The organism is Streptomyces stoeckheimensis (assembly GCF_045822005.1).
GTDB classification, from domain to species: domain Bacteria; phylum Actinomycetota; class Actinomycetes; order Streptomycetales; family Streptomycetaceae; genus Streptomyces; species Streptomyces stoeckheimensis.
On sequence record NZ_CP169550.1, the window covers coordinates 3,523,653 to 3,635,403 of the forward strand.

Annotated in this window: 106 protein-coding genes, 1 pseudogene and 1 riboswitch (2 of these 108 only partly in view); of the genes and pseudogenes, 46 read left to right on the top strand and 61 right to left on the bottom strand. The window is 71.8% G+C overall.

Features of this window, described 5'->3' with window-relative positions:
- The 3 genes from ACE1OC_RS15665 to ilvA all read right to left on the bottom strand — a co-directional run.
- Positions 1-798 carry the 5' portion of an ABC transporter permease gene (locus tag ACE1OC_RS15665; RefSeq protein WP_407837553.1) on the bottom strand. It extends 54 nt beyond the left edge of the window, so the window shows 798 of its 852 coding nt (coding positions 1-798); it begins with the start codon at positions 796-798; its stop codon lies beyond the left edge, outside the window.
- Positions 795-1,823 carry an ATP-binding cassette domain-containing protein gene (locus ACE1OC_RS15670; RefSeq protein WP_407837554.1) on the bottom strand — a complete coding sequence of 343 codons (1,029 nt, stop codon included), beginning with the start codon at positions 1,821-1,823 and terminating at the stop codon, positions 795-797. The genes ACE1OC_RS15665 and ACE1OC_RS15670 overlap by 4 nt, the downstream gene beginning before the upstream one ends.
- A 139-nt stretch (positions 1,824-1,962) precedes the next feature.
- A complete protein-coding gene (ilvA, locus tag ACE1OC_RS15675; RefSeq protein WP_407837555.1) occupies positions 1,963-3,195 on the bottom strand; it encodes a threonine ammonia-lyase in 1,233 nt (410 codons plus the stop codon).
- Positions 3,196-3,448: 253 nt separating this feature from the next.
- Between ilvA and ACE1OC_RS15680 the strand changes: the two genes are divergently transcribed.
- The 3 genes from ACE1OC_RS15680 to ACE1OC_RS15690 all read left to right on the top strand — a co-directional run bounded on the left by ACE1OC_RS15680 (position 3,449) and on the right by ACE1OC_RS15690 (position 4,859).
- Positions 3,449-3,982 (top strand): MarR family winged helix-turn-helix transcriptional regulator, encoded by a 534-nt coding sequence (locus tag ACE1OC_RS15680; RefSeq protein ID WP_407841572.1) that lies wholly within the window; start codon positions 3,449-3,451, stop codon positions 3,980-3,982.
- Positions 3,983-4,095: 113 nt separating this feature from the next.
- Positions 4,096-4,620, top strand: coding sequence for an RNA polymerase (locus ACE1OC_RS15685; protein ID WP_407837556.1), 525 nt, complete (start codon positions 4,096-4,098; stop codon positions 4,618-4,620).
- Positions 4,617-4,859: a hypothetical protein gene (locus ACE1OC_RS15690; RefSeq protein WP_407837557.1), complete on the top strand. Its 243-nt coding sequence runs from the start codon at positions 4,617-4,619 to the stop codon at positions 4,857-4,859. Before ACE1OC_RS15685 ends, ACE1OC_RS15690 begins: the two co-directional genes overlap by 4 nt.
- A 33-nt stretch (positions 4,860-4,892) precedes the next feature.
- On the opposite strand, the gene ACE1OC_RS15695 is transcribed toward ACE1OC_RS15690, so the two are convergent.
- Both ACE1OC_RS15695 and ACE1OC_RS15700 read right to left on the bottom strand, forming a co-directional pair.
- Positions 4,893-5,351 carry a hypothetical protein gene (locus ACE1OC_RS15695; protein ID WP_407837558.1) on the bottom strand — a complete coding sequence of 153 codons (459 nt, stop codon included), beginning with the start codon at positions 5,349-5,351 and terminating at the stop codon, positions 4,893-4,895.
- Positions 5,352-5,528: 177 nt separating this feature from the next.
- Positions 5,529-6,686, bottom strand: a complete 1,158-nt coding sequence (locus ACE1OC_RS15700) for a cystathionine gamma-synthase (protein ID WP_327254636.1) — start codon at positions 6,684-6,686, stop codon at positions 5,529-5,531.
- Positions 6,687-6,823: 137 nt separating this feature from the next.
- Between ACE1OC_RS15700 and ACE1OC_RS15705 the strand changes: the two genes are divergently transcribed.
- Both ACE1OC_RS15705 and msrA read left to right on the top strand, forming a co-directional pair.
- Complete coding sequence (locus ACE1OC_RS15705; protein ID WP_407837559.1) at positions 6,824-7,930, top strand: hypothetical protein; 1,107 nt, start codon at positions 6,824-6,826, stop codon at positions 7,928-7,930.
- A 77-nt stretch (positions 7,931-8,007) separates the two neighbouring features.
- A complete protein-coding gene (gene msrA / locus ACE1OC_RS15710; RefSeq protein ID WP_407837560.1) occupies positions 8,008-8,673 on the top strand; it encodes a peptide-methionine (S)-S-oxide reductase MsrA in 666 nt (221 codons plus the stop codon).
- A 74-nt stretch (positions 8,674-8,747) separates the two neighbouring features.
- Here the strand turns inward: msrA and ACE1OC_RS15715 are convergent, their stop codons facing one another.
- The 3 genes from ACE1OC_RS15715 to ACE1OC_RS15725 all read right to left on the bottom strand — a co-directional run bounded on the left by ACE1OC_RS15715 (position 8,748) and on the right by ACE1OC_RS15725 (position 15,134).
- Positions 8,748-11,492 (bottom strand): PKD domain-containing protein, encoded by a 2,745-nt coding sequence (locus tag ACE1OC_RS15715; RefSeq protein ID WP_407837561.1) that lies wholly within the window; start codon positions 11,490-11,492, stop codon positions 8,748-8,750.
- Between the two features lie 193 nt (positions 11,493-11,685).
- Entirely contained in the window at positions 11,686-13,890 is a 2,205-nt protein-coding gene (locus ACE1OC_RS15720; protein ID WP_407837562.1) for a sulfatase-like hydrolase/transferase, read from the bottom strand.
- Positions 13,891-14,087: 197 nt separating this feature from the next.
- The gene (locus ACE1OC_RS15725; RefSeq protein ID WP_407837563.1) at positions 14,088-15,134 is read right to left on the bottom strand and encodes an NAD(P)-dependent alcohol dehydrogenase; all 1,047 of its coding nucleotides are present in this window, start codon (positions 15,132-15,134) and stop codon (positions 14,088-14,090) included.
- Between the two features lie 204 nt (positions 15,135-15,338).
- Here ACE1OC_RS15725 and ACE1OC_RS15730 point away from each other — a divergent pair, with 204 nt between their 5' ends.
- Positions 15,339-16,265 (top strand): helix-turn-helix transcriptional regulator, encoded by a 927-nt coding sequence (locus tag ACE1OC_RS15730; protein ID WP_407837564.1) that lies wholly within the window; start codon positions 15,339-15,341, stop codon positions 16,263-16,265.
- A gap of 26 nt (positions 16,266-16,291) precedes the next feature.
- On the opposite strand, the gene ACE1OC_RS15735 is transcribed toward ACE1OC_RS15730, so the two are convergent.
- From ACE1OC_RS15735 to ACE1OC_RS15755, 5 genes are all read right to left on the bottom strand, one after another.
- Positions 16,292-17,272 (bottom strand): GNAT family N-acetyltransferase, encoded by a 981-nt coding sequence (locus ACE1OC_RS15735; protein WP_407837565.1) that lies wholly within the window; start codon positions 17,270-17,272, stop codon positions 16,292-16,294.
- Positions 17,273-17,306: 34 nt separating this feature from the next.
- Positions 17,307-17,984: an ABC transporter ATP-binding protein gene (locus ACE1OC_RS15740; protein WP_407837566.1), complete on the bottom strand. Its 678-nt coding sequence runs from the start codon at positions 17,982-17,984 to the stop codon at positions 17,307-17,309.
- A 124-nt stretch (positions 17,985-18,108) separates the two neighbouring features.
- Positions 18,109-19,587 carry an ABC transporter permease gene (locus tag ACE1OC_RS15745; RefSeq protein WP_407837567.1) on the bottom strand — a complete coding sequence of 493 codons (1,479 nt, stop codon included), beginning with the start codon at positions 19,585-19,587 and terminating at the stop codon, positions 18,109-18,111.
- A 201-nt stretch (positions 19,588-19,788) separates the two neighbouring features.
- Entirely contained in the window at positions 19,789-21,072 is a 1,284-nt protein-coding gene (locus tag ACE1OC_RS15750) for a L,D-transpeptidase (RefSeq protein WP_407837568.1), read from the bottom strand.
- Positions 21,073-21,188: 116 nt separating this feature from the next.
- Positions 21,189-21,491, bottom strand: a complete 303-nt coding sequence (locus ACE1OC_RS15755; RefSeq protein ID WP_356515798.1) for a hypothetical protein — start codon at positions 21,489-21,491, stop codon at positions 21,189-21,191.
- Positions 21,492-21,637: 146 nt separating this feature from the next.
- Here ACE1OC_RS15755 and ACE1OC_RS15760 point away from each other — a divergent pair, with 146 nt between their 5' ends.
- Entirely contained in the window at positions 21,638-21,928 is a 291-nt protein-coding gene (locus ACE1OC_RS15760; RefSeq protein WP_407837569.1) for an LPXTG cell wall anchor domain-containing protein, read from the top strand.
- Between the two features lie 68 nt (positions 21,929-21,996).
- On the opposite strand, the gene hutH is transcribed toward ACE1OC_RS15760, so the two are convergent.
- The 5 genes from hutH to ACE1OC_RS15785 all read right to left on the bottom strand — a co-directional run bounded on the left by hutH (position 21,997) and on the right by ACE1OC_RS15785 (position 28,585).
- Entirely contained in the window at positions 21,997-23,538 is a 1,542-nt protein-coding gene (gene hutH / locus ACE1OC_RS15765; RefSeq protein WP_250751633.1) for a histidine ammonia-lyase, read from the bottom strand.
- A gap of 571 nt (positions 23,539-24,109) precedes the next feature.
- Entirely contained in the window at positions 24,110-25,228 is a 1,119-nt protein-coding gene (locus tag ACE1OC_RS15770) for a sensor domain-containing diguanylate cyclase (protein ID WP_250746278.1), read from the bottom strand.
- Positions 25,229-25,350: 122 nt separating this feature from the next.
- Positions 25,351-26,151 (bottom strand): enoyl-CoA hydratase/isomerase family protein, encoded by an 801-nt coding sequence (locus ACE1OC_RS15775; protein ID WP_407837570.1) that lies wholly within the window; start codon positions 26,149-26,151, stop codon positions 25,351-25,353.
- A 223-nt stretch (positions 26,152-26,374) separates the two neighbouring features.
- Positions 26,375-27,571: an adenylate/guanylate cyclase domain-containing protein gene (locus ACE1OC_RS15780; RefSeq protein WP_407837571.1), complete on the bottom strand. Its 1,197-nt coding sequence runs from the start codon at positions 27,569-27,571 to the stop codon at positions 26,375-26,377.
- A 135-nt stretch (positions 27,572-27,706) separates the two neighbouring features.
- A complete protein-coding gene (locus ACE1OC_RS15785; RefSeq protein WP_351378963.1) occupies positions 27,707-28,585 on the bottom strand; it encodes a biotin--[acetyl-CoA-carboxylase] ligase in 879 nt (292 codons plus the stop codon).
- A gap of 131 nt (positions 28,586-28,716) precedes the next feature.
- On the opposite strand from ACE1OC_RS15785, the gene ACE1OC_RS15790 reads away from it, so the two are divergent.
- The 4 genes from ACE1OC_RS15790 to ACE1OC_RS15805 all read left to right on the top strand — a co-directional run bounded on the left by ACE1OC_RS15790 (position 28,717) and on the right by ACE1OC_RS15805 (position 31,465).
- A complete protein-coding gene (locus ACE1OC_RS15790; protein WP_407837572.1) occupies positions 28,717-30,312 on the top strand; it encodes an acyl-CoA carboxylase subunit beta in 1,596 nt (531 codons plus the stop codon).
- 19 nt (positions 30,313-30,331) lie between these two features.
- Positions 30,332-30,541, top strand: a complete 210-nt coding sequence (locus ACE1OC_RS15795; RefSeq protein ID WP_250746263.1) for an acyl-CoA carboxylase epsilon subunit — start codon at positions 30,332-30,334, stop codon at positions 30,539-30,541.
- A gap of 128 nt (positions 30,542-30,669) precedes the next feature.
- Positions 30,670-30,804 (top strand): morphogenic membrane protein MmpB, encoded by a 135-nt coding sequence (gene mmpB / locus ACE1OC_RS15800; protein ID WP_279346700.1) that lies wholly within the window; start codon positions 30,670-30,672, stop codon positions 30,802-30,804.
- A gap of 52 nt (positions 30,805-30,856) precedes the next feature.
- Positions 30,857-31,465 (top strand): Maf family protein, encoded by a 609-nt coding sequence (locus ACE1OC_RS15805; RefSeq protein WP_407837573.1) that lies wholly within the window; start codon positions 30,857-30,859, stop codon positions 31,463-31,465.
- Here the strand turns inward: ACE1OC_RS15805 and ACE1OC_RS15810 are convergent.
- Positions 31,446-32,102 carry a hypothetical protein gene (locus ACE1OC_RS15810; RefSeq protein ID WP_407837574.1) on the bottom strand — a complete coding sequence of 219 codons (657 nt, stop codon included), beginning with the start codon at positions 32,100-32,102 and terminating at the stop codon, positions 31,446-31,448. The two genes, ACE1OC_RS15805 and ACE1OC_RS15810, sit on opposite strands and share 20 nt — an antisense overlap.
- 396 nt (positions 32,103-32,498) lie before the next feature.
- Here ACE1OC_RS15810 and ACE1OC_RS15815 point away from each other — a divergent pair, with 396 nt between their 5' ends.
- Positions 32,499-34,253, top strand: a complete 1,755-nt coding sequence (locus tag ACE1OC_RS15815; protein ID WP_407837575.1) for an acetyl/propionyl/methylcrotonyl-CoA carboxylase subunit alpha — start codon at positions 32,499-32,501, stop codon at positions 34,251-34,253.
- Between the two features lie 179 nt (positions 34,254-34,432).
- Here ACE1OC_RS15815 and ACE1OC_RS15820 read toward each other — a convergent pair whose 3' ends face one another.
- Together ACE1OC_RS15820 and ACE1OC_RS15825 are read right to left on the bottom strand one after the other, a co-directional pair.
- Positions 34,433-35,386: a DeoR/GlpR family DNA-binding transcription regulator gene (locus ACE1OC_RS15820; RefSeq protein WP_407837576.1), complete on the bottom strand. Its 954-nt coding sequence runs from the start codon at positions 35,384-35,386 to the stop codon at positions 34,433-34,435.
- A 175-nt stretch (positions 35,387-35,561) separates the two neighbouring features.
- Positions 35,562-37,001 carry an NAD(P)H-quinone dehydrogenase gene (locus ACE1OC_RS15825; RefSeq protein ID WP_266955723.1) on the bottom strand — a complete coding sequence of 480 codons (1,440 nt, stop codon included), beginning with the start codon at positions 36,999-37,001 and terminating at the stop codon, positions 35,562-35,564.
- Positions 37,002-37,199: 198 nt separating this feature from the next.
- Between ACE1OC_RS15825 and ACE1OC_RS15830 the strand changes: the two genes are divergently transcribed.
- From ACE1OC_RS15830 to ACE1OC_RS15840, 3 genes are all read left to right on the top strand, one after another.
- On the top strand, positions 37,200-37,637 hold the full coding sequence (locus tag ACE1OC_RS15830) for a gamma-glutamylcyclotransferase (protein WP_112449900.1): 438 nt from the start codon (positions 37,200-37,202) through the stop codon (positions 37,635-37,637).
- Between the two features lie 207 nt (positions 37,638-37,844).
- Positions 37,845-38,651, top strand: a complete 807-nt coding sequence (locus ACE1OC_RS15835; RefSeq protein ID WP_383954215.1) for a purine-nucleoside phosphorylase — start codon at positions 37,845-37,847, stop codon at positions 38,649-38,651.
- A gap of 39 nt (positions 38,652-38,690) precedes the next feature.
- The gene (locus ACE1OC_RS15840) at positions 38,691-40,340 is read left to right on the top strand and encodes a phospho-sugar mutase (RefSeq protein WP_407837577.1); all 1,650 of its coding nucleotides are present in this window, start codon (positions 38,691-38,693) and stop codon (positions 40,338-40,340) included.
- A gap of 63 nt (positions 40,341-40,403) precedes the next feature.
- Here ACE1OC_RS15840 and ACE1OC_RS15845 read toward each other — a convergent pair whose 3' ends face one another.
- From ACE1OC_RS15845 to afsQ1, 3 genes are read right to left on the bottom strand one after another with little or no spacing between them, the layout of a single operon-like run.
- A complete protein-coding gene (locus ACE1OC_RS15845) occupies positions 40,404-41,081 on the bottom strand; it encodes a hypothetical protein (protein ID WP_407837578.1) in 678 nt (225 codons plus the stop codon).
- On the bottom strand, positions 41,065-42,648 hold the full coding sequence (locus ACE1OC_RS15850; protein ID WP_407841573.1) for a sensor histidine kinase: 1,584 nt from the start codon (positions 42,646-42,648) through the stop codon (positions 41,065-41,067). The genes ACE1OC_RS15845 and ACE1OC_RS15850 overlap by 17 nt, the downstream gene beginning before the upstream one ends.
- Positions 42,546-43,223: a two-component system response regulator AfsQ1 gene (afsQ1, locus tag ACE1OC_RS15855; RefSeq protein ID WP_250746240.1), complete on the bottom strand. Its 678-nt coding sequence runs from the start codon at positions 43,221-43,223 to the stop codon at positions 42,546-42,548. Before afsQ1 ends, ACE1OC_RS15850 begins: the two co-directional genes overlap by 103 nt.
- A 210-nt stretch (positions 43,224-43,433) precedes the next feature.
- Between afsQ1 and ACE1OC_RS15860 the strand changes: the two genes are divergently transcribed.
- A complete protein-coding gene (locus ACE1OC_RS15860; RefSeq protein WP_250746230.1) occupies positions 43,434-44,153 on the top strand; it encodes a SigE family RNA polymerase sigma factor in 720 nt (239 codons plus the stop codon).
- A 280-nt stretch (positions 44,154-44,433) separates the two neighbouring features.
- On the opposite strand, the gene ACE1OC_RS15865 is transcribed toward ACE1OC_RS15860, so the two are convergent.
- Both ACE1OC_RS15865 and ACE1OC_RS15870 read right to left on the bottom strand, forming a co-directional pair.
- Positions 44,434-45,048 carry a uridine kinase family protein gene (locus tag ACE1OC_RS15865; RefSeq protein ID WP_407837579.1) on the bottom strand — a complete coding sequence of 205 codons (615 nt, stop codon included), beginning with the start codon at positions 45,046-45,048 and terminating at the stop codon, positions 44,434-44,436.
- 74 nt (positions 45,049-45,122) lie between these two features.
- The gene (locus ACE1OC_RS15870; RefSeq protein WP_407837580.1) at positions 45,123-45,794 is read right to left on the bottom strand and encodes a zinc ribbon domain-containing protein; all 672 of its coding nucleotides are present in this window, start codon (positions 45,792-45,794) and stop codon (positions 45,123-45,125) included.
- Positions 45,795-45,956: 162 nt separating this feature from the next.
- Here ACE1OC_RS15870 and ACE1OC_RS15875 point away from each other — a divergent pair, with 162 nt between their 5' ends.
- Positions 45,957-46,313, top strand: coding sequence for a hypothetical protein (locus ACE1OC_RS15875; RefSeq protein ID WP_407837581.1), 357 nt, complete (start codon positions 45,957-45,959; stop codon positions 46,311-46,313).
- Between the two features lie 106 nt (positions 46,314-46,419).
- On the opposite strand, the gene ACE1OC_RS15880 is transcribed toward ACE1OC_RS15875, so the two are convergent.
- Genes ACE1OC_RS15880 through deoC form a run of 3 tightly spaced genes read right to left on the bottom strand, consistent with a single transcriptional unit; the run spans position 46,420 to position 49,716 of the window.
- Entirely contained in the window at positions 46,420-47,319 is a 900-nt protein-coding gene (locus ACE1OC_RS15880) for an aldehyde dehydrogenase family protein (RefSeq protein ID WP_407837582.1), read from the bottom strand.
- A complete protein-coding gene (locus tag ACE1OC_RS15885) occupies positions 47,312-48,748 on the bottom strand; it encodes an aldehyde dehydrogenase family protein (protein ID WP_250746198.1) in 1,437 nt (478 codons plus the stop codon). Before ACE1OC_RS15885 ends, ACE1OC_RS15880 begins: the two co-directional genes overlap by 8 nt.
- A gap of 5 nt (positions 48,749-48,753) precedes the next feature.
- A complete protein-coding gene (deoC, locus tag ACE1OC_RS15890; RefSeq protein WP_250746380.1) occupies positions 48,754-49,716 on the bottom strand; it encodes a deoxyribose-phosphate aldolase in 963 nt (320 codons plus the stop codon).
- Between the two features lie 266 nt (positions 49,717-49,982).
- On the opposite strand from deoC, the gene ACE1OC_RS15895 reads away from it, so the two are divergent.
- The 6 genes from ACE1OC_RS15895 to ACE1OC_RS15920 all read left to right on the top strand — a co-directional run bounded on the left by ACE1OC_RS15895 (position 49,983) and on the right by ACE1OC_RS15920 (position 53,959).
- Positions 49,983-50,639, top strand: a complete 657-nt coding sequence (locus ACE1OC_RS15895) for a hypothetical protein (protein WP_407837583.1) — start codon at positions 49,983-49,985, stop codon at positions 50,637-50,639.
- Positions 50,640-50,927: 288 nt separating this feature from the next.
- A complete protein-coding gene (locus ACE1OC_RS15900; RefSeq protein WP_407837584.1) occupies positions 50,928-51,701 on the top strand; it encodes a hypothetical protein in 774 nt (257 codons plus the stop codon).
- Positions 51,702-51,788: 87 nt separating this feature from the next.
- Positions 51,789-52,433, top strand: coding sequence for a class F sortase (locus tag ACE1OC_RS15905; protein WP_407837585.1), 645 nt, complete (start codon positions 51,789-51,791; stop codon positions 52,431-52,433).
- A gap of 25 nt (positions 52,434-52,458) precedes the next feature.
- Positions 52,459-53,076: a PH domain-containing protein gene (locus tag ACE1OC_RS15910; protein ID WP_407837586.1), complete on the top strand. Its 618-nt coding sequence runs from the start codon at positions 52,459-52,461 to the stop codon at positions 53,074-53,076.
- Between the two features lie 104 nt (positions 53,077-53,180).
- Positions 53,181-53,696 carry a VanZ family protein gene (locus tag ACE1OC_RS15915; RefSeq protein WP_407841574.1) on the top strand — a complete coding sequence of 172 codons (516 nt, stop codon included), beginning with the start codon at positions 53,181-53,183 and terminating at the stop codon, positions 53,694-53,696.
- A gap of 50 nt (positions 53,697-53,746) precedes the next feature.
- The gene (locus tag ACE1OC_RS15920) at positions 53,747-53,959 is read left to right on the top strand and encodes a PspC domain-containing protein (RefSeq protein ID WP_274549196.1); all 213 of its coding nucleotides are present in this window, start codon (positions 53,747-53,749) and stop codon (positions 53,957-53,959) included.
- 17 nt (positions 53,960-53,976) lie between these two features.
- On the opposite strand, the gene ACE1OC_RS15925 is transcribed toward ACE1OC_RS15920, so the two are convergent.
- From ACE1OC_RS15925 to ACE1OC_RS15935, 3 genes are all read right to left on the bottom strand, one after another.
- Positions 53,977-54,795, bottom strand: a complete 819-nt coding sequence (locus ACE1OC_RS15925; RefSeq protein WP_407837587.1) for a sensor domain-containing protein — start codon at positions 54,793-54,795, stop codon at positions 53,977-53,979.
- Between the two features lie 166 nt (positions 54,796-54,961).
- Positions 54,962-55,231 (bottom strand): hypothetical protein, encoded by a 270-nt coding sequence (locus ACE1OC_RS15930; protein WP_250746174.1) that lies wholly within the window; start codon positions 55,229-55,231, stop codon positions 54,962-54,964.
- Between the two features lie 139 nt (positions 55,232-55,370).
- Positions 55,371-56,519: an adenosine deaminase gene (locus tag ACE1OC_RS15935; protein ID WP_250746172.1), complete on the bottom strand. Its 1,149-nt coding sequence runs from the start codon at positions 56,517-56,519 to the stop codon at positions 55,371-55,373.
- A gap of 114 nt (positions 56,520-56,633) precedes the next feature.
- On the opposite strand from ACE1OC_RS15935, the gene ACE1OC_RS15940 reads away from it, so the two are divergent.
- The gene (locus tag ACE1OC_RS15940) at positions 56,634-57,353 is read left to right on the top strand and encodes an alpha/beta hydrolase (RefSeq protein WP_407837588.1); all 720 of its coding nucleotides are present in this window, start codon (positions 56,634-56,636) and stop codon (positions 57,351-57,353) included.
- Positions 57,354-57,720: 367 nt separating this feature from the next.
- Complete coding sequence (locus tag ACE1OC_RS15945; RefSeq protein WP_407837589.1) at positions 57,721-58,815, top strand: helix-turn-helix transcriptional regulator; 1,095 nt, start codon at positions 57,721-57,723, stop codon at positions 58,813-58,815.
- Here ACE1OC_RS15945 and ACE1OC_RS15950 read toward each other — a convergent pair.
- Positions 58,751-59,692, bottom strand: a complete 942-nt coding sequence (locus ACE1OC_RS15950; RefSeq protein WP_382971967.1) for a LysR family transcriptional regulator — start codon at positions 59,690-59,692, stop codon at positions 58,751-58,753. The genes ACE1OC_RS15945 and ACE1OC_RS15950 overlap by 65 nt on opposite strands.
- A gap of 99 nt (positions 59,693-59,791) precedes the next feature.
- Here ACE1OC_RS15950 and ACE1OC_RS15955 point away from each other — a divergent pair, with 99 nt between their 5' ends.
- From ACE1OC_RS15955 to ACE1OC_RS15970, 4 genes are all read left to right on the top strand, one after another.
- Entirely contained in the window at positions 59,792-61,072 is a 1,281-nt protein-coding gene (locus ACE1OC_RS15955) for an MFS transporter (protein ID WP_274549190.1), read from the top strand.
- Positions 61,073-61,122: 50 nt separating this feature from the next.
- A complete protein-coding gene (locus tag ACE1OC_RS15960) occupies positions 61,123-62,574 on the top strand; it encodes a DUF402 domain-containing protein (RefSeq protein ID WP_407837590.1) in 1,452 nt (483 codons plus the stop codon).
- A 1-nt stretch (position 62,575) separates the two neighbouring features.
- Positions 62,576-63,553 carry an RNA-binding protein gene (locus ACE1OC_RS15965; protein WP_407837591.1) on the top strand — a complete coding sequence of 326 codons (978 nt, stop codon included), beginning with the start codon at positions 62,576-62,578 and terminating at the stop codon, positions 63,551-63,553.
- A 93-nt stretch (positions 63,554-63,646) separates the two neighbouring features.
- Entirely contained in the window at positions 63,647-64,648 is a 1,002-nt protein-coding gene (locus tag ACE1OC_RS15970; protein WP_407837592.1) for a sigma-70 family RNA polymerase sigma factor, read from the top strand.
- Here ACE1OC_RS15970 and ACE1OC_RS15975 read toward each other — a convergent pair.
- The 13 genes and pseudogenes from ACE1OC_RS15975 to ACE1OC_RS16035 form a co-directional block, all read right to left on the bottom strand.
- Positions 64,544-64,879 (bottom strand): STAS domain-containing protein, encoded by a 336-nt coding sequence (locus ACE1OC_RS15975; RefSeq protein WP_407837593.1) that lies wholly within the window; start codon positions 64,877-64,879, stop codon positions 64,544-64,546. The genes ACE1OC_RS15970 and ACE1OC_RS15975 overlap by 105 nt on opposite strands.
- A 51-nt stretch (positions 64,880-64,930) precedes the next feature.
- Positions 64,931-65,521 (bottom strand): Uma2 family endonuclease, encoded by a 591-nt coding sequence (locus ACE1OC_RS15980; protein ID WP_407837594.1) that lies wholly within the window; start codon positions 65,519-65,521, stop codon positions 64,931-64,933.
- Between the two features lie 95 nt (positions 65,522-65,616).
- Entirely contained in the window at positions 65,617-66,894 is a 1,278-nt protein-coding gene (locus ACE1OC_RS15985) for a thymidine phosphorylase (RefSeq protein WP_407837595.1), read from the bottom strand.
- Positions 66,895-67,005: 111 nt separating this feature from the next.
- Complete coding sequence (locus ACE1OC_RS15990; protein WP_243333749.1) at positions 67,006-67,398, bottom strand: cytidine deaminase; 393 nt, start codon at positions 67,396-67,398, stop codon at positions 67,006-67,008.
- Positions 67,395-68,660, bottom strand: a complete 1,266-nt coding sequence (locus ACE1OC_RS15995) for an ABC transporter permease (protein WP_274549183.1) — start codon at positions 68,658-68,660, stop codon at positions 67,395-67,397. Before ACE1OC_RS15995 ends, ACE1OC_RS15990 begins: the two co-directional genes overlap by 4 nt.
- Complete coding sequence (locus ACE1OC_RS16000) at positions 68,657-69,772, bottom strand: ABC transporter permease (protein ID WP_407837596.1); 1,116 nt, start codon at positions 69,770-69,772, stop codon at positions 68,657-68,659. Before ACE1OC_RS16000 ends, ACE1OC_RS15995 begins: the two co-directional genes overlap by 4 nt.
- Positions 69,769-71,412 (bottom strand): ABC transporter ATP-binding protein, encoded by a 1,644-nt coding sequence (locus ACE1OC_RS16005; protein WP_407841575.1) that lies wholly within the window; start codon positions 71,410-71,412, stop codon positions 69,769-69,771. Before ACE1OC_RS16005 ends, ACE1OC_RS16000 begins: the two co-directional genes overlap by 4 nt.
- A 262-nt stretch (positions 71,413-71,674) precedes the next feature.
- Positions 71,675-72,733, bottom strand: coding sequence for a BMP family lipoprotein (locus ACE1OC_RS16010; protein WP_407837597.1), 1,059 nt, complete (start codon positions 72,731-72,733; stop codon positions 71,675-71,677).
- A 218-nt stretch (positions 72,734-72,951) separates the two neighbouring features.
- Positions 72,952-74,220 (bottom strand): amidohydrolase, encoded by a 1,269-nt coding sequence (locus ACE1OC_RS16015; RefSeq protein ID WP_407841576.1) that lies wholly within the window; start codon positions 74,218-74,220, stop codon positions 72,952-72,954.
- Between the two features lie 149 nt (positions 74,221-74,369).
- Positions 74,370-75,542, bottom strand: coding sequence for a hypothetical protein (locus ACE1OC_RS16020; RefSeq protein ID WP_407837598.1), 1,173 nt, complete (start codon positions 75,540-75,542; stop codon positions 74,370-74,372).
- 134 nt (positions 75,543-75,676) lie between these two features.
- Positions 75,677-76,585, bottom strand: a complete 909-nt coding sequence (locus ACE1OC_RS16025) for an N-acetylneuraminate synthase family protein (protein ID WP_407841577.1) — start codon at positions 76,583-76,585, stop codon at positions 75,677-75,679.
- Positions 76,586-77,017: 432 nt separating this feature from the next.
- Positions 77,018-77,491 (bottom strand): annotated as a pseudogene (locus ACE1OC_RS16030) (cytidylyltransferase domain-containing protein); the annotation flags it as partial.
- Between the two features lie 101 nt (positions 77,492-77,592).
- On the bottom strand, positions 77,593-79,146 hold the full coding sequence (locus tag ACE1OC_RS16035; protein ID WP_407837599.1) for a DUF6716 putative glycosyltransferase: 1,554 nt from the start codon (positions 79,144-79,146) through the stop codon (positions 77,593-77,595).
- Positions 79,147-79,322: 176 nt separating this feature from the next.
- Between ACE1OC_RS16035 and ACE1OC_RS16040 the strand changes: the two genes are divergently transcribed.
- Both ACE1OC_RS16040 and ACE1OC_RS16045 read left to right on the top strand, forming a co-directional pair.
- The gene (locus ACE1OC_RS16040; protein ID WP_407837600.1) at positions 79,323-80,291 is read left to right on the top strand and encodes a glycosyltransferase family 2 protein; all 969 of its coding nucleotides are present in this window, start codon (positions 79,323-79,325) and stop codon (positions 80,289-80,291) included.
- Entirely contained in the window at positions 80,288-81,658 is a 1,371-nt protein-coding gene (locus tag ACE1OC_RS16045; RefSeq protein WP_407837601.1) for a polysialyltransferase family glycosyltransferase, read from the top strand. Before ACE1OC_RS16040 ends, ACE1OC_RS16045 begins: the two co-directional genes overlap by 4 nt.
- A 47-nt stretch (positions 81,659-81,705) precedes the next feature.
- Here ACE1OC_RS16045 and ACE1OC_RS16050 read toward each other — a convergent pair whose 3' ends face one another.
- The 3 genes from ACE1OC_RS16050 to ACE1OC_RS16060 form a co-directional block, all read right to left on the bottom strand.
- Complete coding sequence (locus tag ACE1OC_RS16050) at positions 81,706-83,133, bottom strand: hypothetical protein (RefSeq protein WP_407837602.1); 1,428 nt, start codon at positions 83,131-83,133, stop codon at positions 81,706-81,708.
- A gap of 84 nt (positions 83,134-83,217) precedes the next feature.
- Positions 83,218-83,892 carry a leucine efflux protein LeuE gene (gene leuE, locus ACE1OC_RS16055; protein WP_407837603.1) on the bottom strand — a complete coding sequence of 225 codons (675 nt, stop codon included), beginning with the start codon at positions 83,890-83,892 and terminating at the stop codon, positions 83,218-83,220.
- 79 nt (positions 83,893-83,971) lie between these two features.
- Positions 83,972-85,555 carry an acyl-CoA mutase large subunit family protein gene (locus tag ACE1OC_RS16060; protein WP_407837604.1) on the bottom strand — a complete coding sequence of 528 codons (1,584 nt, stop codon included), beginning with the start codon at positions 85,553-85,555 and terminating at the stop codon, positions 83,972-83,974.
- A gap of 167 nt (positions 85,556-85,722) precedes the next feature.
- Between ACE1OC_RS16060 and ACE1OC_RS16065 the strand changes: the two genes are divergently transcribed.
- Entirely contained in the window at positions 85,723-86,610 is an 888-nt protein-coding gene (locus ACE1OC_RS16065) for a L,D-transpeptidase family protein (protein ID WP_407837605.1), read from the top strand.
- A gap of 245 nt (positions 86,611-86,855) precedes the next feature.
- Here ACE1OC_RS16065 and ACE1OC_RS16070 read toward each other — a convergent pair whose 3' ends face one another.
- The gene (locus ACE1OC_RS16070; protein ID WP_407837606.1) at positions 86,856-87,902 is read right to left on the bottom strand and encodes a hypothetical protein; all 1,047 of its coding nucleotides are present in this window, start codon (positions 87,900-87,902) and stop codon (positions 86,856-86,858) included.
- Positions 87,902-88,687 (bottom strand): RNA polymerase sigma factor, encoded by a 786-nt coding sequence (locus ACE1OC_RS16075; RefSeq protein ID WP_407841578.1) that lies wholly within the window; start codon positions 88,685-88,687, stop codon positions 87,902-87,904. Before ACE1OC_RS16075 ends, ACE1OC_RS16070 begins: the two co-directional genes overlap by 1 nt.
- Before the next feature lie 386 nt (positions 88,688-89,073).
- Between ACE1OC_RS16075 and ACE1OC_RS16080 the strand changes: the two genes are divergently transcribed.
- The 10 genes from ACE1OC_RS16080 (at position 89,074) to ACE1OC_RS16125 (ending at position 96,498) form a co-directional block, all read left to right on the top strand.
- Complete coding sequence (locus ACE1OC_RS16080) at positions 89,074-89,769, top strand: 2-oxo-4-hydroxy-4-carboxy-5-ureidoimidazoline decarboxylase (protein WP_407837607.1); 696 nt, start codon at positions 89,074-89,076, stop codon at positions 89,767-89,769.
- Between the two features lie 152 nt (positions 89,770-89,921).
- On the top strand, positions 89,922-90,302 hold the full coding sequence (sdhC, locus tag ACE1OC_RS16085; RefSeq protein ID WP_266880720.1) for a succinate dehydrogenase, cytochrome b556 subunit: 381 nt from the start codon (positions 89,922-89,924) through the stop codon (positions 90,300-90,302).
- Positions 90,303-90,307: 5 nt separating this feature from the next.
- A complete protein-coding gene (locus ACE1OC_RS16090; RefSeq protein WP_250744034.1) occupies positions 90,308-90,790 on the top strand; it encodes a succinate dehydrogenase hydrophobic membrane anchor subunit in 483 nt (160 codons plus the stop codon).
- A gap of 23 nt (positions 90,791-90,813) precedes the next feature.
- Positions 90,814-92,568: a succinate dehydrogenase flavoprotein subunit gene (gene sdhA, locus ACE1OC_RS16095; RefSeq protein ID WP_266955776.1), complete on the top strand. Its 1,755-nt coding sequence runs from the start codon at positions 90,814-90,816 to the stop codon at positions 92,566-92,568.
- Complete coding sequence (locus tag ACE1OC_RS16100; protein ID WP_407837608.1) at positions 92,568-93,335, top strand: succinate dehydrogenase iron-sulfur subunit; 768 nt, start codon at positions 92,568-92,570, stop codon at positions 93,333-93,335. Before sdhA ends, ACE1OC_RS16100 begins: the two co-directional genes overlap by 1 nt.
- Before the next feature lie 110 nt (positions 93,336-93,445).
- Positions 93,446-93,973 (top strand): hypothetical protein, encoded by a 528-nt coding sequence (locus tag ACE1OC_RS16105; protein ID WP_407837609.1) that lies wholly within the window; start codon positions 93,446-93,448, stop codon positions 93,971-93,973.
- A 57-nt stretch (positions 93,974-94,030) separates the two neighbouring features.
- Positions 94,031-94,804 carry an alpha/beta fold hydrolase gene (locus ACE1OC_RS16110; RefSeq protein ID WP_407837610.1) on the top strand — a complete coding sequence of 258 codons (774 nt, stop codon included), beginning with the start codon at positions 94,031-94,033 and terminating at the stop codon, positions 94,802-94,804.
- 95 nt (positions 94,805-94,899) lie between these two features.
- Entirely contained in the window at positions 94,900-95,304 is a 405-nt protein-coding gene (locus tag ACE1OC_RS16115) for a hypothetical protein (RefSeq protein ID WP_250744042.1), read from the top strand.
- Positions 95,280-95,729 (top strand): thiol-disulfide oxidoreductase DCC family protein, encoded by a 450-nt coding sequence (locus tag ACE1OC_RS16120; RefSeq protein WP_407837611.1) that lies wholly within the window; start codon positions 95,280-95,282, stop codon positions 95,727-95,729. Before ACE1OC_RS16115 ends, ACE1OC_RS16120 begins: the two co-directional genes overlap by 25 nt.
- A 10-nt stretch (positions 95,730-95,739) precedes the next feature.
- Positions 95,740-96,498, top strand: coding sequence for a TetR family transcriptional regulator (locus tag ACE1OC_RS16125; protein WP_375956788.1), 759 nt, complete (start codon positions 95,740-95,742; stop codon positions 96,496-96,498).
- Between the two features lie 57 nt (positions 96,499-96,555).
- On the opposite strand, the gene ACE1OC_RS16130 is transcribed toward ACE1OC_RS16125, so the two are convergent.
- From ACE1OC_RS16130 to ACE1OC_RS16140, 3 genes are all read right to left on the bottom strand, one after another.
- On the bottom strand, positions 96,556-98,112 hold the full coding sequence (locus ACE1OC_RS16130) for an ABC transporter substrate-binding protein (protein WP_407841579.1): 1,557 nt from the start codon (positions 98,110-98,112) through the stop codon (positions 96,556-96,558).
- Positions 98,113-98,245: 133 nt separating this feature from the next.
- A complete protein-coding gene (locus tag ACE1OC_RS16135) occupies positions 98,246-99,679 on the bottom strand; it encodes a metallophosphoesterase (RefSeq protein WP_407837612.1) in 1,434 nt (477 codons plus the stop codon).
- Positions 99,676-99,936, bottom strand: coding sequence for an SCO4848 family membrane protein (locus ACE1OC_RS16140; RefSeq protein ID WP_250744046.1), 261 nt, complete (start codon positions 99,934-99,936; stop codon positions 99,676-99,678). Before ACE1OC_RS16140 ends, ACE1OC_RS16135 begins: the two co-directional genes overlap by 4 nt.
- Before the next feature lie 121 nt (positions 99,937-100,057).
- On the opposite strand from ACE1OC_RS16140, the gene ACE1OC_RS16145 reads away from it, so the two are divergent.
- Positions 100,058-101,308 (top strand): D-alanyl-D-alanine carboxypeptidase family protein, encoded by a 1,251-nt coding sequence (locus tag ACE1OC_RS16145; RefSeq protein ID WP_407837613.1) that lies wholly within the window; start codon positions 100,058-100,060, stop codon positions 101,306-101,308.
- On the opposite strand, the gene ACE1OC_RS16150 is transcribed toward ACE1OC_RS16145, so the two are convergent.
- The 4 genes from ACE1OC_RS16150 to glyA form a co-directional block, all read right to left on the bottom strand.
- Positions 101,256-102,260 (bottom strand): YihY/virulence factor BrkB family protein, encoded by a 1,005-nt coding sequence (locus tag ACE1OC_RS16150; RefSeq protein ID WP_407837614.1) that lies wholly within the window; start codon positions 102,258-102,260, stop codon positions 101,256-101,258. The genes ACE1OC_RS16145 and ACE1OC_RS16150 overlap by 53 nt on opposite strands.
- A 145-nt stretch (positions 102,261-102,405) precedes the next feature.
- Positions 102,406-103,029 carry a 2'-5' RNA ligase family protein gene (locus ACE1OC_RS16155; RefSeq protein ID WP_407837615.1) on the bottom strand — a complete coding sequence of 208 codons (624 nt, stop codon included), beginning with the start codon at positions 103,027-103,029 and terminating at the stop codon, positions 102,406-102,408.
- Positions 103,030-103,157: 128 nt separating this feature from the next.
- Positions 103,158-104,171: a tryptophan--tRNA ligase gene (trpS, locus tag ACE1OC_RS16160; protein WP_250744052.1), complete on the bottom strand. Its 1,014-nt coding sequence runs from the start codon at positions 104,169-104,171 to the stop codon at positions 103,158-103,160.
- 414 nt (positions 104,172-104,585) lie between these two features.
- Positions 104,586-105,866, bottom strand: coding sequence for a serine hydroxymethyltransferase (gene glyA, locus ACE1OC_RS16165; protein ID WP_407837616.1), 1,281 nt, complete (start codon positions 105,864-105,866; stop codon positions 104,586-104,588).
- A gap of 35 nt (positions 105,867-105,901) precedes the next feature.
- Positions 105,902-105,992: riboswitch (ZMP/ZTP riboswitch) on the bottom strand.
- A gap of 109 nt (positions 105,993-106,101) precedes the next feature.
- On the opposite strand from glyA, the gene rocD reads away from it, so the two are divergent.
- Positions 106,102-107,307, top strand: coding sequence for an ornithine--oxo-acid transaminase (rocD, locus tag ACE1OC_RS16170; RefSeq protein ID WP_407837617.1), 1,206 nt, complete (start codon positions 106,102-106,104; stop codon positions 107,305-107,307).
- Positions 107,308-107,322: 15 nt separating this feature from the next.
- Here the strand turns inward: rocD and ACE1OC_RS16175 are convergent, their stop codons facing one another.
- Both ACE1OC_RS16175 and ACE1OC_RS16180 read right to left on the bottom strand, forming a co-directional pair.
- A complete protein-coding gene (locus ACE1OC_RS16175; protein WP_407837618.1) occupies positions 107,323-108,513 on the bottom strand; it encodes a glutathionylspermidine synthase family protein in 1,191 nt (396 codons plus the stop codon).
- Positions 108,514-108,519: 6 nt separating this feature from the next.
- Positions 108,520-108,837, bottom strand: coding sequence for a hypothetical protein (locus tag ACE1OC_RS16180; protein ID WP_407837619.1), 318 nt, complete (start codon positions 108,835-108,837; stop codon positions 108,520-108,522).
- A 116-nt stretch (positions 108,838-108,953) separates the two neighbouring features.
- Here ACE1OC_RS16180 and ACE1OC_RS16185 point away from each other — a divergent pair, with 116 nt between their 5' ends.
- Positions 108,954-109,793 carry a hypothetical protein gene (locus tag ACE1OC_RS16185; RefSeq protein WP_407841580.1) on the top strand — a complete coding sequence of 280 codons (840 nt, stop codon included), beginning with the start codon at positions 108,954-108,956 and terminating at the stop codon, positions 109,791-109,793.
- A gap of 236 nt (positions 109,794-110,029) precedes the next feature.
- Here the strand turns inward: ACE1OC_RS16185 and ACE1OC_RS16190 are convergent, their stop codons facing one another.
- The gene (locus ACE1OC_RS16190) at positions 110,030-111,442 is read right to left on the bottom strand and encodes a PLP-dependent aminotransferase family protein (RefSeq protein ID WP_407837620.1); all 1,413 of its coding nucleotides are present in this window, start codon (positions 111,440-111,442) and stop codon (positions 110,030-110,032) included.
- 46 nt (positions 111,443-111,488) lie between these two features.
- On the opposite strand from ACE1OC_RS16190, the gene ACE1OC_RS16195 reads away from it, so the two are divergent.
- A protein-coding gene (locus ACE1OC_RS16195; protein ID WP_407837621.1) for a carboxymuconolactone decarboxylase family protein crosses the window boundary here: on the top strand, positions 111,489-111,751 show its 5' portion. Its footprint extends 226 nt past the window's final position; only the first 263 of its 489 coding nucleotides appear in the window; the start codon lies at positions 111,489-111,491; the stop codon falls past the right edge of the window.

The following is a 111,751-nucleotide window of genomic DNA, read 5'->3' on the forward strand; positions in this document are numbered from 1 at the left end:
GATCACGACGGACCAGAGCAGCGAGGCCCACACCGGGTGCTGCATCGGCCAGGCGTCCGACGGCGACACACCCGGGTTGCCGAAGAGTTCTCGGCAGGCCTGGACGGTCGCGCTGAACGGGTTCCACTCCGCGATGGGCTGGAGCCAGCTCGCCATGTTCTCGGTGGGCACGAACGCGTTGGAGATGAACGTGACCGGGAACAGCCAGATCAGCCCGCCCGAGGTGGCCGCCTCCGGGGTCCGCACCGACAGGCCGATCAGGGCGCCGATCCAGGAGAAGGCGTAGCCCAGGAGCAGGAGCAGGAGGAAGCCCGCCAGGGCCTTCGGCACGCCCTCGTGGATGCGCCAGCCCACGAGGAGCGCCACGATCGCCAGGACGACCATGGTCAGGGCGGTCTGCACGAGGTCGGCCAGGGTGCGGCCGGTGAGGACCGCGCCGCGGGCCATCGGCAGCGACCGGAAGCGGTCGATCAGGCCCTTGTGCATGTCGTCGGCGATGCCCGCGCCGGCGCCGGCGGTGGCGAAGGTGACGGTCTGCGCGAAGATGCCGGCCATCAGGAAGTTCCGGTAGTCGGCGGCGCTGGTCGAGCCGCCGATCATCATCGAGCCGCCGAAGACGTAGCTGAACAGCACGACGAACATGATCGGCTGGATCAGCCCGAAGATGACCATCTCCGGGATGCGGGACATGCGGATCAGATTGCGCTTGGCCATGACCAGGGAGTCGTTGATCCCCTGGACGATGCCGCCGCGCGGGCGGGGCGCCACCAGCTCCGGGGTCGTGGAGGTGAGGGTCACTTCGCCACCTCCTTACGGTCCTTGCGGCTGCCCGCCGACTTCGCGGACTTCGCGTCGGGGGCCTCGCCGTTCTCCTCGGCGGTCCGTTCCGCCGCGTGGCCGGTCAGGGAGATGAACACGTCGTCCAGGGTGGGACGGCGCAGGCCGATGTCGTCGATCTCGATGCCGCGACCGTCGAGTTCGCGGATGACCTCGGCGAGCAGCTTGGCGCCGCCGGAGACCGGCACGGTCAGCTTGCGGGTGTGCTCCTCGACGGTGGTCTCGCCCTTGCCGAAGCCGGCGAGCACCTCGCGGGCGGTGGCTATGTGCTCGCGCTCGTGCACGACGACCTCGACGCGCTCGCCGCCCGTCCGGGCCTTGAGCTGGTCGGAGGTGCCGCGTGCGATGACCCTGCCGTGGTCGACCACGCAGATGTCGTGCGCGAGGTGGTCGGCCTCTTCCAGGTACTGCGTGGTGAGCAGCAGGGTGGTGCCGCCGGCGACGAGCTCCTGGATGATCGCCCACAGCGCCTGGCGGTTGCGCGGGTCGAGACCGGTGGTGGGCTCGTCCATGAACATCACGGGCGGGCTGACGACGAGGGCCGCGGCGAGGTCGAGGCGCCTGCGCATGCCGCCGGAGTACGTCTTGGCGGTGCGGTCGGCGGCGTCGCCGAGGTTGAAGCGCTCCAGCAGTTCGGTGGCCCGGGCCTTCGCCGCCTTGGCGCCCATCTGGTAGAGCTGGCCGACCATTTGGAGGTTTTCCCGGCCGGTGAGGTATTCGTCGACGGCGGCGAACTGGCCGGAGAGGCCGATCGAGCGCCGGACTTCGTTGGGGTGCTTGAGGACGTCGATCCCGGCCACCACCGCCTTGCCGCTGTCGGGCTGGAGGAGGGTGGTCAGGACGCGGACGGTCGTGGTCTTGCCGGCGCCGTTGGGGCCGAGCAGACCGAGGACCGTGCCTTCGGGTACATCGAGGTCAACGCCGTCCAGAGCCCGTACGTCGCCGAAGGTCTTGACCAGACCTTCGGCGTAGATGGCGCCTGGCATATGGATACTCCCCGTGCGAATCGAACCGGTTGAATCGTGACATTCCTACGCGAATCCTATGGGCGCCGAGCCGACCTCGCTCGGCCGAACGGGCGACACCGTATCGCGTCATATCGCGTCTCGCCACCGGGACGGGGAGCTAGCCCATGACCTTGTACCCCGCGCCGTGCAGCGCCCGCGCGACTTCCGCGCAGTGCTTCGGCCCCTTCGTCTCCAGGTGCAGCTCCACCTCCACCTCCGTGAGCCCCAGGCGCGGATCCGTCCGCACGTGACTCACGTCCAACACGTTCGCATCCACCACCGACAGCTCCCCCAGCAGACCGGCCAGCGCCCCCGGCCGGTCGGTCACCCGCAGCCGCAGCGACAGGTAGCGGCCGGCCGCCGCCATGCCGTGGCGCAGGATCCGCTGCAGGAGCAGCGGGTCGATGTTGCCGCCGGACAGCACGGCCACCACCGGGCCGTCGCCGTACAGTTCGGGCTCGCTCAGCAGTGCGGCCACCGGGCTGCACCCGGCCGGCTCGACCACCAGCTTCGCCCGCTCGAGGCAGAGCAACAGCGCGCTGGAGAGCGCGTCTTCGGACACCGTACGGACGTCGTCGAGCAGCTCGCCAATGATTTTGAAGGGGACGTCGCCGGGCCGGCCCACCTTGATGCCGTCCGCCATCGTGTTCGGGTTGTCGATGGACACCGGGTGCCCGACCTTCAGCGAGGGCGGGTACGCGGCCGCGCCCGCGGCCTGGACTCCGATCACCCGGACGTCGGGGCGCAGCGCCTTCACCGCGACCGCCACCCCGGCGGCGAGCCCGCCGCCGCCGATGCCGACCAGGATCGTGCGCACCTCGGGGCACTGCTCCAGGATCTCCAGACCGACGGTGCCCTGGCCCGCGATGATGTCGCGGTGGTCGAAGGGGTGGATGAACACCGCGCCCGTCCGGTCCGCGTACTCCTGGGCCGCGGCCAGCGTCTCGTCCACGACCTGCCCGTGCATCCGCACCTCGGCGCCGTACTCCTGGGTCGCGGCCACCTTCGGCAGGGGCGCCCCGACCGGCATGAACACGGTCGAGCGGACCCCGAGGAGGGAGGAGGCCAGCGCCACGCCCTGGGCGTGGTTGCCCGCGCTGGCGGCGACGACCCCGGCCGCCCGCTGCTCGGGGCGCAGGCCCGCGATGCGCACGTACGCCCCGCGCAGCTTGAAGGAGCCGGTGCGCTGGAGGTTCTCGCACTTGAAGTGGACCGGCGAGCCGGTGAGCGAGGAGAGGTACCGGCTGCCCTCCATCGCGGTCACCCGGGAGACGCCGGAGAGCATCTTCTGGGCCCCCCGGATGTCGTCGAGGATGACCTGCGGAACGGGCTGCGGCACGCGGTAGTTCATGCGGCCAGTCTCGCAGCCGGTCCGTCGCGCGCTGCGCTGCGCTGGGCGGGACGGGTGAGCGGGGGCCCGGGGCCGCCGGGCGGAGCCCGGACGGGACCCGCACCGGAGCGGTGAAATCTCGCCATGCGGGACGGCTCGTAGTCGCCGTTCCGCCGCTGCCGTATCAGTTCTTGTACGAGGAGTACGAGCCGTCGCACGGCCGCGTACTCTGTCCCCCATCCTTGTCGGCCCCATGCGAAGAGAGCCCACGGCCATGCCCTCCACCCCGGCCAGTTCCGACCTGCCCGCGCCGGCCGGCGCGCCCGCCGAAGCCGGTCTCCTCGACGCGCTCCAGCACCAGGTGGCGGTCTTCGCCCGGCGCGCCGAGCAGACCCGCCTGGGCGGGGTCGGCCAGGCCCGCAACTCCATGGACCGGGCCGCGTACCTGCTGCTGAACCGGCTCGACTTCGAAGGCCCGATGGGCGTGAAGGCGCTCGCCGGCGGCATGGGCATCGACTCCTCCACCGTCACCCGCCAGGTCGCCCCGCTCGTCGACAGCGGCCTGGTCAAGCGGACCTCGCACCCCGAGGACGGCCGGGCCGTGGTGCTCGCGCTGTCCCCGCGCGGGCTGGCGCGACTGGAAGAGGTCCGCTCCTCGCGGCGCGAGCTGATGGCCCGGGTGACGGACGGCTGGGACCAGGAGGAGCGCGAGGCGTTCACCGGTCTGCTGACCCGTTTCAACGTCTCGCTGTCCGAGCTGATGTCGGCCGGCTCCGAGCCCGGATCCGAGGCGGGGCCCGCCTCCTGAGGCCGGGCTGAGGCCCGGCCGAGCCCCTGCTGCGGCACGGCTGCGGCACGGCTGAATCACGACTGGCGCCCGACCCCTTCCGAGGCGGTCCCTCCGGCCGCACTATGTGGACTGTGGACCACGGGCCGGGCCCCTACGCGGAGTTCGAAGCCTTCGTCGCGGGCGCGGCGGGGCGGCTCCTGCGCGTCGCGATCCTGCTGACGGCGGAGCCCCCGACGACCGCGGCCGACGCCCCGGCCCCGGCCCCTTCCGATGCCACCGCCGCGGCCGCGGCCGAAGCCCCCGCCGCGCGTGGGCTGCTCGGCGGCGCGCTGGCCCGTACGTACGCGGACTGGCGCAGGCTGCGCGGGGACGACCCGTACGACCACACCCGCCAGGAGCTGTGCGCGGCCTTCGCCCGTACCGGCCGCCGCCACCACGGAGGCAGCGGGGTACTGGGGCGGCTGGGCCCGCTGGAGCGGCTCGTCGTGGTGCTGCGGCTCTACGAAGGGGTCGCGGAGGAGGTCACGGCCGCGCAGCTGGGGCTGACGCCCGACCGGGTACGGACCCTGTGCGACCGGGCCGTCGCCGAGCTGGGCTCCCGCCCCGGCGCCGCCCCCGGTCCGCGGCCGGACGCCCGCCGCAAGGAGGCGGCATGAGTCCCCCCGATCCCCGGGAAGCCCAGGTCAAGCGGCTGCTGGAGGGCCCGTACCCGGCGGTTCCGCCCGATCTCGCGGCGGGCGCGGCAGCACGCGGCGACCGGCTGCTACGCCGCCGCAGGACCCTGCAGCGGATCGGCTGGAGCCTGGTGTGGGCGGCGGTGGTGGCCTTCGTGGTGTGGGCCTCGCTGACCGGCGCCTGGTCGACCCCGTCGAGCGAGGTCTCCCCGCCCTGGTAGGACGGGTAGCCGGCCCGGGGGAGGTGAGTGCGACTACTCCGCGACGAGCGCGACCTGCAGTGCGGCCGGGGTCTTGGTGACCATGACGTTGACGTTCGCCTTCACGGCCTGGACGCCGACCGGAGAGCCGTCCACCTCGTATCCGGCGGATTTGAGGGCAGTGGTGTAGGCGGCGAGCGCGGAGGCCGTGTCCGGGGTGGTGTAGGTGAGGACGTAGGTGCCGGTGGTGCCGGTGACCGAGGTCAACTCACCCTGGGGCAGGGGGAGGTCGGCGGGGAGGTCCGCCGGCTTCTGCTTTCCGTCGACCACGATGCTCGGCGTGGCGCTGGGGGTGGGCTTCGCGCTGTCGCCCGCCGCGGGGGTGCTCACCGCGGCGGACGGCGAACTCTCCTTGGCATCCGTGGTGTCGGAAGTCGTCTGCGAGCAGGCGGTGAGGCCGAGTCCGGCGATGATCACGGCGGCGAGCAGCTGTGCGGCGTGCTTCGTGGGCATGGTTCAGCCAATCTCATGAGGGGTTTACAAACGACACGAGATTGACATATGAAAACCGGCTTCGAGGAGTGAATTCCGGCCGTTCGGCGTCGAGTTCACGGTCAACACGCGCCACGAGGCCGCAGCCCGGGGGCTGCGGCCTCGTCACTTCGGGAACGGCTCTGGTTCGGCCGGCGTCTAGCCCAGCGCCTGCGCGAGGTCGGCCAGCAGGTCGTCGGCGTTCTCGATGCCCACCGACAGGCGGACCAGGTCGCCCGGGACCTCCAGGGCCGAGCCGGCCACCGAGGCGTGGGTCATGCGGCCCGGGTGCTCGATGAGGGACTCGACGCCGCCGAGGGACTCGCCCAGGGTGAAGATCTTGGTCCGGTCGCAGATCGCGACGGCCTCCTCCTCACCGCCGGTGACGCGGAAGGAGATCATGCCGCCGAAGTTGCGCATCTGCTTGGCGGCGATCTCGTGGCCCGGGTGCTCGGGCAGGCCCGGGTAGAGGACCGTGTGGACCTTGGGGTGGCGGACCAGCATCTCGGCGATCTTGCCCGCGTTCTCCGCGTGCCGGTCCATGCGGACGGCCAGCGTCTTGATGCCGCGCAGCACCAGCCACGAGTCGAAGGGGCCGGCCACCGCGCCCATGGCGTTCTGGTGGTAGGCCAGCTCCTCGCCCAGCGCCGCGTCCGCGGCGACGAGCGCGCCGCCGACGACGTCGGAGTGGCCGCCCATGTACTTGGTCAGCGAGTGCACGACCACGTCCGCGCCGAGCGCGAGGGGCTGCTGCAGGTAGGGGGACGCGAAGGTGTTGTCCACGACCAGCTTCGCGCCGGCCGTCCGCGCGATGTCGGCGACGACGGCGATGTCCGTGATGCCGAGCAGCGGGTTGGAGGGGGTCTCGACCCAGATGACCTTGGTCTTCGGGGTGATCGCCGCGCGCACCGACGCCGGGTCGGAGGTGTCGGCGACCGACCACTCGACGCCCCAGCGGGAGACGACCTTGGCGAAGAGGCGGAAGGTGCCGCCGTACGCGTCGTTCGGGATGACCACGTGGTCGCCCGGGGAGAGCAGCGTACGCAGCAGGCAGTCCTCGGCGGCGAGCCCGGACGCGAAGGCGAGGCCGCGCCGGCCGCCCTCCAGCGCCGCGAGGTTCTCCTCCAGCGCGGTACGGGTCGGGTTGCCGCTGCGGCTGTACTCGTAGCCGCCGCGCAGTCCGCCGACGCCGTCCTGCTTGTACGTGGACACCTGGTAGATCGGGGGTACGACCGCGCCGGTCAGCGGGTCCGCCGTATTGCCCGCGTGGATGGCGCGGGTCTCGAAGCTCTGGTGCTCGTGGCTGTCGTCGCTCATGGCCCGATGCTATGCCCCGTACGGGGCCTGCGCGGCCCCACCCCTGGGGCTCCGGGCACGTGCCGGGCGGCTCCCCTCCCACGGTCGGCTTTGCCTCCTATTGGCTTTCGCCCGGGTCGGTCTGGTTCGCTGGGGTCATGGAGATTCTGTGGTTCCTGCTCGCGATGGGTCTGCTCTTGGCCGCCCTCTCACCGATCCTGCGGCGCAGGCGCGGCGGACTGCGCCTGGTCGCGCCCGGGAGCCCGGACGCCGCCGACCCGGCGGACTACGGATTCGCCCTCCAGGAGGAGCTCGACATCCGGATCCCCGGCCCCGACCAGGACCTGATGGACGCCCTCGACCACGTACGGCGGACCGGGCAGTGGCAGGCCGCCTCCCAGCTCCTGGCCGGTACCTCCCGGGAGGGCGAGGTGCGCTGGCAGCGCGTCCAGGCCTTCGCCGGCTCGGCCGCGCTGGAGCTCTCCCAGGAGCCCGGGGCCGGGGCGGGGTGGCTGAAGGCCTGGCGGCTGGAGGCCCCGAAGGACGCGGGCGGTGCGCAGGTGCACGCCGAGCTGCTGGCGCAGCAGATGTGGCGGCGCCCGGAGGGCATGAGCGAGGCTGACGTCCGGATCATCGCGGAGGAGGCCCGGGAGTCCTGCAACAAGGCCGCGCTGCTGGCCCCCGGCGACCCGATCCCGTACATCGTCGAGCTGTCCGTGGCCCGCATGCTGCACTACTCCGAGCCCGAGTACGACGCCCTGTGGGCGAAGATCATCGACCGGGCGCCCCAGCACATGGGCGCGCACCTGGCGGCACTGAACTACTGGTGCGAGAAGTGGCACGGCTCCCGCGAGAAGGCCGACGCCTTCACCCACCACGCGGCGGCCCGCGCCCCGCAGGGCTCGCTCCTGGCGGCGCTCCCGCTCTTCGCCCTCTACGAGCACGTCCCCGACGTCGTTCTGATCCGCAGCTTCCACCAGAGCGCGACGGTGACCCGGGCGGTGGAAGGGGCCCTGTACGCGGTCCACACCGCCCGCCCCGACGACCCGATGCTGGCGCACGTACGCCACCTGCTCATCCTCTTCCTGGTCGGCGGCGAACGCTGGGCGGAGGCGATGGACCAGATCCGCCACGTCGACGGCTACGTCGGCGCCCTCCCCTGGTCCGCCGACCCGGACCCGGCGGCCTCGTACGCGATCTACCGCGCCCTGGCGGTGGCCGGCTACGAGGCAAACGGCGGCTCCCCGGCGACACTGCCGCACTGACGGCGGACGGCGCTGGCGGCGGCGGGAATCCCGACCCCCCCGTCCGCCGTTATCGGTAGACCACTAGGAGGGAATCCATGTTCTCGTACCGCCGCACGCCCGAGCTCCCCACCCGCGAGGAAGCCCTGACCGGCCGCGCGGAGCCGCTCTTCGGGCTGCCCGCCGTGCACACCGTGCTCGGCAACCCCCTCGCGGGCCCGTACCCCGCCCACCTCGAGGTCGCGGACTTCGGCCTCGGCTGTTTCTGGGGCGCCGAGCGCAAGTTCTGGCAGACCCCGGGCGTGTGGAGCACCCTGGCCGGCTACCAGGGCGGCTTCACCGAGAACCCGACCTACGAAGAGGTCTGCTCCGGCGGCACCGGCCACACCGAGGTGGTCCGGGTCGTCTTCGACCCCTCCCTGGTCTCCTACGAAGCCCTGCTGAAGCTGTTCTGGGAGTCCCACGACCCCACCCAGGGCTTCCGCCAGGGCAACGACGTCGGTACCCAGTACCGCTCGGCGGTCTACACCCACTCCCCCGCCGCCCAGGCCACCGCCGAAGCCTCCCGCGAGGCCTACCAGCGCGTCCTGACGGCCTCCGGCTACGGCACGATCACCACGGCCGTCCTCCCGGCGTCGGAGCACCCCTTCTGGCCTGCGGAGGCGTACCACCAGCAGTACCTGGACAAGAACCCCGGCGGCTACTGCGGCATCGGCGGTACGGGCGTCTCCTGCCCGATCGGCGTGGCCCGCGCCGAGGGCTGAGCCGAGTCTGCGTACGAAGGAGCCCCGGCCCCCGCGCTTCGCGGGGGCCGGGGCTCCTTCCTGTTCCGGCGGCGTCAGCCGGTCGTGAAGTAGCCGAGGAGGTCGGTGACCACGTGGTTGGGGCCGCCGTGGCTGTTGAAGATGTTCACCTTGCCGTTCGCGACGGGGGTCGTCACGTGGTTCGGGACCGTGATGCCCTGGAGGGTGTTGAGGCTGCTGGCTCCGGGGAGCTTGCCGCCGTACCCGTACGCGGTCAGGAAGCCCGGGGTGGTGGTGTCGGTGGCGGTGACGTTCAGGACCGCGCCGACGGCGTTCGCGGGGAGGCCCGAGACCGTGGTCGTCGCGCCCGGGGCGAGCTTGCCGGTGGTGCGGGTGTCGGCCAGGCGCTTGGGTACGACCGGGGTGAACAGCGCCTTGCCGTCCTTGCCGTAGTAGCCCACCGCATCCAGGATCAGGTGGGTGGACCCCGTGTTGGTGAAGAGCGTGATGGTGCCGTTCGGGCCGACCGGGACGATGGCCTGGTTGGACTTGTCCTTGCCCGGCTCCACGTTCAGGTTCGAGGTGGCGGGGCGCTTCGCCGGGTCGGGATAGGCGATGACGTGCCCCTGCTCCTTCGCGCCCGTGCTCGTCAGGTTCAGCGCGACGGCGGTGGCGTCGGCCGGGATGCCGTTGACGCCCGCGACCTTCACCGTGCGGGTCTTGCCGCCGCCGAGTGCGCCGCCGGTCGTACGAGTGTCCAGGATTCGGGTCGGGGAGAGCGGGGAGAAGCGCTGCCCGATGTTGGGCTGGTAGTAGCCCACGAAGTCTACGATCAGGGAAGCCCTGCCCGAGTTCAGCTGGGCCTGGATCTTGCCGTCGGCACCGACCGGGACGGTGACCGTGTTGGCCGACGTGCCGCCTGCAGCGACGTTGAGGTTCGAGGTCGCCGGACGGGGCTGCCCCGAAGGCCAGATTCCGAGGTGAGTGTCCTCGGTGGCGCCGGTGACCGTGACGTTCAGGACCGCCGAAGCCATACCGGCCGAGAGCTCGTGCCCGGGGATGGCGGTTGAGTTGGGCAGCCGCACCGGGATCGGATTCCCGCCCTGGACTGAGGTGTTGGTCGTGCGGGTGTCCAGCAGCCGGAAGGGCTCGGTGGCAACGTAACCGGACGCTGCATAACGGGCCTTCACGGTCTTGGCGACTGTGGACTTCGCGCCCTTGGAGTCCTGGAGGGTCAGCGTCACCCGGTAATCGCCGGGCGACTTGTAGGTGTGCTCTGTTCTGGACAGGTCGTCGCTGTGAACGGTCTCGCCATCGCCGAAGTCCACGTCCATGCTCGTCACCGGCCACGGCGCCACGGTGGCCGCCGTGTCGACCGAGATACTCAGCGGGCCGGGGCCGCTTATGGGATTGGTCCCCATCGGCAGGTCCGGCTCGGCCGTGAACGCGGCGGTCAGCGGGCCGGCCGGGGCCACCTTGGTGTGTCCGTAGCCGAAGACCTCTTTCCCGACAGCGTTGATCGCCGTCACCTTCACCTCGCAGGCACACGGTGTGCTGTACACGTGCTCCGCGGTGGTCGCCTTGGTGGCCACCAGGGGCGTCCCGTCACCGAAGTCGTAGCGGTAGGTGAGTGCGGCAGCCCAGGAACTCGCCGCCTTGGCCGTCGCCTTCACCTTGGTGCCGACGGGCGCCCACGCCGGTGCGACGCCCAGCTCGACACCACTCAGGTCGTCCTGGGTCTCGTACGCCCCCCGGTCGATGTAGCCGCCGTTCTTGCCGGAGTTGGGGACTCGCGGATCGTCGGCGGTGGGCTTCCCGTAGTAGTCGTCGGGGATCACGCCCGGCGCCGTCGGGTCCCCCGAGTCGATGGTGGGAGAGCCGTCCTTCGGGCCGACCGCCTCGAAGTCCGGGGCCAGGATGTCGTGGGCGCCCTGGCCCGTGGCGGCCGTGAACGCCGCCGGGGTCGGGTAGGCCGTGCCGGCCCACATGTAGGGAGCCATCTTGACCACGGGGCCGGTGATCACGTTGTAGTCGGCCCGGACACCCGCCGCCGCGTTCGCCGCCACCAGGATGCCGGTGCGCGGCACGGACGACGTGCAGCGGTCGTTGTGCCAGTTGACGAACACGTTGTTGGACACGGAGGAGCCTGCCGAGGCGCCGCTGACCGCGAGGGCCGCAACGCAGTCGGTGACGAACGTGTTGTTGGTGACGGCAGTACCGGGCGCGTCTGCCACGATGACGTCCGCCTTGTTGATCACGCCGTCGATGTAGTTCCGGCCGAGTACCGTGCCCCGGGCGCCGCCGTCGATCCAGACACCGCTCAGGTCGCTGCGGGTGACGCGCACGTCCGTGCTTCCCTCGCCTACAACGAGGCCCTTGCCCTCCGAGCCGGCCCCGATGTAGAGCCGGTCGAGCTCGATGTTGCCGGAGCCCGCGACCTTGGTGCCTCCGGCGACACTGAGCTTGCGGATCACCACGTGAGAGGCCCCGTCGATGGTCAGGCCCTTGCCTAGGTATGCCCGGAAGCTGCGGCTCTCTTCCCTGACGGCGAAGGTGATCGGCTTGCCCGGTTCTCCCGAGCGGTCGATGGTGAGCGGGTCGGGGTAGCTCGTGTCCGGCTCGATCCACACGGTCCGGCCCGGCTTGACCACCTTCGCGGCCGCCGATATCGAGCAGAACGGGACGGGCTTCGTCCCGGTGCCGCCGTCGGAGCAGTGGGAGCCGTCCGCACTGTTCACGTAAAGGTCGGCCGGGTCCGCGGCGGCCGCCGCGGTGGCCGGCAGGCCGAGGAGGGTGACGAGGCCCGCGGTGAGCAGGGCCGTCCTACGGGTAGGGCGCACGGGGCAGGGTTCCTTCGGCGACGAAGCGAGGGGGAAGGAGCACCACTGGACACGGAGCCGCACGCGGCTGCCCGGCCGTTCCCCCCTGCAACGACCGGGCACACACTGATCCGCAAGTCTCCGAGCATCATCCACGGCCGTGGACCCACTGTCACCTCTGATGTTTCGCCGCGAACCAGGCGAAACGGCTGCCTCAGACCACCGTCACCCGTGCCACCGCCCACGAGGTGTGGTCGAAGGCGGAGTTCGCGTTCGCGTCCTCCACGACCAGGTGGAGGAGGCGCACGCCCCGTACGTCCACGTCGAGCGCCGTCGGTCCCGAGGCGCCGGTCAGGACTCCCGTCGTGGCGAGGACCCGGCCGTCGCCGCGCACGGTGGCGCGGGTGGCTCCGGACGCCGACTGCTTCTTCGAGAAGTCGTCGATGCCGACCAGGGCCGTGAAGCGGTTCCCGCGGCCGCCGAGGTGGTAGACGATCTCGGAGGGGGCGTGCACGCCGAGGCCCTTCGCGTACGTGACCCCGCCGAAGGCGATCGGGGTGCCGTCGCCCGCCGCCTGCTTGCCGTTGGAGCGGTCGATCTCGACCGGGCCCCAGCCGTTGGCCGCCGAGACCCAGGGGAGGTCGCTGAGGTAGCTGTCCTGGGTGGGCGGGGCCGGCAGGGGTGTGTAGCGGGTGGGCGCCGTGAAGCCGAGGGAGGACGAGGTGGTGGCCTGCGGAACGAGGAGCACGGGTGCGGGCACCGTCGGGGGCGGGGTCAGCCGCCACGTCGTGGTCAGGGACTCGCCCGGGCCGAGGGAGAGCGCGGTCGTCGGCGTCGTCGCGGTGGCCGTCCAGCCCGACGGGAGCGGGAGGGTGACGCGGACGTCCGGCCAGGGGCGGGTCGTACCGTTCGCGACGGTCGTGGTGAGCGTCGAGGCGACGGCGTCGGCGACCGCGGTCAGGCCCCACGGGCGGCGCACGTACGTGTCCGCCCAGGAGGAACGCAGGAGGGCCGTCAGCGACGAGACCACCGACGGGTTCTTCGCCGCCACGTCGTTCTTCTCGCCGAGGTCCACCGCCAGGTCGTAGAGCTCGAACTCCCACTTGGAGTCCGCCACCGTGCGGTCCCGCGCCGGGGCGAACCGTACGGCCTTCCACCGGTCCTTGCGGATGGCCTCCGCCACCTGCTTCGCCCGGCCGCCGTCCTGCGTGTTGGCGCGGCTGGTGACGCCCTGCTCGTCCCGGTACCAGTACAGGTGGTTGTGGAGGGGGGCCAGGGCGGGGGCGCCGTTCAGGACCGGGGCAGCCGAGAGTCCGTCGATGTCGGAGGGGGCCGGGGCGCCGCCCGCCAGGTCGGCGAGGGTGGGCAGGAGGTCGTAGAGCGGGGTGGGGCGGGCGCTGGTGGTGCCGGGGGCGATCCGGCCCGGGGACCAGGCGACGAGGGGGACGCGCACGCCGCCCTCGTACAGGTTGCGCTTGTAGCCGCGCAGCGGGCCGTTGGCGTCGAAGAGGTCCGGGTTCACCCCGCCCTCCTCGTGCGGGCCGTTGTCGGAGGCCACCAGGACGACCGTGCGCTCCGCGACGCCCCGCGCCTTCAGCCGGTCGACGACGGCGCCGACCTGTGCGTCGAGGAGGCTGATCTGCGCCGCGTGCGACTTGTTCGCCTGCGTCCAGGACTGGGATGCGTAGGCGCTCGCGTCGGGGATCTCGCTCGGGGCGTGCGGGAGGTTCGGCGTGAGGAAGAGCAGGAAGGGGGCGGGGCCGGCGGCGTGGGCGTCGATGAAGCCGAGGGCGCGCGCGGCGATCGCGTCGGGGGCGAAGGTGCCCGTCGGGACGGTCTCCTTGGCGTTGCCGTTCCAGAGGTACGCCGGGTAGTACTGGTGGGCGTGGCTGTGGTCGATGTACCCGTAGAACTCCTCGAAGCCCCGCGCGGACGGGTGGCTCGGCTGGTCCCCGGCCTCCGGCCCGAAGCCCCACTTGCCGAAGAGGCCCGTACGGTAGCCGCGTGCCCGGAGCACCTCCGCGAAGGTGGTGTCGCCCGCGCCGAGGCTGCCCTGGCCGCCGCTGGAGGGGTTGGCCCGGACGGCGGCGTGGCCGGTGTGCAGGCCGGTCAGCAGTGCGGCACGGGAGGGCGCGCAGACGGCGGCCGCCGAGTAGGCGTCCGTGAACCGGAGCCCCTCCGCGGCCAGTTGGTCGATGCGCGGGGTGGTGATCAGCTTCTGGCCGTACGCGCCCAGGTCGCCGTAGCCCAGATCGTCGGCCAGGATCACCACGAGGTTCGGCGGCCCCTCCGCCCCGGCGGCCGCACCGGCGGCCGTCCCGGCGGCGGCCGCCTGCGCGGGCTGGAGGGCCTGCGGGAGGGCCGCGAGGCCGACGGCGGCGGCCGCGGAACCCGTGAGGAAGTGGCGGCGGCTGGACATCTCGAACTCCCCTGTGGCTGAAGGCTGATGGGAAGATCGTCCGCGCGGAGGGCCGCCGAGACCATGCACGGGGCATGAAAAACGTGTGACGGCGGCCCCCGGGGGCCGTGCACTCAGGGGCCGTGCACTCGGGGGCCGCCGTCAGGCGCCGGTCAGATGGCCGGGGTTCAGATGGCCGGGGTTCAGATGGTCGAGGTTCAGATGGTCGAGGTGTCGATGACGAAGCGGTAGCGGACGTCGCCCGACTGGACCCGCACGTACGCCTCGTTGACCTCCTCGGCGCGGATCACCTCGATGTCCGCACCCAGTCCGTGCTCCGCGCAGAAGTCGAGCATCTCCTGCGTCTCGGCGATCCCGCCGATCATCGAGCCGGCCAGGGTCTTGCGGCCGCCGATGACGGAGAACAGGTTCAGCGAGACCGGCTCCTCCGGGGCGCCGACGTTCACCAGGGCGCCGTCCACCTTGAGCAGGCCCAGGTAGGCGTCGAAGGGGAGCGGCGCGGAGACGGTGGACACGATCAGGTCGAAGCGGCCGGCCAGCTCCTTGAAGGTGGCCTCGTCGCTGGTGGCGTAGAAGTGGTCGGCGCCCAGCTTGAGCCCGTCCTCCTGCTTGCGCAGGGTCTGCGAGAGGACGGTGACCTCGGCACCGAGCGCGTGGGCGAGCTTGACACCCATGTGGCCGAGGCCGCCGAGGCCGACGATCGCGACCTGCTTGCCGGGGCCGGCCTGCCAGTGCTTGAGCGGGGAGTAGAGCGTGATGCCGGCGCACAGCAGCGGGGCGGCGACGTCGAGGGGGAGGGCGTCGGGGATGCGGACGGTGTAGTTCTCGTCGACGACGACGTGCGTGGAGTAACCGCCGTACGTGGGCTCGCCGTTCCGGTCGAGGGAGTTGTACGTGCCGGTCATGCCCTTGGCACAGAACTGCTCCTGCCCGGCGAGGCACTGCTCGCACTCGCGGCAGGAGTCGACGAAGCAGCCGACGCCCACCCGGTCGCCGACGGCGAACTTGGTGACCTCGGGGCCGACCTCGGTGATCACACCGGCGATCTCGTGGCCCGGGACCATGGGGTAGATGCCCTCGCCCCAGCCGTCGGTGACCTGGTGGATGTCGGAGTGGCAGATGCCGGCGAACTTGATGTCGATGAGGACGTCGTGCGCGCCGACCGGACGGCGCGGGACGGTGGTGCGCTCCAGCGGGGCCTTGGGCGCGGGAGCGGCGTAGGCGGCGACCTGGGTGACGGACACGGTGGGGCTCCTCGGAAGACTGTGGTGCGGGGACCTGCGGTGCTGCGGCGCGGTCCCGCAGTGCGGGGCCGCTGTGTGTTCACAGCCTGCACTCCCCCGCCCCGGACACCCATCCCCCTGTCCTGCCTAGGTCTGGCGAACCTACCCTTGGCGGGGTCAGGCTCACGCCCCCGGCCTGCACCCCCGCGCGGTGATACTGGGGTAATGGATCAGCTTGATCAGCGAGCCGAGCTCGGCGAGTTCCTGCGCTCCCGGCGCGCCCGGCTGCGCCCCGAGGACGTGGGCCTGCCCGACTACGGGCGCCACCGCCGGGTCCCCGGCCTGCGCCGCGAGGAGCTGGCGCAACTGGCCGGGGTGTCGGTCGCGTACTACACGCGGCTGGAGCAGGGCCACGGCCAGAACGTGTCGGCGGAGATCCTCGACGCCATCGCGCGGGCCCTGCGCCTGGACGGCACGGAGCGTGCGCACCTGAGCCACCTGGCCGGCCCCAAGCCCCGCAAGCGCCGCCAGGCCCCGCGCCCCCAGCAGGTCCGGCCGGAGCTGCGGACGCTGCTGGACGCGATGGAGGGCGTACCGGCGTACCTGGTCGGGCGGCGCCAGGACGTCATCGGCTGGAACCGGCTGGCGGCGGCCGTCTTCGGCGACTTCGGGGCGCTCCCGGCGCAGGAGCGCAACCTGGTGCGGCTGGTCTTCCTGGACCCGGCGACGGCGGAGCTGTACGCGGACTGGGAATGCCGGGCGTGCGAGGTGGTGAGCAATCTGCGCGTGTACGCCGGGCAGTTCCCGGACGACGAACGACTGTCCGCGCTGGTCGGCGAACTGTCCGTCAAGAACGAGGAGTTCCGTCGGCTGTGGGCCGCCCACACGGTGGCCGACAACAAGATCCACGGCGTCAAGCGACTGCGCCACCCGCTGGTCGGCGAGCTCCGGCTCTCCTTCGAGACCCTGGCCTTCCCGGACGACCCGGCGCAGTTCCTGGTCACCTACCACGCGGCCCCGGGCTCCGCCTCCGCCGACGCCCTCAGCCTCCTCGCCTCCTGGTCCGCGCCGTCCGCCGCGCCGGAGCGGGACCGGGACCGGGAGCACGCCCAGGGTCCGGGTCCGGGTCCCGTCGAGGAATCCGCCCCGTAAGCCCGTAGACCGGCCGCGCCCCCCGGCTACAGCGTCAGCTGGAAGTACCCGACCGCGCGCTCGCGCCGGTAGCCGAGGGCCGCGTTGACCGCGAGCATCGGGGCGTTGTCGTCCGCCACCGAGGTGGCGATGGTGCGCAGGTCCGGGTGGCGGACCGCCGCCTCCGCGAGCATGCGGAGCTTGACCGCGCGGCCGAGGCCGTGGCCCCGGTGGGCGGGGACGACCACGGTGTCGAACTGGAGCGCGCGCGGGCCCGCCGGGTCGAGGAGGACCAGTTCCGTGTAGGCCGCCACCTCGCCGTCCGGGGTGACGGCGGCGACCGTGGTCAGGGCGCCTCCCCGGTCCAGGATCTTGCGGTGGGCCGCGTGCAGGCGCTCCGCCGTCCAGGTCTGGATCTGCTGGTCCAGCTCTCCCATCGGCGCGTCCTCCATCGCCCCGTGGGCGACGGCCACGGCCTGCGCCCACGCGTCGGGCACCAGCCCGGGCCAGCAGTGCAGCTCGTAGCCGGGCGCGGGGGACCCGGCCCCTTCCTTCGCGGCCTGCGCCCCCTGCGCCCACCGCGCCGCCCGTACGTCCTGCACGTACCAGGCCATCGACAGGACGTTCTCGAAGCCCACGGCCTCGGCGAACGCCTGACCGGGACCTCCCAGGTCCACCTCCGTCGCCACCGAGGTACGGCCGTCCGCGAGCAGCTCCTCGCGGGCCCGCGCCCACAGGGCCGTTCCCACACCGTGCCGCCGCGCGTCGGGCCGTACGGTCAGCTCGTCCAGGAACGCGGTGTGGTCGTTGACTCCGTCGGTGAAGAGGACCAGGGAGGCGACCGCGTCCTCCGTCGCCCAGTACACCGAGCGCCCCCGCACCGACGGCACCCGCAGCACTCCGGCCACCTCCGTCCGGGAGGGCGGCGGAGTCCCCGGCAGGTCTGCCGTCCTGGCGGCTGCCAGGACGGCCCACCAATGGTCCACTTCGGTGTCGGTCGGGGGCACGGAGAGCGGGGTGATCATCATGCTCCGGACCCTAAACCGGAGCCCGGCGGAGCGCTCAGACGTTCTCGGTGACGGTCACCTTCCCCCGCCGGATCGTCGCCACCCGCGGGGCCCGCTTCGCGAGCGCGCTGTCGTGGGTGACCATGACGAAGGTCAGGCCGTGTTCCTTCCACAGCCCTTCGAGCAGTTCCATGACCTCGTCGCGCATGGACTCGTCGAGGTTGCCGGTCGGCTCGTCGGCCAGCAGCACCTTCGGCCGCTTCACGAGCGCCCGGGCGATGGCCACGCGCTGCTGCTGGCCGCCCGACATCTCCCCGGGCAGGTGCCCCATCCGCTCTCCGAGGCCTACGGACTCCAGCGCCTCGGCGGCCCGGTCGCGCCGCTCGCGGGCCTTGAGCCCGAGCGGGACGAGGGCCGTCTCCACGTTCTCCTGCGCGGTGAGCGTGGGGATCAGGTTGAAGGACTGGAACACGAAGCCGATGTTCTCCGCGCGGACCCGGGTGAGGCGGGATTCGGAGACGGTGGCGAGGTCGAGTCCGTCGAGGACGATCTGCCCCGCCGTCGGGCGGTCCAGGGCGCCGAGCATCTGGAGCAGGGTGGACTTGCCGCCGCCGGTGGGGCCCTGGATGACGAGCCGGCCGCCGTCCTCGATGGTCAGGTCCACGCCGGCGAGCGCGTCGATGGTTTCCTTGCCGCGCTGGTAGCGCTTGGTGACACCGGTGAGTTGGTACATCTCTGGTTCGTTCCCTCGGGTTGCGGAGCGGTGGGACGGGCTGGCGGGCGGGCAGGCGGGCAGGCGCACGAGGCGTAGGTACGTAGCAGACGCACGAACGGCCGTACGAACCTGCGGCCGCGGGCTATTCGACGCGACGCAGCGCGTCCGCCGGCCTCAGCCGGGAGGCGCGCCAGCCGCCGAAGCCGCCTGCGATGAGTCCGCCCGCGACGGCGAGCGCGACGGCCAGGCCGATGGTGGAGAGCGAGACGGGTGCGGTGAGCGCGATGTCGAGGGCCTTGCCGGCGCCCTGCTGAGCGGAGCGCATCATCCCGCCGCCCCCGCCGCCCGGGCCCTGGCCCCGGCCGCCGCCGCCCGCGAGCTGCGCGGTGAGCTGCGGGCTGATCGCGGTGATGGCGTACGCGGCTCCGAGCCCGAGGCCGATGCCGAGCGCTCCGCCGATCAGGCCGTTGACCAGGGCCTCGCCGGCGACCTGGCCGGTGACGCGGCCGCTCTTCCAGCCGAGCGCCTTGAGCGTGCCGAACTCGCGGACGCGCCGGGACACGGCCGAGGAGGTCAGCAGGCCGGCGACGAGGAAGGCGGCGAGGAGGACCGCGTACGAGAGCCACGTGCCGACCGTGGAGGCGAGGGAGGCGGCGGTGGAGAGCGACCCGGAGACGGTGTCGGCCAGGTCGGCCGAGGTGGTGACGGTGGTGTCCGGGACGTTCTTCTGGATGGCCTGCTTGACGGAGCCGATGGCCTGCGAGTCCTTGGCCTGGACGTAGACCGTGGTGATCTTGTCGGGGGTCCCGGCCAGGGTCTGGGCCTGCTTGAGCGGGACGTAGACGTTGGCGGCCGCGTCGCCGCTGTCGGCGGTGGCGATCCCGATCACCTTGAACTTGGCGCCCTTGATGGTGACTTCGGAGTCGACGGCGAGCTTGTTCTTCGTGGCGTAGGCGCTGTCGACGACGACGACGGCCGCGTCGGTCTCCCCGGCCGCGAAGGTGCGGCCCGCAGTGATCTTGGAGGTGGTGAGCGGGCCCAGCTCGGGCCGGGTGACGTCCGCGCCGTAGACGGAGAAGGAGTTGACGTCGAAGTCGGCGCCGCCGCCCTCGACCGTGCCGCCCGTACCGCCGGTGGCGCCCGGCTTGCCGGCCGTGCCGCCGCCCGTCTGGCCCTCCGCGCGCTTGAACTCGCCGCGCTTGAACTGCCCGTTGACCTTCATCACCTGAAGGCTGAGGCCGCCGACGGCCTGGGCGACGCCGGACTGGCCGGACACCTTCGCCACGGTCGCGGCGTCCAGCGTCTGGAAGCCCTGCGGCATGACCATGTCGCTGCTCTGCTCGGCCTCGGCGTCGGTGTCGCCCTCGCCCTTCGCGTTGAACTGGAAGCGCGGCCGGGCCGAGGTGTCGCCCTCGGCCGGTGGGGTCTGGGCCTTGGTGACGGTCATGTCGGTGCCGAGGCCGTAGAGCGACTGGAGGACCTTGCCCTGGGCCTGCGTCATGCCCGCCGAGACGGAGGTGACGACGATGACGAGGGCGATGCCCAGCGCGAGTCCGGAGGCGACGACGAGCGCCGCCTTCCTGCGGCGGCGCAGCTCGCGCCGGAGGTAGGTGAAGAACATGCGGCCGAAAGTAGGCAGCACCGGTGACGGCCGGATAAGCCGTCCATAAGAGCCGGATGAGAACACGAACTCACAGGTGCCGCACAGGAATACGGGAGTGCGGGAGTACGGGCAGCAGGAAACACGCAGACGGACGGCGGGGAGCCCCCTGGCCGGGGCTCCCCGCCGTCCGTTGCGGGGTTCAGCTGTGCTGTCGGCGGATCAGACGGCCGAGCCGGCCTTCCAGTCCGCCCAGCTCATGTTCCAGCCGTTGAGGCCGTTGTCCGGCTTGATCGTCTTGTCCGGGGAGTTGACGACCGTGACGACGTCTCCGATGAGGGAGTTGTCGTAGAACCAGGCCGCGGGCTGGTTCGGGTCGTTCGCACCCTTGGTGTCGTTCAGGCCGACGCAGCCGTGGCTGGTGTTGGCGCTGCCGAAGACCGAGTCCGGTCCCCAGTAGTTGCCGTGCACGAAGGTGCCGGACTGGGACAGGCGCATCGCGTGCGGCACGTCCTTGATGTCGTACTCGCCCTTGCCGTCGTCGTCCGTGAAGCCGACGGTGGCGCCGTTCATCCGGGTCTCCTTGAACTTCTCGGAGATCACCATCTGACCGTTGTAGGTCGGGTTCTCCGGGGAGCCCGCCGAGATCGGGATGGTCTTGAGGACCGCGCCGTCCCGGGTGACCGTCATCTTCTTGCTCTTCGCGTCGACCGTGGAGACCTGGCTCCGGCCGATCTTGAAGGTGACGGTCTTGCTCTGCACGCCCTGGATGCCCGGGCCGCCCTGGACCCCGTCCAGCGCCAGCTTCAGGGTGACGGTGGAACCGGCCTGCCAGTACTTCTCCGGGCGGAAGTCCAGCCGCTGCGTGCTGAACCAGTGGCCCACGACCTCCTGGCCGCTGCTGGAGGTGACCGTGATGCCCGCCTGGACGGCCTTCTTGTCCTTGATCTGCTTGTCGAAGGTGATCGAGACCGGCATGCCCACGCCGACGGTCTGGCCCTCGTCCGGGATGAAGGAGCCCACGAAGCTGTTCTGCGGGGAGACGGTGGTGAAGGAGGCGTTCTCGTGCGCCTCGCGGCCCGCCTCGTCCTTCGCGGTCGCCGACAGCGCGTACTTGGTGGAGCGCTTCAGCGCGCCGTCCGGCTTCCAGCTCTTCCCGTCGGCGGCTATCTTGCCCGGCACCGCCGTGCCCTCGGAGCTCTTCAGCTCGACCTGGGTGAGCGTGCCCTCACTCACGGCCACGTTGGCCGCGTCGTTCAGGCCGACGTTGGTGGCGCCGTCCTTGGGCGTGATGGCTATCTTGGCCTTGGAGGCGTCCTTGGCCGCAGCCGCGTCCACGTCCGCCTGGGACTTGGCCGATGCCTCCCCGCTGGCCTTCGGCGTGTCACCACCCTTGTCGTCACCGCCGCCGCATCCCGCCAGCACCAGTACGCCGCCGAGTACGGCGGATATGGCCACCAGGGACCTTCTCCGCCGCTTGCTGTCCGTCCTCACACGCCACTCCATCGTTGCCGGAACCCCGAACTCCCCGGGCAGGGGGCATGACCCCCCTGCCTCGTCCTGACAACGCATTACACCCCGAGGTGCCGCCCCATTCCGTTCGAATGTGGTCAACCCCACCGTCAGGCGTTGTCAGTCTCTTCGTCGAGCTCCCCATCTTCCTCGTCGAGGTCCCACTCCATGGACTCGGGGTCGTATTCCACGGGCTCGCTGCTCCAGGAAGCCTGCGCGAGCTCCACGCCGGGGATCTCCGCGACCAGGTCAGTGGGGTCCACGAGGTAGGCCAGAGCCTCCGACTCGTCCTCCCGGACGGCCGCCTCGGCGTGGCCGCGCTCCTCGTCCGGCATGAACTCGTCGGCCTTGATGTGCGCGAGGGCGGCTCCGGTGAGCGCGTCGACGTCCGGCACTTCAAGTACCAAATCCACCCGAAGGCGTACGTATCGTGAGGTCTCAGAAGGGTTCATACGACGGAGAGTAATCCCGTGGCGGCCCCGACTTTCCCACGACCCGCCCCTTTCCGTAGCATCACCGCACGGGGCCAATTCGCTGCTGCCACAAGGGGGATCGCACCGTGTCCGCACGTCGATCAACAGTCACCGCTCTAGGAGCGACCACCCTCCTCGCCGTCCTGTGGTTCGTCCCCTCGGCCAACGCCACCGCGCCCGAGCACGCGAAGGCCGGCTCCGGCGCGCCCGCCGCCGCGAACACCCAGGTCCAGGCCGCCTCCGCGGCCGTCCCCACCCTCGAGCTCGCCGACACGGGCGGCGTGGACACCACGCCCTACCTGCTCGGCGGCACGCTCTTCCTGGGCGCCGGGGCCGGCTTCGTGGCCTTCTCCGTACGCCGCTCGCGCACGGCGTAGCGGGGCGCCGGACACACGAAAGGGTGCGACCCCGGGGATACCCCGGAGCCGCACCCTTTCGCGCTGTCTCAGGCGAGGGGACCGGTGACGGCCTCGACGGCGTCCACGAGTGCACCCGAACGAACGAAGGCGTCCGCGGCGGCCAGGTCGGGCGCGAGGAAACGGTCCGGCCCGGGACCCTCCACACCCGCCGCACGCGCCGCCGCGATGGCGGCCCGGCTGGCCGGCGCCGGGGTGAGCCCGTGACGCAGCTCGATGGCACGGGTGGCCGCGTACAGCTCGATCGCGACGATCCGGGTGAGGTTGTCGACGGCGGTACGGAGCTTGCGCGCGGCCGACCAGCCCATCGAGACGTGGTCCTCCTGCATGGCGGAGGAGGGGATCGAGTCGGCGGAGGCGGGAACCGCGAGCCGCTTCATCTCGCTCACCAGGGCGGCCTGCGTGTACTGGGCGATCATGAGCCCGGAGTCCACGCCGGCGTCGTCCGCGAGGAACGGCGGCAGGCCGTGCGAACGGTTCTTGTCGAGCAGCCGGTCGGTGCGCCGCTCGGCGATCGACCCGAGGTCGGCGGCCGCGATGGCGAGGAAGTCGAGCACGTAGGCGACCGGGGCGCCGTGGAAGTTCCCGTTGGACTCCACGCGCCCGTCGGGCAGCACGACCGGGTTGTCGACGGCGGCGGCCAGCTCCCGCGATGCCACGAGGGCGGCGTGCGCCATGGTGTCGCGGCCCGCGCCGGCGACCTGCGGGGCGCAGCGCACGGAGTAGGCGTCCTGAACGCGCGGCGCGGACTCCTCCTGGAAGTGCCCGGTCAGGCCCGAGCCCTTGAGCACGGCTGCCATGTTCGCGGCGGAGGCCCCCTGGCCCGGGTGCGGGCGGATGGCGTGCAGCTCGGGCTGGAGCACCTTCTCGGTGCCGAGCAGCGCCTCCAGCGTCAGCGCGGCGGTGATGTCGGCGGAGGTGTACAGCTTGCCGAGGTCGGCGAGGGCCATGACCAGCATGCCGAGCATGCCGTCGGTGCCGTTGAGGAGGGCGAGGCCCTCCTTCTCGCGGAGCTCGACGGGCTCGATCCCGGCCTCGGCGAGCAGCTCCCCGGCGGGGCGGACGGTCCCGTCGGGGCCCTCGGCGTCACCCTCTCCCATGAGCGCGAGCGCGCAGTGGGACAGCGGGGCGAGGTCTCCGGAGCACCCCAGCGAGCCGTACTCGTGCACGACGGGGGTGATCCCGGCGTTGAGCACGTCGGCCATCGTCTGCGCGACGGACGGCCGGACGCCGGTGTGCCCGGAGGCGACGGTCTTCAGCCGCAGGAACATCAGCGCCCGCACGACCTCGCGCTCGACGCGCGGGCCCATGCCGGCGGCGTGCGAGCGGACGATGTTGCGCTGGAGCTGCGCGCGCAGCTCGGGGCTGATGTGCCGGGAGGCGAGCGCCCCGAACCCGGTGGACACCCCGTAGACGGGCTCGGGCTTCGCGGCGAGCGCCTCCACGATCTCGCGGGCCCGTCCGAGCGCGGCCAGGGCCTCGCCGGAAAGCTCGACACGGGCGTTGCCGCGGGCGACGGCGATCACGTCTTCGGCGGTGGTCCCGGACGTTCCCACCACGACAGTGTGCATATCCATATTCAGCACCCTACGGACTGAATCTCTTCATGTCACTCCTTCTCGACGCGGACCTCGCACCACTCAGCGCTGACGCGCTTCCCGGGCTCCGCCCCGCCGCGCGGGGCCCGGTGGGCGAGTGCGGGTGGTTCGACCCTGCGGGGCGGTGCCCCCGCCCCACCCTTCGCCCGTTCCCCGGGCTCCGCCCGGACCCGTTGCCGCGTGCGGCACCGTTCCCGGGGACCAGCCCCCGGACCCCCGCGCCTCAAACGCCGGGAAAACCCAGCCTCGCCGGCGTTTGAGGCGCGGGGTCTGGGGCGGAGCCCCAGGGGGTCCGGGCGCAGCCCGGGGACCCGCTTTCAGCCCGTCCGGCGTTTGAGGACCGGGTCAGGGCTGGCCCTGGGAACGGTGGAAGGGCGGGTAGGGGACTTCGCCCCGCAGGGCAACCCGCCGCAGGCCGCAGCATCGGCCACCCGGGGCCGGACCCGGCAGGGCGGCGCAGGGCATCGGCCGTCGGGCGGGGCCGCGCAGCGGGCCGGGGCGCAGGGCCCCGGCCGGGGCGCGGCCAGGGCCGGTCGGGGCACCGCTACGCGCGCCCGCGGAAGCGGCGGCGTTCGCCCGGGCCACCGGGCTCCGCGTCGGCGAGGCGTACGACCGCCGTGTCCCGCCCCGCGACCACCGGCTTCGCCGACCGCGCCGCCTTCGCCTTGTACTGCGCCGCGTCCGCCAGCCGGAACAGCCGCCGGGAGGATTTCACCGGCCCGATCGGGTCCCCCGTGGAAGCGACGCCGCAGGCGACCCCCTCCCCCAGCTCCAGCTCGGCGGCCCGCAGGCACACCTCCTCGGTGACCCGTACCACCTCGTCCGCCGAAGGCCCCACGCTGACCAGGCAGAACTCGTCCCCGCCCAGCCGCGCCACCAGCGCACCCGGCAGCATCGCCCCGCACAGGCTGAGCACGGAGCCGAACCGTTCCAGCAGCCGGTCGCCCATCGCGTGGCCCAGGGTGTCGTTGACCTTCTTCAGGCCGTTCAGGTCGCAGACGACCAGACTCACCACCACCTCCGCACCACTGCGCCGGTGCTCCTCCAGCGCCTCGTCGAGCCGCATGTCCACGGCCCGCCGGTTGGCCAGCCCGGTCAGCGGGTCGGTGAAGGCGAGCCGGCGAGCCTCCTCCAGCCGGTCGCTCTGCGCCAGCCCGGCCGCGATCACCGCCGCGAGGACCTCTCCGAACTCCGCGTCGTCCTCGTCGAAGTCCGCCATGCCTTCGTCCCGGGCCACGTACAGCTCGCCCCAGGCCCGCCCGCTCAGCACGATCGGGGCCACCACGCACGTGCCGCGCCCGCGCCGCCGCAGGGCCTCGCCCCGGCGTCCCGGCCGGTCTCCGACCGCGCTGTCCACCCAGGCGTGGGGTCCGCCGCCGCCGACCCAGCGCTCGTGCAGGAACTCCGTGATCTCGGGGAAATCGTGCACGGGGTACGACTCGTCCTCGGGGAACTCCTCCTCCCCGTCCCTGCGCTCCCCCTCGTTCACGAGCACCCGCAGGCGCCCCCGCTCCCGCTCCCACGCGGAGATCGCGGCGAACGAGCCGTCCATCGCCAGCCTCGCTCCGCGCGCGGCCGCCCGCACGCTGTCCCGCGGCGTGCACGCGGCAGCCATGGCCTGCGCGAGGCCCACAACGGCTCGAAGCCGCCCGTCAACACCCATCACCCCAGGTTAGGGAGTTTTGTCCGATTTAGTGACAATTGGCGCGACATTCGGTGGCACCGAGATCACACCGGGTCACCACCCGGAGCCCACAGGACCACCGGATACGTCGACGGACGCCCTCACACCCCGGGCCACTCCGGCTTCCGCTTCTCGTTGAACGCCGCCACGCCCTCGGCCCGGTCCCCCGAGAAGGCCACCGTCCGCCACGCCGCGTCCTCGATCTCCAGCCCGGCCGTCAGGTCCATGCCGTGCCCGAGCCGCAGCGCCCGCTTGGCGGCCCGCAGCCCGACCGGGGAGTTCGCCGCCATCGCCGCCGCCATCGCCAGGGCGGCCTCGCGGTCCGTCCCCGCCGGCACCACCGAGTCCACCAGACCCAGGGCCAGCGCATCGGCGGCCTCCACGCGCCGCGCGGTGAAGATCAGCTCCGCCGCCCGCGCCGCCCCCACGCGCCTCGGCAGCAGCTGCGTGCCGCCGCCGCCCGGGATCACCCCGACCGACACCTCGGGCAGCCCGACGACGGCCGTCGCGTCGGCCACGATGACATCGCACGCGAGGGCAAGCTCGAAGCCGCCGCCCAGCGCGAACCCGTGCACCGCCGCGATCACCGGCATCGGAAGCTCCAGGACTCCGCCGTACGCGCCCCGCGTGGTCGGCCGCTGCCGCAGCAGCTCGGCGTCCGAGAAGGAGTTCCGCTCCTTGAGGTCCGCGCCCACGCAGAACGCCCTCTCGGCGGTCGAGGAGAGCACGACGACCCGTACCGACGGGTCCGCACCCAGCGCCGCACACGCGGCGCCGATGCCCCGCGCCATCTCGGTCGACACGGCGTTCATCGCCTTGGGCCGGTCCAGAACCAGCTCGGCGACGCGCCCGTCGCCCGCACGACGTACCGCGACGAACTCCCCGAAGCGCTGCTCCGACATCTCTGCGACCCTCCACGTTAACGACCGTTATCAACGGACTCTAGCGCGCGGAGCAGCTCAGCAGGAGGCCTCCGGCCAACCAATCCTCGGCACCGGCCCGGTACGTCGGCACGCCGGAGCAGGGAGCGCGGGAGTCGGGAGCACGGAGCGCCGGAGTACGGAGCTGACCGGCACGGGCCGGGACTGCGGGAAGGACCCGGCCGCCGGCCGGCCCGGGGGCACGTCAACCGGAGGTCTTGGGGCTCCGGCGCGTCAGCGACCAGGGTTCCACCACGCCGAGGCCGCGGACCGGGCGCTGGAACATCGGCTGGAGCGCGAAGCGGTAGGCACCGCCGCCCTCCTCGTTCTCCGCTTCCTTCTCCGAGACCGGCGCCGCACCCGTGCGGCCCAGTTCCTCGGCCATCGCGCCGTCCACCAGGACCGCGTCCTTCGGCGCTATCGACGTCAGCCGCGAGGCCAGGTTCACCGTGGTCCCGAAGACGTCGCCCATCCGGGTGGTCACCGTCCCGAAGGCGATGCCCACGCGCAGCTCCGGCATCTGCGGATCGGCTTCCATCGTCTCGATCAGCCGCAGCGCGATCTCCGCCGCCGTGGCCGCGTCGTCGGCGCAGTACAGCACCTCGTCGCCCAGCGTCTTGATCAGCCGGCCGCCGTGCGCCGCCACCAGGTCCGCCGAGGTCGTCTCGAAGGACTCGACCAGCTCGCCGAGCTCCTCCTCCTCCAGCCGCCGCGTCAGGCGCGTGAAGCCCACCAGGTCGGCGAAGCCCACCGCGAGGCGCCGGTCGACCATCTCCTCGTCGTCCGCCACCTGCACGACCCGCCCGGTCGCGGCCGCGAGCTGGCGCCGCCACACGTAGACGAGGAACTCCTCCAGCTCCGGCAGCAACAGCTCGACCAGCGGGTACGTGACCTCCGTACGGGTCATCCCCGGCTCCGGCGGCTCCGTCAGCCCCTCCAGGAAGGAGTCGATCTGCCACTCCGCGAGCCGGGCCGTGGTCTGCCCGGTGGACCGCGCCACCTGGACCGCCATCGGCTCGCTCAGCAGCCCGGCCTCGACGAGGCCGGCGAGCCGGCGCAGCGCCAGTACGTCGGCCTCCGTCAGGGCCCTGGCCTGGCCGATGTCCGCGAAGCCCATGGCCCGCCAGAAGCGGGAGGCGAGCTCCATCGAGACCCCGGCACTGCGGGCCGCCTGGAAGGGCGTGTACCGGCGCTCGGCGCCCAGGATCAACTGCTCCAGGCGGATGGCCAGCGGGTCGGCCGTCGGCTGCGCCGTGTGGTCGACCTCGTGGTGGGGAGTGTGCTGCTCGCGCCCGATCGGGGTCGCGTGGACTCCGGAACCGCCCGAGCCGCCGGAGCCGCCCGCACCGCCCGTCGCCGTTGCGGAGGCGGGCACGCTGGACTGAGGGTCGTCGACGGTCAAGGGCCGCCTCCTGTCCATTCCGTGCGCACTGCCGAACCGGGTGATCACCGGGAGGACCGGGATCGCCTAAACCATACGGCAGGTGTGCCGTAGCTCACTCCCCTACTCGGTCACCCGGGGCGGTCCCCCCGCGGGCTACCGCACGGACCGCAGATGGACGACGTCCCCTGCCCCCACGGCCTCGTGCTTGTCCTCCGCCGTCCGCACGACGAGCCGTCCGTCGGCGTCCACCGCTTCGGCCGTCCCGGTGAGCGTGCGCCCGCCCGGCAGCTCGGCGCGCACGTGCTTGCCGAGGGTCGCGCAGCCCGCCGCGTACGTCTCCTGCAGACCGCTGGCCGCCGGGTCGCCGCCGGCCTCCCGCCAGTTCCCGTACCACTGCTCCAGGGAGCGCAGTACGGCCTTGAGCAGCGGGTCCCGGTCGGTGACGGTGGCCTTGGCCAGCGCCAGCGACCCGGCGGTGTCCACCGGCAGCTCGGCGTCGGTCAGCGTCACGTTGAGCCCGATCCCGAGGACGACCCCGTCGGCCACGCGCTCGGCGAGGATCCCGCCGGTCTTGCGCTCCTCCCCGTCCACGGTGACCAGCAGGTCGTTGGGCCACTTGAGGGAGGTGTCCACGCCCGCGGCGCGCGAGAGCCCGGTGGCGGTGGCCACCCCGGCCAGCAGCGTCAGCCAGCCCCACCGCTCCTGCGGCACCGCGGGCCCGGGCTTCAGGAGCACGGAGAAGAACAGTCCGGACCGCGCGGGCGCGACCCAGCTCCGGTCGAGCCGGCCCCGTCCGGCGGTCTGCTCCTCGGCGACGAGCACGGCCCCCTCGGGCAGCTTCGCGGCCCTGGCGGCGAGATCGCTGTTGGTGGACCCGGTGGACCCCACCACCTCCAGCGAGCTCCACAGCCCTTCGCCGGTCACGAGGGCCCGCTGCAGCGCGGCAACGTTCAAGGGCGGCCGGTCCAGACTCGACCAACGGCCCGCGGAAGCTCCGGTCGAAGCCCCGCCTGATGCATCTGATGGCGTCATGCAACCCAGATTAGGTGTGTCAAACGCCGCACCGCCGAGCGCCATGCCCGCCGATACGCTACGCACCAGTAGCTAGTAAAAACCAAGTAAGTCACCAGGCAGTTGACACCACGCAGGGAGCCGCGACCCCGATGTCACAACCGTCAGAGCCGATCGACATGCACACCACCGCGGGGAAGATCGCGGATCTGCAGCGCCGCGTCGAGGAAGCCACACACGCCGGGTCAGGGCGGGCGGTGGAAAAGCAGCACGCCAAGGGCAAGCTGACGGCGCGTGAGCGGGTGGCCCTGCTGCTGGACGAGGGGTCCTTCGTCGAGCTGGACGAGTTCGCCCGGCACCGGTCGACGAACTTCGGGCTGGAGAAGACCCGGCCGTACGGCGACGGCGTCGTCACCGGCTACGGAACCGTCGACGGACGGCCCGTCGCCCTGTTCTCGCAGGACTTCACCGTCTTCGGCGGGGCCCTCGGCGAGGTCTACGGCCAGAAGATCATGAAGGTCATGGACTTCGCGCTGAAGACCGGCTGCCCGCTGATCGGCATCAACGACTCCGGTGGCGCCCGCATCCAGGAGGGCGTCAGCGCGCTGGGCATGTACGGCGAGATCTTCCGCCGCAACGTCCACGCCTCCGGCGTGATCCCGCAGATCAGCCTGGTCGTCGGCCCGTGCGCCGGCGGGGCCGTGTACTCCCCCGCCATCACCGACTTCACGGTCATGGTCGACCAGACCTCGCACATGTTCATCACCGGCCCGGACGTCATCAAGACCGTCACCGGCGAGGACGTCGGCTTCGAGGAGCTGGGCGGGGCGCGCACGCACAACAGCACGTCCGGCGTCGCGCACCACATGGCGGGTGACGAGAAGGACGCCATCGAGTACGTGAAGTCGCTGCTCTCCTACCTCCCGTCGAACAACCTCTCCGAGCCCCCGGCCTTCCCCGAGGAAGCCGACACCGAGGTCTCCGAGAGCGACCTCGAGCTCGACGTGCTGATCCCGGACAGCGCGAACCAGCCGTACGACATGCACAAGGTGATCGAGCACGTGCTCGACGACGCGGAGTTCCTGGAGACCCAGTCGCTCTTCGCGCCGAACATCCTCACCGGCTTCGGCCGCGTCGAGGGGCACCCGGTCGGTGTCGTCGCCAACCAGCCGATGCAGTTCGCCGGCTGCCTGGACATCGACGCCTCCGAGAAGGCGGCCCGGTTCGTCCGGACCTGCGACGCCTTCAACATCCCGGTGCTGACCTTCGTCGACGTTCCGGGCTTCCTGCCGGGCACCGACCAGGAGTACAACGGAATCATCCGGCGCGGCGCCAAGCTGATCTACGCCTACGCCGAGGCGACCGTCCCCCTGATCACCGTCATCACCCGCAAGGCCTTCGGCGGGGCCTACGACGTGATGGGCTCCAAGCACCTGGGCGCCGACCTCAACCTCGCCTGGCCGACGGCCCAGATCGCCGTCATGGGCGCGCAGGGCGCGGTCAACATCCTGCACCGGCGGGCGATCGCCGAAGCGGAGGAGGCCGGCACCGCCGAGGAGACCCGGGCGCGGCTCATCACCGAGTACGAGGACGCGCTGCTGAATCCGTACACGGCCGCCGAGCGCGGCTACATCGACGCGGTGACCATGCCGTCCGAGACCCGGGCGCACGTGGTGAAGGGGCTGCGGCAGCTGCGCACCAAGCGCGAGTCCCTGCCCCCGAAGAAGCACGGCAACATCCCGCTCTAGCCGTCACGAGGAGCTCACAGTGGTGATCAAGGTCGTCAAGGGGAACCCGACCCCGGAGGAGCTGGCCGCCGCACTGGCGGTGGTCCGAGCGCGCGCGGCGGCCCTCGCGTCGGCGCCGTCGGGCGCGGAGCGGGTGACCGACGCGTGGGCGGCACCGGGCCGGGTGGCCCGGCGGACCCTGCCCCGCCCGGGGCCGGGCGCGTGGGGCCGTACGTACTGGCCCGCGTAATCCGCGCAAGCCGCGTATCCGCGTATCCGCGCAAGACGCAGTCACAGATGAAGATGGCGTGAACTGCCCGTGGCGCCTGAGTACCCGTACTCAGGCGCCACAGGAGTGCTCGGGGCCAGGATCGGGGCATGCTCTGGTCAGACCCGAAGAACGAGCCGCCCAAGGACATGCGCGACGCCGCGGCCATGGTCCGGCGGATGACGGTGATCGTCGTCATCGCGATGGTCGTCGTGGTGTACGTGCTGGGCGTGGGCGGCTTCTAGGGGGTGTCGCGAGGGCCACGGCCACCCACTGGGCGCCCCTACGATGACAGGCATGACTGCTGCTCCCGGCCACGCCCTCGTCCTCGCCTCCGCTTCGCCCGCCCGGCTGAACCTGCTGCGGCAGGCCGGGCTCTCCCCGCACGTGATCGTGAGCGGCTTCGACGAGGACGCCCTCACCGCGGACTCCCCCGCCGAGCTGGCGCTCGCGCTGGCCGAGGCGAAGGCGGCCGTCGTGGCGGCCCTGGACGAGGCCGCGGGCGCCCTGGTGATCGGCTGCGACTCCGTGCTGGAGCTGGACGGCGAGGCGCTGGGCAAGCCGGCGGACGCCGAGGAGGCCACGGCCCGCTGGAAGTCGATGCGCGGGCGCGCCGGGGTGCTGCGCACCGGGCACTGCGTGATCGACACGGCGAGCGGCGCAAAGGTTTCGGCCACGGCGTCGACGACGGTCCGCTTCGGCGAGCCGACGGACGCGGAGGTGGCGGCGTACGTGGCGAGCGGGGAACCGCTGCACGTGGCGGGGGCGTTCACCCTGGACGGACTGTCGGCCCCGTTCATCGAGGGCATCGACGGGGATCACGGCAATGTGATCGGGATCTCCATGCCGCTGCTGCGCTCGCTGCTGGCCGAACTGGGCGTGTCCATCACGGACTTGTGGGCTTGACGTCCCCGAGCTTCCCGAAGTCCCCGAAGTCCGCGAGCGGGTGGCCCGGCGGCGTGTCCCGAATCTCCGGCCCGTCGTCGAGGCCGTCGTCGGGGCCCCAGCCGGGCCTGCCGTCCGGCCCGCCGCCGGGCCCGCCGAAGCCGTCCGCGGGCCCGCCGGAGCCGCCCAGGGGGCCGCTGGAGCCCCCCGCGGGGCCTCCGGCGCCCTCGGCGGCCCCGCCCGCGCCCTTGGCCGCGTAGAGCGTCAGGCTCAGCACCAGCAGGCAGAGGATCAGCATCATCACCGCGAAGGCGCCCCAGCCGACCAGGCCGACGACGAGGGCGCCGAGAATTCCGTGGGTGACGGCGGCGCTGACGAGGAGCACGCGTGCGAAGGAGCCCGGGGCCCGGTCGCGGATCGCGGCGACGACGAGGAACACCGCGCAGGCGAGCAGGAACACGGCCATGCCGGCGCCCAGCGCATAAGTTGCCTTGGACATGACATCCGGATCGGCGCCCGCGATGGACATCGACTGGTTCTCGGTGGTCCGGCCCAGGACGAGGTGGACGAAGCCGAGCACCGCCGCCTCCACGACGAGCACGACCGCGGTCGCTCCGGCCACGGATCTCCGCAGCACCACGCCACCCACACCAGCCACGACGCCCCCACCCCGCATGCACAAGCCCGTTCGACGCCTGGAGGCTACTAACGGGTAAACCTTCGGACAAGGGGCCGGGGCCGCTTCGTTACGGTCGGGCTGCCGTACGGCGACCCGCCGGTGCCGACGCCACGCCCGGGCAAGGAATGCATGGGCCGTTCGTAGGGATTCGACAAAGAATCACCCTGGGCCGCTGACCCGGGGAACAGAGACCCCGGACACACGGCAGGGTTACTGTGCAGTCGGGGATCCCCCTGACATGGGGCGCCACAAGGGTTTTATCGACTCGGGGTCGACTCGGATCACAGTCCGTGTGGGCAAGGTCACCACCGGGGAAGGGTCGAAAGGCCGTGTGGGCTGTCCCTAAACTCAGCTTGTTTCAAGGAGGGAGCCATCGTGCGCAAGGTGCTCATCGCCAACCGTGGCGAAATCGCTGTCCGCGTTGCTCGGGCCTGTCGGGATGCCGGGATCGCGAGCGTAGCCGTCTACGCCGACCCGGACCGGGACGCTCTGCACGTCCGCGCGGCCGACGAAGCTTTCGCGTTGGGCGGTGACACCCCGGCCGCGAGCTACTTGGACATGTCCAAGATTCTGCAGGCCGCAGCCGATTCCGGTGCGGACGCCGTCCATCCCGGATACGGCTTCCTTTCCGAGAACGCCGAGTTCGCGCAGGCCGTCATCGACGCGGGCCTGATCTGGATCGGTCCGCCGCCGCAGGCGATCCGTGATCTGGGTGACAAGGTCGCCGCCCGTCACATCGCGTTGCGTGCCGGTGCGCCGCTGGTCGCCGGCACGCCGGATCCGGTCTCCGGGTCGGACGAGGTCGTGGCCTTCGCCAAGGAGCACGGCCTGCCGATCGCGATCAAGGCCGCGTTCGGTGGTGGCGGTCGTGGTCTGAAGGTCGCCCGGAACCTCGAAGAGGTTCCGGAGCTTTACGACTCCGCGGTGCGTGAGGCCGTCGCCGCGTTCGGCCGCGGTGAGTGCTTCGTCGAGCAGTACCTCGACAAGCCGCGGCACGTGGAGACCCAGTGCCTGGCCGACTCCCACGGCAACGTGGTCGTCGTCTCCACCCGTGACTGCTCGCTGCAGCGCCGCCACCAGAAGCTGGTGGAGGAGGCCCCGGCCCCGTTCCTGACGGAGGCGCAGAACGCCGAGCTGTACGCGGCGTCGAAGGCGATCTTGAAGGAGGCCGGCTACGTCGGTGCCGGCACCGTCGAGTTCCTGGTCTCGGCCGACGGCCTGATCTCCTTCCTGGAGGTCAACACCCGTCTGCAGGTCGAGCACCCGGTCACCGAAGAGGTCACCGGTATCGACCTGGTCCGCGAGATGTTCCGCATCGCGGACGGCGAGGAGCTCGGCTACGGGGACCCGGTCCTGCGCGGTCACTCCTTCGAGTTCCGCATCAACGGCGAGGACCCGGGCCGCGGCTTCCTGCCGGCTCCGGGCACCGTCACCAGGTTCGACCCGCCGACCGGTCCGGGTGTCCGCCTCGACGCGGGCGTCGAGTCCGGCTCGGTCATCGGCCCGGCCTGGGACTCCCTGCTCGCCAAGCTCATCGTCACGGGCGCCACCCGCGAGCAGGCCCTGCAGCGCGCGGCGCGTGCGCTGGCGGAGTTCAACGTGGAGGGCATGGCCACGGCCATCCCCTTCCACCGCGCGGTCGTCGTCGATCCCGCCTTCACGGCCGACCCGTTCACGATCCACACCCGCTGGATCGAGACCGAGTTCGTCAACGAGATCCCGGCGTTCACGGTTCCCGCCGCGGAGGACTCCGAGGACGAGCCGGGCCGCGAGACCGTGGTCGTCGAGGTCGGCGGCAAGCGTCTGGAGGTCTCCCTCCCGTCCTCGCTGGGCATGACCCTGGCCCGCACGGCGGCCGCGGGCGGCGCGAAGCCCAAGCGCCGCGCGGCCAAGAAGTCCGGCCCCGCCGCTTCCGGCGACACCCTGGCCTCGCCCATGCAGGGCACCATCGTGAAGGTCGCGGTCGAGGAAGGCCAGCAGGTCAACGAGGGCGACCTGATCGTCGTCCTCGAAGCCATGAAGATGGAACAGCCGCTCAACGCACACCGCTCCGGCACGATCGTGGGCCTGGCGGCAGAGGTCGGCGCGTCGCTCACCTCGGGCGCGGCGATCTGCGAAATCAAGGACTGACGTCCTGACCGGGGTCCCCGGGGCCCAGCCCCGGGGACCCCGCTGCGGGTAGGTGCGCCGCTGCGCGGGGCCTGGTCCCCTACCCGCGCCTCAAACGCCGGCGGGGCTGGATTTCCAGCCCCGCCGGCGTTTGAGGCGCGGGTAGGGGACCGGTCCCCGGGAACGGCACCGCAGGTGACCTACCGGCGCCGCATGTCCGCCACGCGGGCCCGCTCGCTCGCCTGCTGCTCGTGCAACGGAGCCCCCGCGCTGCGGAGCTGCGCCGTAGGGCCACCGCGCCGCTGGACCGGCAGCGGAGACTCCCGGCGCGGGCGCCGACCGGCCATCGACTCCCCACCGCCGGAGGCACCCGCACCCCCGGCCACGGTGATCTGCACGCCCTGGTCCGCCAGCGCCTGCAGCTCCGTACCGGCCCGGTCGTCGTGCGGGGGCGGCTCGTCCGTCACCAGCCGGGTGATCACATCGGTCGGCACGGTCTGGAACATGGTGTCCGTCCCGAGCTTCGTGTGATCGGCCAGGACCACCACCTCCGCCGCGGCCTGGACCAGCGCCCGGTCCACGCTCGCGGAGAGCATGTTGGAGGTGGACAGCCCGCGCTCGGCGGTGAGACCGCTGCCGGACAGGAAGGCCCGCGAGACCCGCAGCCCCTGGAGGGACTGCTCGGCACCGCTGCCGACCAGCGCGTAGTTGGACCCCCGCAGGGTTCCGCCCGTCATCACCACCTCCACCCGGTTCGCATGGGCCAGCGCCTGTGCGACGAGCAACGAGTTGGTGACGACGGTGAGTCCGGGCACCCGGGCGAGCCGGCGGGCCAGCTCCTGGGTGGTGGTGCCGGCGCCGACGACCACGGCCTCGCCTTCTTCGACGAGTCCGGCCGCGACATCGGCGATGGCGGTCTTCTCCGCCGTCGCGAGATGGGACTTTTGCGGAAAGCCGGATTCCCGCGTGAAACCGCCCGGCAGTACCGCACCGCCGTGCCGGCGGTCGAGGAGTCCTTCTGCCTCCAGTGCCCGCACGTCCCGCCGTACGGTCACTTCGGAGGTCTGGACGACGCGGGCGAGCTCCCGGAGCGATACCGCTCCGTTGGCCCGCACCATTTCGAGGATCAATTGGCGACGTTCTGCAGCGAACACGAAACTGACAGTAACGCCAACGACCATCTGCTTTCAGCTCTTTGCGCCGGAATTCCGAAGTTGTCCATACCGTAGGGCAACTAGTGGTATACGCGGTCGGCCCGCCGCGCACCTGCTCCGCGGCGGGCCGACCACCCACTCCAAAGCCCTTGCTCACAAGGGCCGTTATCGGTACTTACGCCTCGCCGGAGGACTTCCGCGTGTGCAGCTGGCGGGCGACCTCAGCGATCGAACCGGACAGCGAGGGGTACACGGTGAACGCGTTTGCGATCTGCTCGACCGTCAGGTTGTTGTCGACGGCGATCGAGATCGGGTGGATGAGCTCGCTCGCGCGCGGCGAAACGACCACGCCGCCGACGACGATCCCGGTGCCGGGACGGCAGAACAGCTTCACGAAGCCGTCCCGGATGCCCTGCATCTTGGCGCGCGGGTTGCGCAGCAGCGGGAGCTTCACGCACCGGGCGTCGATCTTGCCGGCGTCCACGTCGGCCTGGGTGTAGCCGACGGTGGCGATCTCGGGGTCGGTGAAGACGTTCGAGGAGACCGTCTTCAGGTTCAGCGGGGCCACCGCGTCGCCGAGGAAGTGGTACATCGCGATGCGCCCCTGCATGGCGGCCACCGACGCGAGGGCGAAGATGCCGGTCACGTCGCCGGCCGCGTACACGCCGGGCGAGGAGGTGCGGGAGACCTTGTCGGTCCAGATGTGCCCGGACTCCTTGAGCTTGACCCCGGACTCCTCCAGGTTCATGTTGCTCGTGTTCGGGATCGCGCCGACCGCCATCAGGCAGTGCGTGCCGGTGATGACCCGGCCGTCGGAGAGGGTGACCTCGACCCGGTCGCCCACCCGCTTGGCGGACTCGGCGCGGGAGCGGCCGATGACGTTCATGCCGCGGCGCCGGAAGACGTCCTCCAGCACGGCGGCGGCGTCCGGGTCCTCGCCGGGGAGCACGCGGTCGCGGGAGGACACGAGGGTCACCCGGGAGCCGAGGGCCTGGTACGCGCCGGCGAACTCGGCGCCGGTCACACCGGAGCCGACCACGATGAGCTCCTCCGGGAGCTCTTCGAGGTCGTAGACCTGGGTCCAGTTCAGGATCCGCTCGCCGTCGGGCATCGCGTCGGGGATCTCGCGGGGGTGCCCGCCGGTCGCGATGAGCACGGCGTCGGCGGTGAGGATCGTCTCGGAGCCGTCGGCCGCGGTGACGATGACGTCCCGCGTGCCGTCGATGCCCTGCGGGCCGCCGAGCTTGGCGCGGCCCCGTACGACCCGGGCGCCGGCCCGGGTGACGGAGGCGGTGATGTCGTGGGACTGGGCGAGCGCCAGGCGCTTGACGCGCCGGTTCACCTTGCCGAGGTCCACGCCGACGACGCGCGCGGCCTGCTCGATGTGCGGGGTGTCGTCCGCGACGACGATGCCGAGCTCCTCGTACGACGAGTCGAAGGTCGTCATGACCTCGGCGGTCGCGATGAGAGTCTTGGAGGGCACGCAGTCGGTGAGCACCGACGCGCCGCCCAGACCGTCGCAGTCCACGACGGTCACCTCCGCGCCGAGCTGGGCCCCCACGAGGGCCGCCTCATACCCGCCGGGTCCGCCGCCGATGATCACGATCCGGGTCACGAAAACTCCGCCTCACGTCTACCCGGCCGGCTGCCGCCCCGGCCGGGGCTTCCGGGGGGTCTCCCCGGGGGATGCATTCCGTACGTCATTGTCCCGCACGCATCAAGGTGCTTCACGCCCGGTCCCACCATCCGGGACGCCGGCCCCGTACGCGGCCGGGAGCGCGGTCGGGGCCGCCCCTCCCGTACCCTCGACCTCATGTCGCTCTACGCCGCGTACGCCGGCAACCTCGACCCGCGGCTGATGACGCGCCGCGCTCCGCATTCGCCGCTGCGCGGCACGGGCTGGATCAACGACTGGCGGCTGACCTTCGGCGGCGAGCAGATGGGCTGGGAGGGCGCGCTGGCGACCATCGTCGAAGCGCCGCGTCACCAGGTCTTCGTCGCGCTGTACGACGTGGCCCCGCTCGACGAGGACTCCATGGACCGGTGGGAGGGCGTCGGGCTCGACATCTACCGCCGCATGCGGGTGCGCGTGCACACGCTGGACGGCGAGGAAGCGGCCTGGGTGTACGTACTCAACGGCTACGAGGGCGGCCTGCCCTCGGCCCGCTACCTGGGCGAACTCGCCGACGCGGCCGAATCCGCGGGCGCCCCGCACGACTACGTGATGGAACTCCGCAAGCGACCCTGCTAGCCGCAGTCCTTCGCGGGGTCACCGCCAATCCAGCCCCGCCGGCGTTCGAGGCGCGGGGGTCCGGGGGCAGAGCCCCCGGCAACGGCGCCGCACGCCCACCCGTACACCCCGCCCGGGACATTTGGTCGGAAACGACAAAGCAACGATCCGAATACCGTGAGCGGTGCCATCTACGCGCGTAGGCGAAGAGCGGCTACGCTCTTCCGCGTGAACGCATCTGTTACCGACCCCTTCGCCGCCGCCGACGCCGCCGCCGCCCGCCTGCGCGAGCTGACCGGCGCCGAGACCCACGATGTCGCCCTCGTGATGGGCTCAGGCTGGGCCCCCGCCGCAGAGGCGCTCGGCGCGCCCGAGGCCGAGTTCCCGGTCACCGAGCTGCCCGGCTTCCCGCCCCCCGCCGTCGAGGGCCACGGCGGCAAGATCCGCTCGTACAAGATCGGCGACAAGCGCGCGCTGCTCTTCCTCGGCCGGACCCACTACTACGAGGGCCGCGGCGTCGCCGCCGTCGCCCACGGCGTGCGCACGGCCGTCGCCGCCGGCTGCAAGACCATCGTCCTGACCAACGGCTGCGGTGGCCTGCGCGAGGGCATGAAGCCCGGCCAGCCGGTCCTGATCAGCGACCACCTCAACCTCACGGCCACCTCGCCGATCGTCGGCGCGAACTTCGTGGACCTGACCGACCTGTACTCGCCGCGCCTGCGCGCGATGTGCAAGGAGATCGACGAGACCCTCGAAGAGGGCGTCTACGTGCAGTTCCCCGGCCCGCACTACGAGACCCCGGCCGAGATCAACATGATCCGCGTCATGGGCGCCGACCTGGTCGGCATGTCCACCGTGCTGGAGGCCATCGCCGCCCGCGAGGCCGGCGCCGAGGTGCTCGGCATCTCGCTGGTCACCAACCTGGCGGCGGGCCTGTCCGGCGAGCCGCTGAACCACGAAGAGGTGCTCCAGGCCGGCCGCGACTCGGCCTCGCGCATGGGCAAGCTGCTGACCCAGGTCCTCGCCCGGATCTGAACGAGCGACCCGACCGACCGACGAGAGGTAGTGCAGGACGTGCAGGACGATCTGATCGCACGGGCGCAGGCCTGGCTGGCCGAGGACCCAGACCCGGAAACCGCCGACGAGCTCGCCAAGCTCATCGACGCCGGTGACACCCCGGAGCTCGCGGACCGCTTCTCCGGCATGCTGCAGTTCGGCACCGCCGGACTCCGCGGCGAGCTGGGCGCGGGCCCGATGCGGATGAACCGCAACGTGGTCATCCGGGCCGCGGCGGGCCTCGCGGCCTACCTCAAGGCCCAGGGCCACGCCGGCGGCCTGGTCGTCGTCGGCTACGACGCCCGCTACAAGTCGGCCGACTTCGCCCGCGACACCGCCGCGGTGATGACGGGTGCCGGGCTGCGCGCCGCCGTCCTGCCCCGTCCGCTGCCGACGCCCGTCCTCGCGTACGCCATAAGGCACCTGGGCGCCGTCGCCGGCGTCGAGGTGACCGCGAGCCACAACCCGCCCCGGGACAACGGCTACAAGGTCTACCTCGGCGACGGTTCGCAGATCGTCTCCCCGGCCGACGCGGAGATCGCCGCGCAGATCGACGCGATCGCCGCGCTGGCCGACGTACCGCGGGCCGACGGCGGCTGGCAGGACCTCGGCGACGAGGTCCTGGAGGCCTACCTGGCACGTACGGACGCCGTCCTGACCCCCGGCTCCCCCCGGGGCGTGCGGACCGTCTACACCGCCATGCACGGCGTCGGCAAGGACGTGGTCCTGGCCGCCTTCGCCCGCGCCGGCTTCCCCGCCCCGGTCCTGGTGGCCGAGCAGGCGGAGCCGGACCCGGCCTTCCCGACGGTCGCCTTCCCCAACCCGGAGGAGCCGGGCGCGATGGACCTGTCCTTCGCGAAGGCCGCCGAGGTCAACCCCGACATCGTCATCGCCAACGACCCGGACGCCGACCGCTGCGCCGTGGCCGTCCCGGACGCCGCCTCGGCCTCCGGCTGGCGGATGCTGCGCGGCGACGAGGTCGGCGCGCTGCTCGCCGCCCACCTGGTGCACAAGGGGGCGCAGGGCGTCTTCGCCGAGTCCATCGTCTCCTCCTCCCTCCTCGGGCGGATCGCGGAGGCCGCGGGCGTCGGCTACGAGGAGACCCTGACCGGCTTCAAGTGGATCTCCCGCGTCGAGGGGCTGCGCTACGGGTACGAGGAGGCGCTCGGCTACTGCGTGGACCCCGAGGGCGTCCGCGACAAGGACGGCGTCACGGCCGCCCTGCTCGTCGCGGAGCTGGCCTCGGAGCTCAAGGAGCAGGGCCGGACCCTGACCGACCTGCTGGACGACCTGGCCATGGAGCACGGCCTGCACGCCACCGACCAGCTGTCGGTCCGCGTGGAGGACCTGTCGGTCATCGCCTCGGCGATGGCGGCGCTGCGCGCGGAGCCCCCGGCCTCGCTGGCGGGCCTGCGGGTCACCTCGGCGGAGGACCTGAACCGCGGCACGGCGACGCTCCCGCCCACGGACGGGCTGCGCTACTACCTGGAGGGCGACTACAAGGCCCGGGTGATCGTCCGCCCGTCGGGTACGGAGCCCAAGCTGAAGTGCTACCTGGAGGTCGTGGTCCCGGTGGCGGAAGCCTCGGACCTGCTCCCGGCCCGCGCCCGCGGGCAGGAAGTCCTCGACGCGATCAAGAAGGACCTCGCGGCGGCGGCCGGCATCTAGCCCGACCCGGTCACGAAGAAGGCCCCCCGAGCTCCGGCTCGGGGGGCCTTCGTCACGACCGGGTCAGGAAGGGCTCGCCGCCGGGCTCGCCGACGGCAGCACCACGTCGCCCAGGGTCGGGACCGACTCCGGGCGGGAGCGGACGGCGTCCGTGCACTCCCAGGCCCTCGGCGGATCCGCGTCGGGACCGCCCAGGACCACCGGGCCCGGTCCCGCCGACACCGCGTCGCTCTCCGCGAGCGTGCACACCAGTTGCGACAGCGCCACCGGCGGCAGGTCCTCGGGCTTGCGGCTCAGCCGTACCGTGCCCGCCGGGTCCCCCGGCCGCGGCGCCGAGGCCGTCAGCGTGGCCGGCACCTCGGTCGTGAAGCCGGCCTCCCGCTCCTCGGCCGACGGCTCCCGCTGGAGCGCCGCCAGCAGGGCCTGGGCGACGAACACCGCCGCGTCCCGCGCGGGCTGCTTCTCCGGTACCGGCACCACCCGCTGGACGCCCACCAGCTGCGCCCCGCAGACCAGTTCCACCGTGGCCCGAATGCCCTGCACCCCGCTCGTTCCGGCGGCCGTGCCGGTCGGGGTCTTGCACGAGACCCGCGAGGGCGCCGCGCCCACGTCCACCGGCACGGTGGTCGCCCGGATCCCGCAGCCCGACAGGACGCCCGCGGACACCAGGCTCAGGGCCGCCATTATGGCGGCCGTCGTCGTACGCCCGGTCGTACGCCCCGTCCTACGCCTCGTCGTCACCGGCGATCACCTTCCCCATGTCCACCGGCAGCCGCAGCGTGAACAGCGCACCGCCCTCCGCCCCGTTCTCCGCGGTGATGTCGCCGCCGTGGATGTGCGCGTTCTCCATCGCGATGGACAGGCCGAGCCCGCTGCCGTCGGACTTCGGCCGCGACGCGCTCGCCTTGTAGAACCGGTCGAAGACGTGCGGCAGTACGGCCTCGGGGATGCCCGGCCCGTTGTCCCGTACGGCGATGACCAGCCAGTCGCCCTCCACCCGGATGGAGACCCGTACCGGCGAGCCGCCGTGCTTGAGCGCGTTGCCGATCAGGTTCGCCAGGATCACGTCGAGCCGCCGCGGGTCGAGCCGCGCCACGATCCCGCGCTCCGCGTCGAGTTCGACCGCGTCGAGCCACGCCCGCGTGTCGATGCATGCCGTCACCTGGTCGGCGACGTCCACGTCGTCCAGCACCAGCCGCGCCGTGCCCGCGTCGAAGCGGGTGACCTCCATGAGGTTCTCCACGAGGTCGTTCAGCCGCCTGGTCTCGCTCACGACCAGACCCACCGCCGGTGCGATCATCGGATCGAGGAACTCGACCTCGTCCTCCAGCACCTCGGCCACCGCCGTCAACGCCGTCAGCGGCGTGCGCAGTTCGTGGGACATGTCCGCGACGAAACGCCGGCTGGACTCCTCCCGCGCGCTCATGTCGGCGACCTTCTTCTCCAGCGCCTCCGCCGTCTTGTTGAAGGTGTGGGCCAGATCGGCGAGTTCGTCCGTCCCCGACACCTCCAGCCGGTGGTCCAGCTCCCCTTCGCCGAGCCGGCGCGCCGCGTCGCCGAGCCGCTGCACGGGCCGCAGCACCGTACGGGCCGCGGCCTGCGCGAGCAGCGCGGACCCGAGCAGCGCGAGCCCGGTGGCGATGGTCAGCGACCAGGCCAGGGCGTTGAGGTCGTCGCGCTCCTGGGCGAGGGACTTGTACATGTAGCCGGTCGGCCCGCCGCCCACGATCCGGGTGCCGCCGACCAGGTAGGGGTTCCCGTTCGGCTTCGTCCGCTGCCAGTACACGTGGTACGCGGCGTCGTTGGCCGAGGTGGTCTTCTGCCGGTCGTTCACGGCGTGCTGGAGCGACTTCGGTACGTCGGCCAGCGAGAAGGCGTCGGGACCGGCCGACCCGGCCACCTTGTGGCCTTCCTTCTCGTCCACCAGCAGCACGCTGTAACCGGGGCTGCTGCCCGCCATCATCTCGGCGGCGTGCTGCAGCTCCTCCTGCGTCGGGTCGGCGGGCAGCGCCGCGGCCCGGTTCTGCATCTCCTGCCGGAAGTCGCCGAGGGCGGCGTCCTGGGTCCGGGTCAGGACGGCCTCGCGGTTGAGCCAGTACGCGATCCCGGACGCGGACACGGCGGCCGTCAGCGCGACCAGTGCGAACACGACGAGGAGCCGCAGCCGCAGGCTGGTCCAGCGCCGGCCCGCGAACAGGGCTCTGATCACTGCGGGGAGTCCAGTCGGTAGCCGACGCCCCGCACGGTACGGATCAGGGTGGGCGACGAGGGCACTTCCTCGACCTTGGCGCGCAGCCGCTGCACACAGGCGTCGACGAGGCGCGAGTCGCCCAGGTAGTCGTGCTCCCACACCAGCCGCAGCAGCTGCTGGCGGGAGAGCGCCTGGCCGGGGCGGCGGCTGAGCTCCAGGAGCAGCCGCAGCTCGGTCGGGGTGAGCTGGAGGTCCTCGCCGTTCTTGGTCACCGTCATGGCGTTGCGGTCGATGACCAGCGAGCCGAAGACGGCGGAGTCGGTGGCCTCGCGCTCACCACGGCGCAGCACGGCCCGGATGCGGGCGTCGAGGACCCGCCCCTGGACGGGCTTGACGACGTAGTCGTCCGCTCCCGACTCCAGGCCGACGACCACGTCGATGTCGTCGTTGCGCGCGGTGAGCAGGATGATCGGCAGCTGGTCGGTGCGCCGGACGCGCCGGCACACCTCGAAGCCGTCGATGCCGGGCAGCATGACGTCGAGCACGATCAGATCGGGCCGCTGCTCGCGCAGCAGTTTGAGGCCGTCCTCGCCCGTCGCCGCGGTGGCCACACGGTGGCCCTGGCGAGTCAGGGAGAGTTCGAGGGCCGTGCGGATGGCGTCGTCGTCCTCGATGAGCAACAGGAAGGGCACGGGCTCATTCTGTCCCATCGCCCCTCGGGACTTCGACCGCCCTGCACCTCGAATCCACGGGCGGCCTCCGCGCGGCCTCCGCAGGGCTCCGGCGCGGCTCCCGCCGGGACCCTGTGACAGGCCTGTGACAGTCGAAGGACACCCCGGTTATGTCGGGCGGGCAGTCTTCTTGGCAACGGACCAGACAGACTCCACGACGGGGGGCGCGAGATGAACACGCTGCACAGCATCAACACCAGCGCGGTTGTCACGCGGCTGCACGATGTGAACCGCCGCACGGCAATCCGTACGGCGACGGCCCCTTCCCGGCGGCCGGCGCACGTGGTGGCCATCGACGCGAAGACCTACGAGCGCCCCTCCGTCCCCGCCCAGCGCACGCCGGGCTCCACGGACGCCCCGGACTCCTCCAACGAGGCCGAGTTCACGGCGTACGTCCAGGAGCGGCGGGCCGCCCTTTACGCGACGGCCTTCCACCTGACCGGCGACCGCTACGAGGCCGAGGACCTGCTGCAGACCGCGCTGTTCTCCACGTACCGCGCCTGGGACCGCATCAGCGACAAGGCCGCCGTCGGCGGGTACCTGCGCCGCACGATGACGAACCTGCACATCAGCGCCTGGCGCCGGCGCAAGCTGAACGAGTACCCGACGGAAGAGCTGCCGGAGACGGCCTCGGACACGGACGCCATGGGCGGTACGGAACTGCGCGCCGTGCTGTGGCAGGCGCTCACCCGCATCCCGGAGCCGCAGCGCACGATGCTGGTGCTCCGGTACTACGAGGGCCGCACGGACCCGGAGATCGCGGAGATCCTCGGCATCAGCGTCGGCACGGTGAAGTCGAGCATCTGGCGTTCGCTGCGCCGCATGCGCGAGGACGAGGCGCTGAGCTTCGGCCGCGACGAGTCGGAGTCCTTCGAGGACCTGGTCGCGTAGCAGCGGCCTCCACAAGACCAAAGGGCCAGGGGGCCCGTCCTGCGGGGGTGGGACGGGGGCCACGGGGGCAAAGGGCGGGATCGAGCGGACGGGGGTCCGCACGGTCCCGCCCTTTGGCGTGCTTGCTTTCCAGCCGTCCGGCGCTTGAGGACCGGGGACACACCCAGCCCCGCCGGCGTTTGAGGCGCGGGTCCGGGCAGCGCCCGGGGAACGGTGGAAGGGCGGGTAGGGGAAAGCCCCGCAGGGCCCGGCAAGCACGGCCCGGCCGGGGCAGCGACGGCTACGCCCGGGCCACGGCCCGGTGGCGCCCCGCCGCGGCGGCGGCCAAGCGCCCGAGCGCCTCGTCACGACCGCACGCGTGAGCCCCCAGCGCGGTGTGCCGGGCCACGATCCCGCGCTCGGCCCGCATCAGCCGCCACCCGCGCCGCAGCAGCATCGGCACCGACTTGCGGCCCTCGCGCAGGTCACGGGCCAGGCGGCGCCGGAAGGTGGTGCTGGGCCGCCCGCGCAGGCAGATCGCGTCCGCCAGCAGCCCCAGCTCCTGGCACCGCACGACGACGTCCGCCGCGAAGATCCCCTCGGCTATGAACAGCGGGGTCCGGGCGATGTCCAGCGCCTCCGTACCGGTCCGCGAGGAGGTGGCGATGTCGTAGACGGGGACCTCGGTCCGCCCGGCCGCACACAGCTCGGCGATCGCGGCCACGGCCGCCTCCGCGTCCCAGGACAGCGGGGAGTCCCAGTCGATGTCGGCGCTGCCCTCGACGAACGGGAGGGTCGGGTCGTCGCCGTCCTTGTAGAAGTCGTCCAGGCGCAGCACGGGCAGCCCGGAACGGGCCGCCAGCGAGGACTTGCCGGAGCCCGAGGGCCCGGTCAGCAGGACGACACGCGTAGGCAAAGGAGAGGAACAGCTCACGGAACAACAGTTTGACTCCTCCCCCTCCCAAAGACAAAAGGCGGGGAAATTCCGGCTCACGCAGCCTGGCAGCCCGGCGGGCCGGCAGGTCTTCCACGATCAGCGCCGGCCGGGTCGAGACCTGCCCGGAGGAGCATCACGCGTGCGGAGTTCTTGTCTCTGGGAGAGACGGCTCCACACGCGGTGCACGTGTACGTGCGCTCCGACAGCGGTAGTGCGTGCTTGGCTCTCGCTCCGCACCGTCCGCAGTCCATGGTGGTGTGCGACGGGTGCACCACTCCCCAGTCGATCCCGATCACCGCACCCGTGGCCGGCAGCGGCCGGATTTCGGCAGGGACGACGAAGGACGCGTACCAGTGGCCGAGGCTGTCGCGGTAGATCCGCACGCTCGACGGGGCCGCCGGAAGGGCGCGGGACCACACCACGGTCAGGAAGGCTTTGGCCCGAGACTTCCCGAAGTCCCGAATCAACTGCTGCTGCGGAACGCTGCTGCCGTCACTCAACCAGGGGTTGTGCTTACGGGCCTCGGTCACCATCCGGTCCAGCCGGGCCGGACCACACTCCTCGTTCTCGGCCCGGGCCTTCTTCGATCGGGCGCAGCACTCGTTCCAGAGCCACCGACACCGCGCCCACTCAGCCGACAACCCGGCGAGCGCGGTGGAAGACACGCGAAGCCGGAAGGTGAACCGGGCGCACCCGGGCTCCTCGACCTCGGTCGGTGCCTTCATGCCGCGAACGTAACGGCGTGCTGCGTCGCCTTCCCGGTGATCCCCAGGGATCTCCTCGAACGAGTGATGGCGCCCAGGTCGAGATACCGGTGGACCCTCCCGTCTCGCTACGCTGCGTGCGCACGCGATCACGACTCCGTACGAGCCCACAGGCGGGAACCCATGGCACGTCACGCAGCCCCCAAAGCACCCCTCCCCAAGGCGCTGCGCAGCGCAGGTCTGACCCTCTCGATGGCCGGCGCGGCCCTCGCGATGGCCGCCGGCGGCGCCCAGGCGGGCGAGCTCGATGTTCCGGCGGCCCTGGCAGGTGTCTCCGACCCGATCTCGAACCTCAAGGTCAATCCCCTGGCCCACACCGGCGTGGACCCGCTCGACAACGGCATCGCCACCCAGGTCGCGGACTTCCCCTCCGTCGGCACCGGCATGGTCACGGGCATCCTGACGCAGGGGCCGTCGGTCGGCGAGCTGCCCACCGCCGCGGCGTCGTCCCTCCTGGGGCCCCTGACGGGCGGCAAGTAGCTCCCGTAGGGCACGTGGGTCCGGAGGCCGCGCCGGCGTGGGGGCATGAAGAGGCCCCGGCAGCGCGGGGGACGCCGCCGGGGCCCGTCTTCGGGGGCGGGGTCCGCTAGTAGGAAGACCCGCCCGCGCCCAGCGACCCGGTCGGGTGCCAGACCGTCTTGGTTTCCAGGAACGCCGTCATGCGCGCCGTACCCGGGTCCGCGCTCCAGTCGTCCACAGGCTGTGGACGCAGGACGCGCTTGAGGTTGTCCGCGGCCGCGATCTCCAGCTCCTTGGCCAGCGCCTCGTCGGCTCCGGCCAGGTCGATCGCGTTGACGTCCTGGTGGGACGCCAGGTGCGGGCCCATCTCCGCGGCCTTGCCGGAGAGGATGTTGACCACGCCGCCGGGCAGGTCGGAGGTGGCCAGCACCTCGCCGAGGGAGAGGGCGGGGAGGGGGGACTTCTCCGAGGCGATGACGACGACCGTGTTGCCGGTCGCGATGACCGGGGCGATCACGGAGACCAGGCCCAGGAAGGACGAGGCCTGCGGGGCGACGACGGTGACGACGCCCGTCGGCTCCGGGGTGGAGAGGTTGAAGAACGGGCCCGCGACCGGGTTGGCCCCGCCCACGATCTGGCCGATCTTGTCGGTCCAGCCCGCGTACCAGACCCAGCGGTCGATGGCCGCGTCGACGACGGCCGCGGCCTTCGCCTTGGACAGGCCCTCCGCCTCGCCGACCTCGCGGACGAACTGCTCGCGGCGGCCCTCCAGCATCTCGGCGACGCGGTAGAGGATCTGGCCGCGGTTGTACGCGGTCGCGCCCGACCAGCCGCCGAAGGCCTTGCGGGCGGCGACGACCGCGTCCCGGGCGTCCTTGCGGGAGGACAGCGGGGCGTTGGCCAGCCACTTGCCCTTGGAGTCGCTCACCTCGTACACCCGGCCGCTCTCGGAGCGGGGGAACTTGCCCCCGACGTACAGCTTGTAGGTCTTGAAGACGCTCAGACGCGTCGAAGAAGACTCAGACATCGAGGTAGCCCTCCAGGCCGTGACGGCCGCCTTCGCGCCCGAAGCCCGACTCCTTGTAGCCGCCGAAGGGCGAGGTCGGGTCGAACTTGTTGAACGTGTTGGCCCACACCACACCCGCACGGAGCTTGTTGGCGACCGCGAGGATGCGGCTGCCCTTCTCCGTCCAGATGCCGGCGGACAGGCCGTACTGGCTGTTGTTGGCCTTGGCGACGGCCTCGTCGGGCGTACGGAAGGTCAGCACGGACAGCACCGGGCCGAAGATCTCGTCGCGGGCGACGGTGTGCGACTGGGAGACGTTCGTGAAGAGCGTCGGGGCGAACCAGTAGCCGGCGTTCGGCAGTTCGCACGGCGCCGACCAGCGCTCGGCGCCCTCCGCCTCGCCGGTGTCCGCGAGGGCGGTGATCCGGGCGAGCTGCTCGGCGGAGTTGATCGCGCCGATGTCGGTGTTCTTGTCGAGCGGGTCACCCAGGCGCAGCGTGGTCAGCCGGCGCTTGAGCGAGTCGATCAGCTCGTCGTGGATCGACTCCTGGACCAGGAGGCGCGAGCCCGCGCAGCAGACCTGGCCCTGGTTGAAGAAGATGCCGCTGACGATGCCCTCGACGGCCTGGTCGATGGGGGCGTCGTCGAAGACGATGTTGGCGCCCTTGCCGCCCAGCTCCAGGGTGACCTTCTTGGAGGTGCCGGCGACCTGGCGCGCGATGGCCTTGCCGACGGCGGTGGAGCCGGTGAAGGCGACCTTGTTCACGTCCGGGTGCTCGACGAGGGCCGCGCCCGCGTCCCCGTACCCGGTGAGGATGTTGACGACGCCCTTGGGCAGGCCCGCCTGGCGGCAGATGTCCGCGAAGAAGAGCGCGGAGAGGGGGGTCGTCTGGGCCGGCTTGAGCACGACCGTGTTGCCCGTGGCGAGCGCCGGGGCGATCTTCCAGGCGAGCATCATCAGCGGGAAGTTCCACGGGATGACCTGGCCGGCCACGCCGAGGGGGCGCGGGTTCGCGCCGTAGCCCGCGTGGTCGAGCTTGTCGGCCCAGCCCGCGTAGTAGAAGAAGTGCGCGGCGACGAGCGGCAGGTCCGCGTCGCGGGTCTCCCGGATCGGCTTGCCGTTGTCGAGGGTCTCCAGGACGGCCAGCTCGCGGCTGCGCTCCTGGATGATCCGGGCGATGCGGAAGAGGTACTTGGCGCGCTCGGAGCCGGGCAGCGCGGACCACTTCTCGAAGGCCTTGCGGGCGGCCTTCACGGCGCGGTCCACATCGGCGGCGCCGGCCTGCGCGATCTCGGCGAGGACCTCTTCGGAGGCCGGGGAGACGGTCTTGAAGACCTTGCCGTCCGCCGCGTCGGTGAACTCGCCGTCGATGAACAGCCCGTAGGAGGGCGCGATGTCGACGACGGAACGGGACTCGGGGGCGGGTGCGTACTCGAATGCGGATGCCATGGCGATCAGTCCACCGTCACGTAGTCGGGACCGGAGTACCGGCCGGTGCTCAGCTTCTGGCGCTGCATCAACAGGTCGTTGAGCAGGCTGGAGGCTCCGAAGCGGAACCAGTGGTTGGACAGCCAGTCCTCGCCCACGGTCTCGTTGACCAGGACCAGGAACTTGATCGCGTCCTTGGTGGTCCGGATCCCGCCGGCCGGCTTCACGCCGATCTGGATTCCAGTCTGCGCCTTGAAGTCGCGGACGGCTTCGAGCATGAGGAGCGTGTTCGCGGGCGTCGCGTTGACCCCGACCTTGCCGGTGGACGTCTTGATGAAGTCGGCCCCGGCCATCATGCCGATCCAGGAGGCGCGGCGGATGTTGTCGTACGTGGACAGCTCGCCGGTCTCGAAGATCACCTTGAGGCGGGCCGCGCTGCCGTCGGGGCGGACGCAGGCCTCCTTCACGGAGCGGATCAGCTCGTAGGTGTCGAGGTAGCGGCCGGCGAGGAAGGCGCCACGGTCGATGACCATGTCGATCTCGTCGGCGCCGGCGGCCACGGCGTCGGCCGTGTCGGCGAGCTTGACGGGCAGGGCCGCGCGGCCGGCCGGGAAGGCGGTGGCGACGGAGGCGACCTTGACGTCGGCGCCGTTCAGGGCGGCCTTCGCGGTGGCCACCATGTCGGGATACACGCAGACGGCGGCCGTCATGGGCGTGGTGCGGTCGGTCGGATCGGGGTTGGCTGCCTTGGCGGAGAGCGCCCGGACCTTGCCCGGGGTATCCGCGCCTTCCAGCGTCGTCAGGTCGATCATCGAGATGGCGAGGTCGATGGCGTACGCCTTGGCCGTCGTCTTGATCGAGCGGGTGCCGAGGGAGGCCGCGCGGGCCTCCAGGCCGACAGCGTCGACGCCGGGCAGCCCGTGCAGGAAGCGGCGCAGCGCACTGTCGGACGTCGTCACGTCAGCGAATGCGGTGAGGGTGGTGGGCATGGTCACCACATGAGCATATCTACGCGCGTAGCGACCTGTCACCCCCCTCTGCCGATTCGAGGGGATCCGCGAGGGAATCGACCCGTCCGTTCCGACACGCGTTCGGGTGTTACACGGCCGGGACGGGAGGCGGATCCTCCGGCCTCACCAGGTTCGTAGTTTTGTCCCAGCAGCCCGCCACACCTGACCCGGCCGAACCAGACCGAAACAGACTCGTCGCGGCATGCGGCTCTCCCTGCCCACTTCCGACCACACCCGGAGTCGTCATGCGTACCGCCCTCGCCCTTCGCACCTCGATCACCACCGCCGCCCTCGCGGGCGCGATGCTCTTGCCTGCCGCCGGCAGTGCCTTCGCCGCGCCGGTCACCTCGGCGCCCCAGGCGGCCGCCGCCTCCGAGTGCAGGGTGGGCCCGAAGAACCAGCCCCTGGGCGCGGGGATACGTGCCGACCTCTACTTCGGCTCGAGCGGCCCGGAGGCGTTCCTCTTCGAGGGCGGCGACGAGCGCGGCTTCGCCCGCCTCGAGATCAACGAGCCCTCGCTGCCGAAATCCCAGGGCATCATCGTCCGGATCCTGAACCCGCGCAGTGCCGCGCCCGTCCTCGAGTGGAAGACCCAGGGCGGCGCCAACGCCGCCTTCGGCCGGGCCTCGTTCCCGAAGCTTCCCAAGGGGTGCAAGCCGAATTACGAGCTCACCGAGACCAAGCCGGCTCCGAAGCCCACCACCCCGGCCCAGGCGAAGCCGAAGCCGCAGACGGTCGTGGTTCCGAAGGGGCCGGTCGCCGCGGGCGCCGAGCTCGGTACGGAGACCACCGGGAACGCGGGCGCCCCGATCGCGGTCGCCGGCGCCGGGGTCCTCTCGGTGGGCCTCCTGCTCGGTGCGGCCTTCGCGGTCCGTGCCCGCAGGGCCCGCTCCCGCGGCTGATCACGGCCCCGGTACCCCGGTTCCGCCTCCTCCGGCGGGCCGCCCTCGTGGTGGCCCGCCGGAGGGCGTTTCGGCCCCGTCGCGACCTCGTACGGATCGAAGACGAGTGTGCTGGTCGGACAATCGTTCGCTGTTACGCAGCCATGACAGGACGACCACGTTCCGGTCGATCAAGATCCGTAGATTTCTCATCAGCAGCCCCGCAGACCTGACCGGACGAAATCCCGACAGCGACACCGCGGCATGCGACTCTCCGCCCCTTCCCAGACAATGCTTCCAGGAGTCGTTATGCGTACCGCCCTCCGTACCTCGATCGTCACCGCCGCCCTCGCCGGAGCGCTCCTGGCGCCCGCCGCGACGGCCATCGCCGCGCCCGCCGCGCAGGCCGTGACGGCCGTGACCTCGACGTCGGTGCTGTCCGCGAACACGTCGACGGACGACCGCTACGACGGCGAGACCGTCCTGGTCGCCAAGGGCCGCATCGCCGTGCTCCGCAACGGAGCCGAGGGCCCCGAGGTCTGGATCCGCGCCGTCTCCCCCGACTGGAAGCCGGGCGACGGCTGGGCCGGCCGCGTCCTGGCCAAGCTCGACCCCACCCACAAGCGTGCCGTCATCGAGGGCATCGAGTACGACCTGCGGAAGGTCGAGGTCGGCCAGGACAAGAACCGCTACGGCCTCAACGTCCACGTGTTGGGCGAGGGCGCCTCCAACGGCTGGTACCTGCTGCCCAAGGCCACCCCCGCCACCAAGCCCGCGCCCAAGCCGACGGCCAAGCCCACCGCCAAGCCCACTGCGAAGCCCGCCGAGCAGCCCGCCGCGAAGCCGGCCGCCGTGCCCGCCGCCAAGCCGCAGACCGCCGTCGTCCCCAAGGGCCCCGTCGCCGCGGGCGCCGAACTCACCGAAGCCTCCGAAGCCGCCGAAGATTCCGAGAGCACGCAGACCGTCGCCGCGGACACCGACAACACCACCACCGCGGCCACCGGCGCCGCCCTCATCGCGATACTCGCCGGTCTCGGCACCACCTTCGCCGTCCGCGCCCGCAAGGCCCGCGTCCGCGGCTGAACCGTCCTGCCCCGAGCCACTCGTTCCCGCTTCCGGCGGGCCACCCCACGGTGGCCCGCCGCAGGCCGTTTCCCCGGAGCCGACCCCATGGATCACCGCCCGTCCCGCCGACGCCCGCTGCTCGCCGCCGCCCTGCTCGGCCCGCTGGCCCTGGTCGCCCTGACCGGGTGCGGCGGTGCCGCACCGGCCGCCACTCCGCCGCCGCACGTCGCCGAGACCTCCGCCGCTCCCGTGCCCGCCCCGGCCGCGCCGTCGGCTTCGCCGTCGCCCGCCGCGGCTCTGCCCGCCTCCGCGCCCGTCCGGGTACGGATCGCCTCGGCCGGCGTGGACGCCTCGCCGGTACTGGAGCTCGGGCTGGCCTCCGACGGCTCGGTCCAGGTGCCCTCCGTAGCCGACGGGGACAAGATCGGCTGGTACACCAAGGGCGTCACCCCCGGCGAGACCGGCCCGGCGGTGCTGATCGGCCACTTCGACACCGCGCGCGGGCCGGCCGTCCTGCGCAACGTCTCGCGCGTCCACACCGGCGACGAGATCAGGGTGACCAGGGCGGACGGCACCGAAGCCGTCTTCCGGGTGCGCGAGCTGGAGCAGGTGGACAAGAAGGAGTTCCCCACCGCGAAGGTCTACGGGGACACCCCGCGCCCCGAGCTGCGCGTGATCACCTGCGGCGGTGAAATCACCGACGGTCACCGCCCCGACAACATCATCCTGTACGCCGATCTCGTGGGGTGAGACGGCTTGAGGCAGAATCGGCCGCATGAGCAGCGATCAGCCCACCGAAGAGCCGGCGTACGACGACCGGGTCTACCGCTCCCCGATGGCCACCGTCACCGGGGTGGTGCTGCTCGCCCTGCTCGCGTGGCTCTGCGGCGACGCCGTGGTGCGGGGTCACGGGAACGTCCCGTGGATCGCCCTCGCCGTCGTCCTGTGCCTGGCTCCGCTCATCGTCGCGTTCACGGTCCGTCCGGCCGTCTTCGCCAACGCCGACCGGCTGCGCGTGCGCAACCCCTTCCGGGTCATCGAGCTCCCCTGGGCCGCCGTCGACAGCCTGCGGGCCCGGTTCTCCGCCGAGGTGCTCGCGGAGGGGGCGACGTACCAGCTCTGGTCGATCCCGGTCTCCCTGCGGGAGCGCAACAAGGCCAACCGCCGCCAGACGCGCCGGCTCGGCCTGGGCAACGGGCAGAGCAAGACGCCGGACGAGGAAGTCCGCCGCGCCTCCGCCGACCGGACCATGGACGAACTGCGGACGCTGCTCGAGCGCGGTGCATCGCGGGCCGGCGCCCAGGGCTCGGTGAAGGTCTCCTGGTCGTACGAGATCATCGCGCCCTCCGTGATCGGCGCGCTGATCCTGATTGTGCTCCTCGCCACCGGCTGACCGGCGGTTTCCCCGGAACCGCGGGGGCCGGAACCCGCGTCTCCACTGGCGTGCACCGTCTCAAGGGCAAGCGTGTCAAGGGCAGCGGCAGCGCCGCCGTACAGCTGTGGATCCGGCTTCTCGCCGGGGTCCTGCTGGGCGCCCACCTCCTCCTCGTCGGCTGGCTGATGCTGCGCCCGCTGGACGTGCCCTGGGCGGCTGCCGCCAATCTGACCCCGCTGGAGGGGATCAGGGTGGACCTCTCCTACGGATCCCTGGAGGCCGCCCGCCGGATCGGCGGCGGGCTGGCGCTGCTGGCCCCGCTCGGGGTGCTGCTGCCGCTGCTCAGCGGCCGGGTGGAGCTCGCGCCGCTGGCGACCTGGTCCTCGCTGGCCCGGACGGCCGCCGCGGGCGCGCTGGTCTCGGTCGGCATCGAGATGCTGCAGACGGCGGTCCCGGGGCAGGTGGTCGATGTGGATTCGGTGCTGCTGAACACCCTCGGCGTGATGCTCGCGCACCTGGCCGTCGTCCCGGCCCTGAGGGCCCGGCTGCGGCGTTCTCAGGGGGCGACCCCGAGAATTACCAGGGTCGGGCTCGGCCCTTGGACCGACGTTCTGTCCTCTGTTCAGCGGGAGTATTGAGGCATCGCGGGAAAACATCCCGCGGCCCGCACAACGACCGAGGAGAGACCATGAGCGCCCTTGCCCGCCCCCGTGACGGACGATGGATCGGCGGAGTCTGTGCCGGTCTGGCGCGTCGCTTCGGAATATCCGCGAACACGATGCGGATCATCTTCGTCGTCTCGTGCCTGCTGCCCGGCCCGCAGTTCCTCCTTTACCTGGCGCTGTGGGTGCTCCTGCCGAACGAGAAGTCGAGCACGGCTTCCGCCGCGACCGGCTGGTAGTCGGCAGGACCCGGAATTCAGCGCGCGGCGCGGACCTTCTGGAGTTGCTTGTCCGCGACCTCGTGCGGGACCTGGGGGGTCTGGCGGCCGCCCGTGACGTTGAGTGCCATGAGGCGCACGACGGTGTCGCCCTGGCGTACGACGACCAGGTGGACCTGGGCGGTGACGCCTTCGGCGGCCGCGGTCGTGGTCCAGCTGACGCTCTCGTCGCCGCCCGTCTTGTAGTCGGCCGCCTTCACGTCGCGGTACGTGCCGCTCTGCTTCTCGACGGTGGCGGTGAAGCCGCCGGCGCAGGCGGCCACGGAGTCCTTCAGCCGGGCGATCAGCGTCTTGGCGTCGGACTCGGCGTAGGAGCTGACGGAGGCGGAGACGGCCAGGCCCAGCTGCTTCTGGGAGCCGATGCCCCGGTTGACGGTCTCGCGTGCGGCCGGGTCGGGCTTGTCGCCCATGATGTCGGCGAGTGGCTGGCAGGCCTTGCGGTCCGCCTGCGGCTGGCCGTCGGGGGCGTTCGGGTTCTTGCCGTTCGCGGAGATCTGGTAGCCGGTCAGGTCGCCCTGTTGCAGGGCGGAGCGCTCCAGCCTGCTGGAGGCCGGCTTGGGGCCGGTCGTGCCGCCGGTGCCGCCCGTGTCACCGGATCCGCCGGTGCCCGCGGAGCCGGAGGATCCCTCCGGGCCGGAAGCGCCGGCCGAGCCTGCCGACGCGGACTGCCCGGGCGCGCTCGCGGAGCCCTTCGGGTCCGGGCCCTTGCCGGAGGCGGGGGTGTTCGTACTGCCGCAGCCCACCGTCGCGGAGAGCAGGGCGGGGATCAGCACGGCCGTGGCCGTTCGTGCCTTCATGCGCATGGTCGAGACCTCATACCCAGGGTTTTGGCGGGCAGTTGGCGGCGATCCTGGCACATGACGCGACGCGGCACACACCTGGTCGAAAAGGCGTGCGCCGCGTGGGCGTGCGTGCGAATCGCGTACGGGTCGCGTACGGATCCGGCAGGGGATCCGGAGTGGATCAGGCGCCGAGGCCGCTGGTCGGCAGACCACCGAGCAGGCCGGTCACCGTGCCGAGCGCGGCGGCCGGGTCGGTCGCCTCGGGGGCCTTCTGGCCCTCGTCGGCGGTCACGTGCTGCTGGCTGGTCGCGCCCTGGACGGCGCCCGTGACGGTACCCAGCGCGTCACCGAGACCGACGGCGGGGACGGCCGAGGCGGTACCGGCGGCGACGGCGGCAAAGGCGGCACCGAGAGCGGCAACACCGAGGGTCTTGGCAGCTGACTGCTTCATGAAGAATCGTCCTTGCGACGGGGAAATGAGCGGCTCCGCAAACTAGTCACTTCAAACCCCCTCCCGCAAACATCATTAAATACGAGAAAGCGCCCGGGAATTGCTCCTCCCGGGCGCTTTCAGTCCGTCACGCCATGGCCTAGGCCGAGACGGAACCGCTGGTGGAAGCGGTTTGACGGAACAGCCATTCCGACTTCAGCTCCGCATAACCGGGCTTGATCACGTCGTTGATCATGGCCAGGCGTTCATCGAAAGGAATGAACGCGGACTTCATCGCATTGACCGTGAACCACTGCATGTCGTCGAGCGAGTAGCCGAAGGTGTCGACAAGGTGCTCGAACTCGCGGCTCATGCTGGTACCGCTCATCAGCCGGTTGTCGGTGTTGACGGTCAGCCTGAAGTGCAGTTTCCGCAGCAGGCCGATCGGGTGCTCGGCATAGGAGACCGCCGCGCCCGTCTGCAGGTTCGACGTCGGGCACATCTCCAGCGGGATCCGCTTGTCCCGGACGTACGAGGCCAGGCGGCCCAGCGTCACGGAGCCGTCGGCGGCGACCTCGATGTCATCGATGATCTTCACGCCGTGGCCGAGCCGGTCGGCGCCGCACCACTGCAGGGCCTGCCAGATCGACGGCAGGCCGAAGGCCTCGCCCGCGTGGATGGTGAAGTGGTTGTTCTCGCGCTTGAGGTACTCGAAGGCGTCGAGGTGGCGGGTGGGAGGGAACCCGGCCTCGGCACCGGCGATGTCGAAGCCGACGACGCCCTTGTCGCGGTAGCGGTTGGCCAGTTCCGCGATCTCCAGCGCGCGGGCCGCGTGCCGCATGGCGGTCAGCAGCGCGCCGACGCGGATCCGGTGGCCGTTGGCCTTCGCGCGGCGCTCGCCCTCGCGGAAGCCCTCGTTGACCGTCTCGACGACCTCTTCGAGGGTCAGGCCGGCTTCCAGGTGCTGCTCCGGCGCGTAGCGGATCTCCGCGTAGACGACGCCGTCCTCGGCGAGGTCCTCGGCACACTCGGCGGCCACCCGGAAGAGGGCCGCCTTCGTCTGCATGACCGCACAGGTGTGGGCGAACGTCTCCAGGTACCGCGGGAGGGAGCCGGAGTCGGCGGCTTCCCGGAACCAGATGCCGAGCTTGTCGGCGTCGCTCTCGGGAAGGTTCTCGTAGCCGACCTCGCGGGCCAGCTCGATGATGGTCCCGGGGCGCAGCCCACCGTCGAGGTGGTCGTGCAGGAGCACCTTCGGGGAGCGGCGGATCTGATCCGGGGTGGGCAGGTTGGGGGTCTCGCTCGTCATCTGGGCACTCTAGCTCCTACGCGCGTAGAGCGGTGAGGCGGTGGCCACCGCCGATATGTAACAGTGACCGCGCGGACGGGTGGCGTACACCTCCGCGTCTGAGACTGTTCCGTCATGGCACAGCATGCGCCGCCGGCGCGCGGGGCCCGCCTGGGGCGGGCGGCCGGCGCGACCGGCTCGGTCTCAACGGTCAGTGGTGTGGTGCTCCTTCTCCCCGGAGCGTCCAGATTGTCCCCCGGTCCGGTGCGTCCGCTGGCGCGGGCCCTGGCCCGTGCGGGCGCGGCGGACGGGCTGGTCACGCACCAGGTCATCCACGGCGCGGGAACCCGCGAAGGGGACGCCGAGTGGGCCGCGGACGAGGTGGTGCGGCGGTACGGGGACGTGCCGGTGTGCCTGGCCGGCTACGACGCGGGCGGCCGGGCGGCGCTCGCCGCGGCGGGCCACGAAGCCGTCAACTCCGTTCTGGCACTCGCCCCTTCGCTCTCCCGCCCGTCGGACACGGACTCCCCCGAACCGGTGAAGCAGCTCTCGGGCCGCCGGGTCCTGATCGTGCACGGCACCAACGACGCCCGCAGCGACCCGGAGTTGTCCTACCGATTGGCGACCCGGGCGAAGAAGGCGAACCGCACGACGTGCCGCTTCGAGGTGCACTCCGACGGACACGGACTGCGCGAGCACCAGGACGAAGTCGTGGCCCTGTCCGTGGACTTCGTCCTGGGTTCCGTGTTCTCGGGGCCCTACTCGCGGCCCGTCACCGACGCCCTGGCGGCTCCCCCGCCGCTGGGCCTGCGGATGCCGCTGGCCTCCGGCTACGGGCGGTCCCTGCGCGGCTGAAGGCGCCGGAGCGCAAGGCCCCGGTACGGGAGCGGCCGGAGCGCCAGGATGCGGTGGTGGTCGCGCGAGGCCGTCCGTGCCGGCCGCGCCGTCCCCTCCCGGTCGGATGACACGGGCGGGCCCGGCGCGACCACCTTGAGGCACACGCCCGCGCGAGGGCGCGGTGCCATGACGGCGAAGCGCGGACTCAGGATGCCCGCGCCCTCCCCCGAGAACGCCGTGGTACCACTGTGCCGGTTAGGCCTATCCTCACGAAGATCGGAGGGCATCGTCTTGACGCCTTGCGGGAACACGAGGGGTTTACACATCGGCACAGTCCGGGACGAATATGTATATGCCATCGGATGAAACGGACCAACTGAGCTCCGTGGCCCGGCGTCTTTACGCGTACGCGGCCGAACGGCACGCCTTCTCCGAGGCGGAGGCCGGCGAGGCGCTCGGTGAGTCCGTCGGCGCCGCCGTCGCCGAACTCGCGGCGGCCCACCTGATCCAGCCCCGCTCCCGTCGGGTCGCCGCCACGGACGGCAGCTGCCCCGACGGGCCGGCGCGGACGTGCTGGAGCGCCGTGTCCCCGCAGGCCGCGGTGGCCCGGACACTGGCCCCGCTGGCGCTGCGGGTGCGCGAGACCCACGACGAGATGGACCGGCTGCGCGGCCGGCTGGAGGAACTGCTCCCCGCGTACGAGGCGGGCACCGACCTGCGCGCCCGGGGCGGGGCGAACGCCCTGGAGCTGGTCACCGACCCGGCCGCCCTGCAGGACCTGATCGGGGAGCTCGTCGCCTCGGCCGAGTCCGAGGTGCTGACCTGCCACCCGGGCGGCGGCCGCAGCACGGCCACCCTGGAGGGGGCGGTGGTGCGGGACGAGGCGATGCTGGCCCGGGGCGTGCGGATGCGCACCCTCTACCAGCACACCGCCCGCTACTCCCGCCCGACGGCCGCCTACGTGGAGCGGGTGACCGCGCTCGGCTCGCAGGTCCGTACCGTCGGCGACGGGCTGATGCGGATGATCCTCGTCGACCGGCACACCGGGCTGATGGAGGTGCAGGACGACATCAAGGCGGCGCTGGTGGTGCGCGAGCCCAACGTCGTCCAGTTCATGGCGCAGACCTTCGAGCGCACCTGGGCGGAGGCCGAGCCCTTCAACACCACCATCGGGCCGGACCAGGCCCGTTCCATCTCCGACGAGCTGCGCCAGACCATCGTGCGGCTGCTGGCGGAAGGGCTGGAGGACAAGGTCATCGCCCGGCGGCTGGGCATGTCGGAGCGGACCTGTCAGCGCCACATCGCCGAGATCATGCGGGCGGTGGGGGCCAAGTCCCGCTTCCAGGCCGGGTTCCTGCTGTCGGCTACGGCCGCGGCGACGGCCTCCGCGGCCACCGCCGCCTCCGAGGCCCCGCTCACTCCCCACCCGGCTGGAGCTCCGGAATCAGCCGCCCCCGGCGGGACAGCAGAAACTTCTTGAACTCCGCCACCGGCGGCGTGTCGGGGTGCCCGTCGAGCCAGGCCACCCCGATCTCGCGGACGGCCCGCGGGGCGGTGACCGTCAGCTCGACGACCCCGGGCCGGGCCACCGCGGGCGGCGGCAGCAGCGCCACGCCCAGACCGGCGGCGACGAGGCCGCGCAGGGTCTCGGCCTCCTCGCCCTCGAAGGCGACCCGGGGCGTGAACCCGGCCTCCGCGCACAGGTCGTCGGTGATGCGGCGCAGCCCGTAGCCGGGCTCCAGGGTGACGAAGGTTTCCTCGGCGGCCTCCGCGAGGCGGATGCGCTTGCGCGTCGCGAGCCGGTGGTCGTCGGGGACCACCAGGCGCAGCCGCTGCTCGTCGAGCCGGCGGGCCACCAGGTCCGGGGCGTCGGGCAGCGGCGAGGTCAGGCAGAGGTCGAGCTCGCCCGCGCGCAGCTTCTCCAACATGGCCTCGCCGTAGTTCTGGACCAGGGAGAACCGTACGCCGGGGTGGTCGGCCCGGAAGGCCCGGATCAGACCGGGCACGGTCTCGGGGCCCAGGGTGTGCAGGAAGCCGAAGGCGACCTTGCCGAAGGACGGGTCGGCGTCCTGCTGCACGGAGCCGGCGGCGCGGGCGATCTCGGCCAGCGAGCGTTCCGCCGAGGCGAGGAAGGTGCGGCCGGCGGTGGTGAGCGCGACCGTACGGCCCTTGCGGGCGAACAGCGTGACGCCCAGGTCCTGTTCGAGGCGGACCATGGCCCGCGACAGGGTGGACTGCGGGACGCCCAGCTCGTGCGCGGCGCGGGTGACGTGCTCGTGCCGGGCGACGGCGACGAAGTACGCGAGGCGCGGGGCCAGCGCATGTGTCACGGCCATGTCTTCTTCGTAACGACTCATCGATAGGCACCCATCTGACCTGCGCTGATGCACGGATGGATTGATTATCGCGAATCTGTGCATTGGACGCATGAAAAGGAGGAGCCTACGGTCGTACGCATGCCTCCCGCTCATACCGGGGCACCCGTCATCCCGGGTGCCTCCACCCCGTCGTTCCCCGCCTCCGCACCCGAGGCGCACGAGCCCGGCCGTCCCGGCTACCGCCGCCTCAGCCTCGCGCTCTTCGCCGCCGGCCTGGCCACCTTCGCCCTCCTCTACTCCACCCAGGCGCTGCTGCCCGCGATCTCCGACGGCTTCGGCGTGACGGCGGGTCAGGCCAGCTGGACGGTCTCCGCGGCCACCGGTGCGCTCGCCCTGTTCGTCCTGCCGCTCAGCGCGCTCTCGGAGCGCTTCGGCCGGACCCGGATGATGACCTGCTCGATGGTGATCGCCGTCGGCGTCGGCCTCCTCGTGCCCTTCGCGCCGAACCTGGAGTGGCTGATCGCGCTGCGCGCCGTCCAGGGCGCGGCGATCGCCGGCATCCCGGCCTCCGCGATGGCGTACCTGGCGGAAGAGGTGAAGCCGAAGGCGCTGGTCGCCGCGATCGGCCTGTTCGTGGCGGGCAACTCCATCGGCGGCATGAGCGGCCGCCTCGTCACGGGCTGGGCGGCCCAGGTCTGGGGCTGGCGCGGCGGGCTGCTGGCCGTCGGCCTGATGTCGCTGGCCTGCGCGGCGGCGTTCCTGGTCCTGCTGCCCCGGGCCCGGTTCTTCCGGCCGGCCTCGCTGAACCCGCGCGCGGTGGGACGTACCGTCTCCGGGCACCTGCGCGACCCGTTGCTGCTGCGGCTGTACGGGATCGGCGCGCTGTTCATGACCGTGTTCGGGGCGGTGTACACGGTCATCGGCTACCGCCTGGTGGACGAGCCGTTCTCGCTCGGGCAGGGCCTCATCGGCTCGATCTTCCTGATCTACCTGGTCGGTACGGTCTCCTCGGCGGCGGCCGGGCAGCTGGTGGCCCGGCTGGGCCGGCGCGGCGCGCTGTACCTGGCGGTGACCACGACGGCGGCGGGCCTGTTCCTGTCCCTCGCGGAATCGCTCACTGCGATCCTGCTGGGCCTGATCCTCATCACCGCGGGCTTCTTCGCGGGCCACGCGGTGGCCTCCGCGGCGGTGAGCCGCACGGCGAAGACGGGCCGCGCACAGGCCTCGGCGCTCTACCAGTCGGCGTACTACGTCGGCTCCAGCGCCGGCGGCACGCTGGGCGCCCTCGCCTACCACTCGGCGGGCTGGGCGGCCACGGTCACCCTCGCGCTGCTCGCGGTCGCCGGGGTCGTCACGATCACCCTGTACGGGTCCCACGCGGCCCGTACGGCCCGGATCGCGGCGCTGGCGGCACGCTGAGGGCCGCCGCACAAGGGGACCGCAACCGGCGAATGGCATGATCGCCGATCATGTCCACAGTCAACGTTCACCTCATACTCGGCAGCACGGTCAGCATGATCATCCCGGCCCGCGCGGTGGAGTCGGGCGACGACGGCCTGCTGCTGTGGGTGGCCCCGGGCACCCCGCTCTGGCGCGCCACCATCCCGCCCGGCACCCACCTGCGGGACCTGCCGCCGGAGGGCTCGTACCCGCTGCGGGCCGACCGGTGGCGGCACGGGGGCGCACTGATCCTGCAGCCGGCCGGGGCGGGGCACGCGGTCTGGTGGAGCTTCACGCTGGAGCAGGAGTTCCGCAGCTGGTACGTGAACCTCGAATCCCGGGTCCGCAGCCCGGACGGCGCGGACGTCCACGTGACCGACCAGGAACTCGACATCACGGTGACCCCGGACCGCGCGTGGGAGTGGAAGGACGAGGAGTCCTTCGCCGCGAAGACGGGCCACCCGGTGTACTGGACCCCGGCCGAGGCCGCCGCCATCCGCGCGGAGGGCGTCCGCGTCACCCGCCTCATCGACGCGGCCGCCTACCCCTTCGACGGCACCTGGTGCGACTTCCGCCCCCCGGCGTCCTGGCCCCTCCCGGCCCGCCCGCCCCTCCCCCTCGGGTCGGTCACGACCCCGTCGGGGGTGCTGCTCCTGGGCAAGGCCGGCTGGATCGACCACCGCCCGGACGGTGATCCGACCCGTTCGGAGCGCGCCGCCGCCCTGGCGGCCACGGGCGGCGGCCACCTCCACGACGGCGGCGCGGCCGGGCCCGAACCGTACGGCTACGAGGCGGTGGCCGTCCCGGCCGCCACCGACCGCCCCCTGCCCGTACGGGCCTGGACCTCACCGTCCCCCTTCGACGGCGAAGCGGTGATCTCGGCCCTGGAGATATCCCTCGGCCTCCCCTGGGACCGTGCGGCCCACGGCCCGGGACCCGTCCCCCTCGGCGACCTCCCGGTCGACCGCTGCGGCATGGTCCTGGGCGACGCCCGGGCCCTGGACGCCTTCGAGGGCCTGAGCGGGGATGCCGTGGACGGCCTGGCGGACGTCACGTACTGGGGCAGGTACGAGGACGAGGCCCAGGCGGTGTTCGGCGGCGAGCCGACCTCCGGAGCATCCGGCCCCCGCGGCTTCCTCGACCTCCCGCTGGGCGAGGCCGCGGCTCTGGCGGAGCGGATCAGGGACTGGGTCAGGGCAGGACCGGGCAACGGCCTGCTCGTGTCCGTGGAGCCCCACACCGACTACCACCGCGCCCGGCGCGCCGGCTCGGGCCACCCGCTCCTGGCCGGGCCCATCGAACTCGGCGGCTGCCGGGTGCTCGGGCTCGGCTGGGACCCCGGGGACCACTCCATGCGACACCGCGGCGAGCGGGCGCACGGGCAGGTGTACCCGGTCACGCTGGAGGAGCGAGCGGGCGAGGCCGTGCTGCGGTGGACCATCCCCCCTTACGAGGCTCCGCCCGCAGCGGAAGGGGCCTGACGTGCCGTTCCTGCCCCACGCCTACCGGGTGACCAAGTACGACCCCGCCGACCGGGCGCCCGACGGAACCTACCGGGGGACCGAGGACACCGACAGCGACCGCGGGCCGGTCGAGGCCGCGTACCTGGCGGCCGTGGCGGCCTTCGCGGAGGAGAGCGGGGTCGGGCTGCTCACCGTGCGGGATCCGCGGGTCGCCGGCGGGGCCGGGGGTGCGCACTTCGGGCGGGAACCGGCGGTGGAGGGGTACGGGCTGACCGGGCTGTTCCCGGGCGGCCCGGCCGGTTTCCACGACGGGGCGCAGGTGACGGTGCCGGTCGCGGCCGAGCTCCTGCGCGGCATGCTCCGCGGCGACGGCCCCTACTGCCGGCTGGAGGCGACGCAGGGGGCGCGGGAGGTCTTCGCCGTGGACGTCGGGTGGGACCTGTACGTCTACGTCGGCTCCCACACGTCCTGCGAGGGGGCCGTGGCCCGTGCCCGGGAGCTCGGGATCTTCGCGGAGCCGATCGAGGTCTCGCCGTACGACCCCGAGTTCGACGACCCGTACGAGCGGCGGCCCGCCGACGAGGGGTTCTGGGAGCGGGTCCGGGCGAGCGCGGCGCGCGGTGAGGCGGGCCTCGTCGAGGAGCAGCACGCCTGGACCCGCTGGCACCGGATCGACAGCGGCAGGTCGCTCGACGCCGTGCGCGCCGGGCTCGCGCCGCGCGCGCTGCTGCACGTCTGGCCGGGGCTGTCCGCCGACACCGCCGGGCTGATCGCGGGGCTCCCGGAGGAGTTCTCGCTGGAGTGCGTGTGGGAGGACGCGGACGGCCGGATCCGGAGCGGTGGCGTCGACGAGGAGGACCGCGCGGAGCTGGTGGAGGTGCTCGCCGGAGCCAGGGCCGCGGCCCTGCTGCCGGTGTACGCCGACGACCATGACCCCCTGTTCACCGGTGTGGTGCCGGACCCGGACGGAGTGGTGCGGGCCCGGTGGCAGGTGTAGCGGAACGTTTCGCCGCCGCGTGCCGGGCTGCGGTTGTCAGAGCCCTCGGGTAGGTTCCGAAGGACCGGGAACTACCCAGGGGGATCAAGGGACATGACCGAAGCCACCGACCTCGCACCCGACCTCGACGCCGCGCTCGACCGCTACCGCGTGGAGCTCACCGGCTACTGCTACCGCATGCTCGGCTCGGCCTTCGACGCCGAGGACGCGGTGCAGGACACGTACATCCGCGCCTGGCGGAGCTTCGAGAAGTTCGAGGGGCGGTCCTCCCTGCGGTCGTGGCTGTACCGGATCGCCACCAACGTCTGTCTGGACCTGCTGAACGCGGGGAACAAGCGGGCCCGGCCGATGGACCTGAGTGCTCCGCAGCACCAGGCGTCCGCCGTGCTGGGCGAGCGGCCCGAGGTGACCTGGCTGGAGCCGGTGCCGGACGGGCGGGTGCTGCCGCAGACCGCCGATCCGGCGGAGATGGCGCTGGCGAAGGAGTCCGTTCGGCTCGCGTTCGTCGCCGCGCTCCAGCACCTGCCGGCCAAGCAGCGGGCCGTGCTGATCCTGCGCGAGGTGCTGGCCTGGAAGGCCGACGAGGTCGCCACCCTGCTGGACACCACCGTCGCCTCGGTGAACAGCGCCCTGCAGCGGGCCCGCGCGACCCTCGCCGCCACCCGGATCCGGGAGACCGAGTCCGCGGACCCGCTGGACACCGACCAGGTCAAGCTGCTGGAGCAGTACCTCGCCGCCTTCGAGGCGTACGACATCTCCCGGCTGACCGCCCTGCTCCACGAGGACGCCGTCCTGTCGATGCCGCCGTTCGACCTGTGGCTCCAGGGCCACGAGGACATCGCGGCCTGGCACCTGAACCAGGGCATCGGCTGCAAGGGCTCGCGGCTGCTCCCGACGACGGCGAACGGCATGCCCGCCTTCGGCCAGTACCGGCCGCGGGAGGACGGGCAGCCGGGCTGGACCCCGTGGGCGCTCCAGGTGCTGGAGGTCTCAGACGGGAAGATCGTCGGGCTCAACGCCTTCCTGGACACCGCCCGGTGGTTCCCGCTCTTCGGGCTCCCCGAGCAGCTCGACGAGTCCTACGAGGTGCAGTAGCGCGCGCAGCGGGGGCGGGGCCCCGGTGACCCGGAAGGGGCGCCCGGCGGCGGTCAGCCGCAGCCGGGCCAGGGCCTCGACGGCGGCGAGGCCGGGCGCCGTGGCGGCAGCCGCATCGCACACCACCGCCGTCGCCCCGGCTTCGTACAGCCGGGCCAGGCGGGCGCACAGCCCCGCCACATCGTGGGCGGCGAGGCCGGGGCCGGGCAGTACCAGTCGCGTGATCGTCACGAGGGGGTGACTCCCCCGGGGCCCGGAATTCATCGGCGCCGGGAGATCACCTCAGGGTGTGGGGAAGTCGGAGGTGTCCAGCGTGCAGTCGAACGGCTTGGGGATGTGGATCGGCTCGCCGAACTCGACCACCGACAGCAGGCGGTACGTACCACCCTGGGGCTCGCCGTACAGGTGCACAGTGGGTGTGCCGGACACGTGCGGGTCGATCAGCAGGTAGAGCGGCACGCCGGCGGCGGCGTAGCCGTTCAGTTTGGCCACTCGGTCGTTGGACGCATTCGATTTCGAGGTGATCTCGACAACGATCTCAGCAGCGGCTGCGGGGACGTAGTTGCCCCTACTGCGCACCACGTCGCGGGGTACGACCGCCAGGTCAGGAATGTAGAGGCCGCTTCGAGACGGGACTGCGACATTGAGCGTTTGGTAGATCCCGCAATCGTCGGGCTTCGCTGCGGAGAGACCCTCATGAACCAAGTCGGCGATGTAGTTGTGGTGGTTGACCGGTGGTGGTGCCACGGTGACGATCCCCTCAATGATCTCCACCTTGCAGCCCTCGGGCCGGTCCATGTCCTCCCAGCGACGGACGAGGCCCTCCCAGCCACCGTCGCGTTCGGGCTCGTGTTGGACCGTGAGTGCGCTCATGGTGTGCTCCTCAGGCTGTAGGCACCGATCCCAGCATGCAGAACGGGACCGGTGGGCGTCCACCGATCCCGTTCAGCCGTACGAGTGAGCACAGGTCAGGCGATGCGGTCCAGCACGATCGGGGTCGCCGAGAAGGCCGTGCCCGCCGCCGCGATGTCGAAGGTGCCGTCCAGCGCCGCCAGGGCGTAGTCGAACTTCTCCGGGGTGTCCGTGTGCAGGGTCATCAGGGGCTGGCCCGCGACCACCGTGTCGCCCGGCTTCGCGTGCAGCTCGATGCCCGCGCCCGCCTGGACCGGGTCCTCCTTGCGCGCGCGGCCGGCGCCCAGGCGCCAGGCGCCCACGCCCACCCCGTACGCGTCCAGCCGCGTCAGCACGCCCGAGGACGGGGCCGTGACCACGTGCTGGTCCCGCGCGACGGGCAGCGCCGCGTCCGGGTCGCCGCCCTGGGCCGCGATCATCCGGCGCCACACGTCCATCGCGGAGCCGTCGGCCAGGGCCTTCGCCGGGTCGGCGTCCTTGATGCCCGCGGCGTCCAGCATCTCCCGGGCCAGGGCCAGGGTCAGCTCGACCACGTCCGAGGGGCCGCCGCCCGCCAGGACCTCGACGGACTCGCGGATCTCCAGGGCGTTGCCGGCGGTGAGGCCGAGCGGGGTGGACATGTCGGTGAGCAGGGCGACCGTCTTGACCCCGCTGTCCGTGCCCAGGCCGACCATCGTGCGGGCCAGCTCGCGCGCGTCCTCGATGTTCTTCATGAAGGCGCCGGTGCCGACCTTCACGTCCAGGACGAGGGAGCCGGTGCCCTCGGCGATCTTCTTGGACATGATCGAGGAGGCGATCAGCGGGATGGCCTCGACGGTGCCGGTCACGTCGCGCAGCGCGTAGAGCTTCTTGTCGGCCGGGGCCAGGCCGTCGCCGGCGGCGCAGATGACGGCGCCGGTGGTGTCCAGGACGTGCAGCATCTCCTCGTTGGAGAGCAGGGCGCGCCAGCCGGGGATGGATTCCAGCTTGTCCAGGGTGCCGCCGGTGTGGCCGAGGCCGCGGCCCGAGAGCTGCGGTACGGCGGCGCCGCAGGCCGCGACGAGCGGGGCCAGCGGCAGGGTGATCTTGTCGCCGACGCCGCCGGTGGAGTGCTTGTCCGCGGTCGGGCGGGAGAGGGAGTCGAAGTTCATCCGCTCGCCGCTGGCGATCATCGCGGCGGTCCAGCGGGCGATCTCGGTGCGGTTCATGCCGTTGAGCAGGATGGCCATCGCCAGCGCCGACATCTGCTCGTCGGCGACCACTCCGCGCGTGTACGCGTCGATGACCCAGTCGATCTGCTCGGGGCTCAGTTCACCGCGGTCGCGCTTGGTGCGGATGACGGAGATGACGTCCATGGAAGTGCTTCCTTCTACGCGCATAGAGAGAGGAGAGGGGTTACCGGTCGCCAGGGACTGGTGGAAGGACGGCGGCCCCCCGCCCGGCAGGGCGGAGGGCCGTCGGCACGGCTATCTCAGATGGTCCGGCCCGAAGGCCTGCGGCAGCATCGCGGAGAGCGGCAGGACGCCTTCCGGCGTCTCCACCTGGAGCTCGGCGCCGCCGAACTCGAAGAGGAGCTGCCGGCAGCGACCGCAGGGGACGAGGATCTCGCCCTTGCCGTCCACGCACGTGAAGTGCGTGAGGCGGCCGCCGCCCGTGGCCTGGAGGGAGGAGACCAGCCCGCATTCGGCGCACAGGCCGAGTCCGTAGCTGGCGTTCTCGACGTTGCAGCCGACGACGGTGCGGCCGTCGTCGACCAGCGCCGCGACGCCGACCGGGAAGCCCGAGTACGGGGCGTACGCCCGGGACATGGCCTCCCGGGCGGCCTCGCGCAGCGCCTCCCAGTCGGGAGCGGCCGTCACTTGCCCTGGCCCTTGCGGTACGGCATGCCGTCCGCCTTCGGCATCCGCAGGCGCTGCGCGGACAGCGCGAGCACCAGCAGCGTGGTCAGGTACGGGGCGGCGTCGACGAACTGGCTGGGCACCTGGTCCGTGAGCGCGTACCAGAGGAACAGCAGCACGGCGAAGACCGCCGAGACACCGGCCGGGACGTAGCGCTTCTTGTACAGCTGCCAGGCGACGACCAGGACGAGCAGGATCGCGATGAGCAGCAGCATCGCGTGGACGTTCTCGGCACCGCCGCGCAGCTTGAGGCTGTCGGTGAAGCCGAACAGGCCGGCGCCCAGTGCCATGCCGCCCGGCATCCAGTTGCCGAAGATCATCGCGGCGAGGCCGATGTAGCCGCGGCCGCCGGTCTGGCCCTCCTGGTAGATCGGGCTGGCCACGATCGACAGGAACGCGCCGCCCAGGCCCGCGAGGGCGCCCGAGACGATCACGGCGATGTACTTGTACTTGTAGACGTTGACGCCGAGGGATTCGGCGGCGACGGGGTTCTCGCCGCAGGAGCGCAGCCGCAGGCCGAAGGTGGTGCGCCACAGCACCCACCAGGTGCCGGGGATCAGCAGCAGCGCGACGACGGTCAGCAGCGACAGGCCTGTGACCAGGCCGCCCACGACGCCCGCGACGTCCGAGATGAAGAACCAGTGCTTGCCCTGGAGGGTCGCCATCCAGTCCGACAACCCCGGCACGGTGATCTCGTAGATCGGCTCGACGCGCGGGGACTGCTTGGAGGAGCCGCCGGGCGCCTCGGCGAACGTGAAGTTCGACAGGTACTGGGTGAAGCCCAGCGCCAGGATGTTGATGGCCACACCGGAGACGATGTGGTTCACGTTGAAGGTGACCGTGATGATCGCGTGCAGCAGGCCGCCGATGGCGCCGCCGATCAGACCGGCGACGACGCCGGTCCAGGGGCCCCACTGGTAGCCGGCCCAGGCACCGAACCAGGTGCCGAGGATCATCATGCCCTCGAGGCCGATGTTGACGACGCCCGCGCGCTCGGCCCACAGGCCGCCGAGGCCGGCGAGGCCGATCGGCACGGCGAGGGAGAGCGCTCCGGAGACCTGGCCGATGGAGGTCAGGTCGTCCGCGCCGCTGATCACGCGGACCAGCGAGACGAGCGCGAGGCCGCCCGCGATGATCAGCATGATCCACGGGAGGGTGAGCTTGGTGCGTCCGCCCTGCTTCTTGGGCGCGGCGCTGGTCGCGGAAACGGTGCTGGTGCTCACGCCGAGACCTCCTTCTCGGTCGTGATGGCGTGGCCTGCGGCCAGCTCCTCGCCGACCTTCTGCTGCTGGCGTCGGATCCCGTAACGGCGGACGAGCTCGTAGGAGACGACGACCGCGATCACGATCAGGCCCTTCATGATCGTGCCGATCTCCTTCGCGTACCCGGCCGTGTCGAGCGAGGCCGAGGCCTTGTCGATGAAGGCCATCAGGAACGCGGCGAAGAAGATGCCGACCGGGTGGTTGCGGCCGAGCAGCGCGATGGTGATGCCGGTGAAGCCGACACCGACCGGGAAGGACAGGCTGTACGTGTGGCTCTCGCCCAGCAGCACCGGCATGCCGGCGAGACCGGCGACGGCGCCGGAGATGAGCATCGAGGTGATGATCATCTTCTTGGCGTCCACACCGGAGGCCTGCGCGGCGGACTCGCTGGCGCCGGTGGCGCGCAGGTCGAAGCCGAAGCGGGTGCGGCCCAGGACGAACCAGTAGACGATGCCCAGCGCGAAGGCGATGAAGGTGAAGCCGTAGATCTCCAGGCCGTCACCGAGGGAGATCGCCGGGAACCAGCCCGACTTCGCGATCTCGCCGGTGGTCAGGTCGTTCGAGCCCTGGGGCTGGACGCCGAGGTTCTTCGGCAGGATCAGCCAGGCGATCAGGCTGGTGGCGATCGCGTTCAGCATGATCGTCGAGACGACCTCGCTGACTCCGCGCTTGGCCTTCAGGATGCCCGCGATGCCGGCCCAGAAGGCACCGACCAGCATGGCGACGATCACGATCAGCAGGATGTGCAGCGGGCCGGGCAGCGAGACCGCCGCGCCGACGACCGCCGACAGCATCGCCGCGAGCCGGTACTGGCCGTCGACGCCGATGTTGAAGAGGTTCATCCGGAAGCCGATGGCCACGGCCAGGGCCGCCAGGTAGTACGTACCGGCCTGGTTGACGATGAGGACCTGGACGTCCTCGTAGCCCGCGTTCTCCACCATGAGCCGCAGCGGTTCGATCGGGTCCACACCCGTCGCCGCCAGGACGACCATGGTCAGCAGGAAGGCGGTGACCAGCGCGAGCGCGGGCCCGGCGAAGCCGAGGAGCAGCCGGTCCTTGTCGAGTTTCTTCATCGGGCCTCGTCCTCCGGGGAGTCGGTACGGGCATCCGTGCCGGCGTCGGAGCGGTTGTCGGTGGCGTCGGTGGCGTCGAGGTGCCCGGATGCAGCGCCCGTCATGGCGGTGCCGAGCTCCTCGGGGGTCACGGTCGCGGGGTCGGCGTCCGCGACAAGGCGGCCGCGGTAGATGACGCGCAGGGTGTCGGACAGGCCGATGAGCTCGTCCAGGTCGGCGGAGATCAGCAGGACCGCCAGGCCTTCGCGGCGGGCCTCGCGGATCGCGTCCCAGATCTGCGCCTGCGCACCGACGTCCACACCGCGGGTGGGGTGGGCGGCGATGAGGAACTTCGGGTTGTGGCTCATCTCGCGGCCGACGATCAGCTTCTGCTGGTTGCCGCCGGAGAGCGAGGCCGCGGTGACCTCGATGCCGGGCGTGCGGACGTCGTACTCGCGCACGATCCGCTCGGTGTCCTTGCGGGCGGCCTTCGGGTCGATGATGCCGCGCTTGGAGTTGGGGGCTTCGGTGACGTGGCCGAGGATGCGGTTCTCCCAGAGGGAGGACTCCAGCAGCAGACCGTGCCGGTGACGGTCCTCGGGGATGTAGCCGATGCCGCCCTCGCGGCGCTTGCGCACCGGGGACTTGGTGATGTCCTTGCCGTCGAGGGTGATGACGCCCGCGTCGGGGGTCATCATGCCCATGAGGGCCTCGATCAGCTCGGTCTGGCCGTTGCCCTCGACGCCCGCGATGCCGAGGATCTCGCCCTTGTGGATCGTGAAGCTGATCCCGTCGAGCAGCAGGCGTCCGGCGACCGTGTTCTCGCGCAGGTTGGCGTCCGGCAGGCCCGGCGTGCGCGCGGTGTCCTCGGTGACGACGGGCGCGCCGCCCTCGGCGACGGTCAGCCGCTCGACCTGGAGCATCGGGACGGTGGTCACCGTGGACTCGCGGGTCTCCGGGGAGGGCAGCTCGGAGCCGACCATCAGCTCGGCGAGCTGCTTGGTCGTGGTGGTGCGCGGGTCGGCGGTGCCGACCGTGGTGCCGCGCCGGATGACGGTGATGTCGTCGGCGACCTTCAGGACCTCGCCCAGCTTGTGCGAGATGAAGATGACGGTCAGGCCCTCGGACTTGAGCTCGCGCAGGTTGTCGAAGAGCGCGTCGACCTCCTGCGGCACGAGGACCGCGGTCGGCTCGTCGAGGATGAGGATCTTCGCGCCGCGGTAGAGGACCTTGAGGATCTCCACGCGCTGGCGGTCGGCGACGCCGAGGTCCTCGATCAGGGCGTCGGGGCGCACGCCGAGGCCGTACGCGTCCGAGATCTCCTTGATCTTCTTACGGGCCTTCGCGCCGATGCCGTAGAGCTTCTCGCCGCCGAGGACCACGTTCTCCAGGACGGTGAGGTTGTCGGCGAGCATGAAGTGCTGGTGCACCATGCCGATGCCGCGGGCGATGGCATCGCCGGGGCTGCTGAAGGAGACCTGCTCCCCATCGATGGCGATGGTGCCCTCGTCCGGCTTCTGCATGCCGTAGAGGATCTTCATCAGCGTCGACTTGCCGGCGCCGTTCTCGCCGACGAGGGCGTGGACCGTGCCCTTGCGGACGGTGATCGCGATGTCCTTGTTGGCGACGACGCCGGGGAAGCGCTTGGTGATGCCGTGCAGTTCTACGGCGGGGGGCGGGCTGGACGCGTTGATGACGCACTCTCCTTGGCGCGGAAGGAGCGAAGACAGGGAGGGGACAGGGCGGGGGGAGAAAGTATCGCGTCCACGATGCTTCTACGCGCGTAGCACTGTCGAAAGTGAAAACTTGCGGCCAACCGGCCACAAGATCACATCAAACCACGTGACACGGGCCGGGGCCCGGGAGCGATGAGACCGCTTCCCGGACCCCGGGTATCACGTGTACAGCGGGTCGGACCAGGCCTTACGGCGCGGTCTTGACCTCGATCTTCTTGGCGATGATGTCGGCCTTCGCCTTGTCGACCGCGGCGACGAGGTCGGTCATCTCCTTGTACTTCGGGTTGGAGTCGGCCAGGCCGACGCCGTCCTTGTCCAGGCCGTAGCGGACCTCACCGGACTGGGGCTTGCCGTCCTGGACCGACTTGATCAGGTTGTAGACCGAGTCGGAGACGTCCTTGGTGACCGAGGTCAGGATGAAGTCCTTGTACTTCGCCAGACCGGCCTGGTTGTACTGGTCCGAGTCGACGCCGATGGACCACTTGCCCTTGGCGGACGCGGCCTCGATGGCACCGGAGCCGGCCAGACCGGCGGCCGAGTAGATCACGTCGGCGCCCTTGTCGAGCTGACCCTCGGCCGCGGCCTTGCCCAGGTCGGGCTTGGCGAAGCCGTCGAAGTTCGGCGGCTGCGTCAGGTACTGGACGAGCACCTTGGCGTTCGGGTTGGTGTCCTTGACGCCCTGCGCGAAGCCGGCCTCGAACTTCTTGATCAGCGGAACCTCGACACCGCCGATGAAGCCGACCGTGCCGGTCTTGGACGCCTTGGCGGCGGCGACGCCGGCCAGGTAGGAGCCCTGCTCCTCGTTGAAGACCAGGTTGGCGATGTTCTTCGCCTGCACCGAGGTGTCGTCGATGATGCCGAAGGTGGTGTCCGGGAACTTCTCGGCGACCTTCTTGATGGCCGGCGCGTAGGCGAAGCCGACGCCGATGACCGGGTTGTTGCCCTTGCGGGCCAGCTCGGTGAGGCGCTGGACCTTGTCGGCCTCGCCCTCGCCGTCGGTGGGCTCCGCCTGGGCGCCCTTGATCTTGAGGTCCGTCTCGGCCTTGTGCAGACCCTCGTAGGCGGCGTCGTTGAACGACTGGTCGCCGCGGCCACCGATGTCGTACGCGATGGCGGCGGACTTCTCCGAGGAGGAGGACGCGGAGGAAGACGAGTCGGAGGACTTCTTACCACCGCAGGCGGTGGCCGAGAGGGCCAGCGCGGCGGACGCGAGGCCCACGGTGGCGATCCTGGTGATCCGGCGCAAGGGGAGGCTCCTTCAAAACCTGACCGAAGCGCCACGACCGGCGCTGGTTTCGCCGAGATCGTAACGCGCGTAGATGTCAGTTAAAGGCCCGTTCATGAGTCGTTATCGGATCGTCGTGAACCAGACAGTGACCGATCAGTAACAGCCGACGCGCCCGACCCATGTGTACCAAGGGCTGGACGCGTCCGCCGGATCAACCGCCGATGTTGTAAGAACTTCTACCCGGCCGACCCCGCGAGCCTGGCGCGTCGCCCTTCGAGCGGCTTGCCGTCGAGCAGGGCCGCGGCCGTGAAGAACTCCACGCCGACCCCGATCGCGGTCTCGTCGACGTCAAAATCACCCCGGTGCAGATCCCGCTTCGCCGTGTCCCCCGGCTTGCGGACGCCCAGGCGCGCCATGGCTCCGGGGACGTGCTCCAGGTACCAGGAGAAGTCCTCGCCGCCCAGGCTCTGCTCGGTGTCCTCGACCGAGTCGGCCCCGCGCCGGGCGCTCATCGCCTCGCGGAGCAGTTCGGTGACCACCGGATCGTTGACGACCGGAGGCACCCCGCGCACGTAGGTGATCTCCGACTTGGCCCGGTGCATCGAGGCGATCTCGTCGATGATCGCGTGGATCTGGTCGGGCGCCTCGTGCCAGGAAGCCAGGTCCAGGCACCGAACGGTTCCGGACAGTTCCGCGTGCATCGGGATGACGTTGCAGGCGTGCCCGGCCTCGATCCGGCCCCAGGTGACCGACATGCCCGAGCGGGCGTCCATCCGCTTGGTCAGCAGCGCCGGCAGGTCGAGGGCGAGCCGGGCGGCCGCCGTCACCATGTCGGTGGTCAGGTGCGGACGGGCGGTGTGCCCGCCGGGGCCCTCGAGGGTGACCTCCAGCCGGTCGCAGGCCGAGGTGATGGGCCCGGTGCGCAGGCCGATGCGGCCGGCGTCGACCCGGGGGTCGCAGTGCAGGGCGATGATCTTGCCCACGCCGTCCAGCACCCCGGAGTCGATGGCCTCGGTGGCGCCGCCGGGCAGCACCTCCTCGGCGGGCTGGAAGAGCAGCCGCACCGGCCGGGGCAGCTCGCCCCGGCGGTCGAGCTCGGCGAGGACGAGGCCGGCGCCGAGCACCACGGTGGTGTGCACGTCGTGGCCGCAGGCGTGGGCGCGGTCCGGGACGGTGGAGCGGTACGAGACGTGCGTCTTGGCATCCGGGATGGGCAGGGCGTCGATGTCCGCGCGCAAGGCCAGCATGGGACGTACGCCGTCCCAGGTGCCGACGTCACAGATGAGCCCGGTGCCCGACTTCAGCACCCTCGGGCGCAGGCCCGCTTTCTCCAGCCGGGCCTTGATCGCCGCCGTGGTGCGGAACTCCTGGTGTCCTAGCTCGGGATGCATGTGCAAGTCCCGGCGGAAGGCGATCAGTTCGGCACGCAGGTGGTCCGGAAGCTTGCCGGGCAGCTCGGGCCGGTCGGGCGTGCCGGGCAGGGCGGTCTGGGACTCGCGGGACATCAACTGGTTCACCCGTTTAAGGGTAGGCCCACCCATGGGTCAACTGGCTGGAGATCACAAAAAGTTCATGCCGTTAGGGGAAAGAAACCCGGCCTCTGGACGCATGACCGGATGAAGGCGCGGGTAAACTCGCGCGCTTAACTCTGCACTCATCCGGCCGCCGAAGCCGTCTGAGCTGGAAGTCTGTGCACATCACGGGCGGTGTCGGTGACTCCGGCGAGGAAACCGCGGGCCCGCTCCGAAGCCGACGGGGTGAGCCAGCTCGGATCGACATCGCATACGGCCACGGTCACGCCGGTGCCGATCAGCGCGTACGGCAGGGTGTGGACGACCGTGGACGGAAAGCTGACGATCGTCCGGCCGACCGGGCCCCGCCGGGCGATCAGCTCCAGCGGCAGGTCCGGACGTACGATCTCCAGCCCCGTCGCCTCGCTCAGGACGCGCAGCTTCTCCGGGGATTCCCGGCGGTGGGCGAAGTAGCGGGTCGCGCCGTGTTCCAGGGTCAGGGCGCGCACCGCCTCCAGATAGCGGTCCGGGTCGACCACGCCGGTCTCCACCAGCGAGGTTCCGACCAGGTCGGTGCCCTTGGTCAGCCGGGGCGGGCCGAAACGGGCCCGGGTCCACGCGAAGTCGTTGAGCCGGACGGTCATCCCGCTGTGTGCGGTGACCGGCATCGAGCTGAACACCTCGACGCGGCGACGGCCGTCCGGGCCCGGGGTGAACCGCCGCCGGGCCGTCGCCGAGACCGGCGCGTACGCCAGCTCGCGCAGTCGGCCCGGGAGGCCCCCGCCGCCGACCCGGTGCCAGCGCACGAGGCGCTCGCCGCGGGCCGTCTGGGCGACGAACTCCATGGTCGCGGTGCCGTCGTCGACCACGACGAGCTCCTCGGCCCGGACGAGGGTGAGCAGGAGCTGCACGTAGCGGGAGAACGGATCCCCTATCACCACCCGCTCGGCCGCCCGCACCTCCCGCGCGAGCGCGGCGAAGGCCTTGACCGGCGCGAACCGGCCGCCGCGGGCCTCCTGCCAACGCACCTCGTGCCCCTCGTCCCGGGCCAGCCCCGCCATCCGGCGCAGCTGCCCCCGGGACATGGGGTCGGTGGGCGGGAGCACGACGATCCGCAGGTCCTGCGGGGCGGCCGGTGCGGCCACCCCGGCCTCCCCGGCCGGACCGGGATCGGTCCCGCCGCCGCGGGCCGGCTGGCGCGGGACGACTCCGAGGAGCCGGCCGGCGCCCCGGGCGTGCGCCCACTCCAGGACGTTGAGGAGCTGGACCGGGCTCTCCACGAAGGCCAGCGTCGGGGCGGGGGCTGAGGGGGTCACCAGGTGCTCCTCGTCAGAGGGTGGAGGGGACGGGTGCGGCCACGGCCGGCGTGCCGCCGGACGGTGTCCGGCGCAGCGCCCCGAAGCCCGGGAGGCCCGCCAGGGCCGAGCGGCGCGGGGCGGGCGTCGAGAACTCAGACGGTGGCGAGCTCTCCCTGGACGCGGCGGAGCTTCTTCATCGGGCCGAGCTCGGACTCGTAGACCCGCTTGACGCCGTCGCCCAGCGCGGTCTCGATGGTGCGGATGTCGCGGACCAGGCGGGTCAGGCCGCCCGGCTCGACGGAGGCGGCCTGGTCGGAGCCCCACATCGCGCGGTCGAGGGTGATGTGGCGTTCCACGAAGGCGGCGCCGAGGGCCACGGCGGCCAGGGTGGTCTGCAGGCCCGTCTCGTGGCCGGAGTAGCCGATCGGGACGTTCGGGTACTCCTCCCGCAGGGTGTTGATGACCCGCAGGTTGAGCTCCTCGGCCTTGGCCGGGTACGTCGAAGTGGCGTGGCAGAGAAGGATGTTGTCGCTGCCGAGCACCTCCACCGCGTGCCGGATCTGCTTCGGGGTGGACATGCCGGTGGAGAGGACGACGGTGCGGCCGGTGGAGCGCAGCGCGCGCAGCAGCTCGTCGTCGGTCAGCGAGGCGGAGGCGACCTTGTGGGCGGGGACGTCGAACTTCTCCAGGAAGGCGACGGCCTCGGTGTCCCACGGAGAGGCGAACCAGTCGATGCCGCGCTTGGCGCAGTGCTCGTCGATGGCGCGGTACTCGCTCTCGCCGAACTCCACGCGGTGGCGGTAGTCGATGTAGGTCATCCGGCCCCAGGGGGTGTCGCGCTCGATGTCCCACTGGTCGCGGGGGGTGCAGATCTCGGGGGTGCGCTTCTGGAACTTCACGGCGTCGCAGCCGGCTTCGGCGGCGGCGTCGATGAGGGCGAGGGCGTTGCCGAGGTCGCCGTTGTGGTTGATGCCGATCTCGCCGACGACGTAGACGGGGTGGCCCGGTCCGGCGGTGCGGGAGCCGAAGGTACGGAGGCGGGGGGCGGGGGTGACCGTCATGGCAGGGCTGTCCTTCGGAGCGTGGGGTGTACGAGGAGGTGCGGGCACTGGGGTGGGGGTCGGGGTGTGGAGCGAGGGGGTGACCGGGGCCGGGAGGGGTGTGCGGGCCGGTGCGGCGAGCGGGGCGAGTACGGGGACGAGGGCGCGGGCGCGGGCCAGGTCGTGGGGGTCGTCGATCTCCAGCACCCGCGCCGGGTCGGTGGCGACCGGGACGGTCCGCCCGAAGAACCGGTGGCGGGCGGTGCGGAACCCGGCGGCGTCCATGGCGTAGGCGGCGCCGGTCTCCAGGAGGTCCTGGGGGCGGTCCTGGCGGCGGGGGCGGTACGAGGTGTCGTGGTTGACCCCGGTCCCGGAGCCGTCGGGCGCCGCCCGCCAGAGGAAGCCGTGGAAGGGGGCCGCGGTGAGCGCGGAGTCGGCGGCGCCGGACGCGACGGCGGCGGCGACGGACTCCACGTCGGAGGCGGTGACGAAGGGGCTGGTGCACTGGACGAGGAGGACCACGTCGACGGTGACGGAGTGCAGCTCCTCGAAGGCGTCGAGCGCGTGCAGCAGGGCGGCCTCGCTGGTGGCGGTGTCCCCGGAGATCCCGGCGGGCCGCCGCAGCACCACGGCCCCGGCCCCGCGGGCGGCGTCGCCGATGGCCTCGGAGTCGGTGGACACCAGGACGTCGGTGACGGTCGCGGCCCCCAGGCAGGCCCTGACGGCCCGGACCACGAGCGGCATCCCGCCGACGTCGGCCAGGTTCTTCCCGGGCACGCCCTTGGACCCCCCGCGTGCGGGGATCACGGCGAGCACCCTGGGCACGGCGCGGGCCTCGCGGAGGGACCCCGCGGCGGCCGGGGCGGGGACGGCGGCGAAGTCGACGGCTGCGGGCGGAGCTGCGGCGCGTGTCGGTGCGGCGGGCATGGCAGCGGCGGGCGTAGCTGCGGCCCGTGTGGCGGCAGCGGCTCGTGTGGCGGCGGCGCGCGCGACGGCGGCGCGCGTCACTGCTCGGGCCGGGCGGGGGCTCACAACTCCCCCAGGCGGCGGATCACCGGCGCGACGCGCTGGACGCCGTGGCGGTAGGCGCCCCGGGCGGCTTCGCGCAGGTGGGCGCGGAGCCGGCGGCGCAGCCGGGACCCCTCGGCGCCGGTCCGGGCCGCGCCGGGCAACGGGTGCCCGTCGGGGCCGAGATGGTGCCTGGCCAGGATCCCCGGCAGGTATCCCGGCGCGGTGTCCTGGGTGTAGTACGGCGCCACGGGCGGGAGCGGGGCCCCGTCCAGCAGCTTCGCGAGGCGTGCCCGCGCGGCGGTGTAGGGGTCGTGCCCTCCGGAGTCCGCGGCAGGTCCGGGCGCCGGGGCTGCGGGGGCAGCCGGGGCAGCCGGGGCAGCCGGGGCAGCCGGGGCAGCCGGGGCAGCCGGGGCAGCCGGGGCAGCCGGGGCTGCCGGGGCAGCCGGGGCAGCCGAGCCCGCCAGGGCAGCCGGAGCAGCCGGAGCAGCGGAGACCGCCGGGATCGCCGGTGCGCCCACGCCCTGGGCCGCCAGCCACTCCGGATCCGCCTTCGGGAGCAGGCCCGCGTCGAGCTGGGTCCAGGAGGCCAGGCAGCCGGAGCCCAGGAAGTGGTGGTTGCCGAGGGTCTCGCGGACGCCGAGGTCGGTCAGGACGGCCGTCGGGATGCCCCGGTGGAGGGATTCCAGGGCCGCCGTGGAGGAGACGGTGACCAGCAGGTCCGTGGTGTCCAGGACCTCGCCCATGTTCCCGTACACCAGACGGCAGTTGGAGGGCAGGCCGCCGGGGAGCTGCTCCGCGAGGCGCTGGTACGGGAGCTCCTCCAAGTGCGTGGTGTGCTCCCCCGGGCGGCTGCGCAGTTTGATCAGCACCTCGCGCCCGGGGTGCAGCCGGGCGTGTTCCACGGCGCGGCGCAGCAGGTACGTACGGTCCGCGCGGGCGTCCGGCACGGACGGCTGGACCGCGAAGACCACCCGGTGGGCCGTGTTCCCCACGGGCTCGTACCCGTCCGCGTCGGCCGGCGCGAGGAAGGGGAGGGCGGTTTCCACGACGGCCCCGGCGTCGGCGCCGACCCCCTCGTAGACCGCGCGGAACCGTCCGGCGTCGTGGCGGGAGTTGGCGAGGACCAGGTCGGCCCCGTGGCGCAGCAGCAGGCCGTCGGCGAGCTTCTCGTAGACGACTCCGACGTACCCGGTGACGAACGCCGGCCTCTCGGCCGGCTCCGGCCACAGGGCGCGGGCCCCGTGCAGGACGGCCTGGACGGCGCCGCCGACCAGGGCGAGGACCACCACGTCGTATCGGTCGCGGGGTTCCCGCTCCGGCGCCGACAGTTCGGCGAGGAATCCCGCGCAGGTGACTTCGGTGAGCCGGTCCGCCCGGACCCCGACCTCGCCGAGCTGGCGCGCGGTGGGCGTGGCCCGGCCGCGGAGCAGGTATCCGGTCAGGTGGACGGAGTCCGGTTCCGGGGAAAGGCGGCGCGCGGTGAGCGCTCCCCATTTCCAGCGGGTGTCGGAATCGGCGAGTACGGCCACACGGAGGGCGGCCCGATGGGCCGCGCGGTTGCTTGCTGGCACCCGGCAGAAGTTATTCCGGCTTTTCGGTGATCGGCCCAACGAACGCACAACAGCGGGTTAACAACCTGCCGACTCCGTGCGAAAGCGTGCGGGTTAACGTGCCTGCCGTGCGTCGTTCACATGGAATCCGCGTCCGGGCCACAGTGAATGACGAACGGCGCTCTAATGTCTCGCGAGTGCTCAAGCTCTCTGTTGTCGTGCCGTTCTTCAACGTGCAGACGTATGCGCCGGATGCCCTGAAAAGCCTCGAAGTCAACGCTCGGGACGATTTCGAGTTCCTGCTCGTCGACGACCGCTCGACGGACGGGACGCCCGCGCTCCTGGAACGGGCGGCCCGCGAGCTGCCCGGCGCCGTGCACCTCAGACACGAGCGCAACGGCGGCCTGGCGACGGCGCGCAACACCGGTCTGGACGCGGCCCGCGGGGAGTACATCGCCTTCCTGGACGGGGACGACTGGCTGGCGCCGGGCCACCTGGCCCGCACCCTGGCCGCCATCGAGGCCCTGAACTGCGATTTCGTCCGCACCGACCACGTCCAGTGCACGGGCAGGACGCGCAGTGTCCAGCGCGTCCCCTACGGGCCGGAGTCGGTCGTGGCCGATCCGCGCACCGCGATCCTGCCCGTCGCCCGCGCGACCTCGGTGGACTATCCGTACGCCTGGGCGGGGATGTACCACCGGCGGCTGCTGGACCGCGGGCTGCTGCACTTCACGGACGGTCTGCGGACGGCGGAGGACCGGCCGTGGATCTGGCGGCTGCACCGGGAGGCGGAGTCCTTCGCCCCGGTCGGTCTGCCCGGGATCTTCTACCGTCGCGGGGTTTCCACCTCGCTGACACAAATCGGCGACGAGCGTCAGCTCGATTTCATTCGGGCATTCGATCAAGTCCTGTCGGAAACGGCCGCCGACCGGGAATCCGATCTCCTCCTCCCGAAGGCCGTCCGAACATATTGTGCAATTATCGCGCACCATGTCGGGTCCATCGAAAGGTTCGAACCACCCGTGGCCAGAAAACTCCGCTCGATGAGCACGGCCGCACTCGGCAGAATGCCGCAGCAGATCCTGGACCGGACCCTGGACTCGATGGACGCCGACCGCGCGGCCCTGCTCCGCCGGCTCCGGCGCCGCACGGCGGTGACGGCGTGAACGTCACCCAGATCTTCCTGGCCTCCACCCTCTACGGCACGGCCACCCTCGCCGCCGCCCTCGACGCGGACCTCTTCCCGCCCGCCGGCCGCCGGATCCTGCTGACCAGCAACCACTCCGTCACCGCCGAGATCACCCCCGGCCTGACCGCCGCGCCCGGCTTCGCCGCCCTGAGCAGCCGCTTCGACGCGGTCCTCGACTGGAACGCCGTCATCGCCCCGCAGCACCCCAGCACCTGGAGCCCGCGCGCCGAGGACGTCCCGTTGTGGGAACGCCAGTTGCGCGCCTCCTGGGACCTGGGCACCGACCGCGTCGAGCTGATCGTGGAATCGCTCCAGGTGCCGCCCGCCCAGAGCCTGTGCCGGCTCTTCCCCGGGGCGGCCATAGAGGTCTACGCCGACGGGCTGATGAGCTACGGCCCCACCCGCTTCCGCCTCGACCCCGCGCTCGGGATGCGCGTACGGCGGGTGCTGCACCTGGACCTCGTACCGGGCCTGGAGCCGCTGCTGCTGACCGAGTTCGGCGTACGGGCCGAGGCGATCCCGGCCGCCGCCTTCCTCAAGGTCATCGGCGAACTCGACGCGGCGGTGGAGACACCGGAGATCGAGACGCTCGCGCTTGCGACCGACTCCGGCCCCGGCTCCGCGGCCCCCGCGCTCCTGCTGGGCCAGTACCTCTCCGCCCTCGACCTGGTGCCGGCCGCCGAGGAGGAGGAACTGCACGTGGAGATGGTCCGGGGCGCGCACGCGCTGGGCCACCGCGAGCTGGTCTTCAAACCCCACCCCAGCGCCCCCGCCGCCTACTCCCGCCGGGCGGAGGAGGAGGCCGAGCGGCTCGGCGTCCGGCTCACCGTGCTGAGCACCCCGGTGCTCGCCGAGACCCTCTACGAGCGGCTGCGCCCGGCCCTGGTCGTCGGCTGCTTCTCCACGGGACTGCTCACCGCCGCCACGCTGTACGGGCTCCCTGTGGCCCGGACCGGCACGGGGGCCGTCCTCGCGCGCCTGTCCCCGTACCCGAACAGCAACCGGATCCCGCTCGTGCTGGCCGACGCCCTGCTGCCCGACCTCGCGGACCCCGCGGCCGTACGCTCCTGGACCCCGCCGGGACCCGAACGGGTCACGGCGGAACTGACGGGCCTGCTCACGGCGGTGGGCTTCACCATGCAGCCCAAGATCCTGACGGAGCACCGCGCGGAGGCCGAACGCTGGCTGACGGCACACCTGACCCCGGACACCTGGCGCTACTTCACCCGCCGCCGGCTGACCACCCTGGGCCTGCCCGGCGGCATCCCGGCGCAGTTGTCCTTCCTGCCCCGCAGCCGCGCCGCCCGCCGGCTGGCCCGGCTGCTGCGCAGGGCGGTCGGCTAGCGCGCCGCGCCGCACCTCACTGGCCCGCACCGCCCCGGCGGCGCGCGCTACGGGGTGACCACGACCTCGGCCACGCGGCTCGCCGCCTGGAAGTGGGTCGCGTCGGCGGGTGCGTACCGGGCCGTCCAGAAGCCGGTCCGCTCGGCCGTGAACTCCCGGGCGAAGGCCCCGTCGGCGTCGGTCTGCGAGGAGCCCATGAGCGTCCAGGCCGTCTCGCCGGCCGGCCGGAAGTAGTAGTGGACGCTCTGGCCGGCGAAGGGCTCCCAGGCCTGCTCCTGGCGGGTCAGCTTCCCGGTGACCGCGATCGGCCCGCCCTTCCCGACCGGCTCGGGCGCGGCGTTGAAGACCGGAACGGCCGTCGGGGTCCGCACGGCCCGCACGGCGGGGGTCGCGGAGCCGTGGACGTCCGGGGTGCCCGCGTACCGCATCCGCACGAAGCCCGGACCCGGATAGTGCAGCGTCGTCTCCACCCGGGCCGGGGCGTTGTTCCCGGGCCCGGTGGCGACGTCCACGCTCTGGCGGGTGGTCCAGCCGGTCGCGCCGTCGGGCGAGTACTGCACGTCCACCGTCAGCGAGGTGACGCCGGCGGGGATCTCACCGCGGTCGAGCCGGGCCTTGACCTTGACGTTCCTGTCCGCGTCCGCCTCGGCCGTGAAGTCGGAGAAGGCGGTGCCGGCCGTGGTGTCCACGGTGACGTTCATGTTGGTGGTGCTCAGCCAGGGCGTGCTGTCCCGCGTCTTCCATGTGGTGTCCCCGCGCAGCGGCTGGACCACGGTGAAGCGGCCGGCGTCGTCCGTGCGGGCGGACACCCCGCCCGCGCTGATGGCGGCTCCTGCGGGTACCGGCTTCCACGTGCCGTCGGCGGACTCCCAGGTGACGGTTCCGCTGACCCGGGCGTCCGTTCCGTAGGGGCCGGTCAGGGTCGGGGAGTCCAGGGCGATGCGCGCGGTCACGGCCCCCACGGGCACCGGTACGGACGTCTCGCCCCTGGCGCCGTTCTCCGCCTCGGCCGCCAGGTGGAGGGAGGTCTTGTAGGAGTCCTCTCCGTCGCCGTTCTCGGCACCGGAGACGGTGACCCTGGACTCGAAGCGCCCCCGCGCGTCGGTCGCGAGCTGCGTGATGACGGAGCCGGTCCTGGCCGTGAAGGCTCCCGTGAACGGCTTGGTCGAGCCGGTGCGGGGGTCGTGGACCGTGATGTAGCCGGAGACCACCGTGTCGGGGTACGCGAGGGAGACCACGTTCGCGGCCGCCACGTGGTCGAAGGTGAGGAACGCCTTCTCGTCCACCGTGGACGCCGTGGACGCCGTGGACGCCCGGCTCCCCGTGTGCGCCGTGGTCTCCGTCTGCGCCGTGGTCACCGTGCGCGCGACGGGCCCCTGTGCGAACGGGTCGACGGCGCGAGCGGCCGCCGGCACCGTCAGCACGGCCGCCGCCGCCGTCCCCGCGCAGAGCACTGCGCGGATGTGCTTCTTCATTGATCCCCCGAGATCGATTCTTTGATCAATCTAGGGACCGGCGAAGCCGCCCGATGGTTGTACGGCGAATCGGTCGAAACCGTGTCAGCTCACGGCGAGCTTCGCCGCGAAGCCCAGGAAGACCACGCCCGCCGCCGAGCTGGCCCCGGCGGCGAGCCGCTTGCGGCGCCGGAACGTGGCCGCCAGGCGGTCCCCGCCGAAGATCAGCGTGGTCAGGTAGAGGAAGCTGCCGATCTGCATCAGGCTGCCGAGCAGCAGGAACGACAGCGCCGGGTAGGCGTAGGCCGTGTCCACGAACTGCACGAAGAAGGACATCAGGAAGAGGATGGCCTTCGGGTTGAACAGGCTGATCAGCAGCGCCCGCCGGTAGGGCCGCTCGATCTCTCCGGCCTTCGCCTCGGCCTCGCCCACGGGCGCCTCCGGGGCCCCCTCGCCAGCCCCGGCGCGCTCGCCGCGGGCGCGCCACATGGTCCAGGCGCCCCGCAGCATGCCGATGGCGAGCCAGCTCAAGTACCCGGCGCCGAGCACTTTGACGACGCCGAACACGATCGGGCTGGTCTGCAGCAGCGCCCCGGCGCCGACCGCGGCCAGGGTCATGAGCACGGCGTCTCCGGTGAACACGCCGGCGGCGGCCCGGTACCCGTGGCGGACCCCGCCGCGCGCGGCGACGGAGAGCACGTAGAGCGAGTTCGGCCCCGGCAGCAAAATGATCAGCACCAGGCCGGCGACGTACGTCGGAAGATCTGTGACACCCAGCATGTGCAGGAGTGTCCCATAAGGACACACCTGTCGCGCCAGTGGATTCCGAGGACTGGGACCACATCGCAATCAGCCACGGTCACCAGCCGGAATCAGCCGGCACGTACGTCCCCCACACCTCGCGCAGCGCCCCGCACACCTCCCCCACCGTGGCCCTGGCCCGCAGCGCCTCCCGCATCGGATAGAGCACGTTCGCCGTGCCCGCCGCCGCCTCCCGGAGCGCCGCCAGCGCCTCGTCCACGGCCGCCCCGTCGCGGCCCGCCCGCAGGGCGGCGAGGGACGCCCGCTGCCGGTCCTCGATCGCCGGATCGACGCGCAGCGGCTCGTACGGCTCCTCCTCGTCCAGCGCGAAGCGGTTGACCCCGACCACCACGCGCTCGCCGCTCTCGGTCTCCCGGGCGATCCGGTACGCGTTCCGCTCGATCTCCTCCTTCTGGAAGCCCGCCTCGATCGCGGCCACCGCCCCGCCCATCGCCTCGACCCGCGCCATCAGGTCCAGCGCCGCCGCCTCCACCTCGTCCGTCATCCGCTCCACCGCGTAGGACCCCGCGAAGGGGTCGACGGTGTGCGGCACGTCCGTCTCGTACGCCAGCACCTGCTGGGTCCGCAGTGCGAGGCGGGCCGACTTCTCGGTGGGCAGCGCGATGGCCTCGTCGAAGGAGTTGGTGTGCAGCGACTGGGTGCCGCCCAGCACGGCGGCCAGGCCCTGCACGGCGACCCGTACGAGATTGAGCTCGGGCTGCTGCGCCGTCAGCTGCACCCCGGCGGTCTGGGTGTGGAAGCGCAGCATCAGCGACTTCGGGTCCCGGGCCCCGAACTCCTCGCGCATGACGCGGGCCCAGATCCGCCGGGCCGCGCGGAACTTCGCGACCTCCTCCAGGAGGGTGGTGCGGGCGACGAAGAAGAACGACAGCCGGGGCGCGAACGCGTCGACCTCCATCCCGGCGGCCAGCGCGGTGCGCACGTAAGCGATCGCGTCGGCCAGCGTGAAGGCGATCTCCTGCGCGGGCGAGGCCCCCGCCTCGGCCATGTGGTAGCCGGAGATGGAGATGGTGTTCCACTTGGGGAGCTCGGCCCGGCAGTAGCGGAAGACGTCGGCCGTCAACCTCAGGGAGGGGCCGGGCGGGAAGATGTAGGTCCCCCGTGCGACGTACTCCTTCAGCACGTCGTTCTGGACCGTGCCGGTCAGCAGACCGGGATCGATCCCCTGCTCCTCGGCGACCAGTTGGTAGAGCAGGAGCAGCAGCGCGGCCGGTGCGTTGATCGTCATCGACGTGGACACCCGGTCGAGCGGGATCCCGTCGAACAGCACCCGCATGTCCTCGACCGAGTCGATCGCGACGCCCACCTTGCCGACCTCGCCGTGCGCGAGCGGTGCGTCGGAGTCGTGCCCCATCTGGGTGGGCAGGTCGAAGGCCACGGACAGCCCGGCGGCGCCGCCCGCGATGAGCTGCCGGTAGCGGGCGTTGGACTCGGCGGCGGTACCGAACCCGGCGTACTGGCGCATGGTCCAGGGCCGTCCGGTGTACATGGTCGGGTAGACGCCCCGGGTGTACGGGTACTCCCCCGGCTCCCCCAATTCGGTCCCGGGGTCCCAGCCGGCGAGGTCCTGCGGGCGGTAGACGGGCGCGATCGGGACCCCGCTCTCGGTGTGCCGCTCCATGTGACGCGCTCCTTCGTAGCTACGAGGTGCTCGGGGCTGATAAAACGTCCCCGCGGCGGCCGCGCGGCGACCGCTGGTCACAATGGCGCAACATCGCGGCCGTCCCTGCAACTGACCACGCCCACGTGGCATCACCTAGATACACACGTAGAAATCGGGGGACTGCAATGCACCGCCAGAAGGTAATAATCCGCGCACTGGGCCTGGCCACCGCCGTCGCGCTCGCCGCGACCGCCTGCGGACCGCAGAAGACGGATGCTGGGTCCCACCCGGGATCCGGTTCTTCCGCGCCCGCATCGCCCACGGCGGTCGCCTCTCCCGACGCCTCGCCGTCCACGGACGCGAAGCCGGGCGACGCCTCGCCGTCGGCTTCCCCGTCCACGTCGTCGTCGCCCTCCGCCTCCGCCTCGCCCTCGCCGACCGTGAAGCAGGTCATGGCGAACGGCGACGACAGCGAGCAGGTCCGCGAACTGCAGGCCCGGCTGCGCCAGCTCAAGCTGATGACGGTCGCTCCGACCGGTTTCTACGGCTCGAAGACGACCGCCGCGGTCAAGTCCTTCCAGTCGAAGAACGGCCTGTCCGCCACCGGCGGCGTGGACGAGCCCACCTGGAAGAAGATCCAGAACGCCACGAAGAAGCCGACCGCCGACGAGCTGCGCCCGCCGACCGTCAACGAGCCGGACGCTCCCGACGCGCGCTGCATGACGGGCCGCGTGATGTGCATCAGCAAGGAGAGCCGCACCCTCGCCTGGATGATCGACGGAAAGGTCGTCTCCACGCTGGACGTGCGCTTCGGTTCGGAGAACACCCCGACCCGCGAGGGCGAGTTCAAGGTGGAGTGGAAGGCGAAGGACTGGACGTCGACGATCTACCACACGCCGATGCCGTACTCGATGTTCTTCAGCCGGGGCCAGGCCGTGCACTACTCCGCGGACTTCGCCGCCCGCGGCTACGCCGGCGCCTCGCACGGCTGTGTGAACGTCCGGGACAAGGCCAAGCTGGCGACGCTGTTCGACGCGGTCCAGGTCGGCGACAAGGTCGTCGTCTACTGGTGACGCACGGGCGGCCGGGCGGAGGGGGACGTCCCGCCCGGGCGCCGGAGGTGGGAAGTTGAGGGCGCGGGCGGGATCGGGGGAACGAATCCCGCCCGCGCCAGTTGCGCAGAGCCCAGGGGTACGGGGGGAACCCCGGCTCATGCGCGGCCGATGACCAGTCGGCTCGTTATGTACTGCGCCACCGGTTCGAAAAGTGTTACAGGCGGGGCGCGAACCGTTTCAGGCCAGTGTCCGGTACCCGGTCCTCAGCGGCGCTGGCCCGCATCCGGGGCCTTCGGCGCAGCCGTCCCGGCCGGGACCAGCCCCAGCGAACGCGACGGGGACCCCGGGCCCGTGGGTGAGCCCGGCACCTCTCCGCTCGATCCCCCGCCGGTGGCCCCGTCGAGCACACCCTGGCAGTAGCGCGGGACCCGCATCAGCCCCTTGGCCAGGCGTACGAGCTTCTCCCGGCGGGCCTCGTCGATCTTCCCGGACCGGTAGTCCTTGCACAGCTCCACCGCTCCGGTGCCGCTCCCCTTGTCCCGGTCCGAACCGTCGGGCGGGTCCGTCTTCATGCCGTCGACGCCGCCCTGACGGGACCGGTCCCGGCCGTCCATGTCCCCGGTCGGGCCGCTCGCGGGCGATTCCGTACCGGTACCGGTGCTCGCCCCGGCGGCGTCGCCGGGTCCCGTCGTCGTACGTCCCTCCGTGCCCGGGGTGTTCCCCGGACTCGGGCTGCCGCTCGGGCCCTCGCCGTCGTGCGGCGCGGTGGTGAGGGGCGGCGCGAGGGGCGCCGCGAAGCGGCCGTGCACCGAGGCCGTCGAGGAGGGTCCGACCGTCACCGAGACGGCCGGCAGCCCGCCGGCGGCGTCCCGGGAGTCCCGGTCCAGCAGTCCGGTGCCCGCGGCGGCCGCCAGGCCGCCCACGGCGACGCCGGCCACCGCGGCGGCGAGGACGAAGCGGACCGGCCGGCCGCGCCGGGGTCCCGGTCCGGCCGGGCCGGCGGGCGTACCGAGCTCGACCACCGTGTCCGCGGAGCCGAACAGCGCGGCGTCCGGAGCCCTCGTCTGCAGTTCCGCCCGGAGCACGGAGCCGCGCGCGCGGAACGCGGCCACCGCGGCGGCCTCTCCTCGCAGTTCCCCGGGCAGCCCGCCGACGGCCACGGGCGGCGGCTCGGCGAGTGCGTCGAGGGCGGCGCGCAGCCGCTCGGCCCGGGCCTGGACGTAGTGCTCGGCGCCAGGTGCGGCCGGTTCTCCGCGCAGCAGTCTGTCCGCCGCGGCTTTGTCCAGCCACCTGTCGCGCTCGTCGGCCATCACATGTCCTTCTGCGTCCGCCAACGTGAATCCGTCACACCGGTTTGTTCTACGAGGCCCGCGGCGCGGGCCCGCTGCGCCGGTACGGCGTCGAGGTCCCGTCCGCCCCCGGCGCCCCGTGCGCGACTCCCGTCATTATCGCCGAGGCGGCGCCCCCGCCCGGCGCCGACGCCGACGGCCGAGCCGATGCCGGAGCCGATGCCCGCATCGGGGTCGCCCTCGGGGTCGAAGTCCTCTTCCGCGCCGAGCAGCTCGGCCAGCTTCTTCAGGCCCCGGTGCGCGGCGGTGCGCACCGCGCCGGGGCGCTTGCCCAGGGTCTCGGCGGCGCTCTTGGCGTCCAGCCCGACGACCACCCGCAGGACGACGGCCTCGGCCTGGTCCTGCGGGAGCTGAGCTATGAGTTCCATCGTGCGGCAGGTGGCGAGGGACTCCATGGCCTCGCCGGCGGTGTCGGACTCGGCGGCGTGGCCCGTCAGCTCGGTCTCGTCCCCGCCGACGGCGGGCCTGCGCCCGCGCATGCGGATGTGGTCGAGGGCCCGGTTGCGGGCGATGCGGGCGGCCCAGCCGCGGAAGCGGTCGGCGTCGCCGGTGAAGGAGTCGAGGTCGCGGGCGATCTGCAGCCAGGCCTCGGAGGTGACGTCCTCGGCATCGCCGTCTCCGACGAGCGTGCGGACGTATCCGAGCAGGCGCGGGTGCACGGCGCGGTACACAGAACGGAACGCGATCTCGTCGCCGTCTTGTGCCGCGAGCACCGCGGTGGTCAGCTCCGCGTCGTCCCCCAGCAAAATCCCCAACCCGTTCACAGTCCCGTTTGTGTGGCGCAAATCAGCACGTTACGGCTTTCAAGCACCTTCGTCCACGAGTTGTACAACGCGCAACCATCCCTGCGCGGAGCGAGGTGTGACACAAAACGCATCGAAGACGCTGACAGGGGTGCGGGCTTGTCGCACGAGTCCGCGACGGATGGCGGCCGGGGCCTCTCCTGTGGGGGGTGGCGGCCTCGGTCGCCCTCCCCCTCCTCCGCCGTCCTCACGGCCATCATGCCCCGGTCCACCGAGGGGTCCCCGAGCGGCCCCGCGCCCGGTCCGACACGCGCCCCCGTCATCCTTTCGGCTCACTTCCGAGTGAAAACCCGGAATGGGTACGACACACCCGGCCCCACGTCGATAGCGTGGCGGAACACCCGCGCCACGCCACGAGGAGCCCCCCGCTGTCCAGCCACCTTCCGGCACAGGCCCGCGGAGGCTCCGACCCTTCCCACGGCTCCCCCTCCCTCCACGACGCCGATCCCCTCTGCGACGCCGATCCCTTCGAGGACACCGGTCCTTTCGACGGCACCGGTCCCTTTCACGACACCGGGCTCGCACGGTTCAACGCCCTGTCCCCCGATACCGCCCACTCCGCCCTGCTGCACTGCTGCGGCAGCCGGCGCTGGGCCCACCGGGTGGCCGCCCACCGCCCTTACCCCGACTTCGGCGCGCTACTCGCCGCCGCCGACGAAGCCTCGTACGACCTCTCCCAGCCGGACCTCTCCGAGGCACTGGCCTGCGAGTTCCCGCCGGAACTGGAGCACGGGGCCGCGTACGCCGCGGTCCTCGCGCTCGACGCGGCGCACGGGGAGTACGAGCGGTCCTTCGGCCACGCCTTCGTGATCTGCCTCGACGGGACCACCCCGGAGGAGCAGGCGGACCAGCTGCTGGCCGCGATCCGGCGGCGGATGGAACTGGACGTGGACGAAGAGCGCGCGATCTCCGCGGACGAGCTCCGTCGCGTCGCGCAGGTCCGGCTCGCCGACCTGACACACTGGCTGACCTCGGCGGATGGGGTATCTGCTGCCGAATTCGGGCTATTCGCCCCTGTGGGATAGTCCGTCCGTGCCTGTTTGATCACACCGATGGCCCCCGCGCGAGGGAACCGACAAAGCGTCGCTACGATGTCCGGGGCCGGAGGACCGTACCCGGCCGGGCCCGACCGACAAAGAAGCCGGCTGGCCCCCGCCCCGCTTCCGGAGGGTTTTCCGTGCCGGCTGGAACGTTGTACCGCGGCCGGGAAGGAATGTGGTCCTGGGTGGCTCATCGAGTCACCGGCGTCCTCATTTTCTTCTTCCTGTTCGTACACGTCCTCGACACCGCTCTCGTCCGCGTCTCACCCGAGGCGTACGACGATGTCGTGGCTACCTACAAGACTCCGATCGTCGCGCTGCTGGAGTACGGCCTCGTCGCCGCAATCCTGTTCCACGCGCTCAACGGTCTCCGTGTCATCGCCGTGGACTTCTGGTCCAAGGGCCCCCGCTACCAGAAGCAGATGCTCTGGACCGTGGTGGGCATCTGGGTCGTGCTGATGGTCGGGGCCCTGTACCCCGTCCTCGGACACGCTTACCTCGAACTCTTCGGGAAGTGACACGCATGTCTTCTGACACTTCTTTCGAAAAGGGCATCGGTGACGTGGAGGGCGTGTCCCTCTACGACGTCGACAACCCGGCGCCGTACATCGAGGCCCCGCGCAAGCGCACCAGCAAGACGCCGCGCTCGACCCGCGGCAACTTCGAGATGGTCGCGTGGCTCTTCATGCGCCTCTCGGGCATCGTGCTCGTCGTCCTGGTCCTCGGCCACCTGCTGATCCAGCTCGTGCTGGACGGCGGGGTCTCCAAGATCGGCTTCGCTTTCGTGGCCGGCCGCTGGGCCTCCCCGTTCTGGCAGGGCTGGGACCTGCTGATGCTGTGGCTCGCGATGCTTCACGGCGCGAACGGTCTGCGTACCGTCATCAACGACTACGCGGAGCGCGCCAACACGCGTCTGTGGCTCAAGGGCCTGCTCTACACCGCCACGGTGTTCACCATTCTTCTGGGCACGCTGGTGATCTTCACCTTCGACCCGAACATCCGCTAGGCAACGGGGCTGAGGCGAAACCAATGAAGATCCACAAGTACGACACCGTCATCGTCGGGGCGGGCGGCGCAGGCATGCGCGCCGCCATCGAGTCGACGAAGCGCAGCCGCACCGCCGTGCTGACCAAGCTCTACCCCACCCGCTCCCACACGGGCGCCGCGCAGGGCGGCATGGCCGCCGCGCTCGCCAACGTGGAGGACGACAACTGGGAGTGGCACACCTTCGACACGGTCAAGGGCGGTGACTACCTGGTCGACCAGGACGCCGCCGAGATCCTGGCGAAGGAGGCCATCGACGCGGTCCTCGACCTCGAGAAGATGGGCCTGCCGTTCAACCGCACCCCGGACGGCACCATCGACCAGCGCCGCTTCGGCGGGCACTCCCGCAACCACGGCGAGGCGCCGGTCCGCCGGTCCTGCTACGCCGCGGACCGCACCGGTCACATGATCCTCCAGACGCTCTACCAGAACTGCGTCAAGGAGGGCGTGGAGTTCTTCAACGAGTTCTACGTCCTGGACCAGCTCCTGGTCGAGGAGGACGGCGTCAAGAAGTCGGCCGGCGTGGTCGCGTACGAGCTCGCCACCGGCGAGATCCACGTGTTCCAGGCGAAGTCCGTCATCTACGCCTCCGGCGGCACCGGCAAGTTCTTCAAGGTGACCTCCAACGCGCACACCCTCACGGGTGACGGCCAGGCGGCCTGCTACCGCCGCGGCCTGCCGCTGGAGGACATGGAGTTCTTCCAGTTCCACCCGACGGGCATCTGGCGCATGGGCATCCTGCTGACGGAGGGCGCCCGCGGTGAGGGCGGCATCCTCCGCAACAAGGACGGCGAGCGCTTCATGGAGAAGTACGCGCCGGTCATGAAGGACCTCGCGTCCCGTGACGTCGTCTCGCGCTCCATCTACACCGAGATCCGCGAGGGCCGCGGCTGCGGTCCCGCCGGTGACCACGTGTACCTGGACCTGACGCACCTGCCGCCGGAGCAGCTCGACGCGAAGCTCCCGGACATCACCGAGTTCGCGCGCACCTACCTGGGCATCGAGCCGTACACGGACCCGATCCCGATCCAGCCCACCGCGCACTACGCCATGGGCGGCATCCCGACGAACGTCGAGGGTGAGGTCCTCATGGACAACACCACCGTCGTCCCGGGCCTGTACGCGGCCGGCGAGGTCGCCTGCGTCTCCGTGCACGGCGCGAACCGCCTGGGCACCAACTCGCTGCTGGACATCAACGTCTTCGGCAAGCGCTCGGGCATCGCGGCCGCCGCGTACGCCCACGCCAACGACTACGTCGAGCTGCCCGAGAACCCGGCGCAGCAGGTCATCGACCAGGTCGAGCGGCTGCGCAACTCCACGGGCAACGAGCGGGTCGCGGACCTGCGCCTGGAGCTCCAGGAGACGATGGACGCCTGCGTGATGGTGTTCCGCACCGAGCAGACGATCAAGACCGCGGTCGAGAAGATCGCGGAGCTGCGCGAGCGCTACCTGAACGTGTCCGTCCAGGACAAGGGCAAGCGCTTCAACACGGACCTGCTGGAAGCCATCGAGCTGGGCAACCTGCTCGACCTGGCCGAGGTCATGGCCGTGTCCGCGCTGGCGCGCAAGGAGTCCCGCGGCGGTCACTACCGCGAGGACTACCCGAACCGCGACGACGTCAACTTCATGCGCCACACCATGGCGTACCGCGAGGTCGGCGACGACGGCAAGGACTCCGTCCGCCTGGACTACAAGCCGGTCGTCGTCACCCGCTACCAGCCGATGGAGCGTAAGTACTGATGGCCACCCCGACCCTGAGCAAGACGGACCAGATGGAGGCGGCGGCCGCCGCCTCGCCGTTCATCACGGTCACGTTCCGGATCCGCCGGTTCAACCCGGAGATCTCGGACGAGTCGACCTGGCAGGACTTCCAGGTCGAGATCGACCCGAAGGAGCGCGTGCTCGACGGTCTCCACAAGATCAAGTGGGACCTCGACGGCACGCTCACCTTCCGCCGCTCGTGCGCGCACGGCATCTGCGGCTCCGACGCGATGCGGATCAACGGCAAGAACAGGCTCGCCTGCAAGACGCTGATCAAGGACATCAACCCGGAGAAGCCGATCACGGTCGAGGCCATCAAGGGCCTGACGGTGATGAAGGACCTCGTCGTCGACATGGAGCCCTTCTTCCAGGCGTACCGGGACGTCATGCCGTTCCTGGTCACCAAGGGCAACGAGCCGACGCGCGAGCGCCTGCAGTCCGCCGAGGACCGCGAGCGCTTCGACGACACCACCAAGTGCATCCTGTGCGCCGCGTGCACGTCCTCGTGCCCGGTGTTCTGGAACGACGGCCAGTACTTCGGCCCGGCGGCGATCGTCAACGCGCACCGCTTCATCTTCGACTCGCGCGACGAGGCGGGCGAGCAGCGCCTCGAGATCCTGAACGACAAGGACGGCGTGTGGCGTTGCCGCACCACCTTCAACTGCACCGACGCGTGCCCGCGCGGCATCGAGGTCACGAAGGCGATCCAGGAAGTGAAGCGTGCGCTGATCACGCGCCGCTTCTGATCTCTTGACGCACGAAGGCCCCGCCCCCGGTGTCCGCACCGGGGGCGGGGCCTTCCGCGTACCGGCAATCGGCCTACAGGCCCGCCGAATGCTGTGGAATCATCGGGCACATGAGTGAGCAGCAGCCGAATCCTTACGCGAGCGACCCGGGCCAGGGCGACGAGTACAAGTGGGGGCCCGGGACTCCGAGTTACGGCTACCCGCAGCCCTACCCCCAGCCCCCGGCCTACCAGCCGACCATCGGCGGAGCGGGCATTCCGGCCCAGATGCCGCCGACGGCTCCCATGGGGTACCCGGCCGCCGGACTCTCCCTGGGCGACATCACGATCGCCGGCGACCAGATCATCACCCCGTCGGGCCCGATGCCGCTCAGGGGCGCGGTCTGGAACGCCACGGACTTCTCCCGGACGGAGGAGAAGATCCCGGCGCACGCGATCGTGCTGGCCGTCATCTTCTTCATCTTCTGCCTGCTCGGCCTGCTCTTCCTCCTGATGAAGGAGCGCCGCACCACGGGCTACATCCAGATCACGGTGAACAGCGGCGGCCGCCACCACTCCACGATGATCCCCGCGGTCGACCCGGGCACCTACATGTGGGTCATGAGCCAGCTCAACCAGGCGCGTGCGCTGAGCATGTGACGCGGCGCCGGGGGAAACCCGGTGGTCCGCGGGCGGGGGGTCCGGGAAGATCACCGGATGATCCTTTCTCATGATGTGGACGGTCTCGCCGACGCCCCGGCCGTCGTTCTGCTGCATTCCTCCGTGTGCGACCGTCGGATGTGGGAGCCGCAGTGGCAGCCGCTGCTCGCCGCCGGGTTCCGGGTGGTCCGGGCGGACTTCCGGACCTGCGGCGACTCCCCCGCCGCCGAAGCCCCGTACAGCGACCACGGGGACGTACGGGAGCTGCTGGACCACCTCGGCATCCGGCGGGCCGCCTTCGTCGGCTCCTCCTACGGCGGGCGGGTCGCGCTGACGCTGGCCGCGCTGCGGCCGGAGCTGGTGAGCGCGCTGGCGCTGCTCTGCCCCGCCCGGCCCGCGCAGCGGCGCGGCCCCGCCCTGCTCGCCTTCAACGCCGCCGAAGCCGCCCTGCTGGACGCGGGCGACCTGGAGGGCGCGGCCGGGCTCAACGCCCGCCAGTGGCTCGGCCCGGAGGCCGATGAGGCCGCACACGCCCTCGTACGGGCCATGCAGCTCGGGAACTTCCGGGGCGCCGAGGGAGCCGACGGGGACCACGAGCTCCCCGAGCCCGCCTTCGAACCGGCCGCCGTCACCGCCCCCGTCCTCGGCATCGGCGGCGCGCACGACATCCCCGAATTCCGGGACGTACCCGCCGAGCTGGCCTCCCTGGTGCCCGGAGCCGTCCACGTCGAGCTGCCCTGGGCCGGCCATCTCCCCTCCCTGGAACGCCCCGCGGAGATCAACCGGTTGCTGCTGCCCTTCCTCTGCGGGGCAGCCCTGCCGGGACGCTGACCCGAGACCCCCCATCCATTCGCTTGAACCTGTTCAAAAATGGGTCTACAGTCAGTGCTGTCAGCAGTTGAACACGTTCAAGGGGGCTGAGGGCAATGGACCTCACCGTGGTCGCGTACGTCATCTACCTGCTCATCAGCATCGGACTCACCGTCTGGGTGGCCCGCACGCTCAGCCGCAACGGGCGCGTCTTCATCGGCGACGTCCTCCAGGGGAACGAGAAGCTCGCGGACGCCGTCAACCAGCTCCTGGTGGTCGGCTTCTACCTCGTCAACATCGGCTTCGTGACCCTGTACCTGCGGTCGGCCGACGAGATCGTCGCGGCCCGCGGACTCTTCGAGGCACTGTCGGTCAAGCTCGGAGTCGTGCTCCTGGTCCTCGGCGTCATGCACCTCGGCAACGTCTGGGTGCTGAACAAGATGCGCCGCCGGGGCATCATGGAGCGCCAGCAGACCCCGCCGGTCGGCCCCCAGGGGTGGACCATGCCCGCCGGGGCCTGATCACCGTGGCCAGGACCGCGATCCGGCACCTGACGGTGCTCTACGACGCGAACTGCCCGCTCTGCGTGCACATCCGGCACTGGCTGCTCGGCCAGCGCTGGCTGGTACCGCTCCGGCTCATCCCCGCCGCCTCCTTCGAGGCACAGCGGCTGTACCCGCGGCTCAACCACGCCTCCACGCTGAAGGAGATCACCGTCATCGGCGACTCCGGACAGGTGTGGACCGGCACGGACGCCTTCATCGTCTGCCTGTGGGCGCTGGCCGAGCACCGGCCGAAGGCGAACTGGCTGGCCACTCCGGCCGGCCGGCCCTTCGCCAGGGCGGCCATGTACACCGCCTCCACCTGGCGCGAGGCGGTACGGGACGGCTCCTCGGCGAACGACGGGGAACCGGCCTGTGACGACCAGTGTTCCGCGCCCCGATAGGCTCGGGACCGTGACTGATCAGAAGGCTCCCAAGAGCGAGCAGACTCGCACGCTCATCCTCGAAACCGCGCTCCGCCTCTTCCAGGAGCGCGGCTTCGACAAGACGACGATGCGCGGTATCGCCAAGGAGGCCGGAGTATCGGTCGGCAACGCCTACTACTACTTCGAGTCCAAGGAACATCTGGTCCAGGGCTTCTACGACCGGATCGGCGCCGCCCACCTGGCGGCGGTCCGGCCGATCCTGGACCACGAGACCGATCTGCAGAAGCGGCTCGCGGGCGTCCTGACCAGCTGGCTGGACATCGCGGCGCCGTACCACGAGTTCGCCTCGCAGTTCTTCAAGAACGCCGCGGACCCGGAGAGCCCGCTCAGCCCGTTCTCCCCCGAGTCGGAGGCGGCCCGCAAGACGGCGATCGACATGCACCGCGAGGTGCTGGCGGGGGCCAAGACCAAGGTGCCCGACGAACTGGCCGACGTACTGCCGGAGCTGATGTGGCTCTCGCAGATGGGCCTGGTCCTCTACTGGGTCTTCGACCGCTCCCCGGACAGCGAGAAGACCCGCAAGCTCGCCCAGCGCGGCGCGCAGCTCACCACCCGGGGCATCATCCTGGCCCGGTTCCGGGTGCTGCGGCCGCTGGTGCGGGAAGTGCACGAGCTGTTCACGGACTTCCTGCCGGGCATGGCCCAGACGGCCGTGTCCCGTCCGGGCCGCAAGCGGGCCTCCGACCCGGACGCGGGCCCGGAAGAGGGTCCGGAGGTTGGTCCGTAGGAGGCCCGGCCGCGGGTCCGCGGGAAGGCCCGAAGGCGGTGGGCCCGACTGCGGGTCCTACAGCCAGCTGAGCTCCCACAGCCGCCACACGCCGGTGCCGTCCGAGAGGTACTGGGCGCCCGCGACGGCCTCGCGCGACATCACGTAGTCCTTCTTCTGCCAGATCGGCAGCATCGGGACCTGCTGCGCGACCAGCTTCTGCAGATCGCGGAAGTCGTTGGCGGCGGCGCCGCGGTCCGAGAAGGACTGGGTGCGGGTGATGAGGTCGTTGACGGCCTTGTCGGAGAAGCCGCTGTTCATGGAGTTGTCGGCTCCGACGAGCGGGGCGATGAAGTTGTCCGCGTCCGGGAAGTCGGCGATCCAGCCGATGGTGTAGGCGTCGAACTCGCCCGCCGCGTAGGCCTTCTGGAAGTCGCTCCACTTCTCGACCGGCTTGATGGTCAGCTGGAAGAGCCCGGTGGACTCCAGCTGCGCCTTCAGCTCCTCGGCCTCGGCGACGCTCGCGCCGCGCACGTTGACCCCGAGGGTGATCGCTACCGGGGTGGTGACTCCGGCGTCCTTGAGCAGCTTCTTCGCGGTGAGCCCGTTCGGCGAGGGCCAGGCGTCGAAGAACGGCGTGCTGTGGGCGGCGATGCCGGCCGGGACGAGGGAGTAGAGCGGGGTGACGGTGCCCTTGTAGACCTCGGTCGCGACCTTGGCCCGGTCCACGACCGCGGCGACGGCCTGGCGGACGGCGGGCTGGGCCACCGGGGAGCCGGGGCGGAGGTTGAAGACCATGCTGCGGATCTCCGTACCGCCCGAGGCCTGGTACCGGGTGTCCTCCAGGCCCGGGTTCAGGTCCGCCAGGACCGCCGGGGGCATGTCGCGGTGGGCGACCTCGATCCCGTGGCCGGTCCAGGCCTGCTCCAGCTGCGCGGAGTCCTTGAAGTACTTCACGGTGACCGGGCTCTTGGAGACCTTGCCCTGGCCCTTGTACGAGGTGTTGGGCTTGAGCTCGGCGCTCGCGCCGGCCGTGTAGCCGTCGAGGGTGAAGGGGCCGGAGCCGTCGACCTCGTCCCCCTCGCGCAGGGCCTTGGCCGGGTACTTGTCCTTGTCCACGATCGAGGCGGCGCCCGTCGCGATCTTGAACGGGAAGGTGGCGTCCCCGGCGGAGAGGCTGAAGGTGACGGTGCGGCCCTCGGCCTTGACCGACTCCAGGGTGTTGAACAGCGGCGCCGGCCCCTGGTCGGAGTTGATCGCCTTGATCCGGTCGAAGGAGAACTTGACGTCCTCGGCGGTGATCGCGCGGCCGGAGGAGAACTTCACGTCGGGGCGCAGCTCGCACTGGTACGTGGTGAGCTTGCCTCCGACGAAGTTGCAGGCGGAGGCCGCGTCGGGCACCGGGGTGTCGGCACCGGGCTTGATGGTCAGCAGCGACTGGTAGACGTTGCTGAACAGGGCCCAGGAGCCCGCGTCGTACGCCCCCGCGGGGTCGAGGGAGGAGACGACGTCGCTCGTGCCGATGCGGATCGGATCCCCGCCGCCGGCGGCCTGCGGCAGCAGCTGCCAGGTGGCGACGCCGGCCACGCCGAGGACCAGCCCGGCCGCGATGACTTTCGAGCGGACAGACCGCAACATCCTTGACTCCACCCCACGTGGTCGCGCACCGCAGTGCGCGACCAGTTATCCGATTATCGGTCACATCCCATCATGGAATTTCGGCCTCGGGAAGGCTGATTTGTGGCGTGGTGTTGAGGGTTCGGGCGGTTCAGGCCTGATATGAGGCGAGTTCGACGACTGTGATGTCCGACGGCGCGCCGACCCGGACCGGCGGCCCCCAGGCACCCGCGCCGCGCGAGACGTACAGCTGGGTGTCGCCGTAGCGCTCCAGCCCGGCGACGGTGGGGTTGGCGAGCTCGGCGACGTACTCGCCGGGCCAGAGCTGCCCTCCGTGGGTGTGGCCGGAGAGCTGGAGGTCCGCCCCGTACCGGACGGCCTCGTCGATGACGATCGGCTGGTGGGCGAGGAGTACGGCAGTGCGGGCGCGGTCCCGGTCGCCCAGGGCCGCCTGGAAGTCCGGGCCGTGGCCCTCTCTCTCGCCCGCGATGTCGTTGACCCCGGCGAGGTCGAAGTACGGGAGCTCGCGGCGGGCGTTCTCCAGCGGGGTGAGGCCGAGCTCGCGGACGTGGTCGACCCACTGCTGGGCGCCGGAGAAGTACTCGTGGTTTCCGGTGACGAAGTACGAGCCGTGGTGCGAGCGGAGGCCGCGGAGCGGTTCGGCGGCGGGGCCGAGGTCGTGGACGCTGCCGTCGACGAGGTCGCCGACGATGGCGATGAGGTCGGGCTGCGTGCGGTTGATCGTGTCGACGATGCGGGCGGTGTGGGCGCGGCCCAGGATCGGGCCGAGGTGGATGTCGCTGACGACGGCGACGCGGAAGCCGTGGGCCGCGCGGGGGAGCTTCGCCAGGGGGACCTGGACCCGCTTGACGCGGGGGCCGCGGAGGACTCCGTACGTGCCGTAGCCGACGGTGCCGGCTGCTGCGGCGGCGGCCGTGCCGGCCACGATCCGCGCGAAGCGGCGGCGGCTGACGGTGGTGGGGGCGGGCTCCGCCGGGGTGGGCTGCGCGGAGTCGGCCGCCGCCGGGTCGGCCACCGTGGCGTGCTGCCCGGCCGGGGGCGTGGGTTCGGCGGCGGCTGCGGGTTCGGCGGTGGCTGCGAGGGTGGCCTGCGGCGCTGATCCCCTCCCCGCCCCTTCCCGCTGCACCGGATCATGCGGCTCCGCCGCGCGGCGGGGCTCCGCCCGGGACCCCGAAGTGGCCGCGCCCGCGGCGACGGGGGCGCCCTGCGTGGGCGCGGGGACGTTGGGGGGCTGCGGCGTGGCCCCGGTCCGGCGGCGGAGCCACACCGTGCGGACGGGCTCGGCCACCAGCATGGCCAGGGAGAGGTACATGAGGACGGCCAGCCACATGTAGCCCGGCCAGGCGACCGTGCGCTCCAGCCAGAAGGGGGCTCCCGCGCGGCCCGCGACGAGGGCGGCCACGGACAGGAGCGGGAGCGCGAAGGCCAGGGCGGTGCCCGCGCGGCGGATCGCGCCGCCGGGGGCGGTGGTGTCGCGGACCAGGCGGATCCAGAGCCAGCGGTGCACCAGCACCAGGAGGGCCAGGACCAGCAGGGCCACGGCAGCGACGAGGACGATCGTCATGCGCCCGCCTCCGTACGTGATTCACGCCGCAGAGCACGCACCCCGCGCAACCCGATCACTCCGACGGCCGTCCCCAGGAGAAAGGACGCCACCGCCAAGAGAAGGTGGACCCAGAAGTACGCGGTCGGGTCCCCCGCGGCGTCGAAGGCCAGACCGCTGCCGTCCTTCCACAGGTTCCGGACGAAAGACACCCAGATGAACCAGCTCCACACTCCGAAGGCGAGCAGGAACCAGGAAGCGGCGCGGCTGAGTCTCATGAACTCAGTATCGGTTTCGTCCCCAGGACGGACGCGCCGGGGTGGGCTGTCCCGGCGGTGGTTGCGGCGGGTTGGCCGATCCATGACGCTAAGCACAGCATCGGGATGTACTTTCACCTGCGTGTCTGCCAAGAAGACCGCGTTGACGGTCCTTTCCGCCGCACTTCCCGCCCTGCTGGTCCCGGCACTGCTGGCTCCGGCCGCCTTCGCCGTGCCCACGCCGACGCCGCCGGCGGACGGGAAGGGGCAGCCCCCCAAGGCGCCCGCGCCGCCCGCCTCGATGTCCACGGTCGGCGGCGCGTCGCTCGGGCAGCCCGGTACGCAGGTCAACCTGCTGCCCGGCGCGCCCGCGCTGCCGGCGAACCTGACGGGGCGTTCGTGGATCGTGGCCGACGCCGAGACCGGCGAGGTCCTCGCCGCGCACAACGCGCACTGGCGGCTCCCCCCTGCCTCGACGATGAAGATGCTCTTCGCCGACACCGTGCTGCCGGGACTGCCCAAGGACCAGGTCCACAAGGTCACCGATCAGGAGCTGGACGGGGTCGGTTCCGGGTCCAGCCTCGTCGGCATCAAGGAGGACGCCGAGTACAGCGTCCACGACCTGTGGCTCGGGGTGTTCCTGCGCTCCGGGAACGACGCCGTGCACGTACTTTCGGCCATGAACGGCGGTGTCGAGAAGACCGTCAAGGACATGCAGGCGCACGCCGAGGAGCTCCAGGCCCTGGACACCCACGTGGTGTCCCCCGACGGGTACGACGCTCCGGGCCAGGTCTCCAGCGCCTACGACCTCACCCTCATCGCCCGCTCCGGTCTGCAGAAGCAGGACTTCCGGGAGTACTGCGGCACGGCCAGCGCGAAGTTCCCCGGCCGGCAGGAGCCGGGCAAGCCGCGCGAGACCTTCGAGATCCAGAACACCAACCGGCTGATGACCGGAGCCGGCGGCCTCTCCCCCTACAAGGGGATCGCCGGCGTGAAGAACGGCAACACCACGATGGCCGGCTCCACCTTCACCGGCGCCGCCCAGCGCGGCGACAAGAAGCTGCTGGTCACGGTGATGAACCCGGGCACCGGGGGCGCGAACTCCGTGTACGAAGAGACCGCCGACCTGCTCGACTGGGGGTTCGCGGCGAGCGGGAAGGTCAAGCCGGTGGGCGAGCTGGTGCCGCCCAAGAGCGCCGACACCACCTCCCACGGCTCCCCGGCCCAGTCCCACGAGAACAACCCGTCGGCGTCCGGTGCGGGCTCCGGCGGCGGGATCGGTACGGCCTTCGGCGTGGCGGGCGGGGTGCTGGCCGTGGTGGCCGGCGGGGCCTACGCGGTCAACCGGCGCTGGCCGCGGGGGCGCGGCCGCCGGGCTCGCGGCCAGGTGTAGCGGAGTCGGGGGTGGTGGAGCCGGGGGTGGCTGAGTCGGGTGTGGTGGAGTCGGGTGTGGCGGACCCGGCGGGCTCCGGGTCTTCCACGCCGTCCCCGTCGGCATCGTCGCGGCTCGCGGTCCACGCCGCGCAGAAGAGCAGCAGCTTCGCCGTGAGGTTGATCCAGATCAACAGCGCGATCGGCACGCCGAAGGCCCCGTACATGCTCTTCGTGGCGACCTCCCGCATGTAGCCGCTGAGCAGCAGCTTCAGCAGCTCGAAGCCGGCCGCGCCGAGCAGGGCCGCCTCGATCAGGCGGCGGCGGGGCGGTTCGACGCCCGGGAGCAGGGTCAGGACGTAGAGCAGGAGCAGGAAGGCGGCCAGCACTCCGACGAGGAAGGCCCCGCCCCGCAGCAGGCCGCCGCCCGCGCCGTCGCGCGGCACGTGCAACCAGTCCCCGGCCTTGCCGACCGCGCTGGAGCCGAAGATCGATGCCGCGGCCGAGGCCAGGCCGACGCCGCCGAGGCCGATGAGGACGAGCGCGTCCTTGCCCTTGCGGACGAAGGGGTTCCCCTCGTCCTCGTCGTCCTTCTCCCACACCGCGCGCAGGCAGTCCCGCATCGAGCCGACCCAGCCGATGCCGGTGAAGAGCAGGACGGCGGCGGCGATCAGCCCGACCGTGCTCGCGTTCGCGACGAGGGCGTTGATGTCGAGCTGGTCGGAGATGCCGGGGACCTGCTCGGCGAGGTTCTTCTGGAGCCGGTCGAGCTGGTCCTGGGTGAGCAGACCGGCGCCGATCGCGGCGGCCACGGTGATCAGCGGGAAGAGGGCCAGGAAGCTGATGAAGGTGATGGCGGCGGCGAGCCGGCTCCAGTGCACGCGGTCGAGCCGCTGGTACGAACGCCACAGGTGGGTCCGCATCAGGGCGGACACCAGGGGCCCGATCAGCGGGAGTTTCGTCAGCCAGTCCATACGGTCACCGTAAATGAGCTGTCGTAAATAGCCGGGATTGCCGCTTTTGGGGACTACGGTCGTCGATTGTGACTTTTCGCCCGACGGCTCGGCCGTTCCATGCCCTGGTCCTGCGAAGGATCGGTTTCCGGTTCCGGTTCCTGCGTCAGGAACGGCGTACGGTCGCCTCGCCCGCGGCAGCCGCCGCACTGTTGTCCGTCGCCGAGCCGAGCTGCGCGGGCAGGCCGCTCGCTCCACCGCTTGCCCCGTCGCCGAACGGGTATTCCCGCAGCTTGCGCCAGACCCCGTCCGAGCCCTGCTCGTAGAGGGCGAACCCGGAGCAGACCCACTCCGCCGCGTAGTCGGCGAGGGTGCTGAACGCCAGGTCCATCGCCTCCTCGGAGATCCCGTGGGCGACCGTGACGTGCGGGTGGTACGGGAACGAGAGCTCCCGGCTGAGCGGCCCGTCCGGGTCGCGGACCTGGCCCTGGAGCCGGGTGCAGCCGGAGCCGCCCTCGACGACCTGGACGAAGACGACCGGCGAGAGGGGACGGAAGGTGCCCGTGCCGGCCAGCCGCATCACGAAGGGGCGGCCGGCGGCCGCGACCTCGGCCAGGTGGGCGCGGATCTCGGCGAGCCGGTCCGCGGCCACCTCCGTCGGCGGTACGAGGGTGACGTGCGTGGGAATGCCGTGCGCGGCAGCGTCCCCGAAGCCGGCGCGCAGCTCCTGAAGGCTGCTGCCGTACGGCTCCGGGACCGCGATCGAAACGCCGAGCGTTACGGTCCCCACGTAGCTCTCCTCCGCCTGTAGTCCTGTGCGTGGTCTGTGCTCCGCGTGTGCGTCGCACGAGTGCTGCCGCCCCAGTGTGGCGGCAGCACCCCCCAGATCGCCAGGGCCCTCTTTTTCTTGCGTGCCCGTCAGTGCTTCGCGGGCAGGAAACCGAGGTGGTCGTAGGCCTGCGCCAGGGTCTCGGCGGCGACCGCCCTGGCCTTCTCCGCGCCCTTGGCCAGCAGGGAATCCAGGGTCTCCGGATCGTCCAGGTACTCCTGGGTGCGCTGCTTGAAGGGTGTGACGAAATCGACCATCACGCCGGCCAGGTCGGTCTTGAGCGCACCGTAGCCCTTGCCCTCGTACGCGGCCTCCAGCGCGGGGATCGACTCCCCCGTGAGAGTGGAGTAGATCGTGAGCAGGTTGCTGACGCCGGGCTTGTTCTCGGCGTCGAACCGGACCACGGCCTCGGTGTCGGTGACCGCGCTCTTGATCTTCTTCTCGGTGGCCTTGGGCTCGTCGAGGAGGTTGATCAGGCCCTTGGGGGAAGACGCCGACTTCGACATCTTGATCGCCGGGTCCTGGAGGTCGTAGATCTTCGCGACCTCCTTGACGATGTGCGCGGCGGGGAGGGTGAAGGTCTGCCCGAAGCGCTGGTTGAAGCGCTCGGCCAGGTCCCGGGTCAGCTCGATGTGCTGACGCTGGTCCTCGCCGACGGGGACGGAGTTCGCCTGGTAGAGCAGGATGTCGGCGACCTGGAGGATCGGGTACGTGAACAGGCCCACGGTGGCGTTGTTGGCGCCGCTCTTCGCGGACTTGTCCTTGAACTGGGTCATCCGGCTGGCCTCGCCGAAACCGGTGATGCAGTTCATGACCCAGCCGAGCTGCGCGTGCTCGGGCACGTGGCTCTGGATGAAGAGCGTGCAGCGCTCGGGGTCGAGACCGGCGGCGAGGAGCTGCGCGGCGGACAGCCGGGTATTGGCGCGCAGATCCTTCGGATCCTGCGGCATGGTGATCGCGTGCAGGTCGACGACCATGTAGAAGGCGTCGTGCGTCTCCTGCAGGGCGACGTACTGCCGGATGGCTCCGAGGTAGTTCCCGAGGTGGAACGAACCGGAGGTGGGCTGGATGCCGGAGAGCGCGCGAGGACGATCAGAAGCCATGGCTCCATTCTCTCAGGTGTGACACCGGGCTCGGCCCCGCCACTGGCCGGAACCCGGCGGGTCCCCCGGTCCCTGCCCGCCCCCCGCCCGGGTACCCGGCGGTAGCGCCCCGTCCGGATCTTGCCTCGGCCGAGCGACCGCTTTCCGGTCCGGCTCGGGGGAACCCGCTGCGCGGAGCTCCGCGGGCGCCGCCCGCACCCGCGCCTCAAACGCCGGCGGGGCTGGATTCTGCCTGGCCGGGGCTGGATTGCCTGCGGGGCAATTCCAGCCTCGCCGGCGTTTGAGGCGCGGGGTCCGGGGCGGAGCCCCAGGGGGTCCGGGGCGGAGCCCCAGGGGGTCCGGGGCGGAGCCCCGGGGAACGGTGGAAGGGCGGGTAGGGGACAGCCCCGCAGGGGGCCGCCCCCACCCGGTGGGTCAGGCGACGGGGAGGCCCGGGGCCGGGAAGGCGGCCATGAGGTCGGCGACCTCGGCGCGGATGGCGCCCAGGGCCGCCTCGTCACCCTTCGCCGCAGCGGCGACCGCACGCTCGATCCAGTCGGCGACCACCGGCATGTGCTCCACGGAAAGCCCCCGCGAGGTCAGCGACGGCGTGCCGATCCGGATCCCCGACGGGTCGAACGGCTTGCGCGGGTCGAACGGCACCGTGTTGTAGTTCACGACGATCCCGGCCCGGTCCAGCGCCTTCGCCGCGATCTTCCCCGACACCGACTTCCCCGTCAGGTCGATCAGGATCAGGTGGTTGTCCGTACCGCCCGAGACCAGGTCGAAGCCCCGCTCCAGCAGAGCCGCGGCCAGCGCCTTCGCGTTGGCCACGACCGCGTGCGCGTACGACACGAACGAGGGCTGCGCCGCCTCGTGGAGCGCCACCGCGATACCGGCCGTCGTCTGGTTGTGCGGGCCGCCCTGGAGGCCCGGGAAGACCGCCTTGTCGATGGCCTTCGCGTGCTCCTCGCGGCACATCAGCATCGCCCCGCGCGGACCGCGCAGGGTCTTGTGGGTGGTCGTCGAGATCACGTCCACGTGACCCGCCGGGGACGGGTGGGCCCCGCCCGCGATCAGGCCGGCGATGTGCGCCACGTCGGCGACGAGCACCGAGCCCGCCTCCTTCGCGATCGACGCGAACGCCTCGAAGTCGATCGTGCGCGGGAGCGCCGTACCGCCGCAGAAGATCAGCTTGGGCCGCTCCGCCAGCGCGAGGTCCCGTACGGCGTCGTAGTCGATGAGCCCGGTGTCGGCCTGGACCCCGTACTGCACGCCCCGGAACCAGGAGCCCGTCGCCGAGACGCCCCAGCCGTGCGTCAGGTGCCCGCCCATCGGCAGGGCCATGCCCATCACCGTGTCGCCGGGCTTCGCGAAGGCCAGGTACACGGCCAGGTTCGCCGGGGAGCCGGAGTACGGCTGCACGTTGGCGTGGTCGACTCCGAAGAGGCCCTTCGCCCGCTCCACGGCCAGCGCCTCGATGCGGTCGATGTTCTGCTGGCCCTCGTAGTACCGGCGGCCCGGGTAGCCCTCGCTGTACTTGTTCTGCAGCACCGTGCCGGAGGCCTCCAGCACGGCCGAGGAGACGTAGTTCTCGCTCGGGATGAGGCGGAGGGTCTCCGCCTGGAGGGTTTCCTCGGCGGCGACGAAGGACGCCAGCTCGGGGTCGGTCGCGAGCAGGGCGGGGTGACGGTACGGGGGGTGGTTCGCGCTCATGGCGGTTCCTCCGGGGTCGATGTCGGATCTCGTCCCCGCGAGGCCCAGGCGAGCGGCCCTGTATGCGGTCGTGCGCGCACGGCTCCCCCGGAGTTGGTTCTCCGTGCGCCAGTCGCCGTGCGTGTCCGACACCTTAGCGGGCGCGCCGCGAGAAAGGTTTCTCCGTCCGGTATTCGAGCGAGGATGGAGGGTGACGCCACCCTCGTCACCGGCTTGACGGACGATCGGAGACCCCGTGTCGACAACTGCTGATGCCATCCGCTCCGCCGACGCGCACAGCGCGCACAACTACCACCCCCTGCCCGTCGTCGTCGCCACGGCGGAGGGCGCGTGGATGACCGACGTGGAGGGCCGCCGCTACCTCGACATGCTCGCGGGGTACTCCGCCCTGAACTTCGGCCACGGCAACCGCCGTCTGCTCGACGCGGCCCGCGCCCAGCTGGAGCGGGTCACCCTGACCTCCCGCGCCTTCCACCACGACCGCTTCGCCGACTTCTGTACCGAGCTCGCGGCGCTGTGCGGCAAGGAAGCCGTCCTGCCCATGAACACCGGCGCGGAGGCCGTGGAGACGGCGGTGAAGACCGCCCGCAAGTGGGGGTACGAGGTCAAGGGCGTACCGGACGGACACGCCAAGATCGTGGTGGCGGCCGACAACTTCCACGGCCGCACGACGACCATCGTGTCGTTCTCCACCGACCACGACGCCCGCGACCACTTCGGCCCGTACACCCCCGGCTTCGAGATCGTCCCGTACGGGGACCTCACCGCGCTCGCCCACGCCGTCACCTCCAACACCGTCGCCGTGCTGCTGGAGCCGATCCAGGGCGAGGCCGGCGTGCTCGTGCCGCCCGCCGGATACCTGCGGGGCGTACGGGAACTGACGCGCGAGCGGAACGTCCTGTTCATGGCCGACGAGATCCAGTCGGGCCTGGGCCGCACCGGCAAGACCTTCGCGTGCGAACACGAGGGGGTCGTCCCCGACGTGTACATCCTCGGCAAGGCGCTGGGCGGCGGGGTCGTGCCCGTGTCGGCGGTCGTGGCCGACCTCGACGTGCTCGGCGTGTTCAAGCCGGGCGAGCACGGCTCCACCTTCGGCGGCAACCCGCTGGCCTGCGCCGTCGCCCTGGAGGTCATCGCGATGCTGCGCACCGGCGAGTACCAGCAGCGTGCCACCGAGCTCGGCGACCACCTGCACCGGGAGCTGAACCTGATGGTCGGCGGCGGTGCGGTGACCGCCGTACGGGGCCGCGGGCTGTGGGCGGGCGTCGACATCGACCCGGCGCGCGGCACCGGCCGGGAGATCTCCGAGAAGCTGATGGGACTCGGAGTCCTGGTCAAGGACACCCACGGGTCGACGATCCGGATCGCACCGCCGCTGGTGATCTCCAAGGAGGACCTGGACTGGGGGCTGGACCAGCTCAGGTCGGTCCTCGGCGCGTAGCCGTCGTCGAAGGGCTCAGAGAATGACGTGGGGCAGGAAGCGGGCGTACTCGTCCGTGACCGGCCCCGCCGATTCGCGGATGCCCAGGCCCGCCGCCTCGTCCTCGACGACCCACGCGCCGAGCACCACCCGGTTGCCGTCGAAGTCGGGCAGCGGGGCGAGGCCCTGGAAGACGTACGTCTCGTCCTGCTCCGGTGCGAACGGCTCTCCGCCCACCGGGTGCAGGGTGACGCCCGCGCCCTCGCGGCCCAGCAGCGGCTTCGCCGCGTAGCCGGTGGTCGTGGCGAGTTCGCGCGGGCCGTCCAGGTAGGCGGGCAGCAGGTTCGGGTGCTCCGGGAAGAGCTCCCACAGGACCGCCAGCAGCGCCTTGTTGGAGAGCAGCATCTTCCACAGGGGCTCGATCCAGGCGGTGGTGCCGGAGCCGCCGCCGTGGTCGTACGTGCCGAGGACCTGCGGGGCGAACTCGTCGGTGGCCAGCCACTCCCACGGGTAGAGCTTGAAGATCGCGCGGATGAAGCCGAGCTTCTCGTCCACGAACCGGCCGGACAGGGAGTCCCAGCCGATCCGCTCCACCGACAGCTCCCGCGTGTCGATGCCGGCCTGCTCGGCGGTCTCCTGGAGGTAGGCGACCGTCATCAGGTCCTCGCCGAGCTCGTCGGTCTCGGAGTGCGCGAAGTGCACCGGGCCGGCCGGCAGCAGCTCCGCCTGGCGGCGCCAGGCGTCGACGAGCCGCTCGTGGAGGGAGTTCCACTGGTCGGCGCCGGGGAAGCGCTCCTCCATCCAGAACCACTGCGGACTGGCCGCCTCCACGAGGGAGGTGGGGGTGTCGGCGTTGTACTCCAGCATCTTGGCGGGGCCGCCGGTGCCGTCGTAGCGCAGGTCGAAGCGGCCGTAGAGGGACGGCTGTTCGGCGCGGCGCCGCCAGGACTCGGCGATCAGCGCGGCGAGCTTCGGGTCGGTGATGCCGAGGTCGGCGAAGCGGTCGTGGTCGACGATGTGCTGGGCCGCCGCCAGGCACATGGCGTGCAGCTCCTCGACGACGTTCTCCAGCGCCTCGACCTCGGGGAGGGTGAAGGAGTAGTACGCGCTCTCGTCCCAGTAGGGGCGCAGGGAGTCGTCGGGGTAGCGGGTGAGGGGGTAGATCAGCCCCTGCTCCTCGACGGTCTTCTGCCAGTCGGGGCGGGGCTCGATGGTGTGGCGCTTCACCCTGGATCAGCCGCCCGAAGAGCTCTTGTGGCTGCCGCCGATGCCGCCGCGGGTGACGGCGGACTTGTCGAAGCTGCCACCGCTGACCTTGTTCTTCGCGACGGTGCCGCCGTAGTAGTACGCACCGCGGCCGCCGCTCTTGCACTCCTTGGAGTTCAGCTTCTCCAGGGTGGCGCGGTCCGCGCAGCGCTTGTCGGGCTCGTTGCTGCTGCCGCAGGCCACCAGGGCCGCGGCGAGCAGGCCCATGCCGCCGAGGGCGACCGTGCCGGAGCGCATGCGGCGCGTGGTGCGCGTGGTGTCGGTGCTGCTACTGCTGCTGTCCATGGACTGTTCGCTCCCCCTGGGGTGGCCGGCTGCGCACAGACTAGAACGGCCGCCCCGGCCGACGGAATCCGGCCGACGCGGGATCCGTGACCTAGAGTCGGTTCGTGCTCATTGGGATGATTTGCGCGCTCGGTGCGGCGGTCTGCTTCGGCACGGCGTCGGTCCTGCAGGCGGTGGCGGCGCGGGCCGCGGAGCCGGGAACGGGCTCCGGGGTGGACACCGCCCTCCTCCTGCGGGCGCTGCGCCAGTGGCGCTATCTCGCCGGACTCGGGCTGGACGCGGTCGGCTTCGTCCTCCAGATCATCGCCCTGCGGCACATCCCGATCTACGCGGTGGGCGCGGCCCTCGCCGCCAGCCTCGCGGTGACCGCGGTGGTCGCGGCGCGGCTGCTGAAGGTGCGGCTGAGCGGGACGGAGTGGGGCGCGGTCGCGGTGGTGTGCGCGGGGCTGGTGATGCTCGGGCTGGCGTCCGGGGAGGAGGGCGCGGGCAAGGGCACGCTCGCGCTGAAACTGGGGCTGCTGGCGGTGGCCGGGCTGGTGCTGGTGGTCGGCGCCGTCGCGGGCGGACTGCCGGACCGCAGCCGGGCACTGACGCTGGGTCTGGCCGCCGGGACGGGCTTCGGGGTGGTGGAGGTGGCGGTCCGGCTCATCGACGACATCTCGCTCTCCGCCCTCTCCAACCCGGCGTTCTATGCCCTCCTGCTCGGCGGCGGCGCCGCGTTCCTCCTCCTCACCTCGGCGCTCCAGCGCGGCTCGGTGACGGCGGCGACGGCCGGCCTCGTACTGGGCGAGACCATCGGCCCGGCGGCGGTGGGCGTGGCCTGGCTGGGCGACCGCACCCGCGAGGGCCTGACCTGGCTGGCGATCGCGGGCTTCCTGGTGGCCGTGGCCGGCTCCCTGGCCCTGGCCCGCTTCGGCGAACCCCCGGCGGAGCCATCTCAGCCGTCCGGCGTCTGAGGACGGGGCCCGGGCGCAGCCCGGCGCTCCTGGGGCTCCGCCCCAGCCCCCGCTCCTCAATCGCCGGAGGGGCTGGATTTTCCGGACCACCGGCGGTCACGTGCGGGCTGACGTCGGCCAAATTCAGCCCGTCCGGCGTTTGAGGACCGGGGTCTGGGGCGGAGCCCCAGGGGGTCCGGGGCGGAGCCCCGGGGAACGGTGGAAGGGCGGGTAGGGGACGGCCCCGCAGGGACCCGTCACGGGAGAGCTGCGACCAGCGCGGCCAAGGTGGGCGCCCACGCACTCTGGGACGGAGTCCCGAAGCCGACGACCAGCGCCTCCCGCGGAGCCATCGTCGCAGCCGGATGCCGGAAGAAGGACAGCGGCAGCAGCCCCAGGTCCTGCCAGGCGGCCGACCGCAGCGCCGCCCGTTCACCGCCCGGCGGAAGGTCCAGCACCGCGTGCAGGCCCGCGGCGATGCCGGAGACCGCCGCACGGTCCCCGACGGCCGCCACCAGCTCGTCGCGCCGCCGCCGGTAGCGCAGCCGCATCCCCCGCACGTGCCGGTCGTACGCCCCCGACCGGATGAACTCCGCGAGCGTCAGCTGGTCCAGCGCGCTGGAGCTCCAGTCGGTCCGGCCCTTCACCGCGAGCACCTCGTCCATCAGCGGCCCGGGCACCACCATCCAGCCCATCCGCAGCCCCGGCGCCAGGGACTTGCTCGCCGTACCCAGGTACACCACCCGGTCCGGGTCCAGCCCCTGGAGCGCGCCGACCGGCTGGCGGTCGTAGCGGAACTCCCCGTCGTAGTCGTCCTCCAGGATCAGCCCGCCCGTGGACCGGGCCCAGTCCACCGCCGCCGCCCGCCGCCCGGGCGTCAGCGCGGCGCCCGTCGGGAACTGGTGCGCCGGCGTCAGCAGCACCGCCCCCGCGCCCGAACCGGCCAGCTCGGTGGTGCGGGCTCCCGCCCCGTCCACCGCCAGCGGCCGCGTCCGCAGTCCGGCGCCGGTCAGCAGGTCCCGGTGTACGTCCAGCCCGTACCCCTCCACCGCCACCTCCCGGATCCGCCGCGCCCGCAGCATCCGCGCGAGCAGCAGCAGGCCCTGGCCGAAGCCCGCGCACAGCACGATGCGTTCGGGGTCGGCGTACACCCCGCGGGCCCGCGCCAGGTACCCGGCGAGGGCCTCGCGCAGCTCCACCCGGCCGCGCGGGTCCGCGTACCCGAAGGCCTCGTTCGGCGCCTCGGTCAGCGCCCGCCGGGCCGCCGCCAGCCAGGCGGCGCGCGGGAAGCCGCCCAGGTCCGGGGAACCGGGCTTCAGGCTGTACGAGGGCTGCGCGCGCACGGGGCGCCGTACGGGCACGGCCGCCGCGGGACGCCGAACTCCCACCCCCACCCCCACCCGGGCCCGCTCCGCGACCCGGGTCCCGGAGCCCCGCCGCGCGGTCAGCCAGCCCTCGGCGACGAGCTCGGCGTAGGCCTCGGCGACGGTGTTGCGGGCGATCCCGAGGTCCGCCGCGAGCGACCGCGAGGAGGGCAGCCGGGTTCCCGGGGCCAGCCGCCCGCTGCGCGCGGCCTCGCGCAGCGCCTCGGTCAGCCCGGCCCGGACGCCACGCCCGGGGACCGGCTCCAGATGCAGGTCGGCACCGAAAGTGGCCCACGATTCCGTCATGGATATGGACCATATAGGCGGGCCGCCCGGCTCCTAGGCTGATGCCATGACCGACACCGAGAAGGCAACCGAACACACCCCCCGCATGCAGCTCGCGAAGCTCGCCCCGGAGTTCTACAAGGCCGCCGTGGCCCTGGACGCGGCCGCGGCCAAGGGGCTGGACCCGGCCCTGGTCGAGCTCGTCAAACTGCGTGCCTCCCAGATCAACCACTGCGCCTTCTGCATCGACATGCACTCCAAGGACGCCCTCGCGGCGGGCGAGGACGTGGAGCGGCTCCTGCTGCTCGGCGCCTGGGAGGAGTCGCGGCA

Excerpts from the sequence above, each read along its gene's own strand:
- ACE1OC_RS15670 (WP_407837554.1), bottom strand. The coding sequence starts at position 1,823 with ATGCCAGGCGCCATCTACGCCGAAGGTCTGGTCAAGACCTTCGGCGAC.
- ilvA (WP_407837555.1), bottom strand. The coding sequence starts at position 3,195 with ATGAACTACCGCGTGCCGCAGCCCGTTCCGCAGGTCATCCTCGACGAC.
- ACE1OC_RS15680 (WP_407841572.1), top strand. The coding sequence starts at position 3,449 with ATGCCCTCCACCCCGGCCAGTTCCGACCTGCCCGCGCCGGCCGGCGCG.
- ACE1OC_RS15690 (WP_407837557.1), top strand. The coding sequence starts at position 4,617 with ATGAGTCCCCCCGATCCCCGGGAAGCCCAGGTCAAGCGGCTGCTGGAG.
- ACE1OC_RS15695 (WP_407837558.1), bottom strand. The coding sequence starts at position 5,351 with ATGCCCACGAAGCACGCCGCACAGCTGCTCGCCGCCGTGATCATCGCC.
- ACE1OC_RS15700 (WP_327254636.1), bottom strand. The coding sequence starts at position 6,686 with ATGAGCGACGACAGCCACGAGCACCAGAGCTTCGAGACCCGCGCCATC.
- ACE1OC_RS15705 (WP_407837559.1), top strand. The coding sequence starts at position 6,824 with ATGGAGATTCTGTGGTTCCTGCTCGCGATGGGTCTGCTCTTGGCCGCC.
- msrA (WP_407837560.1), top strand. The coding sequence starts at position 8,008 with ATGTTCTCGTACCGCCGCACGCCCGAGCTCCCCACCCGCGAGGAAGCC.
- ACE1OC_RS15720 (WP_407837562.1), bottom strand. The coding sequence starts at position 13,890 with ATGTCCAGCCGCCGCCACTTCCTCACGGGTTCCGCGGCCGCCGCCGTC.
- ACE1OC_RS15730 (WP_407837564.1), top strand. The coding sequence starts at position 15,339 with ATGGATCAGCTTGATCAGCGAGCCGAGCTCGGCGAGTTCCTGCGCTCC.
- ACE1OC_RS15735 (WP_407837565.1), bottom strand. The coding sequence starts at position 17,272 with ATGATGATCACCCCGCTCTCCGTGCCCCCGACCGACACCGAAGTGGAC.
- ACE1OC_RS15740 (WP_407837566.1), bottom strand. The coding sequence starts at position 17,984 with ATGTACCAACTCACCGGTGTCACCAAGCGCTACCAGCGCGGCAAGGAA.
- ACE1OC_RS15745 (WP_407837567.1), bottom strand. The coding sequence starts at position 19,587 with ATGTTCTTCACCTACCTCCGGCGCGAGCTGCGCCGCCGCAGGAAGGCG.
- ACE1OC_RS15750 (WP_407837568.1), bottom strand. The coding sequence starts at position 21,072 with ATGGAGTGGCGTGTGAGGACGGACAGCAAGCGGCGGAGAAGGTCCCTG.
- hutH (WP_250751633.1), bottom strand. The coding sequence starts at position 23,538 with ATGCACACTGTCGTGGTGGGAACGTCCGGGACCACCGCCGAAGACGTG.
- ACE1OC_RS15770 (WP_250746278.1), bottom strand. The coding sequence starts at position 25,228 with ATGGGTGTTGACGGGCGGCTTCGAGCCGTTGTGGGCCTCGCGCAGGCC.
- ACE1OC_RS15775 (WP_407837570.1), bottom strand. The coding sequence starts at position 26,151 with ATGTCGGAGCAGCGCTTCGGGGAGTTCGTCGCGGTACGTCGTGCGGGC.
- ACE1OC_RS15785 (WP_351378963.1), bottom strand. The coding sequence starts at position 28,585 with ATGACGCCATCAGATGCATCAGGCGGGGCTTCGACCGGAGCTTCCGCG.
- ACE1OC_RS15790 (WP_407837572.1), top strand. The coding sequence starts at position 28,717 with ATGTCACAACCGTCAGAGCCGATCGACATGCACACCACCGCGGGGAAG.
- mmpB (WP_279346700.1), top strand. The coding sequence starts at position 30,670 with ATGCTCTGGTCAGACCCGAAGAACGAGCCGCCCAAGGACATGCGCGAC.
- ACE1OC_RS15805 (WP_407837573.1), top strand. The coding sequence starts at position 30,857 with ATGACTGCTGCTCCCGGCCACGCCCTCGTCCTCGCCTCCGCTTCGCCC.
- ACE1OC_RS15830 (WP_112449900.1), top strand. The coding sequence starts at position 37,200 with ATGTCGCTCTACGCCGCGTACGCCGGCAACCTCGACCCGCGGCTGATG.
- ACE1OC_RS15860 (WP_250746230.1), top strand. The coding sequence starts at position 43,434 with ATGAACACGCTGCACAGCATCAACACCAGCGCGGTTGTCACGCGGCTG.
- ACE1OC_RS15870 (WP_407837580.1), bottom strand. The coding sequence starts at position 45,794 with ATGAAGGCACCGACCGAGGTCGAGGAGCCCGGGTGCGCCCGGTTCACC.
- ACE1OC_RS15875 (WP_407837581.1), top strand. The coding sequence starts at position 45,957 with ATGGCACGTCACGCAGCCCCCAAAGCACCCCTCCCCAAGGCGCTGCGC.
- ACE1OC_RS15880 (WP_407837582.1), bottom strand. The coding sequence starts at position 47,319 with ATGTCTGAGTCTTCTTCGACGCGTCTGAGCGTCTTCAAGACCTACAAG.
- ACE1OC_RS15885 (WP_250746198.1), bottom strand. The coding sequence starts at position 48,748 with ATGGCATCCGCATTCGAGTACGCACCCGCCCCCGAGTCCCGTTCCGTC.
- deoC (WP_250746380.1), bottom strand. The coding sequence starts at position 49,716 with ATGCCCACCACCCTCACCGCATTCGCTGACGTGACGACGTCCGACAGT.
- ACE1OC_RS15895 (WP_407837583.1), top strand. The coding sequence starts at position 49,983 with ATGCGTACCGCCCTCGCCCTTCGCACCTCGATCACCACCGCCGCCCTC.
- ACE1OC_RS15900 (WP_407837584.1), top strand. The coding sequence starts at position 50,928 with ATGCGTACCGCCCTCCGTACCTCGATCGTCACCGCCGCCCTCGCCGGA.
- ACE1OC_RS15905 (WP_407837585.1), top strand. The coding sequence starts at position 51,789 with ATGGATCACCGCCCGTCCCGCCGACGCCCGCTGCTCGCCGCCGCCCTG.
- ACE1OC_RS15910 (WP_407837586.1), top strand. The coding sequence starts at position 52,459 with ATGAGCAGCGATCAGCCCACCGAAGAGCCGGCGTACGACGACCGGGTC.
- ACE1OC_RS15920 (WP_274549196.1), top strand. The coding sequence starts at position 53,747 with ATGAGCGCCCTTGCCCGCCCCCGTGACGGACGATGGATCGGCGGAGTC.
- ACE1OC_RS15925 (WP_407837587.1), bottom strand. The coding sequence starts at position 54,795 with ATGAAGGCACGAACGGCCACGGCCGTGCTGATCCCCGCCCTGCTCTCC.
- ACE1OC_RS15930 (WP_250746174.1), bottom strand. The coding sequence starts at position 55,231 with ATGAAGCAGTCAGCTGCCAAGACCCTCGGTGTTGCCGCTCTCGGTGCC.
- ACE1OC_RS15935 (WP_250746172.1), bottom strand. The coding sequence starts at position 56,519 with ATGACGAGCGAGACCCCCAACCTGCCCACCCCGGATCAGATCCGCCGC.
- ACE1OC_RS15940 (WP_407837588.1), top strand. The coding sequence starts at position 56,634 with ATGGCACAGCATGCGCCGCCGGCGCGCGGGGCCCGCCTGGGGCGGGCG.
- ACE1OC_RS15950 (WP_382971967.1), bottom strand. The coding sequence starts at position 59,692 with ATGAGTCGTTACGAAGAAGACATGGCCGTGACACATGCGCTGGCCCCG.
- ACE1OC_RS15955 (WP_274549190.1), top strand. The coding sequence starts at position 59,792 with ATGCCTCCCGCTCATACCGGGGCACCCGTCATCCCGGGTGCCTCCACC.
- ACE1OC_RS15960 (WP_407837590.1), top strand. The coding sequence starts at position 61,123 with ATGTCCACAGTCAACGTTCACCTCATACTCGGCAGCACGGTCAGCATG.
- ACE1OC_RS15970 (WP_407837592.1), top strand. The coding sequence starts at position 63,647 with ATGACCGAAGCCACCGACCTCGCACCCGACCTCGACGCCGCGCTCGAC.
- ACE1OC_RS15980 (WP_407837594.1), bottom strand. The coding sequence starts at position 65,521 with ATGAGCGCACTCACGGTCCAACACGAGCCCGAACGCGACGGTGGCTGG.
- ACE1OC_RS15985 (WP_407837595.1), bottom strand. The coding sequence starts at position 66,894 with ATGGACGTCATCTCCGTCATCCGCACCAAGCGCGACCGCGGTGAACTG.
- ACE1OC_RS16000 (WP_407837596.1), bottom strand. The coding sequence starts at position 69,772 with ATGAAGAAACTCGACAAGGACCGGCTGCTCCTCGGCTTCGCCGGGCCC.
- ACE1OC_RS16015 (WP_407841576.1), bottom strand. The coding sequence starts at position 74,220 with ATGTCCCGCGAGTCCCAGACCGCCCTGCCCGGCACGCCCGACCGGCCC.
- ACE1OC_RS16025 (WP_407841577.1), bottom strand. The coding sequence starts at position 76,585 with ATGACGGTCACCCCCGCCCCCCGCCTCCGTACCTTCGGCTCCCGCACC.
- ACE1OC_RS16050 (WP_407837602.1), bottom strand. The coding sequence starts at position 83,133 with ATGAAGAAGCACATCCGCGCAGTGCTCTGCGCGGGGACGGCGGCGGCG.
- leuE (WP_407837603.1), bottom strand. The coding sequence starts at position 83,892 with ATGCTGGGTGTCACAGATCTTCCGACGTACGTCGCCGGCCTGGTGCTG.
- ACE1OC_RS16060 (WP_407837604.1), bottom strand. The coding sequence starts at position 85,555 with ATGGAGCGGCACACCGAGAGCGGGGTCCCGATCGCGCCCGTCTACCGC.
- ACE1OC_RS16065 (WP_407837605.1), top strand. The coding sequence starts at position 85,723 with ATGCACCGCCAGAAGGTAATAATCCGCGCACTGGGCCTGGCCACCGCC.
- ACE1OC_RS16070 (WP_407837606.1), bottom strand. The coding sequence starts at position 87,902 with ATGGCCGACGAGCGCGACAGGTGGCTGGACAAAGCCGCGGCGGACAGA.
- ACE1OC_RS16090 (WP_250744034.1), top strand. The coding sequence starts at position 90,308 with ATGTCTTCTGACACTTCTTTCGAAAAGGGCATCGGTGACGTGGAGGGC.
- sdhA (WP_266955776.1), top strand. The coding sequence starts at position 90,814 with ATGAAGATCCACAAGTACGACACCGTCATCGTCGGGGCGGGCGGCGCA.
- ACE1OC_RS16100 (WP_407837608.1), top strand. The coding sequence starts at position 92,568 with ATGGCCACCCCGACCCTGAGCAAGACGGACCAGATGGAGGCGGCGGCC.
- ACE1OC_RS16105 (WP_407837609.1), top strand. The coding sequence starts at position 93,446 with ATGAGTGAGCAGCAGCCGAATCCTTACGCGAGCGACCCGGGCCAGGGC.
- ACE1OC_RS16110 (WP_407837610.1), top strand. The coding sequence starts at position 94,031 with ATGATCCTTTCTCATGATGTGGACGGTCTCGCCGACGCCCCGGCCGTC.
- ACE1OC_RS16115 (WP_250744042.1), top strand. The coding sequence starts at position 94,900 with ATGGACCTCACCGTGGTCGCGTACGTCATCTACCTGCTCATCAGCATC.
- ACE1OC_RS16135 (WP_407837612.1), bottom strand. The coding sequence starts at position 99,679 with ATGACGATCGTCCTCGTCGCTGCCGTGGCCCTGCTGGTCCTGGCCCTC.
- ACE1OC_RS16140 (WP_250744046.1), bottom strand. The coding sequence starts at position 99,936 with ATGAGACTCAGCCGCGCCGCTTCCTGGTTCCTGCTCGCCTTCGGAGTG.
- ACE1OC_RS16150 (WP_407837614.1), bottom strand. The coding sequence starts at position 102,260 with ATGGACTGGCTGACGAAACTCCCGCTGATCGGGCCCCTGGTGTCCGCC.
- trpS (WP_250744052.1), bottom strand. The coding sequence starts at position 104,171 with ATGGCTTCTGATCGTCCTCGCGCGCTCTCCGGCATCCAGCCCACCTCC.
- glyA (WP_407837616.1), bottom strand. The coding sequence starts at position 105,866 with ATGAGCGCGAACCACCCCCCGTACCGTCACCCCGCCCTGCTCGCGACC.
- ACE1OC_RS16180 (WP_407837619.1), bottom strand. The coding sequence starts at position 108,837 with ATGGACAGCAGCAGTAGCAGCACCGACACCACGCGCACCACGCGCCGC.
- ACE1OC_RS16185 (WP_407841580.1), top strand. The coding sequence starts at position 108,954 with ATGATTTGCGCGCTCGGTGCGGCGGTCTGCTTCGGCACGGCGTCGGTC.
- ACE1OC_RS16190 (WP_407837620.1), bottom strand. The coding sequence starts at position 111,442 with ATGACGGAATCGTGGGCCACTTTCGGTGCCGACCTGCATCTGGAGCCG.